Below are 112911 nucleotides of genomic sequence, written 5' to 3'. Positions count from 1 at the left end.
AGGGTAGCCCTTCAGCTTGCGTCCGTAGACGTGCGCGACACCCTTGTGCAGACCGAGTGAGGCCACGGAACCCACATAGGCGTGCGCGTAGTCGGTGAGCGACTGGCCGCGCAGCGACGCCGCGATGTTGTCGGCGAGCGTCCTGGCCTGGCGTACCGCGTGCTGGGCATTGGGCGCGCACTGCGCGTCGGGCGCATCGGAGGTGACGTCGGGGACGGCGGCCGCGTCGCCCGCGCCCCACGCGTGTGGGGCGCCGTCCACGGCCAGGGCGGCGGTGCATTTGAGGCGCCCGCGGTCGGTCAGCGGCAGGTCGGTGGCGGCGAGCAGCGGACTGGGTTTGACACCGGCCGTCCACACGACCGTACGCGTGGGGAAGCGGGAGCCGTCGCTGAGTACGGCGGTGCGGTTCTCGCAGGATTCGAGGCGGGTCTCCAGCCGTACGTCGATGTTGCGTCCCCGCAGTTCGCGGATGGTGTACTCGCCCATTTCCGGGCCCACTTCGGGCAGGATCCGGTTCGCCGCCTCCACCAGGATCCACTTCAGGTCGTCGGGCTCGACGTTGTGGTAGTACTTCGCCGCGTACCGGGCCATGTCCTCCAGTTCGCCGAGCGCCTCGACGCCCGCGTAGCCGCCGCCCACGAAGACGAAGGTGAGCGCCGCGTCGCGGATCGCCGGGTCGCGGGTGGAGGAGGCGATGTCGAGCTGCTCGATGACGTGGTTGCGCAGGCCGACGGCCTCCTCGACCGTCTTGAACCCGATGCCGAACTCGGCGAGGCCGGGGACCGGCAGGGTGCGGGAGACGGAGCCGGGCGCCAGGACCAGTTCGTCGTAGGTGAGCGGCGCGGGGCCGGTGCCCTCGTCCTCGCTGGCGAGCGTCGTGTACAAGGCCGTGCGCTTGGCATGGTCGACCGAGACGACCTCGCCGACGATCACATGGCAGTGCTCCAGGACGCTGCGCAGCGACACGACGACATGGCGCGGGGAGATGGAACCGGCGGCGGCCTCGGGCAGGAACGGCTGATACGTCATGTACGGGTCGGGGGTGACGACGACGATCTCCACGGCGCCGCTTCTGAGCTCAGCTCTGAGCTTCTTCTGAAGGCGCAGGGCGGTGTACATCCCGACGTAGCCGCCGCCGACAACGAGAATGCGCGCAGGTTCCCTCACCCTCCCATGACGCATCGGCCCCTTGCGTTTGTCCACAGTCCCGGCAATTTGTGTGACGTGGCGGAGCCACCCGTACCGGTCGGCCGTTCCCCAGGGGCACGGGACAGGTGCGCAGGTCAGCGCGGGGGACCCGGGAATGCGCCTGGGGGGCAATCAGGGTGGAATCGCCGCGTACTCCGTTCGAGGGGCGCTCCGTGCGGAACCTGCCCCTTCTGAATTGACCCCCGCTCAACTATGTTCGTGTGCTGTCGGGGTGTCGGGGGGATGCGCTGTCGGGCCGCGGGACGGCCTGGAAATCGCTGTCTGTTCCTCACGCTCCGGCTGACAATGACGGGGAGTGTCTCCGGGGGGAGACGTCATTACCGGGGGAACACATATGCACACTCAGGAAACTCATTGGACCTCAGCGTCTGCCGTCGCACCCACGGGTGCCTCCGTAGGGGCCAACGGGCGGGGCGGGAACGACAGTTCGCGCTCCACTCCGCTTCGGGTGGACGCCCAGCGCAATCTGGAGCACGTGCTGCGCGCGGCCCGGGAGGTCTTCGGCGAGCTGGGGTACGGGGCACCCATGGAGGACGTGGCGCGGCGCGCCCGCGTCGGTGTGGGCACGGTCTACCGGCGCTTTCCCAGCAAGGACGTACTGGTGCGACGGATAGCCGAGGAGGAGACGTCCCGGCTGACCGACCAGGCGCGCACGGCGCTCGGCCAGGAGGACGAACCGTGGTCGGCGCTCTCGCGCTTCCTGCGCACCTCGGTCGCCTCGGGCGCGGGCCGGCTGCTTCCGCCGCAGGTACTACGGGTGGGCGTCGCCGACGAGCGCTCCGACAGCGCCCCGGACGAGGCGCGGGTGCCCGAGCAGCGCACCGGAGGGCCAGAGCTGCGGCTCGTGGAGCAGCGGACCGCCGGGCTCGACGGCGGCGTGCCGGCGGACGACACCGGGGCGGCGACGCTGCTCGACGTCGTGGGCCGGCTCGTCGACCGGGCGCGTGCGGCCGGTGAGCTGCGCACCGATGTGACCGTGTCGGACGTCCTGCTGGTCATCGCCACGGCGGCGCCGTCGCTGCCCGACGCGGCGCAGCAGGCGGCGGCGTCGGCCCGACTGCTCGACATCCTGCTGGAGGGGCTGCGCTCGCGCCCCTAGACGTGTCGGTCGCGAGCGGACGCGCATGCGCGTGAGTGGTACCGGGCCGCGGGTGGCCGGAGCGGGCTGCCCGCGGTCGACCCCTGTTCGGCGCGCGTCGGTCGGGTATTCCCCGGATGAGTGAACGGTAGTGCTCAGGTACGGGGATTCTCCACGGATGAGTGGTTGCTGTGTACGGACCGGTTCCGTGGGACCCCTGTGTGACACGCTTTGCCGGTGGTCGGGTCAGAGTGTGTGGTCGGGGGCTTTCCGCGATGAGCGTTGACGGGCGGGACGAGCAGCGGCCCGACGGTGGGGGGACGAGCGCCGAGAGCCGCCCTGCCCAGCCGCCGCAGGTGCCGAGCCAGGGTCGGCCGGGAAGAACGCCCGACGCGGCGGTGCCCGCCCAGCGCGAGGGTGGGCTGCCGCCGTCCGACGCCGGTCTGATCGAGCGGATGCGCGCGGGCGACGACAGCGCGTACGAGGAGCTGTACCGCCGCCACGCCGGTGCCGTACGCCGGTACGCCGTCACCTGCTGCCGTGACGCGCACACCGCGGACGATCTGACGGCCGAGGTCTTCGCCCGCATGCTCGGCGCCGTCCGCGGCGGCAAGGGGCCCGAGCACGCGGTGCGCGCCTACCTGCTGACCACGGTGCGTCGCGTCGCCGCGAACTGGACGCAGACGGCCAAGCGGGAACACCTGGTCGACGACTTCGCCGTGTTCGCCGTGCAGGCCGCGCGCGCCAAGGAGGTCTCCGACGACGACACCCTCGACCTCGGTGCCGACGTCCGCGCCATGCACGAGGCCGAGCAGTCCATGGCCATGCAGGCGTTCCGCTCGCTGCCCGAGCGGTGGCAGGCCGTGCTCTGGCACACCGAGGTCGAGGACGAGTCGCCCAGCGAGGTCGCGCCCCTCTTCGGCCTCGACGCCAACGGCACGCGCGTGCTCGCCAAGCGGGCGCGCGAGGGTCTGAAGGAGGCCTACCTCCAGGCGCACGTCTCCACGACCCTCACCGAGTCCGAGGAGTGCTCCCGCTACGCGGACCGGCTCGGCGCCTACGCGCGCGGCAGCCTGCGTACCCGAGCCGAGCGCGGCCTGCGCAAGCACCTGGAGGAGTGCGCCAAGTGCCGGCTGGCCGCGGGCCAGATCAAGGAGGTCGCCAGCGGCATCCCGGGTGTCGTGCCGATCGCTGTCATCGGCTGGTTCGGTGCCGCCGGGTACGCGAAGGCCCTCGCCCTCGTCGGTGGCGGCTCCGCGGGTGCGGCGGGTGCCGGGGCCGGTGCCGCCGCGGCGGCGAGCGGCTCGTCCGGCGGCGCCGCGGCCGAAGGGCTCGGGGCGCCCGCGAAGGCCGGTATCGCGGCCGGTGTGGTGGCGGCCGGGATCGCCGTCGCCGTGGCCATCGCGCTGGCCGGTGACCCGAAGCCGAAGCCCGAGGCGAAGGCGGCGAAGCCACCGGTGTCGCAGCCGGTCCCGCCGCCCGAGCGGTCCCACGAACCGCCGAAGCCCGCGCCCGAGATCCCGGTGTCGGCACCGAGACCGACATCGCCCCCTGCCGCGTCACCGAAGCCGAAGCCCAAGCCCAAGCCGAAACCCACGCCCGCGCCGAAGTCACCTGAGCCGCGGACCCCGAAGCCCGCTCCGCCCAAGCCGAGGCCGTCCCGTGCGAAGCCCACGCCGCGCCCGACCCCGCCCAAGCCGACTCCGCCGCGCGCCCCGGCCGTCTACCAGTGGAACGAGCTGAAGTACGGCGCCCTCGGCGACGGCACCGAACCCGAGATGCGGCTCGGCGAGAGCAGTTGGGTGTGGCAGCGCTACGGCATGTCGATCGGCGGCAAGCGGTACGCGAACGGGGTCACCGTCCACGCCAGGTCCTCCGTCACCATCGACCTGAACCGCACCTGCACCGCCTACGACGCGTCCGCCGGAGTCGACGACATGACGCTGGGGCTCGGAGCCGTCCGGTTCTCGGTCTACGTCGACGGTGTCCGCGCCTGGAGTTCGGCGGTCGTCCGGGGCAACAGCCCCGCCGTGCCGGTGCACGTCGATCTGAGCGGGCACAAGACGATCCGGCTCGTCGCCGAACCGCACACCTCGTTCGGCCCGGTGGCCCTCGCGGACTGGGCGGAGTCCCGTTTCACCTGCCGTTGAGAGGGCGCTCCGCCTGCGGCTGGGAGGTCGTCCTCGCGTTCTCGGCGGCGGGCGGAGTGCGCTGCGGCCACCGCCCGCCGTCAGGACGCCGCCGCGCCCGTCCGCAGCTCCCTCAGGATGTCGTCCTGGGTGAAGGCCGCGCCCACCGCCTCCTCCGCCTCGTACCCGTCCTTACCCAGCTCGGCCCGTGCGCGGGACTCCAGCGCCGCGCGCTCCCCACGCTCCGGCATCGACCGGATCAGATCGCCGCGCAGCACATCGGACGCCGCGAACAGCCGCACCGCGCGCACCACATCGCCCTTGCGGCCCAGCAACTCGGCGCCCACGTCGATCAGACCCGCGGTGACCGACTCGGCGCAGCGCTCCATCACCGCGTCACCGAACACATCGACCAGAAGGTCGAGTCCGGCGGCGGGGCCCGTCTCGGCGGCCCTGACGCGCACGTCGGCCGCGCCGAGCACCGCCATGAACTGCGGCGGTGGCGTGCCGTCGGCCGCCGCCGCGCGGGCCTCGTCGCACAGCTCGCGCGCCCGCGCCACCTCACCGCCCTGCAAAGCCAGTTGGGCCCGCAGGAGGGCGACGAACGCGGTGGTGTCCACGGTCCCCGTCGCCTCCGCCTCCTCGCTCGCCACATCGAGCGCCTTCTGTGCGGCGACGCGGTCACCCTCGCGGTAGGCGATCTCGGCCAGCCGCGCCATCAGGAACGGCGTCTCCGCGTACGCCCCCACCTCGTAGGCGAGGCCCAACGCCTCCTCGTACTCGGCCTTCGCCTCCGCCAGGCGGCCCCGCCCGATGGCGGCCTCACCGGCGGCGCTGCACACCTGGGCGCGCATCCAGCGGTCGCCCACCCGTCTGCTGAGGTCCCGCAGCTCCCGCAGGTCCTCGTCCACGCCCTCCATGTTTCCCGGCATGTCGACGGCCGCGTGCGTGCGGAACATGAGCGTGACGCCCAGCTCCCAGTCGCCGCCGTAGCGGCGGCAGTTGGCGACCGCCGCGTCCAACGCGGGCCGCACGTCGCTCCAGTGGGCGCTCTGGACGAGGAACAACGAGAACGGCGCGATGATCCCCGGGAAGCGGGCGCCCTGCGGGCTCGGCGGCTCGAAAGCGGTCCGCACCCGCTCCACGTACGCCACATCCTCGGCAGTGGTGACGGCCTCCTGCGGGCGTGACTCCGCGAGGAGGAAGAGCGACAGCAGCCGCAGATGCATCCGCGGCCAGTACAGCGCGTGCTCCGGGTCGTCCGGGAGCGTGCGATCCGGCATGAGCCGCTCGACGGACTCGATCCACGACAAGGCCTCCGAGCGGTAGTTGCGCAGCCACCAGAACCAGCCCATGTCCAGCGCCAGGGTGATCGCGCTCTCCTCGTCGACCAGAGCCGGATCACTCGTGACCCGCGCCAACGCCGCCCTGATGTTGTCGAGCTCCGTCTCCAGCCGCTCGATCCACGGAAGCTGCTCCGCCGAGCGCACCTTCGGAGCGGCCCGCGCGGCCAGCGCGCGTACGTACGCGATGTGCCGGTGCCGCGCCGCCAGAAGCAGCTCCGGCGTCTCCTCGGCCCGCTCCGTCGCGTACTCGTGGATCGTCTCCAGCATCCGGTAGCGCATCCCCGTGTCCGCGGACGGACGCGCGCCCTGTGGTGACGTCGCCACCAGCAACGACTTGTCCACCAGCGAGCCGATCGTGTCCGCCACCGCCACCGGGTCGCCGCCGCACACCGCCTCGGCCGCCTCCAGACCCCAGCCACCGGCGAAGACCGACAGCTCACGCAGCGCCGCGCGCTCCCGGTCGTCGAGCAGGTCCCAGGACCAGTCGACCACCGCGCGCAACGTCTGCTGGCGCGGCAAAGCCGTACGGCTCCCGCTGGTCAGGAGGCGGAAACGGTCATCGAGGCGGTCCGCGATCTGGCGTGGCGTGAGCGACCTCAGACGGGCCGCCGCCAACTCGATGGCGAGCGGCAGTCCATCGAGACGGCGGCAGATCTCGGCGACCGCCGCCGCGTCACGAGCCGGGTCGAAGCCCGGGCTCACGGCTTGCGCCCGCTCCGCGAACAGGCGGTGCGCCGGGTCCGGGGGCAGCGGCTCGACCGGGCGCACCGACTCCCCCTGCACGCCGAGGGGTTCGCGGCTGGTGGCGAGGATCGTGACGCCCGGACAACGCGTGAGGAGGGTCTCGGCGAGCTGGGCCGCCGTGTCGATCACATGCTCGCAGTTGTCAAGGATCAAGAGCAGCGTGCGGTTCGCGCAGTGCTCCACCAACAGCGCGGTCGGGTCGTCCTGCGGGCCCGACGACATCTCGCTCGTGATCAGGACCGTCTCGCGCAGGTTCAACGCGCTGACGACCGCGCCCGGGACCGCCTTCGGGTCGTCCAGCGGCGCCAGCTCGACCAGCCAGGCTTGCGGGAGCGGGGCGGCGGCCTCCTCTGCCAGGCGGGTCTTGCCGGAGCCGCCCGGGCCCGTCAGCGTGACCAGGCGTGCTCCTCGCAGATCAGAACGGATGGCGGTGAGTTCGGGTTCCCGGCCGATGAAGGAGTTCAGGCGGGGGCGGAGGTTTCCTGTGCGGGGTCTAGGGCGGCGGGGGGTCGGGGGCGGCGGTGTTTGCTCCGGGGCCGGGTTCTGGTTCGTCGGGGCCGGGTTCTGGTTCGTCGGGGCCGGGGCGGACGTGAGCAGTTCCGTGTGCAGGCGCTTGAGTTCCGGGCCGGGGTCCGCGCCGAGGTCATCCGCCAGGGTGCGGCGCGCCTCCTCGTACGCCGCCAAGGCGTCCGCGCCCCTGCCCGCCGCGCGCAGGGCGCGGATCAGAAGCGCCCGCAGAGGTTCGTCGTACGGGTGCGCCGTGGTGAGTTCCCTCAGTTCCGGTACGAGGTCGACGGCGCGGCCCAGGCTCAGATCCGCGGCCACGCGCGCGCGGGTCGCCTCCAGGCGTTGGGCCTCGGGGCGGGACGCCGCCGCGTGGCCCGGGAGGTCGGCGAGGGCGGGGCCGCGCCACAGGGCGAGGGCTTCGCGCAGGATGCGGGCCGCTGACGCGGGGTCGTTCGCCGTCAGGGCCGCGGTGCCTTCGCGGACCAGGCTCTCGAAGACGTACAGGTCGATGTCGGCGCGGGTCGCGGCGAGGCGGTAGCCGCCTGCCTCCGAGGTGATCGCGTCCTTGCCCAGCGTTCTGCGCAGGCGGCCTATCAGGGCTTGGAGGGCGGCCGTCGCCTCGGCGGGCGGGTCGTCAGCCCAGACGTCGGCGACGAGGGCGTCGATGGGGGCCGTGTGCGGGGTGTGCAGGGCCAGGGACGTGAGGAGGGCGCGGAGGCGGGGGCCGCCCACGGGGACGGGGCTGCCCTCGTCGTCGTGGGCCTGCGTCGTGCCCAGGAGTGTGTACTGCACGGGGGCATTGTCGCTGGTTCTGGGCGCGCCGCCTGATGGTTTATGGGACGCGGGGCCCGCCGGGCGCGTTGTGGGGCGGGGCCGCGCCGGGGTACCTCCTCGGCCGGATCGGGTGCCTGGCCCTCCGAACGCCGAGCGGCACCGCCCTGCGCCCCGTCGCGTTGTGGGGCGGGGCCGCGCCGGGGTACCTCCTCGGCCGGATCGGCTGCCTGGCCCTCTGAACGCCATAGGCGGGTCATCCGGCGCTCGGTTCCTGCGGTGTCCTGCGGGGGCACCCCGGCACGTACCCTCACGTCGTGGTGCGAGTGCCGGTCCGGTGGGGGGTGCCGTATTCGCGTCCCGGGGCTCGTCCCCAAGTGGTGACGCGACCTATCGGGTGCCTGGCCCTCTGAACGCCATAGGCGCGTCATCCGGCGCTCGGTTCCTGCGGTGTCCTGCGGGGGCACCCCGGCACATCCCCTCGCGTTGTCGTGCGAGTGCCGGGCCGGTGGGGGTGCCGTATTCGCGTCCCGGGGCTCGTCCCCAAGTGGTGACGCCACCTAGCGGAGCGGGCCCGCTCCCAGGGCTCTGTCCGGGACCACGCTGCCTGTGGGGACCGCTCGGGCTCGGGCGGGGGTGCCCGTCCAGCAGGTGCCGCGGCGGGAGAGGAGGCGGCGCAGCCACAGTTCCAGGGCGACCAGGTCGGCGAGGCCGTCCAGGGGGAGGGGGTCGCCGTCGGCCGCCGCGCGGAGAGCCTTGCGGACCACGCGGGCCTCGACCAGGCCCGTCTGCGCCAGCAGCGGCGTGTCGAAGAGGGCGATCAGATGGTCGACCGCCACCCGCAGGCCGGTGCGGGCAGCCGCCGCCGACGAGGCGTGTGAGGGTGCTCCCCAGCCGGGGGGCAGGTCGGCGACGCCCGCGCCCTCCAGGACCGTTCGCAGGATCGTCGCGCGGGCGCCGGGCTGGACGCGGAGTGCCTCGGGGAGCGCGCGGGCGGCGCGGACCACCTGGTTGTCCAGGAACGGAGCATGCAGGCGCTGGAAGCGGATCTCCGCCGCCTGTTCGAGGATGCGGAGGTCCGCCGCGTGCCGGGCCAGGGCGGCGCGGGCGCGGAACTCGCCGGGCCGTTGGCCGGGGCCCGGTCCCGGGCGGGTCGCCCCCTCGTGCAGGCGAACCGATACTTCAGCGAGGGCCTCACCGGTCAGCCAGCGCGCGGCGGGACCCGGCCTGGCCCAGGTCAGTGCGGCGAGGGACGCTCCCACGGCGCCGCCCGGTTCGTCGAAACGGCGGTGCAGGAGCCGGTCCGAGAGGTGTTCCAGACCCGCCTTGTAGGGCGTACGGGCCAGCTTGCGGGCGGCGCCGTACACGCGCGCGGGCACCGTGAAAGAGCCACCGTCCGCCTTGGTGAGCGCGGCGACCGGGCGCACCATGTGGCGGCGGCGGCGGTCCATCAGGAGGTCGGTGAGGCGGGCGGGATGCGCGTCCAGGACCTGGCGGGCTCCGTAGCCGGTGAAGTGGTCGGCGCTTCCTGAGGCGAGGCGCGCGCGGTGCCGGGCCGCCGTGACGAGGGTGGCGCTCGGCTCGTCGGTGAGCGGGCCGTCCAGGTCGGCGTAGGGGAGGGCTTCCTCACCCGCGGCCACGACCACGTGGTGCAGGCGGGGGTTGGCCGCGATGGCTCCCGCTCGTTCGAGTTCCGCCTCGTGGGTGGTCGTCGTGGTGGAGATGTCGTTGAAGGTCACCGCCAGGAGGCGTTCGCCCGCTCCCGTGCCGTGGCCCAGGACGGTGCCCGGCAGGCCTGGCAGGCCCGCCGCGAGGAGGGCCAGGGTGCCGGAGGCGGGGCCGCCGGAGAGGTCCGCGCCGATGCCGGGCACGGGCATGCCGCGGGCGGCGCGCCGCTCGGCGGGGCCCATGCCGGGCACGGGGCCGGGGTCCAGGTCGGTGCCGGGGACGTGCCGGGGCGCGGCGAGGCGGGTCCGTACGGCCTCCACGAGGGCGTCCCGTACGTCGTCCACCGCGCGGTCGGCGTCGACGGGTCCTGTGCCCACCGCGAGGGACGCCACCGCCTCGTAGCCCGCGATCTCCCGGGCGCCGGCGCGCAGGATGAGGGCGTGGCCCGGCGGGATGCGGCGGACGCCCTGGTACGGCGTCGAGTCGTGCAGCGCCTCCGGGACGTCGGGGGCGGCGAGCAGCGCGGCGAGGTGGCCCACGTCGAGGTTGGCCTCGATGAGGTCGGCGAGGGGCAGGGCGGCGGTGGCGTAGGCCGTGCCGCCCGCCCAGGGGGTGTAGAAGATCGGGCGGGCGCCCGCCAGGTCGCCGATGACCATGACGCGGCGGCCGACCTGGACGACGGCGGTGTAGCTGCCCGGCCAGTTGGTGAGGTGGCGCAGGGCGCCGCCGCGCGCGGCGAAGAGTCCCACGCGCAGTTGTTCGTCGGAGGCGCCGCACACGCCGAGGACGGCGATCCTCGTGTGGTCGTCGACCTTGACGACGCGTACCTCGTCGGGGCGCCAGTCACCGACCGCCCAGAGCGGATCCGGGTCGCCCCACAGGAGTTGGGAGCCGACCGGATGTACCGTTTCGCCCTCGGCCCCCATGGCTCCGGCGGACGCGAAGGCACCGGGCACAGCGGTGGTACTGCTCCATCCCACCAACCACCGCATCGCCGCCTCCACAACCTGTGGACAACCAAGGGGTCCCCATGCTGCCACGAAGGAGGCGTCCGAGAGGGGCCAAGTAGGGAGCGGAACATGGCGTGCGCTCCCCCCAATGCGCCCCTTTCGAGCCGTGGTTGAACCGTGGCACCACCACGGTGAGGTAGGACGACAGGGGCGAGATTCGGCCAAATCAGCCGTGGATGGCCGGAGCCGGGCAGCCCGCTTCGGCCACTCCGCGCAACGCACAGTCCGGGAGGCGGTAGACGCCCCCCGGACCGGTCCGCCGCCCGCGGGGATGTAGGCGGCGGTGTCCCCCAGCCCGCTGGATCCAGTACAGCGGGCCGACCCACGCAGGTTCCATGCAAGCGCTCACCCCACGCGTGGGTAAGAGCGCACGCACGGGCGCACGGCACCACGGGTGGAGCACACGGTCACGGCGCGTGGCCTGCGCCGCCTTTCCCCGCGGACAACAATCCCGCCATCCGGAACTGGGCCCTTAACGCTTGGGATCCGGCGAACTACGCTGGGTGTACGAATGCCGCGCGGTTATGCCAGGTCTAGAGGGTCTGCGAGAGGCCGGCGCGGCAGCCGTCTGTGTCGAGGGGTGGCGCATGTCCAGGGAGCTACGCGGACCGAACGAGAAGCTCGGCGCCGTTCTCGCCCTCGCGGGGATCAGCAACGCGGGACTGGCGCGGCGCGTCAACGACCTGGGAGCGCAGCGCGGGTTGACGCTGCGGTACGACAAGACGTCGGTGGCGCGCTGGGTGTCGAAGGGCATGGTGCCGCAGGGCGCCGCCCCGCACCTCATCGCGGCCGCCATAGGCCAGAAGCTCGGCCGTCCCGTGCCGTTGCACGAGATCGGCCTGGCCGACGCGGACCCCGCGCCCGAAGTGGGCCTCGCCTTCCCCCGTGACGTACGGGCGGCGGTGAAGTCGGCCACGGAGCTGTACCGGCTCGACCTCGCCGGGCGCCGGGCGGGCAGCGGGGGCATCTGGCAGTCCCTGGCCGGTTCCTTCGCGGTGAGCGCGTACGCGACGCCCGCCTCGCGGTGGCTGATAACGCCGGCCGACTCGTCGGTCGCGCGCGAGGTCCACCTCACGGAGGAGGGCTCGCCGCAGAAGGTGGGCCACAGCGATGTGCTGAAACTGCGCGAGGCCGCGCAGGACGCGAGGCGCTGGGACTCCAAGTACGGGGGCGGCGACTGGCGTTCGTCCATGGTGCCCGAGTGCCTGCGGGTCGAGGCGGCTCCGCTGCTCCTCGGCTCGTACTCGGACGACGTGGGCCGCTCGTTGTTCGGCGCCTCGGCCGAACTGACGCGCCTCGCGGGCTGGATGGCGTTCGACACCGGGCAGCAGGAGGCGGCGCAGCGGTACTACATCCAGGCGCTGCGCCTGGCGCGGGCCGCCGCCGACGTGCCGCTCGGCGGCTACGTGCTCGCCACCATGTCGCTCCAGGCCACGTACCGCGGCTTCGGGGACGAGGGCGTCGACCTCGCGCAGGCCGCGGTCGAGCGCAACCGCGGGCTCGCGACCGCGCGCACCATGAGCTTCTTCCGGCTCGTCGAGGCGCGCGCGCACGCGCGTGCCGGTGACGCACCGGCGGCCGGGGCCGCGCTGCGGGCCGCGGAAGGCTGGCTGGAGCGCTCCAGGGACGGCGACAGCGACCCCTCCTGGCTCGGCTTCTACTCCTACGACCGGTTCGCCGCGGACGCCGCCGAGTGCTACCGCGACCTGAAGGCTCCGCGGCAGGTGCGCAGGTTCACCGAGCAGGCGCTGTCCCGGCCCACCGAGGAGTTCGTCCGCTCGCACGGGCTGCGGCTCGTCGTGTCGGCGGTCGCCGAGCTGGAGTCGGGGAACCTGGACGCCGCCTGCGAGCAGGGGACACGCGCCCTGGAGGTCGCGGGGCGCATCTCCTCCGCCCGGACCACGGAGTACGTCAAGGACCTGCTGCACCGCCTGGAGCCCTACGGCGACGAGCCGCGGGTGGTCGAGCTGCGGGAGCGCGCCCGGCCCCTGCTGATGGCTCCGGCGTAGACGTGATCCCCCTGTCCCGTACGGATTGTCAGTGGCGTCGGGCAAGATGCAGGACATGGAGGTGAGGCCCGGTGAGCACTGCTGCGTATGACGGGGATGTGCTGGTGGTCGGCGGCGGGATCGTCGGCCTTGCCACCGCCTATGCCCTCTCGCGCTCCGCACCGGGCACGCGCGTCGTCGTCCTGGAGAAGGAGGCGGGCCCGGCCCGGCACCAGACGGGACGCAACAGCGGAGTGATCCACAGCGGGATCTACTACCGCCCGGACTCGCTGAAGGCGCGGTTCGCGGTGCGCGGGGCCGCCGAGATGGTCAAGTTCTGCGCGGAGTACGGGATCGCGCACGCCGTCACCGGAAAGCTCATCGTCGCCACGGAGCGGGACGAGCTGCCGCGGCTGCACGCCCTGGCCCAGCGCGGCCGGGAGAACGGGATCGCGGTGCGCGAGCTGGGCCCCGCCCAGATCCAGGAGCACGAGCCCGAGGTGCGGGGCCTGGCCGCCATCCACGTCGCGAGCACCGGCATCGCCGACTACCGCGCGGTCGCCCGCCACCTCGCCGAGGCGTCCGGGGCCGACATCCGCTACGGCGCGGACATCGTGCGGATCGACCGGCGGCCCGCGCTGGGCGTCGCCGTGCGGACCGCAGCCGGGGACATCGTCCGCGGAAAGGTCCTGGTCAACTGCGCGGGGCTCCAGTGCGACCAGATCGCGAAACTCGCCGGGGACGACCCGGACATGCGCATCGTGCCGTTCCGCGGCGAATACTTCGACCTGGCCCGACCCGAGCTGGTGCGCGGCCTCGTGTACCCGGTGCCGGACCCGGCGTTCCCCTTCCTCGGGGTGCATCTGACGCGCGGCATCGAGGGCAGCGTCCACGTCGGTCCGAACGCGGTGCCCGCGCTGGCCAGGGAGGGCTACGACTGGGGCGTCGTGCGCCCCCGTGAGCTGGCGGGGACGCTGGCCTGGCCGGGCTCGTGGCGGATAGCGCGGCGCCACTGGAGGTACGGGGCGGGGGAGCTGCGGCGCTCCGCCTCCAAGCGCGCGTTCACCGACGCGGTGCGCCGCCTCGTGCCCGCGGTCACGCCCGACGACCTGGTGGCGGCGCCCGCCGGAGTGCGGGCGCAGGCCGTGCTGCGGGACGGCACGCTCGTCGACGACTTCCTGATACGGGAGAGCGCCCGCACGGTCCATGTGCTGAACGCGCCGTCTCCCGCGGCCACGGCCTCCCTGCCCATCGGCCGCGAGGTGGCCCGGCGGGCACTCGCCGCACTCGACTCCGCCTAGACCCCGGCCCCACGGGTACGGCCTTGGTCGGCGGTGCGGCGCGGACCCGTAAAATCGCCCCACTGTGTCTGAGTCCGAATCGCCCAAGCTTCCCGCCCCGCCCGAGCGCCCGAACGAGCCGCGCTTTCCCGACGGGCCCCGGCCCGACCCCGCAGGCTCGCACTTCGAGCGGCGCATCCGCAGCTTCCAGCCGCGCCGCAGCCGGGTCACCACCTCGCAGGCCGACGCGTTGCGGCGGCTGTGGCCCCAGTGGGGGCTGGACATCGACGGGCAGCGCGTCCTCGATCTCGGCGAGATGTTCCCCGGCGTCGACCGGGTCGTCCTGGAGATCGGCTTCGGCATGGGCGAGGCCACGGCGCGGATGGCGGCGGACGACCCGTCGACCGGCATCCTCGCGGTGGACGTCCATACCCCGGGCCAGGGCAACCTGCTCAACCTGGCCGACCGCGGCGGCATGACCAACGTACGGGTCGCCAACGGTGACGCCATCATCCTGCTCCGCGCGATGCTCCCCGACGACAGCCTCGACGGCCTGCGCGTCTACTTCCCCGACCCCTGGCCGAAGAAGCGGCACCACAAGCGACGGCTGATCCAGCCGGAGTTCCTGTCCCTGGTGGCCGGTCCGCTGAAGTCCGGGGCGCTGGTGCACTGCGCGACCGACTGGGAGGAGTACGCGGAGCAGATGCTGGAGGTGCTCGGCGCCCACCCCGACTACGAGAACACCCAGCCGGACGGCGGCTACGCGCCGCGCCCCGAGTTCCGCCCGCTGACGCGCTTCGAGGGTCAGGGCCTGAACAAAGGGCATGTGGTGCACGACCTGCTGTTCAGGCGCCGGTAGCGGGTCCGGTCCCACAGCCCGGGGGCCGGGGGCCGAGGCCCCGTCGCGGCGCGCCGTATCCCTCGTTAGGGTCAATGTGTGGCTTCGTACCCCGGCTGCCCGCCCCCTCAGGACCACGCCCTCGGCACCCGGCCGACCGGCGCGGTCCCGCATCCGCGCTGGTGGGAGCGGACGGGCGTCAGGGCGGCGGCACTGGCCACGCTCCTCGCGCTGTCCGGCGCCGTCATCCTGGCCCTGGTGCGGGAGCAGACCGGCACGGAGGGCTTCCTGGTCGGGCTCGGCCTGGCCGTGCTGCCCGTGCCGCTGCTGATATCCGCGTTCCGCTGGCTGGACCGGGTGCAGCCGGGCCCCTGGCGGAACCTGGTGTTCTCCTTCGCCTGGGGCGCCTGCGCGGCAGCCCTCATAGCGATCGTCGCCAACAGTTTCGCGACCCGGTGGATCGAGACCGCCACCGCCGATCCGACCGGCGCCGACACCCTCGGCGCCACCGTCATAGCGCCCGTCGTCGAGGAGTCGGCGAAGGCGGCGGCCGTCCTGCTCGTCTTCCTGTTCCGCAGACGCGACTTCACCGGGATCGTCGACGGGGTGGTGATCGCCGGGGTCACCGCGACCGGCTTCGCGTTCACCGAGAACATCCTCTACCTCGGCAACGCCTTCGGCACCGACCAGCTCACCGGCACGGGCCCCGGCCTCAGCTCGGTGACGGCGGCCACGTTCTTCGTGCGGATCGTGATGTCACCGTTCGCGCATCCGCTGTTCACCGTGCTCACCGGCATCGGCTTCGGGATCGCGGCGGTCATGGCACCCGACCGCGGCCGGGTCCGCCGCCTGCTGCTGCCGCTCGCCGGGCTCCTCGCCGCGATGGGCATGCACGCCTTCTGGAACGGCTCGTCGTCTTTCGGCGAGTACGGATTCTTCGCGGTGTACGCGGCCTTCATGGTGCCGGTGTTCGGCCTCGTCACCTGGCTCGCGGTGTATCTGCGCCACCGCGAACTGCGCACGGTGCGCACGGAACTGTCCGTCTACGTCGTCGCCGGATGGCTCGCGCCGCCCGAGCCGTTCGCCCTCGGCTCGCTCAAGGCCCGCCGCCTGGCCCGGGAGTACGCCGCGCACTACGGCGGCAAGGACGCGGAGAAGGCGGTCACCGCGTACGAGGCGTACGCGACGTCGCTCGCGCTGCTCCGCCACCGCGGGCGCCGGGGCAGGGCGGGCGCCGATTTCGTCGTACGGGAACGGGAGTTGCTGGACGCGCTGTGGGAGCGCCGCGGCTTCGCGCGCCCCGCACTCGCGTACGCGTCGCAGGCCGCGGCCCCGGTGTGGCGCCCGCCAATGTACGTGGGCCCCCTGATGCCCCAGGGGCCCGCGTACAACCCGTACCGCTCGCAGTAAGTACTGCTGCCCGTAGCGGGTGCCTGTCCTCAGGCGGAGGCGTCCGTGAGGCGGGCGAGTTCGGCGTCGGTCAGCTCCAGGTCCGCCACCGCGAGCAGCGCCGGGAGCTGTTCGACCGTGCGCGCGGACGCGATCGGCGCCGCCACCGTGGGCTGCGCGGCGAGCCAGGCCAGGGCGACCGTGGCGATCTGCGCGCCGTGGGACTGTGCGACCTCGTCCAGGGCGGTGAGGACCTTGCGGCCCCGCTCGGTCTCCAGGTGCTTGGCCGCGCCGGTCGCCCGCGCGCTGTCGACCGTGGCTCCGGGCCGGTACTTGCCGGTCAGGAAGCCGGAGGCCAGCGCGTAGTAGGGGACGGCGGCGAGGCCCGCGCGGGAGGCGATGTCGCGCCGGGCGCCCTCGTAGGTGTCGCGCGAGACCAGGTTGTAGTGCGGCTGGATGGCGACGTACCGGGCCAGGCCCTCGCGGTCGGAGAAGTCGAGGGATTCCTGGAGGCGCTCGGGCGAGATGTTCGACACGGCGATGGACCGCACCTTGCCCGCCTTCACCAGCTCGTCGAGCGCGCCGATGATCTCCTCGACGGGGATCGTCTCGTCGTCGTCGAAGTGCGTGTAGTACAGGTCGATGTAGTCCGTACCGAGGCGCGTGAGGGAGGCGTCGGCGGCGGCCTTGATATTGCCGGCGCGCAAGCCCTTGAAGTCGGGGTGGCGGGCGACCTTGGTGGCGATGACCAGGTCCTCGCGGTTGCCGCGGGCCTTCAGCCACTTGCCGATGATCGTCTCCGACTCCCCGCCCCTGTTCCCCTCGGCCCAGTTCGAGTACGAGTCGGCCGTGTCGAGGAAGTTGCCGCCTCCGGCGGTGTAGGCGTCGAGCACCGCGAAGGAGGCGGACTCGTCGGCGGTCCACCCGAACACATTGCCGCCGAGGGCGAGCGGGAAGACCTCCAGGTCGGAGGAGCCGAGCGTGCGCAGAGCGGAAGAAGAAGTCATGCCCTTTGACAACGCCCCCACGGAACGTGTTGTTCCGCGGGGGTGTTTCACCGGGCGTCGAGGGGGGACTCGTAGGCCGACGAGATCAGGGAGTGAGGCCCTTGTCGCGCAGCCAGGCCGCCGGGTCGACGCCGGTGGCGTCCCCGCCGGGGTGGACCTCCAGATGGAGATGGGCGCCCGTGACGTTGCCGGTGGCGCCGACGCGGCCGATGACGTCGCCGGTGCTGACCTTCTGACCGACGCTGACGTTCATCGAGGACTGGTGGCAGAACCACAGCTCGGTGCCGTCGTCCAGGGTGAGCACCGTGCGGTAGCCGTACGCGCCCGCCCAGCCGGCCTCGGTGACGGTGCCGCCGTGGATCGCGTAGATCGGCGTACCGGTGGAGGCCGCGAAGTCGAGGCCCGTGTGGTAGCCGGAGGACCACATGGAGCCGGGCTGCCCGAAGGTGCCGGTGAGCGTGTACGAGGCGACGGGGAGCTTGAAGCTCTTGGCCAGCTTGGCGAGGCGCTCGGCCTCGGCCTTCTTCTTGGCCTCTTCCTCCGCCTTCTTCTTCTCGGCGGCGGCGTCGGCCTCGGCCTTCTCCCGCTTCGCCTTGGCGTCGGCGGCGGCCTTCTGCGCCGCGGCCTCCTCGGCCGCGGCCTGCGCCTTGGCGTCGGCGGCGTCCGCCTGCGTCTCGGCCTGCTGCATGATGCGGGCCCGCAGCGCCTCTCCGGCGCCCGACTGCCCGGTGCCGACGCTGGTCAGCGGGGCGGCGGCGGTCGTGGCGCCGGAGGAGCCGGAGCCGGGGCCGTCGGATATGAGCGCGCCCACGCCGGGCAGCGACGCGGCCTCGGGCAGCGAGTCCTTGACGGCCGACAGGTCGGGCATGGAGAGGTGGACGGCGGGCTTGCCGCCCTGCGCGGTGGCGATGCCGCCCGCGCCGACGGCGGCGATCACGCCGACGCCCAGGACCGTGGAGCTGCGCGCGAGTCCGCCGCGCTGGCGGGCCACGCGGTGCCGGCCGCGGACGGGACGGACGGACTCCTCGGTGGGGTTCCACTCCTCCCAGCTCTCCCGCTCGACACCGAGGCCGCCATCGGCGGAGTCGGCGGAGAACCCGGAGAACTCGGGGGCAGGACGGTTCGACGCCACGGGGGCGCTCTCCTTTCCTTCCTCTCGCCTACCGGGTTAGCTGACGGGTTCGGAGCAGGAAGGTCTCCTACGAGCACGGTCCGGCGCCCGGAAAGCGACGGAACGATGCCTGATTCACCCCAAGTTAGTGGTTCCCCGGCTCCCTTGCGGGATTGAGCGTGTGCGCACGGAGCCGTCTCTTGTGACGGCTGGGACGACCGCGCTGCGTTATCGAACGTTAATAGACAGCCGACAGTAATTCCAAGCTGTTCCCACTGATCGTTCACGTCTCTGGCCAGGACTTAACGGTCATCGGTGGTCGAAGCAGGTCGAGTTGACCGACGGTTTCGACGCACGGCAAACACGCCATTTTCTGACGTAGTGTCAATTGTTATGCGCTGTGGTGCGGTTCGATCACCCCTCGTAATGTTGATCAAGAGCGGCGCACGGCGAGCAGGGCCATGTCGTCACTGGCACCGCCCCCGGTGTGCAGGCGTACTTCTTCGGCCAGCGTCGCGAGAAGTTCCTCGGGCCCCGGGAAGACCCGCCCCGCGAGCCTGGCCGCGGGGTCGTAGAAGACGCCCTCCGCGTCCCGCGCCTCGGAGAGCCCGTCGGTGTAGAGCAGCAGCGTCGCGGCGGACGGGAACGGGGCCTCGGTCGCCCGGTCCGGCCAGGAGCCGAGCTCCCCGAGGCCGAGCGGCAGCGCCGCCTCCACGGACCTGATCATCTGGACCGTGCCGTCGCCGTGCAGCACGACCGGCTCGGGGTGACCGCGGTTGAGGACGCGTACGAGGTGGCCGCCGTGCGGGATCTCGGCGAGCACGGCGGTGGTGAACCCCTCGAAGTCGTCGATGCCCCGCCGTCGGCTGCCCTCCCTGGCGAGCGCCCGCTCCAGTCGCTGCGCGACCGCCTCCAGGCTGCCCTCCTGCTCGGCCGCCTCTCGGAAGGCGCCGATGACGACGGCCACGGCGGCGACCGCGCCCATGCCCTTGCCGCGTACGTCCCCGACGACGAACCGCACCCCGTGCGGGGTGTCCTGCACCGCGTACAGGTCACCGCCGATGAACGCGTCGGCCTGCGCCGCCTCGTACCGGGCCGCGACGGCCAGGCCCCCGATCCGCCCGGCCGGTTCCGGCAACACCGCGAGCTGGGCCGCCTCCGCGATCTGCCGCGCGGAGGCGAGCTGTTCGTCGCTGCGGCGCTTGATCCGGTTGATGAACGCGGCCAGGACGCAGACCGTGGCCACGGTGGCCATCTCGGTGTAGACCCCGGCGTTGAACCCGTTCTCGTATCTGAGGTGCACGGCGACGATCGCGGCGATCGAGAGGGCCCCGGCGGTGATCGTGCTGCCCAGCGAGAAGAACGGGGCCACGACCAGGGGCGCGGCGCTGAAGAGGGGCGAGCCGGCGAACCCGGACGGGGTGCAGTACTCGTAGACCGCGCCGCCGGCGATCAGCAGCAGGGGCAGCACCCGGAGGAAGGCACGGGTGCCGATGGTGTCCGCCCCGTGTCGGTGCCGCCCTCCTCGCTGCCCCACCAGTCGTCTCCTGCCACGTCAGCGCCCGGATTCCGGCGTCTGTCCAAGGGTTCCCGTGCAGGAGGCCGGGGGGCGAGCGCTGTTGCTCCGTCCGAGTCAGGGCCCATCAACAGAACGAGGCCGGAATCTCGAAAGATTCCGGCCTCGGCCTTCAGTAGCGGGGACAGGATTTGAACCTGCGACCTCTGGGTTATGAGCCCAGCGAGCTACCGAGCTGCTCCACCCCGCGTCGATGAATGCAACACTACGCCATCGTGGACGGGGAAAGCGAATCGCTTCCCGACCGCACCACTGTCCCCCCGGGTACACCTGTCGAGTGGGGCGCGTCGTCATCCCGTATCCGCCGCGTCGTCCGCGCCGTTATGCCGTGCATGATCTCAACTCGACGAGCCCTCACCGCTGTCCTGCTCGCCGTCGGCACCACGGCGATCGTGGCCCCGGCGGCGCAGGCCGACACCACTGCCAACACGGCAGGCAACACCATCTCCCCCACCGCCCTGCTGGACACGGTCTCCACCATGGCCGTGCCGGACGCGCACCGCGACGAGGTGCCGCGCACGGCCGAGCAGCTCTCCGGCCTCAACGGGCTGTACAAGCTGAGCGAGCTGCACCAGCTCACCGACTTGGTGGCGCCGGTCACGGGGCTGGCCGGGGCGTAACCAGCCCGGACGCGCGAACATACGGCATACGGCATACGACGTCCGACATACACGGACACGCAAGAGGGGCAGCCGCCGAGCGCGGCTGCCCCTCAGGTGTCTCAGTTGTTGCCGGCACCGTTGCTGGAGAGGACCGGGATGTCGTCCAGGATGTGCGACAGCGGCTCGTCCTGCTTGGCCTGCGTCGAGTCCTCCGCGCACTGCTGGGTCTGCGGCGCCGACAGGATCGGCACGTCCTGCACGCCGACGTTGACCAGACCCACGATGTTCTGGATGTTCGCCTTGGCCGGCAGGCCGACACAGAGCTTGTTCAGCGTGCCCTGGACCAGGGTGAGCTGCGGACTCTGGTCCCCGTCGGCGGAGGAGTTGCCGAAGGAGTCCTGCGCTCCGTTGCCGCTGGCGGAGTTGGTGCCGTTGTCGTCACCATTGGCCAGAGCCTGGGGAGCGGCCACCGCCGCCAGGCTGACGACGGAAGCGGCGATCGTTGCGGCTGCCCACAGCTTCTTCATGTGAATTCCCTTCATGACCGGACTCCATCGACGGAGTCACGGTGAGACAACTGGCCAGAATTACTACGGTTGCCGGATCAGTGGTTCTGCGTTCCGTTGGAGGAGAGAACCGGGATGTCGTCCAGGATGTGCGACAGCGGCTCGTCGCCCTTCGCCTGCGTCGAGTTCTCGACACACTGCTGGTTCTGCGGCGCCGACAGGATCGGGAGGTCCTGGATACCGACGTTGACGAGGCCCACGATGTTCTGGATGTTCGCCTTGGCGGGCAGGCCGATGCAGGGCTTGTTCAGGGAACCCTGGATGAGCGCCATCTGCGGGCTCATGTTGCCGTACGTGGCCGAGTTGCCGAACGACTGCTGAGCGCCGTTGCCGCTGAACGAGGTCGTCGGGCTGTCGTCCCCGCTCGCCAGCGCCTGGGGCGCCACCGCCGCGGAGATGCCGACGAGAGACACGGTGACGGCGGCAGCCGCCACAGCCTTCTTCATCATGAGAGGTTCCCCTTCAGTTGTTTCCGAGAGCATCCGTACCAACTACACGCGACCTTGTTTGGTTGCCCGCATTCACTCGGATGGGGAACTGCGCGCCGTGCCGATAATCAGACTCTCGGCACAACGGGTGAACCTGCGGAACCATCGCGTTCCCGGGGAGTTGTTCCTTTCGCAGTAACCGGTGCCTGTCAGAAAAGGAACAGAAAAAATGCTCAAGAAGGCAATGGCTGCAGCAGCAGTCGCCGTGTCCGTAGTCGGCATCTCCGTCGCGGCCGCGCCCTCGGCGCTCGCGAACGGCGACGACAACGGCACCTCCTCGGCCAGCGGCAACGGCGCCCAGCAGGCCTTCGGTAACTCCTCGACCGACGGCGACATGAGCCCGCAGCTCAGCCTGGTCCAGGGTTCGCTGAACAAGCCCTGTGTCGGCCTGCCGGTCAAGGCGAACATCCAGAACATCGTGGGTCTGGTCAACGTCGGTATCCAGGACCTCCCGATCCTGTCGGCGCCGCAGACCCAGCAGTGTGTCGAGAACTCGACGCAGGCGAAGGGCGACGAGCCGCTGTCGCACGTCCTGGACGACATCCCGGTTCTCTCCTCCAACGGGACGCAGAACGGCTGATCGACCGCCGCGCACGCACCTCGGACCGCCCGCAGCCGATGGCTGCGGGCGGTCCGGGCTTTTTTTATGCGCGCGCTCTCTGATTCCTTCGCCCGGACGGCACAGTTTCCTCACATCGTGGTCGCTCGTTTGCTTTGTGCAGAGCCCCTCGGCAAAAGGAGAACAACATGTCCTTCAAGAAGAGCGCCACCATCGTGGCCGGTGCGGTCATGGCCCTCGGTATGGCGGCCCCGGCGTTCGCCGACGCCGGAGCGCAGGGGGCGGCCGTGGGTTCCCCGGGCGTTCTGTCGGGCAATGTCGTCCAGGTTCCGGTCCACGTGCCGGTCAATCTCTGCGGCAACAGCATCGACGTCATCGCGCTGCTGAACCCCACCTTCGGAAACCCCTGCGCCAACGACTGACGCGGTAACCGCAGTTTGTCTTCCAGCCGACCCCGGGGCCTCGTGCTCCGGGGTCGGCTTCGAATGTGAAGCGGGAAAGGAAACGCATTGAGGCAGGCACTGAGAATCGGGGCAGTGGCAGCCGCGGCGGCGACGGGCATTCTGTCCGCCCCGGGCGTCGGCGCGTCCGCCCTGTCGAGCGGCCAGGGGCAGTCGGGCGGTTCGCCGGGTGTGCTGTCGGGCAACTCGGTCGCGGCTCCGGTGTCGGTCCCCGTCGACGTCTGTGGCAACAGCGTCGACGCGGTGGGCGCCCTGAATCCCGCCACGGGCAACACCTGCGCCGCGACGGACGCCGACGCCGTCGCGTCCAAGGCCGACCGGCAGCCCCGGGCGTCGAGCGGGACGGACATGGAGGTGGCCGCGCCGCCCGCCGACACACCGGCACCGCGCTCCCAGGGCGGGGCCCACGCCGACGGCGGGGCGCAGTCCGGTGGCGTGCTGTCGGGCAACTCGGTACAGGCCCCCATGGACGTCGGCCTGAACGTGTGCGGCGACACCGTCGACGTGGTGGGGGCGCTCGATCCGGCCCTGGGCAACGCGTGCGCGGGTGACGGGAAGGCGACGGCAGTGCCGACGCCCGCCGAGGAGGACAGGCCCCCGGCACCGCACGAGGACCCAAAGACGCCGCCCACCGTCAGGGCCGCCGTGCCCGAGCCGCGCCAGGCCGACGAGGACACGCGGTCCGGTACGGCACGGGGTACGCACGTGAGGGCGGCGGTCGCTCGGCAGACGCCGGTGGCGCGGGGGAAGTTGGCCGACACGGGGGCCGACCCGAATCTGCTGGCGGCCCTGTCCGCCGGTTCCGCGCTCCTGCTCGGCGGCGGAATCCTCTATCGCAGGGCGGCGGCACGACGGTGAATGCCGGCCGGGAAGAGCGGTCAACGCCCTTCCCGGCCCTCTGAGGACGGCGCGAAAACAGGCTGCCTTCCAACGGCATGAAGCCGCCGGCTGGGAGGGAGGCAGCACGGCCATTCTCATGACAGGCGACAGTGCACCATCGAAACGCGGGCCGTGGGGCCCGCGTTCACTCGTTTGCCAGCCTTCTCACCCCATCGAGGGGCGGCTCAGCCCTCGGACGTGACCGCCACCGGGTCGGGCGTGTGCTGCCGCCCCAGGGGTACGACGGCGCTGCCGCGCCGGTGCTGCCGGGTCAGGTACCGCTGGACCCCGTCGACCAGGGCGGGTGCGGTGTAGGAGGCGCCGTGGACGAAGCGCATCGCCGGGCCGTAGTCGGGCGTCGTCACCAGGCCCGCGAGGAACAGGCCCGGGTGGGCGGACTGGAAGCCGCGCCCCACGCGCGGGGTCTCGTCGGGCCGCTGGGCCAACCGGTGCCGCACCCCGGGCGCCAGCAGGGTCATCCGCGCGCAGGTCGCCTGGAAGCCCGTGGCGGCGATGATGTGGTCGGTCTCGAACTCCTCGATGCCCTGCGTGGTGCCTGCCGTGCGCACATGGACCCTGCCGGCCGTGGGCCGTGCCTCCACGACGGTCCGGCCCATCCGGATGTCGATGGCGTCCGTCCGCACCCGGTCCCGGATCCACCACGCGCCCGCCGGGCCGAGCGCGGTCTCGGCGATGGCCGCGCGCGTGCGCTCCGGCAGCTTCCTGAACGCCCCCGGCCGCTCGGAGTAGAACCAGTTGCGCCAGCCGCAGCCCAGACCGCTGTGGGGCGCGCGCAGGCTCTGGTGCCAGGAGCGCACCCAGGGCGGCGGCAGCGTGTTCCAGTGGAGCCGGGCGGCGCGCGCGACGATGCGTACACGCGTCCCCTGTTCGGCGAGGAGGGCGGCGATCTCCAGCGCCGCCTGCCCGGCCCCGACCACCGTGACGTCCGACGAGCGGAACCGGTCGAGATCGCTGTGTCCGCTGCTGTGCGACACGTACGCGCCCGGCAGTTCGCGCAGCGCCTCGGGGATGTGCATGTAGGGCAGCAACCCGTTGGCCAGGGCCACCGCGCGGCTGCGGAGGACCTGCCCGTCCTCCGTGCGCAGGACGAATCCGTCGGGGCCCGCGTCGATGTGCTCGATCAGCCGCTCGTCCAGTGCGGAGACCGCCTGGCGCGCGAACCACAGGCCGTAGGACGCGAACGTCTCCACGGGGAGCGGGACGCCGTGCCGGGCGGTCACGCCGATGCCGGCGCAGTACTGGTCGAGGCGGTACCTGGAGCCCGGCGCGGAGAGGTTCGAGGCCCAGGGTTCCGACTTCAGGAACATGCCGCGCGGCATGTGGTGGCGCCAGGACTCCATCGGGCGTCCGAAGACCCGGGTGTCGAGTCCGCGCGCCTGGGCGTGGGCGGCGATGGACAGGCCGTACGGGCCGGCCCCCACCACCAACAAGTCGTGCATCAGCAACTCGCCTTTCGGTCGGCCGTCGTCGGGACGGCGGTTACGGGTTCGGTCGGGCCGCCCGACGCCGCGCCGGACGTGTCGGCCCGCGGGGGCCGCGCCCGGCTCAGCAGTCGGCGCGCCGCGTGCCGGGACCACCCGGCGGCCATGGCGCGCCCGGGCCGGATGTCGTCCCGGGCGTGCCAGGCGAGTTCCGGGTCGGTGGAGTCGCGGCGGTCGAGCAGGGCGGAGGCCAGCAGGGCTCTGAGGGCGGGCAGCGGCGCGTAGTTCTCGACGATGAAGGCGCGCCCCGGCAGGGCTCGCCCGGCGGGCAGCGGCTGGCGCGTCAGGTCGAGGTACTGGGCTCGTACGACGTCCAGGCCGTTGCCGTCCGCGAAGAGCCTGAACTGTGCTCCGGGCCGCGGATTGAAGTCCAGCAGGTGGTACCTGCCGGTCGCGGCGTCCACCCTGAAGTCGATGTCGAAGATGCCCCGGTACTCCAGCGCCTCGACGAGGTGTTCGACCGTGGCCCGCAGGTGGGGGGCGGCGGCCCAGCGGCCGACGGAGGTCAGTCCGGCGCCGCGCGGCCAGGCGGCTTCCTTGCTGCCGGCCCCGCCGCCGTGCAGCTCGCCGTGCCGGTCGACGTAGCCGTGGAAGAACCAGTCGCAGCCCGGGCCCGCGGGCAGGTACTGCTGGAGCAGCAGTTCGCTGCCGGTGGCGGCGCCCTTCAGGTAGAGGTCGCGTGCGTCCTGCGGGGTGTGGATCAGGCTCGTGCTGCGCAGCCCCGAGCCCGGGGCGAGCAGCCAGGGGTGGGTCCATTTCGCCACCAGGGGCAGGCCCAGGTCCTCGGCCGCGGTGTACGCCTCGTGCTCGTCGCGGGGCAGCAGCGTGCGGGGGTGGTCGATGCCGACGGCCCGGCAGAGTTCGGGCAGACGGGCCTTGTCGGCGACGTACTCGGCGAGGTGTTCGGGCTGTTCGGGGAGGAGGAACATCTCGGAGAGCGTCGGACGCAGTCGGCTCACGGCGATGGCTCCCGCGTCGTCCATCGGGAGGAGGACCGCCGGCCGGGCGACCCGGGCGGCCGTCCGGCGCAGGACGGTGAGGACCTCGTCCGGCGACGCTCCCGGGCGTGGCGCGGGGTGCGTGCGGGTGACGTACCGGGAGCGGGTCACGGGGCTGCCGGCCGCCTCGGCGGCCACGTGGACCTCCACACCGCAGCGTCCCAGGGATCGGACGGCCCCCAGTGTCCCGTGGTGGAAGGGGTTGGGGTCGATCCGTAGCAGCACGACCGGGACACAAGGGTCGAGCATGTGTCGATCCTTTCCTGGGACTAACCCGTGAGGGTGAGGGAGGGCGGCCATCGGCGGTCCCACGATTGGCGCCGTCAGCGTTCATATGACTGAGTGTCAGAAATAGTGCGAGACGCGGGACGAGGAGCAGACATGGTGAGAAAACGCCGGTGGACGCGGTACGGACGCCTCCCGCTTGTCGCGGTCGGAGCCGTGCTCGCGGCGGTGACCGCGGCGGGAACCGTGTCCATCGAACGGGCGGACGCGACCCCGCGCGCCGAACGGATCCCGGCCGCCGCGAACGTTCCCGCTCCGCCACCCGTCGACGCGCCACAGACACCGGCCGCCACCCCGCCCGTCACGGCGCCACCGAGCCCGGTCCCGAGTGCGGACCCGAGCGCGGTCCCGAGTGCGGACCCGAGTCCGGTCCCGGTCCCGACCGCTTCCGCGGAAGCGGCCACGCTCCCGGCGTTCGGGGCCTACCTGGACTACGGGCCGCTCGGGGTGGCACGGATGACGAAGCTGTCGGACTGGCTCGACGGCGCCGATCTGCGCGTGGGGCACACCTATCTTCCCGGTGACAGGTGGAGCAACATCGAGGGCTCCCCGACGTTTCTCGACAGTTGGGCCAAGTGGCGTCGTGACCGCGATGACCGGCTCTTCGTACTGAACGTGCCCATGCTGGAGCGCAACGAGGCGCACATCCCCGACGCCGCGGTGCGCACTCTGCTGCGGCAGGGCGCGGCGGGCGACTTCGACCGGCACTTCCGCGTCCTTGCCGAGCGTCTGGTGGCCCTGCGGGTGCCGGACACCGTCGTGGTGCTCGGCTGGGAGATGAACGGCATCACGTACACGCACCGCTGCGGGCCCGACCCGACGGCGTGGAAGGCGTACTGGAAGCGGATCGTCACCACGATGCGGGCCGTGCCCGGGCAGAAGTTCCGCTTCGACTTCGCGCCCACCCGGGGTCTGGACGCCGTGCCGTGGACCGACTGCTACCCCGGTGACGACGTGGTCGACATCCTCGGCATGGACGCCTACGACCAGCCGTCGGGCAAGTCCTTCGACGAGCAGGTGTCCGAGCCGTACGGGCTCCAGCGCCACGTCGACTTCGCGGCGGAGCACAAGAAGCCGATCTCGTACCCGGAGTGGGGGCTGTTCCGCAACGGCGACAACCCGGAGTACATGCGGCGCATGCTCGCCTGGATGGACGAGCACAAGGCGGTCTACAACACCCTCACGGACTACTGCCCGCACGGGGTGTGGCAGTGCCGTCAGAACCCGCGGGCCGCGCAGGTCTACCGGACCGTGCTGAGCGGCCGCGACCGACCGGCCCTGCCCCTGCCCGTACCCGCGCGGCCGGTCGAACCGGCCGGGCCGCCGAAGTGCTCCCCCGTGCGTCTGGGCGACTGGGCCGAGCGGGTGCTCGGCGGCAGGCTGTGCCTGCGGTTCCACGCCTGGGAGCGGCCTTCCTGAACGGGTCGGGCCGCGGGACGTGGTGGCGGCCCCGGCTCTATGCCGGGTCGCCACCGCGCTCCTTCCAGGCGCGCCGGGCCCGCTTGGCCCAGGTACGGGCGCGGACGTCGGCCAGGACCGCGCCGAGCAGCGGGGCCGTGCCGCGGCGGGCCAGGAGGAGGCGCTGGTTGACCAGTTGCTCGGGCCGCCAGTGCAGCTTGTAGGGCTCGGTGCCGCGCAGCAGGCTCAGCACCCCGTCGCGGGGCCCGTCCTGGAGGTGCTCGGCGCACGACCGCAGCAGCATGGTCGCGACGTCGATCTTGCGTTCGCGCAGCCGCGGGTGGGCGCCGTAGAGGTAGCCGCCCGCCAGCCGGGGCGAGAGGAAGGTCAGGTCGGCGGCGACCACCGAGCCCTCCAGGGTGAACTCCGTGACGACGGCATCGCCCGTCTGTGCCATCTGCGTCACCGACCTGGTCAGATGCTCGGCGAACCGCGGCCTGACGTGCTCCGTGGTCACCTTGCGTTCCTGCCACTGGAGTCGGTGCAGTTCCAGGAGGCGTCGCAGCGAGCCGCCGACCTCGGACGCGGGCACGATCCGGCGTTCGATCCCCATGGCGTCCAGCTTGCGCAGCTTGGCGCGGGCCCGCTGCGCCCTGGGCCGCGGCAGCCGCTGCACCAGGCCGTCCATCGGGAGCGCGGGCAGTTCCAGGCACGGGGAGTCGTCGAGCCGGTGGCGCGGCCCCGGCCAGCGGGCGTGCAGGGCCTCCACCGTGCTGCCGGGCCGCACCTCGCGGAAGTCGATGACCGCGGTCCCGGCCAGCCGCCACAACCCGGAACCGAGCGCGGTGACCGTACCGGAGACCGCGTCGGCCGGGCCGTCCTCGACGAGGACGTCGCTGAAGTCGGAGATGGCCGTGCCGAGCGGTGTCAGCGTGGGGAAGGGCAGCGGCCGCAGCATGAGCGGCGCCGCGGCCACCAGGCGGCCCGCGCGGCGTACGAGGACGACGCGCAGCCGGCCCGCCCGGCCGTAGGAGAGCCACCACGAGTGGAGCCAGGCGTGGCTCTGGAAGGGGGTCGCGGTCGCGCACGCGCGGTGCAGGCGGTTCCACTCCTCGCGCAGGGTCCCGAACTCGGCCGTGTCCGTGCAGACCGTGACGACCGGGGCGGCTTCGCCTCCTGCCATCAGGCGCCGCCCCGCTGTCCCGCGGCGACGGCGGGCGCCGGCACGGTGGCGGTCCCGGGCGCGTCCCGGTGCCTGGGGCGCAGCAGCAGCGCGAGGCCGCCGAGCAGTCCCCCGGCGCAGGCGCCGACGAGCGTCGTCAGGCCGGCCGACGGCGAGGAGGGCTCGGTCGGCTTCACCGCGCGCGTGAAGCGCAACAACTCGACGTGGGTGTCCTTCTTCACATGGCTGGCATTGGCCGTCAGGGCGCGGGCCACGGCGTTGGCCATCGCCATCGCGGTGGCGGGCCGCTCCGACGTCGCGGAGATCGCCACCATGGGCGCGTCGGGCGAGGTCTCCGCGCGGACGCCGGAGCGCAGGGTGCCCACCGGCACGCCCGCCGCGACCTGGGCGTCGCTCAACACCGCGACCTGTGTCGCGACCCTGCTGTAGGCCTGGGCGAAGCCCACCGCGGACGAGAGGTCGGACTGATGGGTCGGTACGGCGATCACGTAACTGGTCGCCGTGTACTGCGGCGTGCTCGTGGCGCCGTACACGCCACCGGCGAGCGCTCCGAGCAGGAGACCCGCGGGCAGGGGCCACCAGCGCGGCACCTTCCTCGTGCGGGTGCCGATGCGGGCGGCCGACGGGCGGGAGGCGGTCCTCTCCTGGGTGGCTTCGGTCATCGCGTACTCACTCCTGGGGTCGGTGCGCCCATGGCGGCGGCGTACACCTCGGTGTGGCGCGCGGCGCTACGGGCGATGCTGTAGTGGTGGGCGGCCGGTGACGGGGCCCTGTCGCCCGTCGGCCGGTCCCGGACGTCCTGGATCCCCCGGGCGAACGAGGCGGGGGAGCACGGGACACGGACGGCGCGGGCGGTCACGTCCGCGGGCAGGTCGTCGACGGCCGGGCAGGTCACGTGGAGCACGGGCAGGCCCGCGGCCAGCGCCTCCACCACGGCGAGCCCGAACGCCTCGTCCATCGACGGCGAGGCGAGCACGTCCATGGCCGACAGCAGGGCGGGCAGGTCGATGTCGTGCGGGGCGGCGGCGGTGTGCGGGCGCTCCCCGGCGAAGACGACGCGGTCGAGGACCCGCGCGCGGTCCGCCGTCTGCCGCAGCGCCTGTTCCTGCGGCCCGGTGCCGACGAGCAGCAGCCGTACGTCGTCGGGGAGGTGGCGCAGGGCGGCGACGAGGACGTCGAACCGCTTGCCCGGCACCAGGCGCCCCACCCCGCCGACGACGAAGGCGTCGGCGCGCAGCCCGAGAGCGGCCCGGGTCCTGGCCCGGGCCGCCGCGTCGAAGGCGAAGCGGTCGACGTCGACGCCGTTGGGGACGACGTGCACGCGGTGCGGGGCCACGCCCCAGCCGTGCAGCCGCTCGGCGACCGCGGGGGACACCGCGATGGTCGCCCGTCCCAGCCGCTCCCCCGCCAGGTACAGGGCGCGGACGCCGCGGGTCAGCGGGCGCCCCTCGATCTGCGCGTCGCCGAGTGAGTGCTCCGTCGCGACGACGGCCCGCACCCCGGCGAGGCGTGCCGCCGTGCGCCCGTACAGGCAGGCGCGGTAGAGGTGCGTGTGGACCACGTCGTAGCGCCCGCCGCGGACGAGCCGCACCAGGCGGGGCAGCGCGCGTGCGTCGCGGTTGCCCGCCATGCCGAGGTGGGCGACGCGTACGCCGTCGCGGACCAGCCCCTCGGCGACCTGGCCCGGCTCGGTCAGGGTCACGACGTCGTGTCCCGGCGGCAAGTGGCGCAGCAGCATCCGCAGTTGCTGTTCCGCGCCGCCCGCGCCCAGGCCCGTGATGACGTGCAGGACCTTCACCGGGTGCCCTCCCCGGTCTGCCATCCGCGTCGGCGTACCCGGTGGATACGGCGCTTGAGTTCGAGCCGCCAGGGGGTGTCGCGCTGGCCGATGTAGATGCGGGGCAGGGCGTGGACGCTCGTGAGGGGGCCGGGCGCGATGGCGCAGCCGTAGCGGTAGCCGGCCTGGCGGACGGCGTCGACCGTGCGGGCGTCGATGAGCCCGTACGGGTAGCAGAAGCCGTGCACCTCGCGACCGGTGATCTCCTCGGTGCGCACCTTGCTGTGGCGGATCTCGGCCCGGAGCTGTTCCTCGTCGACACGGGTGAGGTCGACGTGCATCAGGCCGTGCGAGCCGATCTCCATGCCGGAGTCGGCGACCGCCTTGATGCCCCGGGCGCTCAGCAGCGGTTTGCGCGGGCCCTCGGCGTCCCAGCCGTTCTCGCCGCCGAGCCTGCCCGGCAGGACGAAGACGGTGGCGGAGCAGCCGAACTGCCGGAGCAGCGGCAGGGCGTTCTCGACGAAGTCGCGGTAGCCGTCGTCGAAGGTGAGGGCGACGAGGCCGCGGTCGGTGCCCCGGGAGCGGGCGTCGAGGAGTTCGGCGACGCTGACGCCGCGCAGGCCGCGCGCCCGCAGCCAGCGCAGTTGCTGGCGCAGCCGGTCGGGGGTGACTGTCAGGTTGTAGGGGTCGTCCCGGCAGTCGTCCACGGAGTGGTACATCGCCACCCACGGGGAGCGGCCGGGCAGCAGGTCTCTGGTTCTGGAGGCGGGTGGTTCCTGGAGCGCTGTTTCAGCGGACATGGCGAAGCTTTCTGGTCGCGATGCGGACGGCCGGCAGGAACGCCTGGACGTGGAGGGCCCACAGGAGAAGGAGGAAGACGGCTCCGATGGCCAGGGAGCCGACGGTCAGAGCCGCCAGGGGGTGCTCGAACAGGGCCGCGCACGCCAGGCCCGCGCCCGCGGCGGCCACGGCCGCGAGCAGTGTCTTGCCGAGTTCGAGCGAGACGAGGGGCAGCCGTACGGGGATGCTGCGCCGGTCCATCGCCGTGAGCAGCAGAGCGGCCGTGAACGTGATGCCCAGGGCGTTGGCGGCGGCGATGCCCCCGACGCCCCATAACGCGACCGCCCAGATGCCCGCCCCGGCCGTGAGCGTCATGCCCGCGGCCATCGACAGGACCGGGTACCAGGTGGGCCGCCCGGCGGAGAAGTAGGAACGGACCAGCGCGCCGACCAGGCAGTGCCCCAGCAGGCCCAGCGAGTAGACGCGCATGATGTCCGCGGTCGCGGCGGTGTCCTCACCGGTGAAGGCGCCGCGCTGGAAGAGCAGTTCGATGATCTCGGGAGCGCAGGCGAACACCACGGCCGCGCCGAACAGGACGATGCAGGCGGCCAGCGCGATGTCGCGTTCCACCCGGTCGCGGGCCCGCTCGGTGTCGCCGCGGGCCAGCGCCTTGGCGACGACGGGGAAGGTGACGGTGCACAGCATCAGGGAGAGCACCATCGGCAACTGCGCCACCTTCTGCGCGTAGTTGAGGTGCGAGATGGCGCCGGACGGCAGGGAGGAGGCGAGGAAGCGCTCGATGAAGACCTGCGACTGCCGGCACAGCGCGAAGAGCAGGACGGTCGCGATCAGCGCCAGGTCCATGGCCGGCCGCTTCGCGGCCTTCGCGTCCGCGGACCTGTCCGTGGCTCCCCCGGACGCCGCGCCGCGCAGATGACGGCGGAGGACCGGCGCCTGGACGAGCACCATGAGAGCACCGCCCACCGCCACACCCACGGCGGCGGCGCGCACCCCCCAGCGGTCGGCGAGCAGCAGCAGCGTGGCGATGATGCCGGTGTTGTACGCGACGTAGATCGCGGCCGGGGCGAGATAACTGCTGTGGGCCCGCAGCGCCGCGCTGCAATACCCGGTGAGCCCGAAGGTCAGCAGGCAGGTGGCGGTCAGCCGGGTGCAGTCGACCGCGAGTCGCGGATCGGGCAGGCCCGGGGCGAGCAGGGCGACCACGTGGGGCGCCCCGATCACCAGGAGCACGGCGGAGGCCAGGAACGCCAGGCTGAGGCGGGGCAGCGATCCGGCCACCAGCGCGCGCACCGGGTCCTGGCCCGCCGCGGGCAGGGTGCCGCGCGCGGCGATCGCCGCGCTGAAGGCGGGGACGAGCATGAACGCGAGGCCGTCCTCGATCAGCAGCGTCGTGGCCACCTCGGGCACGGTCCACGCCACCAGGAAGGCGTCCGTCTCGCTGCCCGCCCCGAAGAGGTGGGCCAGCGCCTGGTCCCGGCCGAGGCCGAGCAGCGAACCGGCGGCCGAGAGCACGGCCGTGAGCAGCGCGGCGCGGGCCAGGAAGGTGTTCGAGGCGCCCTGGGGGTCCTGGGCCCTCTCGACGGCGGGTGGTTCGGCTGTCTGCTGCGACGGCATCGCGGGAGAGCGCAAGGTCTCTTCTTCGTCGACCGGGAGGGTGGGTTTCATCGCCGCGCCGCCGCCTCCTCGCCGAGGGCGGCCGGGGCCAGCGCCCACCAGGCGGCCAGCCCGAACACCACGGCGGTGAGCACCGTGGACGGCCCGCCGATGTCGGCGTACGCGAAGTCGATCAGTTGCCAGGTGAGCAGCCCGCAGGCGAGGAGCGCGCAATCCAGGCCGCGCGCCCTCCGGTGGGCCGCCGCGAGCCGCCGCATGCCGCACACGAGCAGCGCGGCCCAACTGCCCGCGATGGCGCACAGGCACAGCAGCCCCTGCTCGCTGAGGACCAGGAGGTACATGTTGTGCGGTGACAGCAGCGGCTGCCGGTGGAAGGCGGCCCCCGCGCCCGCGACGTCGCTGCCCGCGGAGAGCGCGATCGAGGCGTGGCTGTCGCGGTAGGCGGGGAAGTTCTTCAGGCCGACCCCGGTCGCGGGGTGCTCCTCCCACATGTCGATCGCCGCCGCCCACATGGTGTAGCGGTCGGTCACCGACTGGTCGGGGGTGGCCGTGACCTGCGTGATGCTGCTCAGCCGCTCCTGGAGCATGGACGTGCCCACGCCGAACCCGCCGACGAGCACGACCGCCGCTGCGGCCCCGACGGCGAGCAGCTTGGCCGCGCGCCGCGCCCCGGCGAGGACGATCTGGAGGACGCAGGCGACGGCCGTGGCGATCCACGCGCCGCGACTGAACGAGAGCGCCAGCGGCACGAGGAGCCCCAGCGCACAGGCCAGCGCCGTGAGCCGCGGGCGCGGGGAGCCGCTGCCGAGGGCGAGCGCCACGGCGCAGATCAGCCCGTACGCGACCACGGTGGACATGCCCATCACATCCGTCGCGCCGAACGTGCCGACGGCCCGGATGTCCTCCCCCGCGTACGAGGCACCCGTACCGGTCAGGTACTGGTACACGCCGATCGACCCCTGCCACAGGGCCAGCGCGATCAGCGCCCAGCCGACGAGCCGGAAGTCCTTCCGGTCGCGTACGAGCAACAGCACGGTGGCGGGGACCAGCACGAAGATCTGGTAGTACCGCACGAGGCCGAGGAGGGCGTTCGACGACGAGTCCGCGCCGAGGGCGGCCACCGCGACGGCGAGCACGGGCAGGCCGAGGACGACGTAGGCGGTGCGGGTCAGCGGGCGGTGTCCGCCGCGCACGGCACGCACGGCGCAGAAGACCACGGCGAGTCCGGAGACCGCGTCGGCCGGTGTCAGCGCGCTGCCCTCGTCACCGGCGCCCGGCCCGAGCGGCAGGGCCAGCATGCCGATCAGCAGCAGGACGGGGAGCACCGGGCCCGCCCGGCGCACGGCCCGCCACCACGGCGCCGCGGGGCCGGCGCGCACCTCGGTGAACGCGGGGACGGCTGTCACTTCGTCAACTTCCCGTCGGACGGAAGAACTCCGTCGCCGTGCGCAGCAGGATCGTCAGGTCCCGCCAGAGCGACCAACTGTCGATGTACGCGTTGTCGAACCGGCAGCGGTCCTCGATGGAGGTGTCGCCGCGCAGCCCGTTGATCTGGGCGAGGCCGGTGATGCCGGTCGGCATCCGGTGCCGCTCGCTGTAGCCGGGGTAGGTCTCGCTGAACTTCATGACGAAGTACGGGCGCTCCGGGCGGGGGCCGACCAGGCTCATGTCGCCGCGGAAGACGTTCCAGAGCTGGAGCAGTTCATCCAGCGATGTGCGGCGCAGGAACCGGCAGAACCAGGGCATGTGGTGCTCGTTGGCGACGCTCCAGCGCGTCGCCGACTCGATCGGGTCCGCCGGGCGGTGGGTACGGAACTTCAGCAGGGTGAAGGGCCGCCCGCCCCTGCCCACGCGCTCCTGCCGGAACACCACACCGGGCCCCTCGCTGAGCCGCAGCCAGAGCGCGCACACCAGCAGCACCGGGCTGATCAGCACCAGCAGGGTGGCGGAGACGGCCAGGTCGAGGGCGCGCTTGCCCGGGTGCAGCCGGTCGGCCGCCGCGCTCAGGGGGCGGCAGCGGAACCCGGCCAGGTGACTGTCCGCCGCGTGCCGCGCGGGGACGTACGCCGACGGGTCGGGGTCCAGCTCCCAGAACTCGCACCGCAGCTCCGCGAGGCTGTGCAGCCAGGGCCGGTGCTCCGGGGCGCTTGAGTTGCCCAGGACGATCGCGCGCCGCACCCCGTTCTGGATCACGGCCCGCCGTACGTCGTCCACGCTCGTCAGCACCGGGAGCGTCGGCTCCTCGCTCTCGGTGCGGGAACCCGCCGCGTCGGCGCCGACGATGCCGACCAGGCGGATGCCGCTGGGCCGGTGGCGCTGGAGGGCGGCGGCGACCCGCGCGGCCGTCGGCTCGGGCCCCACGAGGAGGGTCGCGCAGGGCCTGCGGACCAGGGCCACGCGGCGCCGCCACAGGACGAACGCGCGGGCCGTGACGGCGAGTGCCCCGTGGGCGGCGCAGCCGGTGAGCACCGCGCGCGGGGAGAGGGGTTGGAGGAGGGGCAGGCTCGCCGCGGCGGCGGTCAGCACGCACCACGCGAGCACGACGCGCCCCGCGAGGGCCGGGCAGTCGTCGAGGACGTGCCGCCCCTCGACCGGCCGGTACAGGCCCGCGGACCGGTGCAGGGCGAGGACGAGCAGCACGAACCCGGTCACCAGCAGCGGTTGGCGCTGGACGGACGGGAGCGCGGCGGTGGCGAGCAGCGCCGCCGTACTGTCCGCGGCGAGCAGGAGGGTGCGGGTGGAGTGGCCCCAGGCGGGACCACCGCTCAGGGTGAGCCGGGAGCCGTGGGCGGTCCGCTGGGAGACGACCATGGCGGGGGCAACGGTTTGTTCCTGGGTCACGTCGTGATCGGCTCTCTGTGTGCGGTGGTCTCCAGACCCAGAAGTTCGCCGTACACCTCCGCGACCGCCTCGGCGGTGCGCCGTACGTCGTGGTGGGCGTGCACATGGCGGTAGGCGTCCCGGCCGAGGGCGCGCAGACCCTCGGGGGCGCGCAGCAGGCTGACGAGCGCCCGGGCCAGGGCCGTCGCGTCCTCCGGCGGGACCACGCAGGTACGGGCCAGAGAAGAAGGCAGGCTCTCGCGGGCCCCGGCCACGTCGGTGACGAGCACCGGGCTCCCGCAGGCCATGGCTTCGAGCGGGGCGAGCGCTATGCCCTCCCACCGCGAGGGCATGACGACCAGGTCCGCCGCCCGGTACCAGGGGACGGGATCGTCGACCGCCCCGGCGAACGAGACGGAGCGCGGCGCCGCCGCCCGCAGCCGCGCCGCGTCGGGCCCGTCGCCGACCAGGACCAGCCGGGCGCCCGGCAGTTCGCGCAGGACGTCCTGCCACGCCCGGACGAGGACGTCCTGCCCCTTCTGGCGGCACAGCCGGCCCACGCAGACCACGAGCGGCCCCTCACCGCGCGCGTGCGGCACCGTTTCGGAGGACCGGGCGGGGTGGAAGCGCTCCAGGTCCACCCCGTTGGGGACGAGCCGCCAGGGCGCGTCGATGCCGTGACCGCGTCCCGTCTCCTGCTCGGCGCGGCTGACGCAGACGAGGCGCGACGTCCAGCGGGCGCCGAACCGCTCCCAGTGCAGGGCCATGCGCGCGGCGGCCCCCTGGACCGCCTCGAAGGACCAGGCGTGCGGCTGGAACACGGTCGGCACACGGCCCCGCACGACGAGCCGGGTGATCAGGCCCGCCTTGGCGCTGTGGGCGTGGACGAGGTCGGGCCGGGTCCGCGCCACCACGTCGGCCAACCGGCGCCCCTCCCGGATCAGCCCCTTCCCCGGGGACCGCGACGCCTGCCACTCCAGGACCTCGCATCCCGAGTCCAGGAGGCGGGGCAGGTTCCCGGCCGCGGGGCAGGCCACCGAGACCCTCATCCCCGCGGCGAGTTGCCCGCGTACGAGGTCGGCGACCACGCGCGCGACACCGCCGTCGACCGGTTGCGTCACGTGGAGAACGTGCGGCGGCAAGGGTGCAGACGTCACAGACATCGCCCTTTCCTTGGCTGGGGAGCGGAGAACGGCTAGGCCCGGACGTCGACGGCGCCGAAGAGCACGCCGATCCAGGCCGCGTCCTTGGCGGACACCAGCCGCAGGCCGAGGTCTCTGGCGCCCCGGCCGACGGCCCGGCCCAGCGGGAACACGTCGGAGTCGTAGCCGAGCGTGTTGTCGTACGCGGGGTCGCGCTTGGACGGTCGCGCGCCGGGTTCGCTGATGGTCGAGTTGAGGACGTCCCGCGCCGGGTTGGCCCGGTCGGCGAGGAGCACCGGCGCGCGGCGGCCGGACGAGATCGTCAGCGAGTCGCCGCCCCGGCCGCGGTCACCGTTGTAGGCGACCAGGCCGACATACCCGCCGGTGCCCCGGGCCGGCGCGGTCCGCTGGTGGAAGCCCCGGCTCGGGTCCTGCCGGGTGAAGGTGTCGAACCCGTCCCGCAGGAACAGGTGCCGCAGCGGCTCGGACTCCTTCTCGTACGCGGCCACGAGCGTCCAGCCGCCCCAGGCACCGGCGGCCGTGCGCCCCATCGCGATGTTCACCTGGGCCACGGTGTAGAGGCCGGACCCGCCGGACCGCACCAGATCGGTGACGTCCGCCGACGCCTGGTACGCGTCGGCGCCGTTGGCCACCCGGTGCCCGATCTCGCTGTCGGCCAACAGCTCCTTGTACTGGCCGCCCGGCTCCGCCACGAGGACGCGGCCGTTGTCGCGCGGCGGCTTCTGCTCCCCGACCCTGAGGTTGCCGCCCCAGTACAGGCGCGCGTAGGCGACCCGCGCGCCGGCCGGGACGCGCAGCTCCGCCCGGGTCGAGTTGTAGGTGTTGGGGTCGCTGTCGACGTCCGTGTAGAACATGTCGAACGCGCCGTTGCCCACCGCCGCGCCCGCGCGCGCCCCGGAGCAGCCCACCTTCGCCGTCGACTTGGCGTCCCTGCACGTGATCGACGCGTTGGCCGCGCGCACGAACCCGCCGTGGAGCACGGAGTCGTACCGCGTGGTGAAGGGGATACGGGACTTCTCGGCCGCCTGCGCCGGCGCGGTGGCGGTCGACTGGCCGGGCAGGGCCACCGCCGCCAGGGACAGCAGGCCCACGGTCATGCGCCGCAGGAAACAGCCTTTGACATTTGGCACGGCCGACTTCCCCTTCAGGAATGAGCAGGATCACCGCAGTGTTCTCCGCAACGCAGAGGAACAAATAAGAAAGTCACACTTATCTGCCGACTCTCCCCGGCGCATATCGCCCCAAAAGGGGAGCGGCTCACAGTAGCGACTGGCAAGCCGGAATCACTTGATACAGGATGTGTGTTGGTGTTGTGAAATTATGGCCCACTATCCGGCGACTCCCGGTGACGCGCTTCAACGCCTTGACGGTCATTCACCCGTTCGGACCCGCAACCCAGAGGAACACCTCACCGTTGCACCACAAGCCGGGCGCCTGCCCCGGCCGAACAGAACGACCCCCAAGGAGCATGTTCATGTCGCGTACCGCCAAGGCAGTCGTCTTTTCCGCTGTGGCTGCCGCCGCCATGGCCGGCAGCGCCGGCATCGCTGCCGCCGACAGCGGCGCGCAGGGTGCCGCCACCGGTTCGCCCGGCGTCATCTCGGGCAACGCCGTGCAGGTCCCCGTGCACGTGCCGGTCAACGTCTGCGGCAACACCGTCGACGTCATCGGTCTGCTGAACCCGGCTTTCGGCAACACCTGCGCCAACGACTGACCGGCCCAGACCGGCTCTTCCGCAGCCGCCTCCTCTCCAGGGGGCGGCTGCTTCGCGTCCACCTCCTCCGAGGCCTCACCGGCGTTTCCGCCGGCGGCGGTGCTCGTTGAGCAAGCAGAAGCTCAGGCGATGACGGACAGTCATCGAGGAAAGGAAGAACCATGAAGGCTTGCAAGGCCGCCGCTGTCGTAGCCGGGTCCCTGGCGATCACCGGCGCCGCCGCCCCCGCCTTTGCCTCGGATCTCACGCCCACGAGCCTGAACGGCGCGGTGAACACGATCACCAGCCAGCGGACGCTCGACGTGAACCCGGTCGACACCAACCTCCTCGACCCGAAGAACGAGCACGGTCTGCTCGGCGCGGTCTCGGACGCCGTCCACGGGATGGACTCCAAGGCCGACAGCACCAACAATTCCGGAAATCTGCTCGGCGGCCTTCCACTCGGCCGCTGACCGCTTTTCCGTTCGAATTCCACAAAGAAATCGGCTCCGGGAACATCTGTTCCCGGAGCCGATTTCTTCGTTCCATTCAGCGGAGAAGTACCTACCCGAACGTGTGGTCACCGATCGACCGATCGAGTGAGATCGCGGTACATCCGCTTCTCCCGTCGCTAGGGTTGCCCGGTGACTTCTACGTCGAGCATTGACACCACGTTCCGGGCCGCCGATCTGGGAACTCTGGCCGTCATCGCCTGGAGCGGTGAACAGGCGGAAGAAGAAGGCGCCGTACCTTTCCTCCTCGCCTACTCCCTGGGCGATTCCCCCGCGGGCCCCGAAGCGGGAGAGGCAGCCGTCCGCGCCCTCCTCGCCAATCACGGGCTGACGGTCGGCACGACCGTGCACAGCGGCGTGCGGCAGCCCAGCTTCCCCGTCTCGCTGCTCGTCGAAGCGGGTCAGGCCGTCGTCTCCCTCCCGCCGATCAACGCGCAGTGCCCGGTGCCCCCCGAGTGGCTGGAGGCCGCGGAGGCCGAGGGGACCGTCTACTTCATGTTCACCACGCGTCCCTGGCCCACGGCGACGCCCGGCCGCCTCGTCACCGAGGAGGAGCTGCGGAGCTTCGTCGGCGACGAGGCGACCCTGACCGCCGCCGCCCACTGCGTCCTGCCCGTCCGGCACATCCGCGGCTGACCGGGTGAGCACCGACCAGCAGCGGATCTCCCGGTCCGTCCCGGCCCAGACCGGCCACCGGGGCGCCGGCAGCGCGCCGGCCGCCAGGGACACAGCCCGCGCACTGCCCCTGGCGCTCGTCCTCGTCCTCACCGGGGCCGCCGGAGTGCTGGCGTCCTGGGTCATCACGCTCGACAAGTTCAAGCTGCTGGCCGACCCGGACTTCACGCCGGGATGCAGCCTGAACCCGGTGGTCTCCTGCGGCAACATCATGAAGAGCGAGCAGGCGGCCGTCTTCGGCTTCCCCAACCCCATGCTGGGCCTCGTCGCCTACGGCGCGGTGCTCTGCGTGGGGATGAGCCTGCTGGCCGGTGCCCGGTTCCCGCGCTGGTACTGGCTGACCTGCAACGCGGGCTGCCTGTTCGGCGTCGCCTTCGTGTCCTGGCTCCAGTTCCAGTCCCTGTACCGGATCAACTCCCTGTGCCTGTGGTGCTGCCTGGCCTGGGTGGCGACCATCGTCCTGTTCTGGACCGTGACCTCGTACAACGCCCGTGACGGCTACCTGCCGGTGCCGCGCGGGGTGCGTTCCTTCGCCGCCGAGTTCCCCTGGGTGCTGCCCGTCCTGCACATCGGCGCCGTCGGCATGCTGATCCTGACGCGCTGGTGGGACTTCTGGACGAGCTGACCCCCATCGCAGGACACGAGGAGACGGCCGTGCGACCCGACATGTTCCCGACCCGCCGAAGCGCCGCCCTGGTCCTGCTGGGCGCCGTCCCCGCCGCCGCGGCCGTACTGCGGCTCCGGTCCCCCGCCGCACCGGTCCAGGAGGCGGCACCCGCCTCGTTCGACGAGACGTACCGGGGTCGGCGGATCTCCGGAGTACGGCTGCCCGATCCGGATGCGCCAAGCGGCGGTTCGTGGCAGGTCACCGTGGACGGCCGCCCCCTGCACCTGATGCGCCGGGCCGACGGTACGTACCTGAGCATGGTCGACCACTACGAGTCCTACCCCGGCCCGCTGGCCGCGGCGCGAGGAGCCGTCGCGGAACTCGGCGACCAGGGACTGCGGACCCACGACGACCGGCCGGAGCCCGCCCGAGACCGAAAGGTGTGAGGTCCGGTGGTCCCCACCCGCCAGAACCAGAGCACGCTCAGCAAGGCCGGCAAAAGGCGTTTCGTGGACGCCGTCCTCGCCGTCAAACGCTCGGGCCGCTACGACGAGTTCGTCCGGACGCACATCGACTTCTACACGGGCGACGGCGACGGCAAACTACGCGTGGCGCACATGGCGCCGTCGTTCTTCCCCTGGCACCGCAAGTTCCTGCTGGAGTTCGAAAGGGCGCTGCAACGCGTCGATCCGGGGGTCACGGTCCCGTACTGGGACTGGACCGTGGACCGTACGCCGGCCGCCTCCCTGTGGGGCGAGGACTTCCTCGGCGGGAACGGCCGACGCTCCGACCGCCGGGTCACCACCGGCCCGTTCGCCCATGCGCACGGCCACTGGGACATCAAGGAAGCGGTCACGGACGGCGATTTCCTGATGCGGGACTTCGGCCGCCCGCAGGACCCGGTCGATCTGCCCGGCAAGGCGGAGCTGGCCGCGGCGATGCGGGAGACCGTGTACGACAAGGATCCGTGGAACTCGCTCTCCCCCGCCGGGTTCCGCAACAAGCTGGAGGGCTGGCCCACCCGTCGCGGCGACCGCACCTGGTTCAACCACAACCGCGTCCACCGCTGGGTGAGCGGGCACATGCTGGGCGCCGGATCGGTGAACGACCCCGTCTTCTGGCTGCACCACGCCTTCGTCGACCTGTGCTGGTCACGATGGCGGCAGCGCCACCCGGAAGCCGCGCCCTACCTCCCCACCGAGCGGCCCGGGGCCCGCGAGGCCCAGCGCCATCGCGTCCTCGCCCTGGACGACACGATGCCGCCCTGGGACACACCGCTGCGCGACATGCTCGATCACCATGCCCTGTACCGGTACGGGTGAACGGGGCGAACGGGGCGAACGGGGTGCACGGGGTGCACGGGGGTGAACGCCGGATGGCCCCCGCACCGCCGTGCCGAGGGCCATCGTGGGGAGTGAGCCGCGCGCGTCAGCCGCCGTAGCCGCCGCCGTGCTCACCGTTCTCGCCGTCGTCGCCGTGGTGACCGTGGTGGCCGTGGTGGCCGTGGTGACCCTCGTGGTCGTCCTGGTCGCCGTTGGCGCAGGTGTTGCCGAACGCCGGGTTCAGCAGGCCGATGACGTCCACGGTGTTGCCGCAGACGTTGAGCGGGATGTGGATGGGGACCTGGACCAGGTTGCCCGACAGGACGCCCGGCGAGTTCGTGGCCGCACCCTGGGCACCCGCGTCGGCCGAGGCCAGACCGGCGCCACTGAGCACCACGGCGCCCGTGCCGAGAGCGACAGCGGCTGCCTTCGCGATGCGCGACATCAGGTTCTCCTTCTGCTTGGCTCGGCGGCCGCGTGGTCGCAGCCGTCGGCGTGTTCAACGGCATGGCCCACGGCCAGTAACGGCCGAAACAGGGATACATGCTGAAAAGGAGAAGAATCCGGGCCGAATGGCGGGTCCCGCAGGAACCACCGGAACAGCACGTCGTTCTCCGGGCAACACCTGCGAGGAGGAACCGGATGAAGGTGCTTTGTGTGGGCGGAGGGCCCGCGTCCCTCTACCTGGCCATTCTCCTGAAACTGCAGGACCGCCGGCACGAGGTCAGCGTCCACGAGAGGAACCCCGAGGGCGCGACCTACGGATGGGGCGTCACCTACTGGCCCGACATGCTCGACACCCTCAAGGCGCACGACGAACCCTCCGGGCGCGACATCGAGGACCAGTCGGCGCGCTGGCGCGACGGTGTGGCACACGTCCGCGACCAGCTCACGGTCCACCGCGGCGACGAGGGCTTCGCGATCGGCCGCCACCGGATGCTGGGCATCCTCACCGAACGGGCCGTCTCCCTCGGCGTCCGCGTCCACTTCGACCACGCGGTCTCCCCCCAGGACCCGCCCTTCGACGCCGACCTGGTCGTCGCCGGCGACGGGGCCCGCAGCGCACTGCGCGACCGGTACGCGGACCACTTCGGCACCCGGCTGACGGCGGGTCACAACCGCTTCATCTGGCTCGGCACCACGAAGGTCTTCCGCTCCTTCACCTTCGCCTTCGTCGAGACGGAGCACGGCTGGCTCTGGTGCTACGCGTACGGCTTCGACGGCGAACACAGCACCTGCATCGTCGAATGCTCGCCGCGCACCTGGTCGGGGCTCGGCCTCGACGTCATGGAACGCGCCGACGCGCTGCGGCTGCTGGAGAAACTGCTGGAGCGACCGCTGGAGGGCCACCCCCTCATCGGCCGGACCGACCTCGACGGCCCCGCGCAGTGGCAGACCTTCCACACCGTCACCAACCGCGTCTGGTCGCGCGGCAACCTCGTCCTGATCGGCGACGCCGCCCACACCACCCACTACTCGATCGGCGCCGGCACCACCCTCGCGATGCAGGACGCCATGGCCCTCGCCAGATCCCTCAAGGACCCCGGCCCCCTCCACAGCGCCCTCGGCCGGTACGAACGCGTACGCAAACGCGAACTCCTGCCCCTCCAGAGCGCGGCGAGGCACAGCGCGGGCTGGTACGAGAACCTGCCGCGCTACGTCGGTCTGGCACCGCATCAGATGTTCGCGCTGCTCGGCCAGCGCCACTCGCCCCTGCTCCCGCACGTGCCGCCGCAGCTCTACTACCGGGTCGACCGGGCGATCGAACGGACCCAGGCCCTGCGCTCCCTGAAACGCTGGATCGGCCCGCGTATCGCACGCGTTCTGCACAACGACTGACGGTTGTCGCGGCCCGACGTTGCCCCGGCCGATGCCTTTCGTTGAGCACGTCATGGAATCGAGGAGAAAAGAGCCGGCGAGCGCGTCGTATCGCCCGACGGACACTCCGATCTACGACGCCATGGTGCGCCTGTGGCAATCCCGCGGACGAACGGTCCCGAGTCCGGCCAAGCCCGTCCGGCCCGCTCGGGGCTGGGTCCGGGTGGATCCGGCGCCCGGCCGACACCGCTGAATCGCTCCCGCCCTTTCGGGGCGCGTCCCCTAATGGGTCAATTCGACGAGCCGGGTCGGTCAGGGCGGGGTGATAGTCGAGTCGTACCCCTTCAGCCTCACAAGGAGATTCGATGCGACTTCGCACATTCGCAGCCGCCGCGGTGCTGGCCGGGACCTCGGTGCTGGGCTCCGCCGCCATGGCCTCCGCGCAGGACGGTCCCGACGGGGCCAACGCCACCGGTGTCGCGCAGAACAGCCCGGGTGTCCTGTCCGGGGACAACATCCAGATCCCCGTGCACGTACCCGTCAACGTCTGCGGCAACTCGATCGACGTGATCGGGCTGCTCAACCCGGCGTTCGGCAACTCCTGCGAGAACGACTAGTTCGCGGCCGCTCATCGAACCGCCCCCACCCGTGGCTTGCGCCGCAGGTGGGGGCGGTTCTCGGTCGGTAGACCCTGTGGGACTCGAACCCACAACCAATGGATTAAAAGTCCACTGCTCTGCCAATTGAGCTAAGGGTCCACACACCGGCCTCGGCCGACGCACCCCTGAGCATAGCCGGACAGCGCCGGGACGCCGATCGGGTATCCGGATCTCGGGGTGTCCCGGCGCGGGCGGGTGCCGGGAGGAGGGTCAGAAGACGCCCTTGTAGCCCTGCCAGCCCGTCGCGATCTTCGTCCGGCCCGTGAACGAGCCGTTGCCCTTGCCGTCGTTGCGGTAGAGGTTGCCCGCCGTGTCCCGCTCCACCAGATCGGGCTTCCCGTCACCGGTGAGGTCACCGACGCCGACGATCGCGTTGTATCCGGCGCCCCACTTGGTGAACACGGTCACCCGGTCCTTCAGCGTCCCGTCGCCCTTGCCGTCGTAGCGGTAGAGCGTCCCGTCCTTGGCCCGGGTGAGAACATCCCCGAGCCCGTCACCGTTCAGATCACCGGCCCCGACGACATGCGTGAACGCAGCCCAGGCCGTCCGGATCTTCTTGCCCCCCAGCAGCTTGCCGTGGCCGTCGTCGGCGAAGACGTAGACGTCGCCGGTGGAGGCCTTGCGGCCGAGCAGGTCCGTGCGACCGTCACCGGTCAGGTCACCGGGGGCCGTCAGCACGTTGTAGGCGTTCCAACCCGTGCCCAGCGAGGTGTGGCTGTTGTTCGGGGCGTAGGCGCTGCTGCCGCACTTGCCCGCGTACCGGCGCAGCTCGCCTGCCGGAGTGCGCACCAGCAGTTCGGCGCAGCGGTCGCTGCCCATGTCGCCGAACGGCACGGCCAGCGTCCCGGCGGGCCAGCCGGAGCCGGACTGCTTCCGGTCGAGCGTGCCCTTGCCTTCGGTGTAGTGCAGCGTCAGGCCACCGGAGGCGTTGAGGGTGACCACTTCGCCGAAGCGGAAGCCACCCAGGTCGTGATGGCCCTGGAGCCCCCCGGTGAGGCCGATGGTGCCCGTGGTGGTGAAGGTGCCGGAGCCGTCGGCGCCGGTCGCGGCCAAGGTCCAGGAGTAGCTGTCGTTGTAGGCGTACGTGCCCGCGTCCGTCTTGCCGTCCCATTCGACCCGCGCCGAGGCGCCGTCCTCGCCGCGCAGGGTACGGACCACCTTGCCGCGACTGTCCTTGACGGTGAACGTCCAGGCGGCGGGCTTGTTGAACTGCCAGGTGCTGTCCCAGGTGGTGGACGCGCCGTAACGGCCCTTGGCATCCAGGGTCTCGCCGTCCACAACCGACTCGATCTTCGCGAGGCCCTGCGCCGGTACGCCGCTCTGCACGATGTGGACGGCGCTGTCCTGGCCCAGGTACGCGATGTCGCCGCCGAACCGGTCCACGGCCCAGGTCAGCCGCCGCTGATCCGCGGTGCCACCCGTCGGCAGGTCCGCGACGGCCCGGGGGGCTTGCGCGGTACCGGTGTGGAAGTCGGTCAGCTTCAGCTTCCCCGCGGTCCGATCGTGCTGGACGAGGTAGCCGTCACCGACGAGCGCGGGCCCGGACGGCACGGTGATCTTCTTCTTCGCGGTGAGGTCGTAGACGCCCGCCGCGCCGGTGGGCCCGCAGTTCCAGTACAGCCAACGCCCCGTCACCTGGAGCTCCTTGGCCGTGCACGGCGCCCCGGTGGACACCGTCGCGACGGTTTTCTTCGTCTTCAGGTCGTACGAGGTGAAGACCCCCGCTCCGGATCCGGGCGTCCACAATCGTGTTCCCCACACGGACGCGGCGCTCGTGGTGCGGGTCAGTCGGACGTCCGCCACCCAGTGCGTCGGTGTCGCGTCGACGTACTGCTTGCCGGTGGAGGCCGCGGAGTAGGCGAAGAAACGACCGCTGGCATCGGTGAACCGGCCGCCGGTGACGGCGGGTTCGGTGCCGTGGTACGTGTCCGAACTCAGCCAGACCTGCGCCCGTTGGGAGCCGTCGCTCCGCACGGCGAAGTAGCCGACGCTGCCGTTGCCGGTCGCGCGCAGCGGCACGCAGCCGCCCGCGTCGCACGGCACGCGCTCGGCATGCTGACCGACCGCGAACGTCCCCGCGAACCCACGCCACGACACGGCACCGACCGTGGCTCCGTCCGCCGAGACCGTGCGGCTGGTGACGTACGGATCCCCGTTGGGGGCCTTCTCGACGGTGCTGAGGTAACCGCCCGCGATATCCAGCCCCTGGACGCCGACCGTCGGGATGACGGTCTCGGCATCGGAGGCGCGCGCGGGCTCCGCGGAGGTGAGTGACACGGTGCCGAGCGCCATGAGCGCAGCCAACGACACCGACAGAAGACCCCGACGAGGCAATGCCCCTCCTTGAACAGGTGTGAGCCACGGAGGGTGTGGGGCCCCTCGGCAAAAAGTGATTGCCCGTTGCACGGGCCCCCGGAGCCTAGCAGCGTGCACACGACAAAGCGGGCCCACCCCGCAAGGGGATGGGCCCGCCTCAGTGGATCAGTCGGCGTCAGCCGTTGCGCTTCCAGCGCGGCTTCTCGTCGCGGCGGCCGAAGGACGAACCGGAGCCCGAGCCGGCGCCACGGTGGTCGTCACGGCGGCTGTGGGGACGGTGGCCGCCACCGGCCGCGGGGCGGTCGCCCTGGCGGTCGCGGTTGAACGGGCGGTCGCTGCCCCGGTGACCGCCGGACGGGCGGTCGTCGCGGCGGAAGCCACCACGGTCGTTGTCGCGACGCTCGAAGCCACCACGGCTGCCGCCACGGTCGTCACGGTTGAAGCCGCCACGGTCGTTGTCACGGCGCTCGAAGGGACGGCCGCCGGACGGGCGGTCGTCGCGGCGGAAACCGCCACGGTCGTTGTCACGACGCTCGAAGCCACCACGGCTGCCACCACGGTCGTCACGGTTGAAGCCGCCACGGCTGCCACCGCGGTCGTCACGGTTGAAGCCGCCACGGTTGTCGTCACGACGGTCGTCGCGACGGAAACCGCCGCCACGGCTGCCACCGCGGTCGTCACGGTTGAAGCCACCGCGGTTGTCGTCACGACGGTCGTCGCGGCGGAAACCGCCACGGTCGTTGTCCCGACGCTCGAAGCCACCACGGCTGCCGCCACGGTCGTCACGGCGGTCACGGCGCTCGAAGTTGCCCCGCTCGTCACGACGCTGACGCGGCTGCTCGTACGAGGACGAACGCTCCCCGCGCTCCGACTGCTGCGGCACCTCGGCGGCGGCCTCGGCGACCTGCGCCGCGGCGGCCTCCGCGGCGGCGGCGACGGCCGCGGCCACGCCCTCCTCGTCCTCGCCGCGCTCACGGGCGGCGCGGGCGGTGAGGCGGTCGGCCTCCTCGCGCAGCTCGGCGGCGCGACGCGTGGCGCGCTCCAACTGCTTGGTCAGGTCGGTGACCTCACGCTCGGCCTGCTGCGCCGCGTTGCCCGCCGACTCGGCCTGCACCTCGGTCATGGACCGGGCGCCGGTGATCTCCGCGACCTCCGGGTCGAAGGCGGCACCGCCCTGGATGATGTGACGCCCGGCGTCGACGCCCGCGTCCTCCATCAGCCGGAAGATCTGGCGGCGCTGGTGCGGCAGGGAGAGGGAGACGACCGTGCCCGTACGCCCGGCACGCGCCGTGCGGCCCGCGCGGTGCAGGTAGTCCTTGTGGTCGCCGGCCGGGTCCACGTTCAGGACCAGGTCGATGCCGTCGACGTGGATGCCGCGGGCGGCGACGTCGGTGGCGACGAGCGCGTTGACGTAGCCCTTCTTGAAGTCCTCGAGGACCCGGGTACGCGCGCCCTGCGTCATGCCGCCGTGCAGCGCGTCGGCCTTCACGCCGGATTCGCAGAGCTGCTCGGCAATGCGGTCGGCACCGAGCTGGGTGCGGACGAAGATGATCGTGCGGCCCTTGCGGGAGGCGATCGCGGCGGTGACCGGCGCCTTGTCCTTGGGCTTCACGATGAGGATGTGGTGGGACATCGTCGTGACGTTGCCCTGCGCGCTGTCGACCTCGTGCGTGACGGGGTTGGTCAGGTAGCGCTTGACCAGCGTGGAGATCTCGTTCTCCATCGTGGCCGAGAACAGCATGCGCTGGCCGCCGGCCGGCACCTGGTCGAGCAGCTCGGTGACCTCGGGCAGGAAGCCCAGGTCGGACATCTGGTCGGCCTCGTCGATGACGGCGACCTCGATGTTCTCCAGGGAGCAGGCGCCGCGGTTGATGAGGTCGCGCAGGCGGCCCGGGGTGGCGACGAGGATGTCGACGCCGCGCTCCAGGGCGTAGATCTGGTTGCCCATCGAGGTACCGCCGCAGACGACCTTCATCTTCAGGCCGACCTGATCGCCGTAGGGCTGGAGCGCGTCCGCGACCTGCATCGCGAGCTCACGGGTCGGGGTGAGGATGACGGCGCGCGGCTTGTGCTTCTCAGTGCGGCTGCCGGCGAGGCGGGCCAGCACGGGCAGGCCGAAGGAGAGCGTCTTGCCGGAGCCGGTGCGGCCACGGCCGAGGATGTCCTTGCCGGCCAGGGCGTCCGGGATGGTCGCGGCCTGGATCGGGAAGGGGGTCGTCACACCGTTCGCCGCGAGCTTGCGGACGACCGGCTCGGGCAGACCGAGGTCGGCGAAGGTGAGGGTGGGCTCGGCGTTCTCGTCGGCCTCGACAGCCGCTTCGGTGTTCTCGACGGCCTCGACGGCCTGGGCGTTCTCGACGGTCTCTACGACGTCGGCGGCCTCGGTGTTCTCGGCGAGGTTCTCGGCGAGCTGGGTGTTCTCGATGGTGTGTTCAGCAGAAATGGACATGCGAAATGCGAAACCTTCCGGAGTTTCGGCACGCGCCCGTCAACTCCGTGTATTCGCTCATTCGCAAATTCGCAAATCGACCGCCTCAATGCGGTCCAGCCACGGCAAGGGAGAGTACGCGCCACGCGGCGCTCCTGTGCGGCGCCGGGCAAATGGGATCAAACGATCTACCACCATACGCACCTACTACCCCCGGTGGCAAACCGCTCCCGTGAGACGCCGCTCACACAGGCGCCCTGCGCGCCGACGCTACGCCGGGCTCCCCGCCTGCGGCGCCGGTTCCCTCAGCAACCGCGACCCGGCCTGCTGGGCATGCGCGGACGACGACGGCTCCGCGGTCGTCGGGGACGGCTCGGGGGTGGGCGTCGGCGGTGGCGGCGGTGGCGGGGCCGGGGTCGACGGCGTGGCGCGCGGCGTGCTCGGCTTCTCGGGCGGCGCCCCCCGGGAGGGCCGCGCCGAACGGGGCGGGCGCGAGGTCTCCTGGGCCGACGGGGTCGCCCCGCGCGGCGTGGCGGCCGCGGGCGACGCGGACCCCGAGGCCGCCGCGGAGGCGTCCCCGCTCGCCGCCGCCTTCCCGGCCCGCGCGCCGACACCGCCCACACCGTCGGAGATCACCGTGCCCCCGTCGGGCGCGGCCCGCCCGCTCCGGTGCGCCGCGGGGTGCGAGGGCGCGGGCGGGCGCCCGTCGTCGGCCACGCTCATGCATCCGGCGGCCGCCGCGACGGCCACCGTGGTCGCGGTCAGGCAGCTCAGTCGACGGACACAGGGTGGTACGGAAAGCTGGCGCACGGGCGAGCACCTCCGGGCACGTGACAGGGACACCTGTCCCAACTCCGGCGCCCCGCAAGAGGACACGCGCCGCGCCCGCACCGCACAAAGCCCGCACAAAGAAGCGCCCCGGCCTCTCACCCGTACCCGAGCGCGTGCAGCCGCTCGTCGTCGATGCCGAAGTGGTGGGCGATCTCGTGCACCACGGTGATCTCCGTCTCCGCGACCACGTCCTGCCGGGACTCGCACATCCGCAGCGTCGGCCCCCGGTAGATCGTGATGCGGTCCGGCAGGACCCCCGCGTACCACTCACCGCGATCGGTCAGCGGAGTCCCCTCGTAGAGCCCGAGCAGTTCGGGATCGTCGCTGGGTGGCTCGTCCTCGACGAACACCGCGACGTTGTCCATGAGCCGCGTCAACTCGGGCGGAATCCGGTCGAGCGCCTCGGCCACCAGTTCCTCGAACTCCTCGCGCGTCATCTCCAGCACACGGCCATTGTCCGGCACGACCCCGCATATCCACCCGTCCACTTGGGCATACGGCAGCAATGGCCCGACCGCCCGCTGTCGCCATACGCCGCGCCCTGCACCGGATACGAGGCACCCGCACCGCCCCGGCGGCCCTCCTGCGCCGCCGCACGCGGCGTCCGCACCAGGACCTGCCGACCCCGCTCCTCGAACCCGTCCACCGGCCCCACCCCTTCGTACGTGCCCTCGGCCTGATCGCCGTCGTCCTGCTGGGCGCCTGGCTCGGCCTCCTCGTCGTCGGCAGCGTCCGCGCCCCGGTCGGCCCGATGGACACCCGGATGACGCTGCGCCCGTCCGTCTCCGGCGGCACGAAGATCAACGTGTCTCCGCTCGGCGCCCTGGAGCTGAAGTCCCACACGGCCCCGATCCGCCTCGACGTCGACGTGGACCGCCTGGACCCGATCCGCTCCCGGGCCCTCGTCGACCACCCGGAGCGCATCTCGGGGCTCCAGGACGAGGTGGCCCGCGACGTCGAGCACGGCACGCTCGACCTGGCCGTGCGCTCCTGCGTGGCGGTGGTCTCCGGGGCGACGGCGCTCGGCCTCGCGGTCTACCGGCGCCCCCGCCGCGCCCTGGCCGCCGGCGGTCTGGCGCTCACCCTCCTCGCGGCGTCCGGCGGCACCGCGTACGCGACCTGGAACCCGAACTCGGTCCTGGAGCCGAAGTTCTCCGGACTGCTCTCCTCGGCCCCTTCCGTGGTCGGCAACGCCCGCTCGATCGTCACCGAGTTCGACGTCTACCAGCGCGAGTTGGCCCGGCTCGTCACCAACGTCACCAAGCTCTACGACGTGACGTCGACGCTGCCCACGTACCGCCCGGACCCCTCCACGATCCGCGTGCTGCACGTCTCCGACATCCACCTCAACCCGGCGTCGTGGAAGATCATCGCCTCGCTCGTGGAGCAGTACCGGATCTCGGTCATCATCGACACGGGCGACACCATGGACCACGGGTCGGCGGCCGAGAACGCCTTCCTCGACCCGATCAGGGACCTCGGCGCGCCCTATGTGTGGATCCGCGGCAACCACGACTCGAAGACCACACAGAAGTACCTGTCGGACCGAAAGCGCTTCAAGAACGTGCGCGTGCTCGACGACGGCAGGGCCGTGACCGTCGCGGGCCTGCGCATCGCGGGCACCGGCGACCCGCAGTACACCCCGGACCGCTCCACGGCGGCCCTGGGCGACCCGGCGGAGCGCATGGCGGGCATCCGTCTCGCCTCGGCCCTGCGCGACCAGCGGGCGGCGGGCACCCCGGTCGACATCGCGCTGGCCCACGAACCGGCGGCGGCGCGCGAGACGGACGGCGCGGTGCCCCTGGTCCTGGCCGGGCACATCCACCGCCAGCAGATGGAGGTGCTGCCGCTGGGCACCCGGCTGCGCGTCGAGGGCTCGACCGGCGGCAGCGGCCTGCGCGCGGTCGACGACAAGGACCCCGACCCGGTCGAGGTCTCCGTGCTCTATCTGGACAGCGCCACCAAGCGCCTCCAGGCCTGGGACGAGATCAGGCTCGGCGGTCTGGGCCTGACGCGGGCCGAGGTCAGCCGCCATCTGCCGAAGGAGAACCAGCCGGGGGCGACGCCCTCGCCGCCCGCCTCCGATCCCGCCTCGCCGGGGCCCGGGTAAACCGTTTTGGCGATAGCTCCCCGCATCCCATATGCTTCTCACGTCCCCGACGCGCTGCGAAGCGCCCAGGCGGGCCGATAGCCCTCATCGTCTAGCGGCCTAGGACGCCGCCCTTTCAAGGCGGTAGCACGGGTTCGAATCCCGTTGGGGGCACGCAAGATCGTGTGCAACACTGTTGCACACAACAGCTTGGTCCTGTGGAGCAGTTTGGAGTGCTCGCCACCCTGTCAAGGTGGAGGCCGCGGGTTCAAATCCCGTCAGGACCGCTGAAGTTCCTCGTGGACTTCGTGGCTGGGTAGCTCAGTTGGTACGAGCGATCGCCTGAAAAGCGATAGGTCGCCGGTTCGATCCCGGCCCCAGCCACAGGAATTAGGCCCCGTCCTCGGACGGGGCCTATTGCGTGTCCGGGGCGCCTCACACCGGGGCGGCGTGCAGCGGCTGTGTGCCGCGCCCGCCCGGGTGCCTGTGCCGCCAGAACCAGAACAGGGCGCTCGACACCAGCCCCCACCCGGCCAGCACCAGGAACGGGAACGCGTGCTGGTGGCCCTGGAAGTAGACGGCCGTGTGCTGCGCGTTCACCGACGCCCCCGGCGGCAGCCACTGCCCGAGACGACCGAGGAACGTCGGCAGCAGCGGGGGCGCCACCGCCCCGCCGGACGCCGGATTGCCCACCAGGACGAGCAGCCCCCACGTCGGGATCATCGCCCAGCGGTGGAAGAACGTGTTGAACATCGTGAAGACCATCCCGCAACTGAACATCGTCAGCGCGAGGATCAGCCAGGACTCGACGAAGGGCAGATCGAGCGCGCCGAGCCCCCAGTCGACGACCGCCGCGATGGCGAACCCGCCGAGCAGCGCGTACGCCACCGTGAACGCGATCCGCTCGGCCGGGTTCAGCCCGCGCGCGTGGACGCTGAGCTGGATCGCCCCGACGAACCCGATGATCACCGCGGCGAGGGAGATGTAGAAGATCGCGAGGCCGCGCGGGTCGCCGCTCTGGAGCGGGTGCAGGTCCTTGACCGCCACCGGGATCCCGGTCTTCTCGCTGACCGCCGGCGCCGACTCCGCGAAGACCTGGGCCACGGAGACTCCGGACGCGCTGGAGACGTCCAGCTCGACCCTGGCGCCCCCGTCGCGGACGTCGAGCACCGCGAAGACCCGCTGCTCGTCGATGGCCTTCCTGGCCGCCGCCCGCGAGTCGTAGTGCTTGAGGTCGAGCTGCGCGTCGAGGGCCTTCTCCATCGCGTCGACGAAGGCGCTGCGCCGCGCCGCGTCCGGCTCCCCGGTGACCGCCGTCGGGATGTCGTGCGGCGTCGGGTTGGCCATGGAGTACGTGTACGAGGCCGCGAACAGCGCCGCCGCGGCGGCCAGGATGATCACGAGCACGCAGGCCGGGAAGAAGGGCGACTTCTTGTACGCGGCCCAGCGCTCGGCCCCGGTCGGCGGGCGTCCGTGCTCACCGTGGGGCGGGTGCGGGCGCGGCTGCTCCTGATCGGACAAGGACGACATATCTGAACGCTAGAGCAGACATACGAGACGTACACCCCGAAATACTCCTCGCCTACTCCGCTACTCCGCGCCACGCGTAGTCCTCGTCATGGCCCCCGAACCGGCCGCGGCAAAACCGTTCGCCACGGATTTCCCGGAGGTGAGATCCTGGAGGACGTATGTCTACGCAGCCTGCCCCCGCCGCCGACCGGATCGCCGCCGTAGCGCGGCGCCTGTCCGAGCTGTCCCTCCGTGACGCGCACCGACTGGGCCGCAGGCTCGAAGGCGCGCGGAAGATCCGTAAGCCCGAGGCCCGCGCCGCCGTGATAGCCGAGATCGACGCCGAGGCCGCCAAGGCCGAGGTGCGCACGGCCGTCCGCCGTGAGCGCCGGGCCGCGCTCGACGTCACGTATCCCGAGCAGCTTCCCGTCAGCCAGAAGAAGGACGAGATCGCCGCCGCCATCCGCGACCACCAGGTCGTGATCGTGGCGGGCGAGACCGGCTCCGGCAAGACGACGCAGATCCCCAAGATCTGTCTCGACCTCGGCCGGGGTGTGCGCGGCATGATCGGGCACACCCAGCCCCGCCGGATCGCGGCCCGCACGGTCGCCGAGCGCGTCGCCGACGAACTGCGCACACCGCTGGGTGAGGCCGTCGGCTGGAAGGTGCGCTTCACCGACCAGGTCGACCAGGACGCCACGTTCGTCAAGCTGATGACCGACGGCATCCTGCTCGCCGAGATCCAGACCGACCGCGAGCTGCGCGCCTACGACACGATCATCATCGACGAGGCGCACGAGCGGTCCCTGAACATCGACTTCCTGCTGGGCTATCTGGCCCAGTTGCTGCCGAAGCGCCCGGACCTCAAGGTCGTCATCACCTCGGCCACGATCGACCCGGAGCGCTTCGCCCGGCATTTCGGGGACGCCCCGATCGTCGAGGTCAGCGGCCGTACGTACCCGGTCGAGGTGCGGTACCGCCCGCTGCTCGAAGACGACGGCGACGACTCCGACCGCGACCAGATCACCGCGATCACGGACGCCGTCGAGGAGCTCCAGCGCGAGGGCGACAGCGGCGACATCCTCGTCTTCCTCTCCGGGGAGCGCGAGATCCGCGACACGGCGGACGCGCTGGAGAAGAAGAAGTATCGGTTCACCGAGGTGCTGCCGCTGTACGCACGCCTCTCCCACACCGAGCAGCACCGCGTGTTCCAGCAGCACACCGGCAGACGCATCGTCCTCGCGACGAACGTGGCGGAGACGTCCCTGACCGTCCCGGGCATCAAGTACGTCATCGACCCGGGCACCGCCCGCATCTCGCGCTACAGCCACCGTACGAAGGTGCAGCGGCTGCCCATCGAGGCGATCAGCCAGGCCAGCGCCAACCAGCGCAAGGGCCGCTGCGGGCGGACGTCCGACGGCATCTGCATCCGGCTCTACTCGGAGGACGACTTCCTCGCCCGGCCCGAGTTCACGGACGCCGAGATCCTGCGCACCAACCTCGCCTCGGTCATCCTCCAGATGACGGCGGCCGGCCTCGGCGACATCGAGAAGTTCCCGTTCATCGACCCGCCGGACCACCGCAACATCCGCGACGGCGTCCAGCTCCTCCAGGAACTGGGCGCGCTGGATCCGAGTGAGAAGGACGCGCGCAAGCGCCTCACCCAGCAGGGCCGCAAGCTCGCCCAGCTCCCCGTCGACCCGCGCCTGGCCCGCATGGTCCTGGAGGCCGACAAGAACGGCTGCGCCCGCGAAGTCATGGTCATCGCGGCGGCCCTGTCGATCCAGGACCCGCGCGAGCGCCCCTCCGACAAGCAGCAGCAGGCGGACCAGAGCCACGCCCGCTTCAAGGACGAGACCAGCGACTTCCTGGCGTTCCTGAACCTGTGGCGCTACGTCCGCGAGCAGCAGAAGGAGCTGGGCTCCTCGGCGTTCCGCCGGATGTGCAAGCGGGAGTTCCTCAACTTCCTGCGCATCCGCGAATGGCAGGACATCTACACGCAGTTGCGCACGGTCGCCAAGCAAATGGGCATCCACCTCAACGAGGAGGACGCCCCCGGCGACTCCGTCCACATCTCCCTGCTCTCCGGCCTCCTGTCCCACATCGGGATGAAGGACGTGAAGGAGACGAAGGAGTCCGCGCAGAAGGACCCGAAGCAGCGCGAGCGCGGCGGTGGCCGCAACGAGTACATCGGTGCCCGCAACGCCAAGTTCGCCATCTTCCCCGGCTCGGCCCTCTTCAAGAAGCCTCCCCGGTTCGTGATGTCGGCGGAGCTGGTGGAGACCTCGCGGCTGTGGGCCCGCGTGAACGCGAAGATCGAGCCCGAGTGGGTCGAGCCCCTCGCCGAGCACCTCCTCAAGCGCACGTACAGCGAACCGCACTGGGAGAAGGACCAGGCGGCCGTGATGGCGTACGAGAAGGTCACGCTGTACGGCGTCCCGCTCGTCGCCCAGCGCAAGATCAATTACGGCCGGATCGATCCCGAGGTCTCCCGCGAGCTGTTTATCCGCAACGCGCTGGTCGAGGGCGACTGGCGTACGCACCACAAGTTCTTCGCCGCGAACCGGGCGCTGCTCACCGAGGTCGAGGAGCTGGAGCACCGGGCGCGGCGCCGCGACATCGTGGTCGACGACGACACCCTCTACGACTTCTACGACCAGCGAGTGCCCGCGGACGTCGTCTCCGGCGCGCACTTCGACTCCTGGTGGAAGAAGAAGCAGCGCGAGGAGCCGGAGCTGCTCGACTTCGAGCGGTCCATGCTCATCCGCGAGTCCGCGGAGGCCGTCACCAAGGACGACTACCCGGACGTGTGGCGGCAGCGGAACCTGAAGTTCCGGGTGACGTACCAGTTCGAGCCGGGCGCGGACGCGGACGGCGTGACCGTCCACATCCCGCTCCAGGTCCTCAACCAGGTCACGGACGAGGGCTTCGACTGGCAGATCCCGGGTCTGCGCGAGGACGTGGTGGTCGAGCTGATCCGCTCCCTGCCCAAGCCGATCCGCCGCAACTACGTACCCGCGCCGAACTTCGCGAAGGCGTTCCTGGACCGGGCCGTGCCCCTCCAGGAGCCGCTGCCGACGACGCTCGCGCGCGAGTTGCAGCGGATGGTCGGCGTCCCGGTCTCGGCGGACGACTTCGACCTGAGCCGCGTACCGGACCACCTGAAGATCACGTTCCGGATCGTCGACGAGCGGCGCCGCAAGATCGCCGAGGACAAGGACCTGGAGGCGCTGAAGCTCCGGCTGAAGCCGAAGGCCCGCCAGGCCCTCTCCAAGGCCGCCGCGGCGACCGCCGAGCGCTCGGGCGGCGAGTCCGTCGAACGCACCGGCCTCACCGACTGGACGATCGGCACGCTCTCCCGCGTCTTCGAGACCCGCCGCGCGGGCCAGCCGGTCAAGGCGTACCCGGCGCTCGTCGACGACGGGAACACCGCCGGCACCGTGTCCGTACGCCTCTTCGACACCGAGGCCGAGCAGGCGCAGGCCATGTGGAAGGGCACGCGCCGGCTGATCCTGCGCAACATCCCGGTCAACCCGGGCAAGTTCGCCTCGGACAAGCTGAGCAACGCCCAGAAGCTCGCCCTGTCCGCGAACCCGCACGGCACCGTCCAGGCCCTCTTCGACGACTGCGCGATGGCGGCGGCCGACAAGCTGATCGCGGACTTCGGGGGCCCCGCCTGGGACGAGGAGTCGTACCGCAAGCTCTACGACAAGGTGCGGGCCGAGATCGTCGACACGACCGTGCGGACGGTCGGCCAGGTGCAACAGGTACTCGCCGCGTGGCAGGCCTGCGAGCGCCGCCTGAAGGCCACGACCAGCCCGACGCTGCTGCCCAACCGGCAGGACGTACGCGCCCAGTTGACGGCCCTCGTGCACCCCGGCTTCGTGACGGACACCGGCCTGCGTCGGCTGCCCGACCTCATGCGGTACCTCGTCGCCGCCGACCGGCGGCTCCAGCAGATGCCGACCGCCGTCCAGCGGGACACCACCCGCATGGAGAAGGTCCACGAGATGCAGGACGAGTACGCGTGGCTGCTCGAACAACTGCCGCAGGGGCGGCCCGTGCCGCAGGAGGTCCTGGACATCCGCTGGATGATCGAGGAGCTGCGCGTCAGCTACTTCGCGCACGCGCTCGGCACGGCCTACCCCGTCTCGGACAAGCGGATCGTGAAGGCGATCGACGCCGCGGCGCCGTGATCGTCCGTGCGCGGGGAGTGAGTTCGACCGGCGGGCCTGCACTGCTGTAGAGTCCTGCTCGCAGCGCAACGCGGTAACAGCGCGGCAGAGCAAGGTCCTGTGGAGCAGTTTGGAGTGCTCGCCACCCTGTCAAGGTGGAGGCCGCGGGTTCAAATCCCGTCAGGACCGCAGTAGATGAGAAGCCCGCACCGATCCGGTGCGGGCTTCTTCGTGTGCACGCCCCGACGGCGCCCTTGACGCCGGCCCGGCCGCTCGGTACCCCGGAACCAGGACACGGGCGGGAGCGGACGCATGGCCACACCGATACGACGGCACGAGACCCGCGCCCTGCTGCGTGCCCACCTCTCCGCGGCCTCCGGTTACCGCCACCTGACCCGGCACTGCCCGATCTGCCACCGCCTCCTGCGGCTCGCCCTGGACCCCGCGACAGAGGCCCAGGAGGGCCGTGAGAGCGACTGGGAGGAGAGTGAGGGCGAAAGTCCCCCTCGGGGGTGACCAAAGCCGCCCCACGCGGCCCTGGTCCGGTGGGAGTCTGGAGGGGAGCGACCCTCCTCGGCCCCTTTAGCGCACGGGCGTCACCAGCAACAAGGCGCACGCCGTGTGACGGGTGTCACGGAAGCAGTTTTGGAAACACCGTTTCTTACACCCTTCCTACAACTGCTCAATTTAATATGTGCAATTGCACCAGTCTCACAGCCACCGATCAGGTACCCACCAGAGGGCGACCAAGCCCCCACAAGGACGCACACGGAACACCGCCGACCGGACCGGACCGCCGGTGTGGGCGCACAAAAAAGATCGCGCTGGACCCGGCGGAGTCCAGCGCGATCGACGACGCACCCGTGATGCTGTGGAGATGACGCTTCAGTGGGCGTGGGGCCTGTTGGGGCAGGACCCGCGTCGTGTGGAGCCAGTGGTGGGCGCGGAACGGGTTGGGGGACCCGAAACGCCCGGTAAAGCTGCGTTATGCGGTGCCTCAGGCCTCGCTGCGCTGCTGCGGAATGCCCGCAAGCAGTGCGCGGACCTCGGCCTCGCGGTAACGGCGGTGCCCGCCGAGCGTACGAATCGACGTGAGCTTGCCAGCCTTTGCCCAGCGCGTGACCGTCTTCGGGTCCACGCGGAACATCGTGGCGACCTCGGCGGGGGTCAGCAGCGGCTCGGCATCAGGGGTGCGAGCGGTCATGAGCGGCCTCCTCGGGAGAACCGAACCTTCTCGGTTCTTTCCTTTAAATTCTGCACCTTGACCCGCGTTGCCCGAAATGGCGGACACGGGTCGAGTCGGTTATAGGACGAACGGCTTGTCCTCGGCACTACAACTACACCATCCGTCCAGCCTCGTCGGCCAAACCGATGGAATTGCCCTCCCAGGTGTTCATCAGCGACGGAAGCCGATGGACCATGCCATAGCGGACAGTCACGCCACAGTGACGATCAGTCACACAGTGATCAGGAGTCGTCAGACCCCCCAGCGACAGTGCAATGCTGAGTAGTCCGTCCATAGATAGGCATAGCGGTACATGGGTGCCCATACATGAACGGATGGAGCCCTCCCCGGACTCCTTGTCCTATTTTGGCACGAGGAGGGGCGATGGGCGCAAGGGTGAACTTAGTGCAGTCCGTCACGCTTGAGCCAAAAGCCCGGATCAGGACGTAGGTCCCTAAGGAGCCCCGGGCCCGCGAGAGTTGGCGCCGTCAGTTGGCGTGAAGTCGATCCCGTACCGCCCGCCAGCGTTCCACGAGCCGGGCGTACGCCTCCCCCGCCGCGGCTCCGTCACCGCGCCGCAGCGCCTCGATGCCCTCGGCGACGTCCGCCGCCGAGTGGTCCTCGTCCAGGAGGCCGGGCGACAGGGTGTGGACGAGCCCGCCGTAGTCCAGCTCGACGTACGAGCGCGGGTGGAACTCCTCCAGCCAGCGGCCCACATCCATCAGGCCCTCGATCAGCGGCCCCTCGTCGATCGCGTCCCGCAGCGCCCTCAGCCCGCGGGCGACCCGGCGCCGCGCCTGCACCATCGGCGTGCGGTAGCGCAGCGAAGGCCCGCCCGCACCGCCCTCGCCCGTCTTCGCCTCGTACGCGCGCTCCTCGTCGGAGACGAGCACGAACCAGTGCAGCGGCACCTGCCACGTCGACGTACGGATCCAGGGCCGCGCGTCCGGATTCCGCTCCAGCCAGCGCTCGTAGTCGTCCGACGCCTGCCGGCGCACCACCGGCGGGAGCACCGCGTCCAGCACCGGCGCCGGCAACTGCCCCGGCAGCTCGTCCAGCGCCTGCCAGCCGCGCAGCCGGGTGCGCCACGGGCAGACGCAGAGCACCCCCTCGACCTCGATCACGAACGCGTCGTCGCTCTCGTGCACCGGCACCGGGACCGGCGGAGTGGGCAGCAGGTCGGCCAGCGAACGGCGGAGTTCGTCCTGGTAGGAGGGGTGGTGCTCGCGCTTCGCGTACCGCTCCCAGTGATCCCGCTCCGGCTGCGGGAAGGCCGCGAGAGGTTCGTACACGCGCAGGTACGCCGCATACGGGACGGACACCGACGACACCTTGGGCACGGCTGCTCCCCTCCCCCGCCCATCGGATGGAAACACTGCAAATCGTCCCACGGCGGGGGCGCGCGGGACGCGGCGGATTCGACCGTACTTCCGCCGCCCCTGCACGCGAGAGAGTGATCCTCGGCACTGCGGCCGTGGCGGGCCCGTACACGTTCTAACCTCGTGCCCACGAACGACGGAAGGCCCGCCACCCGCACGGGATTCCGCCCAACCGCCGCTATGTACTTGGGAGTCACCACAGTGACCGATGTGACCGGCGACGCTGTCACCCCCTCCGGCCCCTTCGCCGCCCGGGACGTCCTGCACACCCTCTTCCACTCGGATCAGGGCGGACATGAGCAGGTCGTGCTCTGCCAGGACCGCGCGAGCGGCCTCAAGGCCGTCATCGCCCTCCACGACACCGCCCTGGGCCCGGCCCTCGGAGGTACCCGCTTCTACCCGTACGCCTCCGAGGCCGACGCCGTCGCCGACGCGATGAACCTGGCGCGCGGCATGTCCTACAAGAACGCCCTGGCCGGCCTCGACCACGGCGGCGGCAAGGCCGTGATCATCGGCGACCCGGCCGTGCTCAAGAGCGAGGCGCTGCTGCTCGCGTACGGCCGGTTCGTCGCCTCGCTCGGCGGCCGGTACGTGACGGCCTGCGACGTCGGCACGTACGTGGCCGACATGGACGTGGTCGCGCGCGAGTGCCGCTGGACGACGGGCCGCTCCCCGGAGCACGGCGGCGCGGGCGACTCCTCCGTGCTCACCGCCTACGGCGTCTTCCAGGGCATGCGGGCCAGCGCCCAGCACCTGTGGGGCGACCCGACGCTGCGCGGCCGCAAGGTCGGCGTCGCGGGCGTGGGCAAGGTCGGGCACCACCTGGTCGGGCATCTGCTGGCGGACGGCGCCGAGGTCGTGGTGACCGACGTGCGCCCCGAGTCCGTGCGCCGCGTCACGGACCGGCACCCCGAGGTCTCGGTCGCCGCCGACACGGACACGCTGATCCGCCTGGAGGGCCTGGACATCTACGCCCCCTGCGCGCTCGGCGGCGCCCTGGACGACGACACCGTCCCGGTCCTCACCGCCAAGGTGGTGTGCGGCGCCGCCAACAACCAGCTCGCGCACCCGGGCGTCGAGAAGGACCTCGCCGACCGGGGCATCCTCTACGCCCCGGACTACGTGGTGAACGCGGGCGGCGTGATCCAGGTCGCCGACGAACTGCACGGTTTCGACTTCGACAGGTGCAAAGCCAAGGCCTCGAATATCTTCGACACCACGCTTTCCATCTTCGCGCGCGCAAAGGCGGACGGGATTCCGCCGGCCGCGGCGGCGGACCGGATCGCCGAACAGCGGATGGCTGAGGCACGTTCGGGGCGCTGATCGCCGTGTCCACGTAACGAGAGTCACGCCGATCGGCGGGTCGCTCGCCCAGAAGAGGTTAAAATCGCTGCTGACCAGCGAGGACAGGGCTCCTTGCTGGTCCTGCGCACACGCGCGTCCTGCGGGCGACGTACCGTATGGGCGTGGGCTCAGGTACCGTGGAAGCCCTACGGACCGAGCTCCTTACGGGGAGCCCGTTCCAGTTCATGAACGCGTGTCAAGACTCTGGGGCCGTCGAGCCCCGTATCCGAGGGGGTCGAGCCATGGGGCGCGGCCGGGCAAAGGCCAAGCAGACGAAGGTCGCCCGCCAGCTGAAGTACAGCAGCGGCGGGACTGATCTGTCGCGTCTGGCCAATGAGCTGGGCGCATCGACGTCGAACCCAGTATCGAATCAGCCGCCTAACGGCGAGCCTTTCGATGACGACGACGAGGAAGACGACCCGTACGCCCGCTATGCGGAGCTGTACAACGAGGGCGAGGACGAGGACTCCGACGAGTCCGGTCCCTCGTCTCAGCGCCGCGGCGCTTGACCTCGTAGCACTGTCAGCACGTAACTGATTTCTGCGTTTTTGATCTCTGCTTACTGCTGCACTCACCCGGTCCGGGGTGGTCACCACGCCGGACCGGGTTTTGTGCTGTCCGCACCGCCCCCGCGCGGGCTTACTTCGCGTAGTCGCCGGTGAGTTCGGCGCCCGTCGTGTGCGCGCCGCGCTCGGTGATCTCGCCGGCCACCCAGGAGTCCACGCCGCGGTCGGCGAGGGTCGTGAGGGCCACGTCGACCGACTCCTGCGGCACGATCGCCATCATGCCGACGCCCATGTTCAGCGTCTTCTCCAGCTCCAGGCGCTCCACCTGACCGGCCTTGCCGACGAGGTCGAAGATCGCGCCCGGGGCCCACGTGGAGCGGTCCACGGTGGCGTGCAGGCCGTCCGGGATCACCCGGGCCAGGTTCGCCGCGAGGCCGCCGCCGGTGATGTGGCTGTAGGCGTGGACCTCGGTGGTGCTGGTGAGGGAGAGGCAGTCCAGGGAGTAGATCTTCGTCGGCTCCAGAAGCTCCTCGCCCAGCGTCCGGCCGAGCTCGTCGACCTGCTGGTCCAGCTCCATCCCGGCGCGGTCGAAGAGGACGTGGCGGACCAGCGAGTACCCGTTCGAGTGAAGTCCCGAGGACGCCATCGCGATCACCGCGTCACCCGTTCGGATGCGATCCGGGCCGAGGAGGTTGTCGTACTCCACGACGCCCGTGCCGGCGCCCGCGACGTCGAAGTCGTCCGGGCCGAGCAGGCCGGGGTGTTCCGCCGTCTCGCCGCCGACGAGGGCGCAGCCCGCGAGGACGCAGCCCTCGGCGATGCCCTTCACGATGGCGGCGACGCGCTCGGGGTGGACCTTGCCGACGCAGATGTAGTCGGTCATGAACAGCGGCTCGGCGCCGCACACGACGATGTCGTCCATGACCATCGCGACGAGGTCGTGGCCGATGGTGTCGTAGACGCCGAGACGCCGGGCGATGTCGACCTTCGTGCCGACGCCGTCGGTGGCGGAGGCCAGGAGAGGTCGCTCGTACTTCTTGAGGGCGGAGGCGTCGAAGAGGCCGGCGAAGCCGCCGAGGCCGCCGAGGACCTCGGGGCGCCGCGTCTTCTTCACCCACTCCTTCATCAGCTCGACGGCGTGGTCGCCTGCCTCGATGTCCACGCCCGCAGAGGCATAGCTGGCACCGGAACCCGCGTGCGGAGCACGCTCGGAAGACTCAGTAGACATGGTGATGGAGAGCTTTCGTGTCGATGCTACGGAGGTCTGCGGGACCTACGGACGACGGATCGCGTCGTTCGCGGCCGTGGCCGCCGGACCGGCTGCCAGTTCCGTCTCCAGGAGCTGCTTGCCGAGCAGCTCGGGGTCGGGCAGGTCCATCGGGTACTCGCCGTCGAAGCAGGCGCGGCACAGGTTCGGCTTGGCGATGGTGGTCGCCTCGATCATGCCGTCGATGGAGATGTACGAGAGCGAGTCGGCGCCCAGCGAGGTGCCGATCTCCTCGACCGTCATGCCGTTGGCGATGAGCTCCGCGCGGGTCGCGAAGTCGATGCCGAAGAAGCACGGCCACTTCACGGGCGGGGACGAGATCCGGATGTGGACCTCCGCCGCGCCGGCCTCACGGAGCATGCGGACCAGGGCGCGCTGCGTGTTGCCGCGGACGATCGAGTCGTCGACGACCACGAGCCTCTTGCCCTTGATCACTTCCTTGAGGGGGTTCAGCTTCAGACGGATGCCGAGCTGGCGGATCGTCTGGGAGGGCTGGATGAAAGTACGGCCCACATAGGCGTTCTTCACCAGACCGGCGCCGAAGGGGATGCCGCTGGCCTCGGCGTAGCCGATCGCGGCGGGGGTGCCCGATTCCGGGGTCGCTATGACGAGGTCGGCCTCGACCGGCGCTTCCTTGGCGAGCTTGCGGCCCATCTCCACGCGGGAGAGGTACACGTTCCGGCCCGCGATGTCGGTGTCGGGGCGGGCGAGATAGACGTACTCGAAGACACAGCCCTTGGGCTTTGCTTCGGCGAAACGGGACGTTCGCAGGCCGTTCTCGTCGATCGCGACGAATTCACCGGCCTCGATCTCGCGGACGAAGGAGGCACCGCAGATGTCGAGCGCGGCGGACTCCGAGGCGACGACCCAGCCGCGCTCCAGACGGCCGAGGACCAGCGGGCGGATGCCCTGCAGGTCGCGCGCCGCGTACAGGGTGTTCTCGTTCATGAAGACGAGCGAGAAGGCGCCCTGGACCTGGGGCAGCACCTTGGGGGCCGCCTGCTCGATGGTCAGCGGCTTGCCGTCGTCGTCGACCTGGCCCGCGAGCAGGGCGGTGACGAGGTCGGTGTCGTTGGTGGCGGCGACCTGCGTCGCCCGCCCGTTCTCCTTGGGGAGTGCGGCGACCATCTCGGCGAGCTGCGCCGTGTTGACCAGGTTGCCGTTGTGGCCGAGCGCGATCGAGCCGTGCGCGGTGGCGCGGAACGTCGGCTGGGCGTTCTCCCAGACGGAGGCCCCTGTGGTCGAGTAGCGGGCGTGACCGACCGCGATATGACCCTGGAGGGAACCGAGGGAGGTTTCGTCGAAGACCTGGGACACGAGGCCCATGTCCTTGAAGACGAGGATCTGGGAGCCGTTGCTGACCGCGATTCCCGCGGATTCCTGACCCCGATGCTGGAGGGCGTAGAGCCCGAAGTAAGTGAGCTTGGCGACCTCTTCACCCGGAGCCCAGACACCGAAGACGCCGCAAGCGTCCTGGGGGCCCTTCTCGCCGGGGAGCAGATCATGATTGAGTCGACCGTCACCACGTGGCACGCCACCGAGTGTAGGCGAGATCGACCACTGGTCCGAATTGGGGACCGTGGGTTCCTACGTCCGCGAGGACCGGCCGCGTCTGTCGGAAGACACGGGACGCGCGTAGCGCGGGGTGGCCCCGAGGGCTTCGTGACCCCCGCAACGCCAGGCCCTGACGGGGTCGGCGGGGGTTGCGCCCAGCCGGACACGGGGCGGGTCCCGCTCCGGCGCACCGACCGCTTCGAATGTGACGGGACGCACTCCGCACGTCCGCACTGCGGACGGGCCGTTGACAGGTGTACGTCGCCCTCGGCATGGTCCTGGATCATGCAGCAGCCCTCAGGTGACCGCACGGTCACCCTCGTGGCGCGCCGGCACGTCGACCTCGTCCGTGTCGCCAGCGCGATCTGTCGCCGCGCCTGAGCTCTGCCCCTGCCCGCATTTCCCGCAGCGTTCCGCAGTGTTCCGCTGCTCCGCTGTTCCGCTGTGTTCCGCTCCTTCGCGCCGGAGGAGCGTGACCCCTTCTTTCCTCCTCCTCAGCTCATCCGGAGCCCCTTCATGTCCTCGCATGCCTCGAACCTGTCCCGGCGCGCCTTCGGCGGGGTGATCGGTGCCTCGGCGACCGTCGCCGCGCTCGGCACCACGGCGGCGCCCGCCGAAGCGGCGCCCTCGGAACGTCCGTTCCGGGCCGCGGCCCACCGGCCCGCCAAGCGGCCCAACATCCTGTTCATCCTGGGAGACGACCTGGGCTGGGCCGACCTCTCCTCGTACGGCGCTCCGCACATCAAGACGCCGAACCTGGACAGGCTGGCCCGGCAGGGAGTGCGGTTCACCGACGCGTACAGCGGCTCCGCGACCTGCTCGCCGACCCGGTTCAGCCTCTACACGGGCCGGTATCCGGGGCGCACGAAGGGCGGGCTCGCCGAGCCGATCGCCGACCGGTCCGTCGGCCTCGACCCGAACCACCCCACCCTCGCCTCGCTGCTGCGCGGCGCCGGGTACGCGACCGCGCTCATCGGCAAGTGGCACTGCGGCTATCTGCCGGACTACTCGCCGACCAAGTCCGGCTGGGACGAGTTCTTCGGGAACTTCGGCGGGGCCCTGGAGTACTACTCGAAGCTGGGGCTCGGCGGCGAGTACGACCTGTACGAGGGGGACGTGAAGGAGGGGGACGCCGAGTACAAGGACCTGCGGTACTACACGCGGATCCTGACCGAGCGGGCGAGCGAGTACGTGCGGCGCGACCACCGTGACAAGCCGTGGCTGCTCAACCTGAACTTCACCACCCCGCACTGGCCGTGGATAGCCGACGGGGACGAGGAGGCCAGCGCCGAGATCGTACGGAAGATCAAGGCCGGGGACGGGCGGGCGCTGTTCCACGACGACGGCGGCTCCGTGGAGAAGTACGCGGAGATGGTCCAGGACCTGGACCGGTCGGTCGGGCAGGTGCTGAAGGCGCTGAAGGACTCGGGGCAGGAGAAGGACACCCTCGTCTTCTTCGCCTCCGACAACGGTGGTGAGCGCTTCTCCTACAACTGGCCGCTGTCCGGCAACAAGTCCTCCCTCCAGGAAGGCGGCATCCGCGTCCCGACGATCGTGCGCTGGCCCGCGCGGCTCGACGGCGGGCAGGTCAGCCACGAGCCCGTCTTCACACCCGACTGGACGGCCACGCTCCTGGAGATCGGCGGGGCCAGGCCCGACAAGGCGTACCCGCTCGACGGGACCAGCCTCGCCGGGTATCTGCTGCGCGGTGAGAAGCTCGCCGAGCGCGACCTGTTCTGGCGGGTGCGCGGGGAACGGGCCGTGCGGCGCGGCGACTGGAAGTACTACCGCGGCAAGGGCGGCCCCGATCAGTTGTTCAACCTCTCCGCCGACCGACGCGAGCAGGCCGACCGGGCCGCCGACCGGCCGGAGCTGCTGGCCGAGCTGAAGGCCGTCTGGGAGAAGAAGGACAAGGAGCTGCTGCCGTACCCGGCGTGATCCCCCGGGGTGGGGCGGTCCCGGCATCGGTTCCGTCCGGCGGGCTTCACGCCATGATCGGCAGGACCGCTGTGAGATCGGCCCGTTCACCGCTCGCGCTGACGAGCGCGTCGTCGATCGCCACCGACCAGCGTGTACGTCCCGTGGCCAGACGGATCCAGGTGAGCGGGTCCGTCTCCACGACGTTCGGCGGGGTGCCCCGGGTGTGCCGGGGGCCCTCGACGCACTGGACGACGGCGAACGGCGGGATCCGCACCTCCGTCGAGGCGCCCGGCGCCTTCACGGCGAGCGCGTCGGCGAGCAGCCGGGTACAGGCGGCCAGTGCCTGCCGGTCGAAGGGCACCTCGACTCCCGGCACCGCGTCGTTCAGGTCGTCGGTGTGGACGACGAGCTCGACGGCGCGGGTGACCAGGTAGTCGGCGAAGGACATCGCCCCGGCCGGCACGGGAAGAACCCGGGTGTCGCCGGTGGTCCCCAGGATCTCCCTGAAGCGCTCCTCGGTCCGGGCGAGCAGCGCCGACACATCGGAGTTGTCCCGGGCGAGGGAGCGGCTGCGGTCGTCGATCGCCACCGCACCGGCAGCCGTGGCGAACGGCCAGTCCAACGCGGCGACCTCGGCTTTCGTCGGCTCCGGCGACGCGAGGAACCGGTCGAGCGCGCCCAGGGCCATCGACAGGTGCGCGAGCAGGTCCCGGACGGTCCATCCACCGAGCCGCGTCGGCCCGTCGAGCTGCTCGGACGTGAGGCCCTCGGCCGCCTTGCGTACGTTCCCGAACTGGGTCAGGACGGCGTCACGGATCTTGGCGGAGGCGTAGGCACGCGTGCGCTTCTTGGCCGAGGCGCCCGCGCCGCTCCCGGTCGGCGAATGCGGCGAAGGTGTCATGACGGCGACCCTACGCCCGCCGCGCACCACGGTTCCGGCCACCCGCACCCGCGCCCCGAGCCCTGAGCCCTGAGCCCTGAGCCCCGGGGGCCGCTAAGCCCGCTCGGACAGATTCCGGTTCACGGTGAATATCTCCTTCCCTCTCGGCACCCCCACCCCGCTCCAGCGGAACGGGATCCCCGTTGCCGAGTCCAGGTCGGCGCCGTCCATCAGTTGGAAGTGGACGTGCGGCTCCGAGGAGTTGCCGGAGTTCCCGCACCGGGCCAGCATCTGACCGGCCCGCACCCGGTCACCGGGGCGAACCATGACGGAGCCGCGTCGCACGTGGGCGTACAGGGCGTGGACCCCGTCGCCCAGGTCGAGCACGATGTGGTTGCCGACGATCCAACCCGCACCGACGACCTCCCGTATCGCGCTCTCCACCAGCATCAAGTAGGCGAGCCCGGCCAGGGAGGTGCGGCTGAGGTGGTCGCGGCGCCAGTCGGAGGCGTGGACCACGGTGGCATCGGCGACGGCGTACAGCGGCTCGCCGAACGCGGGGAAGTCGCGGGGCCGCCGGGCCACCGGCCACACCGCGGCGGACTCGGGGCGCCCCCGCTCTCCGTCGGCCTGGACGGTGTCGCCCTCCGCCACGATGTCTATCGCGTACGTCTGCCCGTACGCGTGCGTGCCGTGGCTCGGCACCTTGTCGGCCGGGCTGTTCAACGCGGACCAGCGTCCACGGACGGGCGGGGCCACCTCGACCGGTTCCCGCCCGGCGGCCTCACGGCACGGACGAGGCCGGGACCGGCCGATGGCGAGGGCCAGCACCAGGGCGAGCCCTCCCGGCACGAAGGCCCAGCCCCAGGGCAACGGCCAGCCGTCGAACAACTCCCCGACGATCATGGTGAAGAACGCGAGCTGAAGCAGCCGGTAGCACACCATCGCGGCCTTGCGTACGGTCATGACTCCCCCAGTGGTGCGGCCCGTTGTTCGTCCCGTTGTTCGTCCCGTTGTGCGGCCCGCTCGTCCGTGTCCTCAGACGGGTCGGGCCGCCGTCAGTGCCACCAGGAGCGGCACGACCCTCCCCGCCGGTACCTCGTATCGCCCGCGCCCCGCGGAGCGCAGCCACCCGGCGGCGGTCAACTGCCGTAGGTGGTGGTAGATCTGGCCGCTGGTCCCCACGTCGTCGAGCTCGGCCAGCTCGGTGGCGGAGGTCCGGCCGCCGAGGACCTCGCGCAGCAGCCGGAGCCGCAGCGCGTGCCCGAGCGCGGCGAACGCCTCGGCCATGTCGGTCCAGTCGGACGCGAGCAGTTCGTCGGTGACAGCCCCGTACTGCCACTCGTATCTGCGGCCCTCCTCCGCGTCCCCGCCCGGTAGCCGGACCGCGCCGGTGAACAGCACACCGCCGCTCGCGACCTCGCTGAGCTGCTCCTTCAGCCCTTCGAGCGCCCAGAACGTGCCCGGTGCGACCGTCGGGGCCGCCGGGCCGCTCTCCAGGACGTCGAGGCGCCGCTCCAGCTCGGCGACCCGTCGCTCAAGTTCCGTCATGCGTCGAGATTACGTAATTACGTAGAAGCCGACAAGACCCGCATCCGGTGACCACTCGTTCGAGGGACCCGTGCGTGGGATTCGGACCGGGCACGGCAGAGCCCCCTGCCCAGCACGGGCAGAGGGCTCAGAACCTGTCTTCGGGACTTGCGGCCCCGGGGAAGGGGGTCTCAGGCGAGCAGCGCCGGGATCGTCCCCTCGTGCGCCTCACGCAGCTCCGCGAGGGGCAGGGTGAACTCGCCCTGCACCTCCACCGCCGCGTCCGCGCCCGAGCCGTCCACGACACCGATGCGGGTGACGGGCAGCCCGCGCGCCCCGCACATGTCGTTGAACCGCAGTTCCTCGCTGCGCGGCACGGCGACGACCGCGCGGCCCGCCGACTCCGAGAAGAGGAACGTGAACGCGTCGAGACCGTCCGGGACGACCAGCCGGGCACCCTTGTCGCCGAGCAGCGCCGACTCGACCACGGCCTGGATCAGGCCGCCGTCGGAGAGGTCGTGCGCGGCGTCGATCATGCCGTCGCGGGACGCCGAGATGAGGATGTCGCCGAGCAGCCGCTCGCGCTCCAGGTCGACCTGCGGCGGCAGCCCGCCCAGGTGGTCGTGGATCACCTGCGACCAGGCCGAACCGCCGAACTCCTCGCGGGTGTCACCGAGCAGGTAGAGGAGCTGGCCCTCTTCCCGGAACGCGACCGGCGTGCGCCGCGCCACGTCGTCGATGACGCCGAGGACCGCGACGACCGGCGTCGGGTGGATGGCGGCCTCGCCCGTCTGGTTGTAGAGCGAGACATTGCCGCCGGTCACCGGGGTGCCGAGCTGGAGGCAGCCGTCGGCGAGACCGCGTACGGCCTCCGCGAACTGCCACATGACGGCCGGGTCCTCGGGCGAGCCGAAGTTCAGGCAGTCGGAGACGGCGAGGGGCTTGGCGCCGGTCGTCGCGACGTTGCGGTACGCCTCCGCGAGGGCGAGCTGCGCGCCCGTGTACGGGTCGAGCTTCGCGAACCGGCCGTTGCCGTCGGTCGCGATGGCGACGCCGAGACCCGACTCCTCGTCGATGCGGATCATGCCCGAGTCCTCGGGCTGTGCGAGGACGGTGTTGCCCTGCACGAAGTGGTCGTACTGCGAGGTGATCCACTTCTTGGACGCCTGGTTGGGCGAGGCGACGAGCGCCAGGACCTGCGACTTCAGCTCGTCACCGGTCGTCGGCCGGGGCAGCTTGTTCGCGTCGTCGGCCTGGAGCGCGTCCTGCCACTCGGGGCGCGCGTAGGGGCGCTCGTAGACCGGTCCGTCGTGGGCGACCGTGCGCGGGTCGACGTCGACGATCTTCTCGCCGTGCCAGAAGATCTCCAGGCGGTCGCCGTCGGTGACCTCACCGATGACGGTCGCGATGACGTCCCACTTCTCGCAGATCTCCAGGAAGCGGTCGACCTTCTCCGGCTCCACGACGGCGCACATGCGCTCCTGCGACTCGCTCATGAGGATCTCCTCGGGCGAGAGCGTGGAGTCGCGCAGCGGTACGTCGTCAAGCTCGACGCGCATACCGCCCGAACCGTTGGACGCCAGCTCGCTGGTGGCGCAGGAGATACCGGCCGCGCCGAGGTCCTGGATGCCGACGACGAGCTTCTCGGCGAACGCCTCCAGGGTGCACTCGATGAGCAGCTTCTCCTGGAACGGGTCGCCCACCTGGACGGCGGGGCGCTTCGACGGCTTGGCGTCGTCGAAGGTCTCGGAGGCCAGGATGGAGGCGCCGCCGATGCCGTCGCCGCCCGTGCGGGCGCCGTACATGATGACCTTGTTGCCCGCGCCTGACGCCTTGGCGAGGTGGATGTCCTCGTGCCGCATGACGCCGATGGCACCGGCGTTGACCAGCGGGTTGCCCTGGTAGCAGGCGTCGAAGACGACCTCGCCGCCGATGTTCGGCAGGCCCAGGCAGTTGCCGTAGCCACCGATACCGGCGACGACGCCGGGCAGGACGCGCTTGGTGTCGGGGTGGTCGGCGGCGCCGAAGCGCAGCGGGTCCACGACGGCGACGGGGCGCGCACCCATGGCGATGATGTCGCGCACGATGCCGCCCACGCCCGTGGCCGCGCCCTGGTAGGGCTCGACGTAGGAGGGGTGGTTGTGGGACTCCACCTTGAAGGTGACGGCGTAGCCCTGGCCGACGTCCACGACACCGGCGTTCTCACCGATGCCGACGAGCATGGCGTCGGACTGCGGCGCCTTCTCGCCGAACTGGCGCAGGTGGACCTTGGAGGACTTGTACGAGCAGTGCTCGGACCACATGACCGAGTACATGGCGAGCTCGGCGCCGGTCGGGCGGCGGCCGAGGATCTCCACGACCCGCTCGTACTCGTCCTTCTTCAGGCCGAGTTCGGCCCAGGGGAGCTCGACGTCGGGGGTCTTGCTCGCGTTCTCTACGGTGTCGAGGCTCATGAGGCGGCGACCAGCTTCTTGAGGATCGAGGTGAAGAAGGGGAGGCCGTCGGTGCGGCCGGAGCCGACGAGGGGCTCCACGGCGTGCTCCGGGTGCGGCATCAGGCCGACGACGTTGCCCGCCTCGTTGGTGATGCCGGCGATGTCGCGCAGCGAGCCGTTCGGGTTGACGTCGAGGTAGCGGAAGACGACGCGGCCCTCCGCCTCCAGCATGTCGAGCGTGCGCTCGTCGGCGACGTACCGCCCGTCCATGTTCTTCAGCGGGATGTGGATCTCCTGGCCAGCCTCGTAGTCGGCGGTCCAGGCGGTGTCCGCACTCTCCACGCGCAGCTTCTGGTCGCGGCAGATGAAGTGCAGGTGGTCATTGCCGAGCATGCCGCCGGGAAGCAGGTGGGCCTCGGTGAGGACCTGGAATCCGTTGCAGATGCCGAGGACGGGAAGGCCCGCCTTCGCCTGGTCGATCAGCGTCTCCATGACCGGCGAGAAACGCGAGATGGCACCCGCGCGCAGGTAATCGCCGTAACTGAATCCGCCCGGCAGGACGACCGCGTCGACCTGCTTCAGATCCTTGTCCTTGTGCCAGAGGGCGACCGGCTCGGCACCGGCAAGACGGATCGCGCGCTGGGTGTCCCGGTCGTCGAGGGAACCCGGAAAGGTGACGACGCCAATACGAGCGGTCACTTTTCGGCCCCCACCGCGGACGGTGCGGTCTCTTCCACCTTGACGGTGAAGTTCTCGATCACCGTGTTGGCGAGGAAGCTTTCCGCGAGCTCGTGGATACGGGCGAGGGCGGCTTCATCCACCGGCCCGTCCACTTCGAGCTCGAATCGCTTTCCCTGACGAACGTCGGAGATGCCGTCGAAACCGAGGCGCGGCAGCGCACGCTGCACCGCCTGGCCCTGGGGGTCGAGGATCTCCGGCTTGAGCATGACGTCGACTACGACGCGTGCCACTGGCACTCCCGGTGTGTGGTGCTGAGCAGGTCCGTTCAGCGTACCCGCCCAAAACTTCTACTCGCGTAGACAGTAGGAAGCTACGAGAGCCGGATCACGTTACGGCAACGACAGGAGATCCACGCGGAAAATTCAGGGAAAGAGTCCGGATAACCCACCCGGCGGACACGCGGAGGTTTTTAGCTGGGCTTCCCAGCGCATTGCCGGGCAGGGTAAAAAGGAAATGGCGCATACAGGCAACCCGCCTGAACTCGGGGCACGATATTGCCCGAGCTTTGCTCGACAAGAGCTGGACAGTCGACATCACCGCACGTCAAAGCGGGGATGCCGGACGAAGGGACCGATATTCGTGGCGCAGCGTGTCGTGGTCACTCTCTTTGACGACATCGACGGCGGAGAAGCGGCGGAAACGGTCGTCTTCGGGCTCGACGGCAGGTCGTACGAGATCGACCTCAATCAGGCCAATGCCAAGGAACTCCGCAAGGCCCTCGCCCCGTACCTCCTGGCGGGGCGCAAGCGCTCCGCCAGGACCGGCAAGGCCTTCACCCGCACCGACCTCAGCCCGGACCCCGCGGCGGTACGCGCCTGGGCCCGCTCCAACCGCTTCGACGTCCCGCCGCGCGGCCGGATCCCGAAGCGGGTCTACGAGGCGTTCGCCGAGGCCAACTGAGGAGTCGGCGGAGCATCCGGCCCCGCCGTCAGGAACCCCGTCAGGAACCCCTCGGGGCAACCGACTTGCGCTGCACCCCCGGCGGTCAGTTAGAGTCTGGAGCACGCCGAGGGGCAAGGCCGAAAAAGCCGCACCTCACGGGGTCACGCGGGTGTAGTTCAGTAGTAGAACATCCCCCTTCCAGGGGGAAGGCGCAGTGTGCAATTCCTGTCACCCGCTCCGCATCGCGTACCGATCACTCTTCTGGGTGCGGTAGGCTGATGCTCGCGCCGATCGGGCCGCTTCTTCGGGAAGCGAACTGGTCGGAGGCAATGCGAACGTAGCTCAGTTGGTAGAGCGCAACCTTGCCAAGGTTGAGGTCGCCGGTTCGAACCCGGTCGTTCGCTCCATATCGAAGCCCCGAATCCCATTGGATTCGGGGCTTTCGCATGCCTCGACGGCTTCTGACATTTGTCATGTGCGCCGATGACACCGCGCACTGCCACCGCGCCCCGGCCGCCGCGAGGCTTGACACATGACCAGCAACGAGCGCGTGATCGACGTCACTGATCTGCGCCGCGTGTACGGGGACAGCCGACGGGGTTCCTTCGAGGCGGTGCGCGGAGTCAGCTTCTCCGTGGGCCGCGGCGAACTCTTCGCGCTTCTCGGCACCAACGGCGCGGGCAAGACCTCCACCGTCGAACTCCTCGAAGGACTCGCGGCGCCCGCGGGCGGCCGGGTACGGGTTCTCGGGCACGACCCGTACACCGAACGCGACCGGGTACGGCCGCGCATCGGCGTGATGCTCCAGGAAGGCGGCTTCCCCGCCGAGCTGAACGTCGCCGAGACCGTCCGCATGTGGGCCGGCTGCACCAGCGGCGCGCGGCCCGTGGCGGAAGCCCTGGACATGGTCGGACTCACCGGCCGCGGCACGGTCCGCGTCAAACAGCTCTCCGGCGGCGAGAAGCGGCGGCTCGACCTCGCGCTCGCGCTGTTGGGACGCCCCGAGGTGCTGTTCCTCGACGAACCGACGACCGGACTCGACGCCGAAGGGCGCCGCGAGACCTGGGAGTTGGTGCGCGCGCTCCGCGCCGACGGCACCACCGTCCTGCTGACCACGCACTACCTCGAGGAGGCCGAGGCGCTCGCCGACCGGCTCGCCATCCTGCACGAGGGCCGGATCGCCGCCGAGGGCCGCGTCGACGAGGTCGTCGCCGCACAGCCCTCGCACATCACGTTCGAACTGCCCGACGGCTACCACCTGGGCGATCTGCCGCCGCTCGGCCCGCTCGGCGTGACCGGGCACGAGCTGACCGGGCGCCTCGTCCGGCTGCGTACCGACGAGCTCCAGCGGGCCGCCACCGGCGTGCTGCTGTGGGCCAGGGACGCGGGCGTCGAACTGCGCCGGCTCGACGTGCGCGGGGCCTCACTCGAAGAAGCCTTCCTGCGGATCGCGCGGGACGCGAAGGACGAGACCGGGCAGCGGGACGAACAGCGGGCCAAGGAGATGGCGGCATGAGCACGGTGACGATGATGACGACCCCGGCCGGGCGCCTGCGGGCCCTCGCGCGCGCCGAGCTGACGCTCATCGGACGGAGCAAGGGCGTGCTGTTCAGCGCCGTGTTCGTACCCCTCGTGCTGCCGTTCAGCGCCGGCATGTCGCTCGACGAGAAGGCGCTGAAGGGCACCGGGCTCAGCGTCGGTGTCGTCGTCCTGTCCTCGGCGATGGGCTTCTCGCTGCTGTTCGCCGTCTACAGCGCGCTGGTCAGCGTGTACGCGGCACGGCGCGAGGAGTTGGTCCTCAAGCGGCTGCGCACCGGCGAACTGCGCGACGCCGAGATCCTCACCGGAGCCGCGCTGCCCTCCGTCGCGATCGGGCTCGTCCAGTGCGTCGTCCTCGCGGTCGCCTGCACCGTGGCGCTCGACGTGGGCGCCCCCCGGGCGCTCCACTACGCCGTCCTCGGGCTGCTCCTCGGCATCCCGCTGTGTGTCGCGCTCGCCGCGGTGACCACCGTCTTCAGCCGCAGCGTGGAGAGCGCCCAGGTCGCCGCGATGCCGATGCTGCTCGTCTCCATGCTCGGCTCCGGCACGGTCGTCCCGCTGGAGGTCATGCCGGACACCCTGGCCTCCGTCTGCGAACTGCTGCCGCTCACCCCGGCCCTCACTCTGATCCGCGGCGGCTGGAGCGGCGAGCTGACCGCGTACGACGCCCTGGGCGCCGTCGCCACGGCGGTGGCCTGGATCATCCTCGCGGTGTTTGCTGTACGACGGTGGTTCCGGTGGGAGCCGCGGCGGTGAAGCGGGCGGGAGCGTAGCGGTGCGGACATGGGGCCGGTGGCGGGAGCGCAGCAAGGTCGAACGGGTCGAGTGGCAGAGCCGGCTCATGCTGCGCTCGGTGAACTGGCTGTACTTCGTGGCCTGGTCGGGGCCGACGCTCGCCGGGTCGCTGCGCCACGACGGCCCGGCGCTCGTCCTCGGCGCCGCGCTGGCCGCCGTGAGCGTCGCCCAGTGCGTCGTCGGCGACTTCCATGTGCGCAGCGCCCTGGACCAGTACCTGGGGCGCGGTCCCGTGCCCCGCGTCCACACGCGCGCGGCGGGCGGGCTCCTCGTGGTGGCGCTCGGCCTGATCGCCGCGCTCATCGCGACCGACAGCGTGAAGGACAGCCTGGTCGTCCTGCCGCTGCTGTTCGCGCCGATGCCGTTCGGCTGCGCGTACGTGCTGACCGTGCCGATGCGGACGTTCCTCAGGCGCAGCGGCCTGGGGATCGCTGCGGCCCTCGCCCTGTTCGCCGCCGTGGGCGCCGGGATCGGCCAACTCATCGGGATGGGCGCCGTGCTGGGCCTCAGCGTCCCCCTGGAACTGCTGTGCGCCCGGTGCAGCGCCTGGAACCTCTCCGTCATGTGGGAGTCCGAGCACGCCCGCGAGGTCGAGGCGCGGCTCGCCGTCGCCGAGGAGCGGCTGCGGTTCGGCCGCGATCTGCACGACGTCATGGGCCGCAACCTCGCCGTGGTCGCCCTCAAGAGCGAGCTGGCCGTGCAACTGGCCCGGCGCGGAAGGACCGAGGACGCCGTGACCCAGATGATCGAGGTGCAGCGCATCGCGCAGGACTCGCAGAAGGAAGTGCGTGAGGTCGTACGGGGATACCGCGAGGCCGATCTCGGAGCGGAACTCGCGGGAGCGCGGGGCGTGTTGAGCGCGGCCGGGATCGACTGCTCGGTGACCGGGTCGGCCGCGGGGCTGCCACCCGAGGTGCAGTCCGCGCTCGGCTGGGTGGTGCGGGAGGCCACGACGAACGTGCTGCGGCACGGCGCCGCCGAGGTCTGCTCGGTCGGGCTGGACATCGGGGCGCGAGGAGTGGTGCTGACCGTGGAGAACGACGGGGCCGGGGCGGTCGACGCCGCGGTGGGCGGATCGGGGCTCGCCGGGCTGCGGGAACGGCTGGCCGTGCTGGACGGAACACTGGAGGCCGGGATGGTGCGGACGGGCGTCTTCCGCCTGGTCGCGGCCGTGCCGGTACCGGCGGCGGCGGTGTCGGCGCCCCGCGCGCGGGAGGCGGTCCGATGACGTTGCGCGTCCTGCTCGCCGACGACGAACACCTCATCCGCGGCGCCCTCGCCGCCCTGCTCGCCCTGGAGGAGGATCTGGTCGTCGTCGCCGAGGCGGCCAGCGGGCCCGAGGCCCTGGCGATGGCGCGGGCACACGCTCCGGACGTCGCCGTCCTCGACCTCCAGATGCCGGGCGCCGACGGTGTGAGTGTCGCCACAACCCTCCGCGCCGAACTCCCCCACTGCCGGACCATGATCGTGACCAGCCACGGCCGCCCCGGGCACCTGAAGCGGGCCCTCGCGGCGGGGGTGCGCGGCTTTGTGCCGAAGACCGTGAGCGCCCAGCGGCTCGCCGAGATCATCCGGACCGTGCACGCGGGAAACCGTTACGTGGACCCGGAGTTGGCTGCCGACGCGATCTCCGCCGGGGACTCGCCGCTCACCGCGCGCGAGGCCGAGGTGCTGGAGCTCGCCGCCGACGGGGCGCCGGTGACGGAGATCGCCGAGCGGGCGGCCCTCTCGCAGGGGACCGTACGGAACTATCTGTCCTCGGCCGCGACGAAGCTCGGCGCCGAGAACCGTCATGCGGCGGTGCGGATCGCACGCGAGCGAGGTTGGGTATAGTAGGCGTCGCGCTTCGGCGCACGGAGCACCGCGAAAGCGGCGCTTTGCGAACGTAGCTCAGTTGGTAGAGCGCAACCTTGCCAAGGTTGAGGTCGCCGGTTCGAACCCGGTCGTTCGCTCCGAGAAGCGAGAGCCCCGGTCCTGATCAAGGACCGGGGCTCTCGGCGTCTCCCGGGGGCTTCCCGGTGCGCGTGCTACGCCCAGGGGACCCCGGTCAGCAGCTCGTACGCCTCGATGTACTTGCCGCGCGTCGCGGCCACGACCTCCTCGGGCAGGGGCGGCGGCGGCTGCTCGCTCTTGCGGTCCCAGCCGGAGGCGTCGGACGTCAGCCAGTCCCGGACGAACTGCTTGTCGTAGCTGGGCTGGGCGCGGCCCGGCTGCCACTGATCGGCCGGCCAGAAGCGCGAGGAGTCCGGGGTCAGCACCTCGTCGGCGAGGACCAGCGAGCCGTCCTTGTCGAAGCCGAACTCGAACTTCGTGTCCGCCAGGACGATGCCGCGCTCCCGCGCGATGTCCCGGGCCCGGCCGTACACGGCGAGGGTCGCCTGGCGGAGCTGCGCGGCGGTCTCCGCGCCGACCCGGCGGGCCACCTCCTCGTAGCTCACGTTCTCGTCGTGCTCGCCGACCTCGGCCTTCGTGGCGGGCGTGAAGATCGGCGCGGGCAGCTCCGAGCCGTCCTCCAGCCCTTCGGGCAGAGCGAGACCGCAGACCGTACGGGACGCCTTGTACTCGACGAGGCCGGAGCCGGTGAGGTAGCCGCGGGCCACGCACTCGACCGGGACCATCTCCAGCGACTTGCAGACGAGCGTGCGGCCCGCCCAGTCGGCGGGGGCACCGGCCGGCAGCTCCGTGGAGACGACGTGGTTCGGCATGAGGTCCTGGAGCTGCTCGAACCACCACAGCGAGAGCTGGGTCAGGACCCGGCCCTTGTCCGGGATGGGGGTGGGCAGGACCCAGTCGTAGGCCGACATGCGGTCACTGGCGACCATGATCAGGTCACCCGCGTCGTTCTGGTACAGCTCGCGCACCTTGCCGGTGTGGAGGTGGACCAGGCCCGGGACCTGCGCTGGTTCGGGCTTTTCGACGAATCCGGACATGGTTCCTCCCGGTGGTTCTCTACATGTGCTCTGATTCTCCCGTACCGGGGGACGAGTTCTGGCCATGGGTCCGCCGACCGGCCCGGTCGGCGCGGTCCGCTCGGGCCGTCTCAGTCCCGTCCGGGCCCCGTCTCAATCCCGTTTGCAGATGCGGTCGAGCAGGTTCGCCGTCGCCCGTTGGACCCGCGCGTCCACGTGGCCCGGACGGTCGAGCGCCGGGGACCAGGCGAACGTCCCGGACGCGAAGACCAGCGCACCCGACGGCGCCCGGTACAGGGACGTCTCCTGGTGGCGGCGGGCCTTGTCGCCGTCGCGGTACGGGGAGTGGGCCAGCAGGATGCGGTCCTGGTGCTCGGGCAGGGCCGTGCGCGGGAAGTAGCGGTCGGCCTCGCCCGCGACCAGGCCGTCGATCTCGTCGCCCTCATGGGCGCCGGTCGCCTCCCACAGCCAGTGGTCCGCGTTCCGGACGACCAAGGGGTGCGGCTCGGGGACACGGCCCGCGTACTGGATGCCCAGGAGCTGCTGCTCGGGCTTGTCGATCTCCCGCCAGAGCGCGGGCTTCCCCGGCCCCCTGCGCTTGCGGCAGGTCAGCAGGCGGTCCGGCACCCCGGACGCGGACGGGCCGAGCTCCACCTGCCAGTACATGGTGTTGGCGGAGAGGAAGACGAGGGAGGTGCCCTTCTCGCGGGCCAGCTCGGTGGTCCGGCGCATGTTCGCCGACCAGTACTCGTCGTGGCCGGGGAAGACCAGGCCCCGGTAGCGGGTGGGGTCGACGCGGCCCGCGTGCAGATCGCGGGCGTCGGCGTACGCGAGGTCGTAGCCGTAGCGCTCGGCCCAGCGGATGAAGTCGTAGGCGTGGCCGACGTGCAGGGGCAGGCCCGCGCCCGCGTACGGCCGGTCGAAGGAGACCGTCGTCGCGGCCTCGCTCTCGCCGAGGAGGCGGCCCTCGTCGTCCCAGGCGTGGTAGAGGCTGGCGCCGGTACGGCCGTCCTCCGGGTAGAGGTTGTACGCCTGCCAGGTGATGTCCGGGAGCAGCAGGAGCAGGTCGGCGGGCTGGGAGTCGCGGACCGTGAAGGGCACGTGCGAGCGGTAGCCGTCGAGCGTGGTGAGGACGGCGACGTACGCCCCCACGTTCCAGTACGACGGGATCTGGAGCCGCCAGGACAACCACCAGTGGTGGCAGGAGACGGTACGGTCGGCGGTCAGCGGGGCGGGCTGCACGATGCCGGACAGGCGCGGGCTGGTGGTGATCTTGCGGGCGCCGTCACCGGCGTAGTGGCCGATGCGGTAGATGTCCACGCTGAACTGCTGCGGCGGATCGACCGTGATGTGGAAGTCGATCGACTCACCGGGGGAGGCGGCACCGGTCGAGGCGAAGCCCTTGATCTGGCGGCGTACGTCGTCGGCGGTGCGGGGGCCGCTGGTGCGCGGCGCCGGGAGACCGCCCGTGCCGGACTGCACGGCCGGATCCACGTACCAGGGGACGACCTGGCCCGTGTCGTCGAAATACAGCTCGCTGCCGCGCAGCCACGGCAGCGGTCCCTGGCCGAACGGGTCGCTGACGGCGTGCGCCATCGCCCCCGACTCCCAGCGCAGCGTGCGCGGGCGGGGTGGCGGTACGGCGCTCCGCGCTGCCGCGTCCTCCGGGTGCCCCACGCTGTCCGGCCCTACGCTCTCCGGCCCCATGGCTGCTCCCCTCCCTCGCCCCGAGCCCTGGTGCGCGGTGTTGTTCCGCCACCGATCCCAGCACATCACATTACGCACGCACTCCGTCACCGTTCGTCTCGAATTGGCGAGAGTGGAACGTTTACCTCCGGATACGGCGGGGTCAGACGAGGCGCACGGGTTTCTCCGGGCGGATGCCGAGCCGGGCCAGCCAGCCCTTCAGCGGTTCGGGGTCGCCGTCCTCGACGAGGCTCAGGACGCGCGGTGCCAGGTCCCCCGCCCGCTCCCCGCCGACCAGCAGCGCCGGGCCGTCGAGCCAGTCCAGGCCGGGGGCGGCGCCGGCCGTGTCCACAGCCGCGCAGCACACCATCGCGGTGACGTGGTCGGCCAGCAGCTCCCTGCCGCTGCGCGGAGGTTGCAGCGGGAACAACGGCAGCGCGCCCTCGTCCCACAACGCGTCGTCCGGGCCGCTGCTGGTCGGCGCGGACGGCGTCGGACGCGCCCCCTCCTCGCGTGCCAGCTCGGCGCTGAGCCCGGCGGAGAGCGAGTCGGCCTCGGGGCGGGGGGCCGGGGAGAGCAGCGCGTCGAGTTCGGCGTCGGTGTACGTCTCCGGCGGTGCGGCCGGGATCGCCGCGGGGGCCAAGGGAACCGAAGACACCGATGAGGCAGAGGGGGCCGATGGGGCAGAGGGGGCGGAGGGCGACCGGTCGGCCGCGGGGGGCTGGTCCTCCGGGCGGGGGGCGGGGTCCGTGGCCAGATGGTCGAGGACCCGGGCCAGGGTCGGGCCCTCGGCGGCGGTGGGGGCGTCGGCACGGGCGCTGCGCACACCGAGATTGTCCAGAACCCGGTGCAGGCGGGCGGCGTCCGTGCGCCACGTACGGTCGACCACCTCGTCCGGGTACTCGTGCCAGTCCACCGGGGCCCAGTCGGGCCCGGATTCGGCGGGTCCGCCGTGGAAGAGGCGCGCGGCGAGCAGGGAGGCGGCCTCGTCCACGGCCCCCGGCTCCTCCAAGAGGTCGCAGGCGGGGCGCTCGCCGAGCCGGGACGCAAACCCCTCCGCGAGCCGGTCGCGGCGGGACAGCTCGGTCAGGGCGGCGACCACACCCACATCCAGGCGGGACGGCCAGCGGCCCATGCGCCAGGCGGGCAGCGCGACCCGGGTGAGCAGCCGGTCCCAGCCCGCGTACGCGAGCCCGACCTGCTCCTGGGCGACGATCCTCAGCCCGTAGTCCACGGCCTGGGCGCGCTCGGCACCGGCGGCGGCGACGCCACGCTCCATCTCGGCGGCGTGCACCCGGCAGCCGCGCAGCATGAGGCGCGCGACCCGGCCGACACCGCTCAGCGCGGCTCTGGCCACGGGCCCGCGCCCGGGGGCGGCGGCGACCGCGACGGCGGCGTCGAGGCCGCGCACGAAGCGCCGGGCCGCCGCTATGTCGGGGTGGGCCGAGGGCCCCGTACCGGCGACGACCGGGGCGAGGACGGCGCGCAGCTCGGCCACCCGCATCCACCACAGGAACGGGGAGCCGATGACCAGGACCGGCGCCACGGGCAGCTTGCCGCCACCGCCCGCCGAGGTCCGCGGCGGGCCGTGCGCCGGATGCGTACGGTCCTCCAGCCAACTGTCGCAGTCCGGGGTGAGCGCTATGGCCGACGGCGCCGGAACGTCCAGCCGGTCGGCCAGGTCACGCACCAGGCGGTACAGGTCGGGGGCCGTCTCCTCGGCGATCGGGACGGTCGGGCTGAGAGCGGGCCTGGCACGCGCCACGACCAGCGCGACAGCCGCGGCGGCGAGCAGGACGAGCACCGCGAGAACGGTCACCACGAACCGCGCGGCGTCCCAACCCCCGCCCGTCAGATGCCCGGTGGCGCCGCCCGCGAGCAGGATCACCGACGCGGCGGCGGGCAACAGGGCCAGCGCCGTGGCCCTGCCGCGGATGCGCAGCACGGCGACGGCCCGGGAGCGCGCAGCCTGCGCACCCGCTTCCACACCCATACCGGACACGACCGATGTCACCCCCTGCTGCCCGTACCTTTTGCCCGACCGCGGGCCGAGACCCGCGGCAGGACACTGGTGGCGTTGCTCACTCCCCCACTGTGGCACCCGCCACTGACATCGCAATGCCGGTGGTCCGTCTGGTTCTGTCCGTCACCGGGACGATTCCCGACGGGCCGGGGGTTCACTACCTGGGGGTCCGAACTCCGTGCGCCGCACCCTAGTTGGGGTCGGGAGCATCGTCAGCCGGATGGGGGATCGGTCACTCGATGGAATGGCTTTGGGCAAAGGTGGCTGACATGGGAGCGCCGGGCGAGAGAAGGTGACACTCGCCCGGCGCTCCGCTGAGGCCTGTTTCGGCCACCGGTGCTCAGCTCCCGTCGGGAGCCCCGCTCAGCTCTCGGCGGCGGCCTTCGCGGCGATGTCGGTGCGGTGCTGCGATCCGTCGAGCCCGATGCGGCCCACCGCGGTGTAGGCGCGCTCGCGGGCCTGCGCGAGGTCCGCGCCGGTCGCCGTGACGGACAGCACCCGGCCGCCCGCGCTGAGGACCGGTCCGTTCTCGCTCTCCCGCTTGGTCCCGGCGTGCAGGACGTACGCGTCCGGGGCATCCTGTGCCGCCACCGCGTCGAGCCCGGTGATCGGGTCGCCGGTGCGCGGGGTGTCCGGATAGTTGTGCGAGGCGATGACGACGGTGACGGCCGCGTCGTCGCTCCAGCGCAGCGGTTCCAGGTCGGCGAGGGTGCCGTTCGCGGCGGCGAGCAGGATGCCGGCCAGCGGCGTACGCAGGCGGGCCAGGACGACCTGGGTCTCGGGGTCGCCGAAGCGGGCGTTGAACTCGATGACGCGCACGCCGCGGCTGGTGATGGCCAGACCGGCGTAGAGCAGGCCGGAGAAGGTGGTGCCGCGCTTGCGCATCTCGTCGACGGTGGGCTGGAGCACCGTGTCGAGGACTTCCTGGACCAGCTTCGGGTCGGCCCACGGAAGCGGGGAGTAGGCGCCCATGCCGCCGGTGTTCGGGCCCTCGTCACCGTCGAGCGCGCGCTTGAAGTCCTGGGCGGGCTGGAGCGGGACGACCGTGGTGCCGTCGGTGATCGCGAAGAGGGAGACCTCGGGGCCGTCGAGGAACTCCTCGATGACGACGCGCTCGCAGGCGTATCCGTGGGCGCGGGCCTTGTCGATGTCGTCGGTGACGACGACACCCTTTCCGGCGGCGAGGCCGTCGTCCTTCACCACGTACGGGGCGCCGAACGCGTCGAGCGCCTCGTCGACCTCGGCGCGCGTCGTGCAGACGTAGGAACGGGCGGTGGGTACGCCCGCACCGGCCATGACGTCCTTCGCGAACGCCTTCGACCCCTCAAGGCGGGCGGCCTCGCCGGACGGGCCGAACACCGGGATCCCGGCGGCACGGACGGCGTCGGCGACGCCCGCCACCAGCGGAGCCTCGGGGCCCACGACGACGAGGCCGGCCTCCAGCTCCCGGGCGAGGGCGGTGACCGCGGCGCCGTCGAGCGCGTCGACGGGGTGCAGCTCGGCGACCTCGGCGATGCCTGCGTTGCCAGGGGCGCAGTGCAGGGCGGAGACGGCGGGGTCGAGGGACAGAGAGCGGCACAGGGCGTGTTCGCGGGCGCCGCCGCCGATGACGAGGACCTTCACGCGGTCAGCCTATCCGCCTGGGCCCGGTGCTCTTGTACGGGCTTCCCAACGGGGGGCGTCGCCGTGGTTGTGCGTTCCTCCAGGCGGGGCGGTTCATGGGACGCCGAGTTGCGCTCATGGGACCCGGACCGCCATGGGGACGGGGGTGCTACTCGTTGGTGAACTCCTCGACCACGGTCGCGCCCAGCTCGCGGACGATCAGGTCGTGGCCGGACAGCGCGTTCTCGTCCAGGTCCGGATCGTCGTCCTCGGGGATGTCGTCCTCCACCGAGACCGGGCGGCGAGCCGGGGCGGGCGCCGGGGCCGGTGCCGCCTGAGGGGCCGGGGCCGGTGCGGCGGGCGCCGGGGACGAGGCGGCCGTCGGAGGCGTGGAGGGCTGCGGCGCGGGCGGCGGGGCGGGGGCCGACTGGTAGCCACCCCCGTGACCGCCGCCCCCATAGCCGCCAGGTGCCGGCGGCGCCGGGGCGTCCCCACCGGCGTCGACCACCGCGTCGACCTTCCAGTGCACGCCGAACTGCTCGGTCAGCGCCGCCTTCAGTACGTCCTCGCTGCCGCTGCTCACGAAGTTGTCGCGGGCGCCCGCGTTCACGAAGCCGAGCTGGAGTGTGGTGCCGTCGAACCCGGTGACCTGCGCGTTCTGGCTCAGCAGGATCCAGGTGAAGCGGCGCTTGTTCTTCACCGCCTCCAGGATGTTCGGCCAGAGGGTGCGGGGGTCCGGGCCGCCGACGGGTGCCTGGGCCGCGGGCGCGGCAGCGGGCTGCTGCGGGGCCGAGGCGCTCGGCGCGGGGGCCCCCGACGGGGCGGGCGGGCGGCCCGTACCGGCGGAGGCGGCCGTGGGCCAGCCGCCGGGCCGACGGGCTCCACCTGCCTGACCCGCGCCGCCGGTGGGAGCGGCGGTGGGCCAGGCTCCGGGGGTCGGGGCGGCGGGGGCGGCCGGGGCGGCTTCCGGGGTCGGCGGGGCGGGAGGCGCGGTCGGGGCCGCGGCTTCCGGGGCGGGGCCGCGCACGGCTGCGCGGGCCGCCGCGGGCCCACCCCCCGGGGCGACCGGGTCGACCGGTGCGGCCGGGGGGTACGCGGCCACGGGCCCGGGCGAGGGCATCGGCGCGGCCGGAGCGGGTGCGTGGGCATCGGGCCCGGGAACGTACGCCATGGCGGGACCCGGCCCCTGGCCGCCCGGGGTGAAGGCGCCGCCGCGCTCGATGCGGTCGAGGCGGGCCATGACGGAACGGGCGTCGTCGTACGCGGCGGGCAGCAGCACGCGCGCGCAGATCAGTTCGAGCTGGAGGCGTGGCGAATTGGCGCCACGCATCTCGGTCAGGCCCTCGTTGACGATGTCGGCGGCGCGGCTCAGCTCGGCGGCGCCGAACGTCGATGCCTGCGCCTGCATCCGCTCCACCACATCGGCGGGGGCGTCGATGAGCCCCTTCTCCGCCGCGTCCGGGACCGCGGCCAGGATCACCAGGTCCCGCAGCCTCTCCAGCAGGTCGGTGACGAAACGGCGCGGGTCGTTGCCCCGCTCGATGACGCGGTCGACGACCTCGAAGGCGGCGGCCCCGTCACCCGTGGCGAACGCCTCGACGACGGAGTCGAGCAGCGAAGCGTCCGTGTACCCGAGCAGGGCCGTCGCCATGGCGTACGTCACCCCGTCCGCACCGGCACCGGCGAGCAACTGGTCCATGACGGACATCGAGTCACGCACGGACCCGGCACCGGCCCGCACCACGAGCGGCAGCACACCGTCCTCGACGCGGCTGTCCTCCTTGGCACACACCTCGCCCAGGTACTCGCGCAGCGTCCCCGGCGGCACGAGCCGGAACGGGTAGTGGTGCGTACGCGAGCGGATCGTCCCGATGACCTTCTCGGGCTCGGTGGTCGCGAAGATGAACTTGAGGTGCTCGGGCGGCTCCTCGACGACCTTCAGGAGCGCGTTGAACCCCGCCGACGTGACCATGTGGGCCTCGTCGATGATGTAGATCTTGTACCGGCTGCCCGCCGGACCGAAGAAAGCCTTCTCCCGCAGGTCACGGGCGTCGTCCACACCACCGTGCGACGCCGCGTCGATCTCGATGACGTCGATCGAACCCGGCCCGTTGCGCGCGAGGTCCTGGCAGGACTGGCACTCACCGCAGGGGGTCGGCGTGGGACCTTGCTCACAGTTCAGACAGCGGGCCAGGATGCGCGCGCTGGTCGTCTTGCCGCAGCCGCGCGGACCACTGAACAGGTACGCGTGATTGACCCGGTTGTTCCGCAGCGCCTGCTGCAACGGGTCGGTTACATGCTCCTGCCCGATGACCTCGGCGAACGACTCCGGGCGATAACGGCGGTACAGCGCGAGAGACGACACGCATACGAGGTTATAGGCGCCCACTGACAACCGGCCCCGCCACAAGGCCCCCGCCCGGCCCGCCCGCGAACGCGGCATCCGACCCGGCATCCGCCACGGCCTCCGCCACGGCATCCGCCACGGCACCGGATGCGGCATCCGACCCGGCATCCGACTCGGCGCCCTGGGAACGCAGACGCCCCCCACGCACCCGCCAGAGCCAACCTACCCTTGCTGCCTTCCGGCCCTGGGGGAGTTCAGTCAGATAGCGCCACGTGAGGGGCTGCGCCAAGAGTACATGCTCCGGGCCGGTGGGAACGAGTTCGCGAGCACTCCTCAACGTCTTGTATTGTTTGCCGCGGAGGATTCGCCTAGAGGCCTAGGGCGCACGCTTGGAAAGCGTGTTGGGGGCAACCCCTCACGAGTTCGAATCTCGTATCCTCCGCCAGTGCCTCACCGGGCACTAACGTCGAAGGCCCCGCTGCTCGCAGCGGGGCCTTCGACGTGTCCGGCTCGGTTTCCGTCTCAGTCGGCTTGTTCCTCTGTGCCGGGCAGCATTCAGAGTGCGACTGCTGGGCGACCTTGGGGGCATCGTCCCCGTCGCAGCGGCTCCCGGCCCGAGAGCGAATCGACCACGGCATCCGGGATACGCGGTCCCGTGGCGCACACTGGTAAGGGAGGCAATACCGAGAGTATGGTCTCTTGTATGGCGACGACCAAGAAGGTGACGGTGACGATTCCCGAGGATCTTCTGGACGAGATCCGCGGGGAGGCGGCGGAACGCGGGTTGTCGGCGTACGTCGCCGAAGCGCTGCGCTTCAAGCGCGACCGCGACCGGCTACTGGAGCTCTCCGACTGGCTACAGGAGGAGCACGGCCCCCTCAGTGAGGACGAGCGCACGGCAGCGTTCGAGGAACTGGAGGATCTCGACACCGAGCACGAGCGCCGCCGCACCACCGGCAAGCACGACGCCGGAGAGGCCGCGTGAAGAAGCGGGCCGGTGAGCAAAGGCAGCGGCCACTGCGCGTCTTCGTACTCGACAGCGAAGCCCTGTCCCTAGCTGTACGAGGCGACCGGAAGATGATCGCCTGGATCGACCTTGCGGCTCGAGGCGAAGCCGAGGTGGTGACGTCTCCGATGACGTTGGTCGAGGCGTACGACGGCAGAAGCACCGAGCAGCGCTGGGACTGGGTGCTCTCCAGGCTCAAGGTCGCCGACATCGGAAAGGACGAGGCGCGCCAAGCCCGCCGCCTCCTGGCTGGCGCCAAGCTGCACGGTCACAAGTACGCGATCGACGCCGTACTCGCCGTCGTCGCGCGACAGCAGAAGGGGCAGGTCACCGTCTTCACCTCCGACGTGGACGACCTCGAGCTGCTGGTCCCGAACTCGATCGTCGTCAAGAAGGTGTGACCAGGCGTTGAGGGAGGAGGGGAGCGGTGTGCGGCCGGAGAGCCCCTTGGGGCCGCCCCGGAAGATCGACGTCACCGGGGTCCAGCCGGTGTCGCCCATCACCAGGTCGTCATATCCGTCGCCGTCCCGGTCCCCTCCTGTCATCTCCTGTCATCAAGTCGCCGAACTCGGAGTACCGGTCCGCGGAGGCCGAAGCATCGGTCAGCACCTGGTGCCGGGAGCCGCTGAGGCCCGTCTTCGTCCCGTACATCACCACGGCATGGCCGTTCGCCGAGATGCCCAGGTCGCCGTAGCCGTCGCCGTTGAAGTCGGCCGACTTACCGGCCGCCAACGTCTGGAGCCCGTCACCGCATCGGCGGGAGAGCCCGCGCCCAGCACGATCGTGCCCATCGACACAGCCGTGACCGTGGCCAGCGCGGCCAGTCTTCGAACCCCGCGCATACGTCCGTCTCTTCGCCGCACATCAACCCATGGACCTCTGCCGTTCAGATCAGGATTGCGCCTCCAGGAGACCGTCAAAGGTGGCGAACGGTTGTCCGGCACATTCGGGGCTCTCCTCCGCTCACGAGACCCAGACGTTACGGCGAAGGGCCCCGCCGTGAGGTGGGGCCCTTCGCCGTTGTCCGTGTCAGGTTTCGTTTCGGTCGGTCGGTCGGCCGCCGCCCGTCAGGCCGTCAGGCCGTCAGGCCGTCAGGGGGATCCGGACTGTGAAACGCTCGACGCGACCTGGCCCACCACGTTCAGTACTCCTTGGCCGAAGTCTGTCGGGGCTATGAGGAGGCCGAACACCGTCACTATGGCCACCGTCAGCCACTGGTCGGATCTGCTACGGGCCTGGACTCGGCGGCGTATACGTAAGTAGATGATGACGGCGAGCAGGACCGCCAGATTCAGTGTCAGCACCATGGGGCCCCCTTCGGGCCGGGTTCACCGGCACGCCTCCATATCTGTGTGCATGACAGCACGCATCTACGACGGTACGTAAGAGCGCTCTTGCGGGAAGCGACCGGTTTTCGGTCAGCTCGTGAGGGCGGCCAGTGTCAGTCGGCTTGCGTGGGGGTCCGCAGTGTCGGGTAGTCCGTGTAGCCCTTCGCGCCGCCGACGTACATCAGGAACTCGTCGCGTACGGGGTTCAGCGGGGCGCCTGTGCGCAGGCGTTCGACCAGGTCGGGGTTGGCCAGGAACGGGCGGCCCAGGGCTATCAGGTCGGCGCCCGCGGCGAGGAGGCGTTCGGCGGAGGCACGGCCGCCGTCGGCGGGGAGGGTGGGGAGGGGCTGGACCGGGTTGGCGATGAGCGTGCCCGGCCAGGCGGCGCGGATGTGCTGGAAGAGCGGGGAGGACGGGTCGGCGTAGACGATGTGCAGGTACGCCAGCGGGCCCACCGTCTTGAGCGAATCCAGCAGGGCCGGGTAGATCGCGTCGGTGTCGCCCTCCTCGATGCCGTTGACCGTCAGGCCCGGTGAGAGGCGTACGCCCACCCGCTGCGGGCCGATCGCCTCGGCGACCGCGCGGACGACCTCCACGGTGAAGCGGATGCGGTGCGCGACCGGGCCGCCGTACGCGTCGGTGCGCTGGTTGGTGTTGCGGGCCAGGAACTGGTGGAGCAGGTAGCCGTTGGCCGAGTGGACCTCGACGCCCTCGAAGCCCGCGTCGATCGCGCGGCGCGCGGCCGACGCGAAGTCCGCGATCGTCGCATCGATGTCGTCCCGCGTCATCTCGCGCGGCACGGCGCCGGGTTGGTGGCCGTTCGGGGTGTGGATGCCGTCCGGGAGCGGTATCGGGGACGGGGCCAGCGGGGTCAGGCCGCTGGTGTCCGGGTGCCCGACGCGGCCCCCGTGCTGCAACTGGAGGAACATCCGGCCGCCCGCCGCGCCCACCGCCTCCGTGACCTGCCGCCAGCCCTCCTGATGCGCGTCGGTGTGCAGGGCGGTGATGTTCGGGTACGTCCGGCCGACCTCGTTCGGCGTCGACGCCTCCGCGATGATCAGACCCGCCGTCGCGCGCTGGGCGTAGTACGTCGCCATGAGGGGGGTCGGGGTGCCGTCGGGCAGCGCTCTGTTGCGGGTCATCGGGGCCATGACCAGGCGGTTGGGGAGAGGGAGAGCGCCCAGGTGGGTCGGGGTGAGGAGGGGGTCGGCGAGAGGATCGGGGAGGGGATCGGGGAGGGGGTGGGTGAGCAGGTGGGGAGTCGCGGGCGTGGTCGCGGGCGTGGGTGCGGGCGTGGGTGCGGGCGTGGGTGCGGGCGTGGGTGCGGGCGTGGTTGCGGGCAGTGTCGTGGGGTTCGTCGTCGTCATCGTCGTGCTCCTTCTGTTGCCGTCGTTTCAGGCGTCTCAGGCGTCTCAGGCGTCTCAGTCGACGTGGTCGTCTTTGTGGTGGGTGCGGTCGGTGCGGGTGGTGTCGGTGTCTTGGTCGTGGGGGTTGCGGGCGTGGTGGGGAAAGCGTGGTGGCGGGCTGCCAGGACCGTGGCCAGTGCCGGGGCCAGGAGCAGCAGTACCGCCCACGGGAACGAGTCCGAGCCCGCCGCGTCGAGCAGGACGCCGCCGGCCACGCCGCCGCCCGCCATCGCCACGTTCCACAAGGTCACGAGCATCGCCTGGGCCGCGTCGGCCTGGGCGCCGCCCGCCCGGCCCGCGGCCGTCTGCAACAGCGTCGGGATGCCGCCCCAGCCGAGGCCCCACAGCACCGCGGCGACGTAGACGAGCGGCGTGCTGTCCGCGAAGAGGGCGAGGAGTGCGGCAGCCGCGGCGACCAGGAGCGTGCCCGTGACGGTGAGGGCGCGGAGTCTGCGGTGGATCCGCGCCCCGACGATCCAGATGCTCACGAGCGACGCCGCGCCGAACACCAGCAGGATCACGTCCGTCGAGCCGCCCAGGCCCAGGTCGTCGAGGAACGTGGCGATGTACGCGTAGAGGATCGTGTGCGCAAGGACGAAGATCAGCGTGACGGTCAGGACGGCGGTGACGCCCGGGACGCGCAGGGCGCCGCGTACGGGGAGGCGGGCGGCGCGTTCCTGGCCCGGGTGGTCGGGGACCGTCAGGCGGATCCACAGCAGGAGGGCCACGGTCAGCGCGGTCATCGCGAGGAACGCCGTTCGCCAGCCGAGCGCCGTGCCGAGGAACGTGCCTGCCGGCACACCGAGCGACAGGGCCACCGGGATACCGGCCATGGCGATCGCGATGGCCTTGCCCTGGAGGTGGGGCGGGGCGAGGCGGCGGGCGTAGCCGGCCAACAGCGCCCAGGCCAGGCCCGCCGCGACCCCGGCCGTGAAACGGGCCGTCATCGTCAAGGCGTACGAGGAGGAGAGCGCGGTCACCGTGTTGGCGGCGGCGAAACCGGTCATCGCGGTCAGCAGGAGCCTGCCGCGGCGCCAACCCGCCGTGGCCGCGGTCAGGGGGATCGCGGTGAGGAAGGTGCCGACCGCGTAGACCGTGACCGTCTGGCCCGTGGCCGACTCGCTCACGCCGAGCGCCCCGCTCATGGCCGGGAGCAGGCCCGCCGGGAGGGTTTCGGTGAGGCTCGTGATGAAGACCGCGGTCGCCAGCGCCAGAAGCGCCGGGAGGGGGAGTTTGGTGGCGGGCGTGGGGGATGTGGGAGGGGCGGCAGGTGTGGGAGGGGTGGGGGGTGTGGTGTCCACCGGGAGTTCGGTGCCTGAGGTGAAGCGGGCGTCCGTGGCGAGGAAGAGGGCCGCTCGGGCCGCCTCGTCCGCCGAGCCGCGGCGTTGCATGACGTCGTCGTCGTGGCCCGCGGCGACCGCGTTCACGCGGACTCCGCTCGTCGCGGCCTCCTGAGCGCAGGCGCGCAGAGCGGGTTGCGTGTCCGGGCAGCCGCTCAGGACGACGGAGCCGTCCGGGGCGAGCAGGGGCAGCAGGGCGTCCAGGGTGGCACGGGCCTCCGCCGCCGCGCTGTGCGGCGAACTGTCCTGGCTGCCCGCGTGGACGAAGAGGTGGTCGATGTGGCCCAGCCGGGCCAGCACCTCGGCCCGGGGCGGGGTCGTACCCGTCAACAGGTGGGCGCCGCTGCCCAGTTCGCGCCTCGCCCGCTCCAGAGCGGTCGGGTCGGGAGACGTCACCAGGACCCGGGCGCCGCCCTCGACCAGGCGCTTCGCGATGGCCAGCCCTGTGCCGTGGGCTCCGCCGGTGATCACCGCGGTGCGGCCGGTGTATTTGGTCATGGGAGGACTCTGCGGGGCGGGGCTTCGGGTCGGCTGAGGGTTTGCTTACGGTCGGCCGAGGGTCTGGTTACGGTCGGCCCAAGGTCTGGTCACGGTCGGCCGAGGGGTGCTTACGGAGGTCGGGCCTCGTCGGGCCTCGTCGGGCCTCGACAGGCCTCGTCGGGCTTCGTCGTAGGGGCGTTTTCCGGGGAGCGGGCAGGTACCGTGCCCGCATGTGGTTCGGGGTGTTGGGGGCGCTCGTCGTACGCGGGCGTGACGGCGGTGTGGTCGAGGTGCCCGAGGCGAAGGTCAGGGCCTTGCTGGCCGTGCTGCTCGCGGAGGAGGGGCGGGGCGTTTCCGTCGACCGGCTCGTCGAGGAGCTGTGGGGCACCCGGCCGCCCTCGAACCCGGTCAACTCCCTTCAGGCCAAGGTCTCGCAACTGCGCCGGGCCATCGGTCGCGAGCGCGTCGTACGGCAGGGCGCGGCCGGGTACCGGGTGGTGCTCGACGATGCCGAGGTCGACGCGGTGACGTTCCGGGGGCTGGTGGAGCGGGCCCGCTCCGAGTCCGACGCGAGCGAGCGGGTCCAACTGCTGCGGCGCGGAATTGAGTTGTGGCGGGGTCCCGCGTTCGCCGATTTCGCCGACGCGGAGTTCGTGCGCGGGCCGGGCGGCCTGTTGGAGGAGGTGCGGCTCGTCGCGTTGGAGGAACTGGCCGACGCGCGGTTGTCGCTGGGGCAGCATGACGTGGTCGCGGGTGAGCTGGGGTCACTGGTCGAGGCGCACCCCCTGCGGGAACGGTTGCGCGGGACGCAGATGCGGGCCCTGTACCGGGCCGGGCGCCAGAGCGAGGCCCTCGCCTCGTACGAGCGGCTGCGCAAGGTCCTCGCGGACGAGCTGGGCGTCGATCCGTCCCCGGAACTCACGGCCCTGCACGCGGCGATCCTCCGGCAGGACGACGGGGCCATCGGTGGGGGTGAGGGTGGAGGTGGCGCCGTCGGGGCGGTGGCACCCGGCGCCCCGAGTGCCGCCGTCCCAGGTGCCGCCGCCCCAGATGCCGCCGCCCCGGATGCCGCCGCGTCGGGCATCCCAGAGGCCCCCGCCTCGGCCTCCTCCTCCGCCTCCTCAGCCTCCCCCACCCCCTCCCGGCTCCATCTGCCCGCCCCCACCACCCCCCTGATCGGCCGCGCCGCCGCCCTGCGCTCCCTGAGTCGGTTGCTCCGCGATCACCGGCTGGTCACCCTCACCGGGCCGGGAGGTGTCGGGAAGACGCGGATGGCTGTGGAAGCCGCGCGGCAGGTCGGCCCTGAGGTGGCCGACGAGGTGTGGCTCGTCGAGTTCGCCGGGACTGTGGGCGACGCCGATGATCTCGCGGGGGCCGTCGCCGTCACCCTCGGGCTGCGGGACGAACCCGTCCGGGGCGGCAGCCCCACCCGGCGGCTCGCGGAGGCGTTGCGGGAACGGTGTGCCCTGCTCGTCCTCGACAACTGCGAGCACGTCATCGACGCCGCCGCCGAGTTGACCCAGGCGCTGCTGCGTACGGCGCCCCGCCTGCGCGCCCTCGCCACCAGCCAGGAGCCGCTCGGCCTGGCCGCTGCCGGGGAGACGGTGTTCGCCGTGGAGCCGTTGGCACCGGCTGACGCCATCGACCTCTTCACCGCCCGCGCCGCCGCCTCCGCGCCGGAATTCGATCCCGGCCGCCCTGCCACCAGCACCCCGACCGGCCCCCGCCCCCACTCCCACCCCGACTCCGACGCGATCGCCGAGATCTGCCGCCGCCTCGACGGCCTCCCGCTCGCCCTCGAACTGGCCGCCACCCGCGTACGCGCTCTCGGCGTACGGGAGTTGGCGGAGCGGATCGACGACCGGTTCCGTGTCCTCGGCGTCGGGGCGCGGGCCGGGCAACGAGGGGCGCCCGCGCGACAGCGGACGTTGCGCGCGATGATCGACTGGAGCTGGGAGCTGCTGTCCGCGCCCGAGCGGATCGTGTTGCGGCGGCTCGCCGTGCACCGCGACGGCTGCACCCTGCGGGCGGCGGAGGCCGTGTGCGCGGGGGACGGCGTGGAGCGCGCGGACGTCCTCGACCTCGTGACGCGGCTCGTCGACCGGTCCCTCGTCGTCCCCGTCCCCACCCCTGCGGGGCCGCGCTACCGGCTGCTCGAATCCGTGTCCGCGTACGCCCTGGAACGCCTCGACGAGATGGGGGACACCGACGCCGTACGCGACCGGCATCTGCGGTACTACCTCGGCCTCGCCGAACAGGCGGCGCCCCACCTGCGCGCCGGCGGGCAGCGGGAGTGGCTGCCCCGGCTCGACGCGGAGGCCGGGAATCTGCGCGCCGCGCTCTCCACGGCCACCCGGCACGATCCGGCCGCGGCGGCGCGGCTCGGTTCGGCGCTGGCCTGGTGGTGGCTGCTGCGCGGGCGGCTCACGGAGGCGTACCGGGCGTTGTCCGCGGCAGTTGAGGAACAGGCGGCGCCCGGACCCGAACTCCGGTTGCTGCGCGCCGCGTTCGGGCTGCTGACCGGCGCCACTACGTTGTCCGAGGCCGCCACGTTGTCCGAGGCCACCACCACCTCGTCCGAGGCCGCCACCTTGTCCGAGGCCGCCACCGCCTTGTCCGAGGCCGCCGCGCTGACCGACACCACCGGCCTGGCCGACGCCGCCTCCCCGCCCGACGTGGCCTCCCCCGGTGGCACGGGCTCCTCCGCCCCCACCCAATGGCTCTACGCCTACGCCCTCTTCAACGGTGGCGACCCCGACGCCTGCGGGCGGCACCTCGACGCCCATCCCCCGCACCCCGACGACGCCTGGTCCACCGCCGCCACGCTCGCCCTGCGCGCCATGCACGCCCTCATCCGCGGTGACCTCGACACCGTAGGGCGCGACGGGCTCCGCTCCGCCTCGATGTTCCGGCGGCTGGACGACAGTTGGGGGGAGTTGCAGACCATCCAACCGCTGGCCGCGCTCGCCGAGATCAAGGGCGCGTACGCGGAGGCGGAGCGGCTCGGCCGGGAGGGGCTGCGGATCGCGGAGGAGCTCGGGCTCGCCGCCGAGGTGTCCGCGCGGCTCTCCGGGCTCGGCCGCCTCGCGCTCTTGAACCAGGACTGGGAACGCGCCCGTGACCTGCACGAACAGGGTCTGCACCGGGCCGTCGAGCAGGGCTACAAATACGGCGAGATCCACGCCCGGATGGGCCTGGCGCTCGGCGCCAGACGCTCCGGTGACCTCGACGAGGCCGAACGTCTCCTCGTCCTGCTCCGCGATCGGCACGGCGACCTGTCGTCACCCGCGGGTGATCACCTGTTGGCCGCCGAGTTCGGGTTCCTCGCGGAGTTGCGCGGCGACGCGGCGCACGCGCGGGCCCACCATCTGCGGGGCCTGGATGCCGCCCGGATTCTCGGCGAGCCGCGTGCCTTCGCGCTCACGCTGGAGGGGTTGGCGGGGGCGCTGTCCCTGGAGGGGGCGGCTCGCGACGCGGCGCTGTTGCTCGGGGCAGCGGACGCGGCGCGGCGGGGGGTGGGGGTGCCGTTGCCCGCGGCCGAGCGGGGTGATGTCGACCGGGTGGCCGCGCGGGTTTCCGCCGCGCTGGGGCCGGACGCGTACGCCGGGTTCTTCCGGGAGGGCGCGGCGCTCGACCTTGAATCGGCGCTCCAACGGGCCCTACCGGAACGCCGCCCCGAGCCCCGCCGAAGCGCCGAGCCCTCCCTATGAGCCGCCCTTTCGCATGAGCCGCCCCTCCGCGTGAGCCGCCCCTCCGCGTGGACCGCCCTCCGTGTGCGCGTGTCTCAGGCGGCCATCACGGCGGTCAGCAGGACCACCGCGTCCGTCAGCGCCAGAAGGCCGTGGCGTTCCTGGGGGATCTCGCGGAGTTCGTGTTGGGCGAGGTCTGTGTCGCCGGAGACCGCGGTCAGGCGGACCCGGCCGCGCAGGACGAGGAGGGTCGCGGCCTGCGGGGCGTTGTGCTCCTCCAGGGCGCTGCCCTCGGTCAGGGCGATGACGCTCTGGCGCAGCGGGTCCTGGCGGACGAGGAGTTCGGCGCTGCGGCCGTGCTCGGAGCGGTGGGCGGCGGCCAGGTGGTCGTCGGCCAGGGCGGTGAGGTCGTACGTGGTCGTCGTCATGGACCCAGGGTGGCCCGGCCGACCGCCGAACGCGACGTGACACCAGCCGATCGGTTCCGGCCGCGGACGGTGACCGGTGGCCGCTGACCGGCGACCGGTGACCACCCACCACCGACCGCCGACCGCCGACCGCCGACCGTGACCGGTGACCGTGACCGGTGACCGTGACCGCCGACCGGTGGCCGCTGACCGCCGACCACCCGCCACCGACCGCTGACCACCGACCACCCACCACCGACCGCTGACCGCTGACCGCTGACCGCTGACCGGTGGCCCATAGTCGGTGGCGGCCCCCGTTCAGCACCGGCGTCCCGGGCAGCTTCGCCGTACGGTGTCCGCGAAGGCTCGGGCCAGGGGGGACAGCGCGGACCAGCGGCGGACCGCCCAGCCGACCTGGAGCGGGGGCAGGCAGGGGATCGAGAGCAGGGTGAGGCCGGGCCAGGGGTCGCCGCCGGGGCGGCGCAGGCCCGGCAGGTCGGGGACGACGGCGTGGCCGAGGCCCAGTTCCGCCAGGTGCACGGCGGTGTCCCAGTCGGCGATGCCGGTGCCGGAGGCGGGGCCGTGGGTGAGGCCGAGTTCGGTGAAGTGCTCGTCGAGGTGGGCCCGGGACGTGGAGTGTTGGGGCGGCAGGATCAGTTGGGCGGATGCCCGCAGGTCGTCCGGGCCCGCCGTTCCCGCCGCGGCGAGGTCGTCGTCCTCGCGCACCGCCAGCACCCAGGGCAGTTCGACGACGGGGCGCAGTTCGATGCCGCGCTCGGGCGGGCCCATGGTGATCCACGCCAGGTCGAGGTCGTGCGCGGCCAGCGCCTCGAAGCAGCTCCGGCTGGAGCTGACCGTCTGAAACTCCAGGCTGACCTGGGGGTGCGTCCGGCGGAACTCGACGATCGCCTCCGCCATGAAGTGGCGTACCGAGGTGGCGCCCGTCGTCACCCGCACCGAACCGCTCTCGCCACGCGCCAGTTCGTCGAGGCGGCGCAGGGCCTGGTCGAGGGTGCCGAGGCCGTCGGCCGCGGCGGTGTGCAGGATGCGGCCCGCGGGGGTGGGGACGACACCGCGCGGGTGCCGTTCGAGGAGGCCGATGCCGACCTCCTTCTCCAGCCGTTTGACGTGCTGGCTGACCGCGGACTGGGTGCAGGACAGGTCGCGTGCGACGGCGCTGAGGCTGCCCGCGCGGCACACGGCGACGAAGACGCGGAGGTCGTCGAGGGTCACGATCCTCAAGCTACAACTTGGGTGTGCGCAAGGAAATCCGATGATTGACTTGGGTGCGGGCCCGGAGCACGATCACAGCGGGACGGCCCAGGGCGGCAACCCGTCGCGGAGGTCGCGAACTCCCGTCGGGTGCCGACCCGTCCCGGCCCTTCACCTCATGCCGCACATAGATCCCTAACTCCAAGATCCCAAACTCCATAGATCCCCTCCCCTCCCCTCCTCTCCCCCACCCCTCCCCCTCGCACGGAGTGAACCTCGTGGACCCAGTCGAAGCAGTGGCGATCGGTGCCGCCGGAATCGCCGCGGGCGGCATGAACGCCGTGGTCGGATCCGGCACCCTGATCACGTTCCCGACGCTGCTCGCCTTCGGCTACCCGCCGGTCCTCGCGAACGTCTCCAACAACGTCGGTCTGGTCCCGGGCGTACTCAGCGCCGCCTACGGCTACCACCGTGAACTGCGCGGCCAGCGCGAGCGGTTGATCCGCTTCGGCGCCGCCTCCCTGCTCGGCGGGTTCGCCGGGGCCGTGCTCCTGCTGCGGCTGCCGGACGCCGCGTTCCGCGCCGTCGTGCCCGTCCTGATCCTGACGGCCTGTGTACTGGTCCTGCTCCAGCCGCGCCTCAACCGCTGGATGCGCGACCGGGAGCACGCCGGTTCGCGCGCCGACGGCGGTGTTCCCATGTGGCTCGGGGTCCTCGCCACCGGCGTCTACGGCGGCTACTTCGGCGCGGCCCAAGGCGTGCTGCTCATGGGGATGTTCGGCGCGGTGCTCCGCGATGACCTCCAGCGCCTGAACGCCGCCAAGAACGTCCTCGCCTCGCTGGTCAACGGCATCGCCGCCGTCGTCTTCATCGCCGTCGCCGACGTCGACTGGGCCGTGGCGGCGCTGATCGCGGCGGGCTCCACGGCGGGCGGCCTGATCGGCGCCCGCGTCGGCCGGCGGCTGCCCCCGATCGCGATGCGGGCGGTCATCGTCACGGTCGGGGTCACGGCCTCGGCCCTGCTGATCATCCGCCCGTGACGCCCTCCCCGAACGTCACCGGCCACATCGACTACCGCGACTTCCGCGGCTACCGCGGCTACTGCGACTACCGCGACTACCGCGACTACCGCGACTACCGCGTATAGAAGGCCAGTCGCGCCCGCTTCTCCGCCAGATGCACCTCGGGCAGGTCGATCTCCGGGAGCACGATCTCGCCCGCCGGTTCGAACCCCGCGCGGTGGAACAGCGCGACGGCCTTGTCGTTGCGGGCATCCGGCTCGGCCACCAGGCGCTTCTTCCCCAGGCCGTCGAACGCGTACGAGACGAGGACGCCCACCAGCGCCCCGGTGAACCCGTGGACGGCACCTGATCCCGCCGGGCCTATGAGGAGATGGACGCCGAGGTCGCCGTCCTGCACCTCGTAGCACTCGCTGACCCGGTCGGCCTCGGGCTCGTACGTCTGGAAGAGGGCGACGGGAGTGCCGTCGAGCCGTACGAGGTACGCGTGATGGGTGTCGAGGGAGTCGAGGTGCGTGTATATCTCGCGGACCTCGTCCCGGCCGACGCCGGTCATCCCCCAGAACCGGGCGCGTTCCTCGCTCACCCACGCGTGCACCACGTCGATGTCGCTGCCGGTGGGGTCGAGGCGCGTGAGCCGGAAGGCGCCGAAGCCGTCGACGTGCTTCTCGTACTCGACGCCGACCGCGGCGGTCACACCGGTCACACCGGTCGCGCCAGTCGTCGTCGTGGGGATGTCGGGCATCGTGTCGGGGGTCGTGTCGGGGGTTGTGTCGGGGGTCGTGTCGGGGGTCGCGTCGGGGGTCGTGTCGGGCACGAGAGTCTCCTGGGTGAGGCGGTCGAAGTCGGTGATCACGGGGGCCAGTTCGCCACGCGACCACATCGGCAACTGGTCCCGGTGGTGCGCGGAACCCGGCGTCCCGGACGCGCCGAGCGGCACGATCCAGCGGCTGTCCTCACGCCGCGCCAGGTCCCACACGTAGCGGGCGGCGGGTCCCCGCGCGCTGAGGTCGGTCAGCCCCGGCACGCTCGACGTGGACAGGACGCAGTCGTGGTCCCCATCCAGGGCCGGCCAGTCGGCGTCCGGGTCGGGCAGCGCCTGCCAGGGGGCGAGCCGGTGGAGCTCGCCCCAGGTCACGTCGGCGGCGGCCGTCGCCGTCTCCTCCAGTGCCGCGCGGACGGCGGCCAGCCGGTCCTCGTACGGCAGCCGGTCCTCGGTCAGCAGCCGCTCCAGGCCGAACGCTATGCGCGGTACGAGCGCGAGCCACGGCCGGAACACCTCCGGGTAGGCGGGCGCGAGATCCGTCAGCGGCGCGAACAGTTCGTGCCGGGCGAGGCGGCGTACGACATGGGACCGCACGCGCGCGTACGCCGCGGCCCGCACACTGCCCGCCGCCATCCGCCGGTCCCAGTTCAGGAGCCGCTCCCGCAGCCCGGCTGCCGCGGGGGACAGCCCGTCCAGCCGCTCGACCAGCTCCAGCAGGGGCGTGCAGGAGGCGAGTTCGGTGTCCATGTGCACGGCGCTCATGTCCTCGGCGCCCCACGTCGGCCGCTCTTCGAGCAGCGTCCGGATACGGCGGGCCCGGTGCGGCGGCGCGAACTCGACACCCAGCGGCGCGGCGAGCGAGCGCTCGTTGGCCATGACGGCGATCCCGTCCGCCTCGGCGCGCGGCAGGGGCCCGTACGTGCCCCGCCAGGCGTGCCGCTCCTCCCAGGCGGGCACCACCCGCAGCATGTTCTCCGGATCGCGCACGGGGACGGTGCCCGCGACGCGGTGCAGCAAGCCGCCGTCGGTGTCGGCGGCCAGGACGACGTTGACCGGTTCGGCCCAGCGGTCGAAGGCCCGGTCGACGTCGGCGACGGTACGGGCCCGCAGCAGGTCGGGCAGTGCGGCGAAGCCCAGGTCGGCGTGGACGCGGGCGGGCTGGCGCAGGCTGACGCCCTCGCCCTCGTCGGGGCCGCCGATGACGACGACGCCGCGCTCGGTCTCGACCACCTCGACGGGTTCGCCGTCCGTCAGCCGTTCCACGTGCACCTGGGCCGCCCGCCACCCGTCGGGTCCGAGCGCCTCCACGCCGCCGCCCGGCACCCGCCGCAGCCGCTCCCGGTACAGGTCCTGGTAGTCGGCCATGGCGTTGGTGATGGCCCAGGCCACCGAGCCGGCGTGCCCGAAGTGCCCGATGCCCGGGACCCCCGGCACGGCGAGGCCCACGACGTCGAACTCCGGGCAGGCGAGCCGCACCTGCTGGTACACGCCCGGGTCCTCGACGAACCGGTGCGGGTCCCCGGCGATCAGCGCGCCCCCGCCCGCGCTCCGCGCCGCGTCGACGAGCCAGCCGTTGCTCCCCGAGGTGGCGGGCCCGTCGGTGGCGAAGAGGCCGACGGCGTCCGCGCCGAGCCGCCGCGCGACCTCGTCCCGCCAGAGCTTCGCCGGGAACCCCGCGAACAGCACGTGCGTCGACAGCCACACCCCGAGCGGCGTCCACGGCTCCCACCGGCCCGGTTCGACCCCGGACCGCCCGAACTCAGGCGCGCGGGCACCGTGGCGGGCGAGCCCGTCGTTGACCCCGTCGACGTAGGCACCCACCCACGCGCGCGTCTCCTCGTCCAGGGCCTCGTGGCAGCGCCGCGCGGTGTCCGCGAGGCGCGCCCGCCGCGCGAACGCGTCCCAGCCGAGTTCCTGGGCCCCGAGCGGGCCCGCCGACGTGCCGAGCAGGCGGTGCCGCTCGACCTCCAGTTGCCAGGCGCGGTCGACGGCGGTCACGTACCCCTGCGCGTACGCGAGCGCCGACGCGTCGGCCGCCCGCAGGTGGGGTATCCCCCAGGCGTCCCGGAAGACCTCGAAGTCCGCTGCGCCACCGACGGTCACGCGCCCTCCACTCCCTCTCCACAATTTCTTAGGGGAGCCTAACCTAAGCCGCCCTGGCCTCGGCGCCCAGGTCGATTCGGCAGGAGCGTCACCCCGAGACCCGGTCGCAGCGCGCCCCCGGCGGCGCGATCATCGACGTATGGACGTCACCCTCCACCTCGCCCAGGACCCCGCCGCCGACGAACTGCTCGGCCGCAGCCCGCTCGCCGCGCTCGTGGGCATGCTGCTCGACCAGCAGGTGCCCATGGAGTGGGCGTTCGCGGGGCCGCGCACGATCGCCGACCGCCTCGGCACCGACGACCTCGACGCGCACGAGATCGCCGCCCACGACCCGGAGGCCTTCGCCGCCCTGCTCTCCGCCAAGCCCGCCGTGCACCGCTATCCCGGGTCGATGGCCAAGCGCGTCCAGCAGCTCTGCCAGTACCTGGTCGACGAGTACGACGGGGACGCCGGCGCGGTGTGGGAGGGCGTCGGCACCGGCGACGAACTGCTCCGGCGGCTCACCGCCCTGCCCGGCTTCGGCAAGCAGAAGGCCCAGATCTTCCTCGCGCTCCTCGGCAAGCAGCTCGGGGTGCGACCCGAGGGCTGGCGGGCGGCGGCCGGCGCGTACGGCGAGGCCGGGTCGTACCGCTCCGTCGCCGACATCACCGGGCCCGAGTCCCTCACGAAGGTCCGCGCACACAAGCAGGAAATGAAGGCGGCAGCCAAAGCCGCCAAAGCTGCCGCAACCACTAAAACCGCCAAAGCTGCCAAAGCTGCCAAATCACAGGCATAAGCACGGATATCGGCGTAGGCACAGGCTCAGGCACCGGCACCCGCACCCACACCGGCACCCGCACCGGCACAGACACCGGCACACGCACAGGCGTCGCCACCTGCGCGTCACACCGCCGCCCGTTCCGTAGCCCATGAGGGCGGATCTGGCGGCTCGGAGCGCGGGTCACGGGCGCGGCCGGGGACAAGACGATGCATGAGCGTCGCCACGTCCCCCGCGACCCCGGGCCGCCCCGCCCGGGCCTGGGCCCGTGCGCTCGCCCTGGTGCTCGCCCTCGCGCTCGCCCTGCTGATCGCGCCGTCGGCCACGGCATCGGCGGGGACCCCCGCGCCGCCTCCGGCCGCCGCGTCCTCCGCCGAGCCCGGCGAACTCCTCCAGGACGGCCCCGACACGGCCCTCCGCCTCCCGACGGGCCACCCCACACGCCTGCCCGCGAAGCCGCGCCGCCGCCACCCGGCCCCGGCGCTCCCGCCCGGTACCGGCCCCGGCCCGCACCTCATCGCCCACCCCGCACCCCAGTCCCACCGCGCCCTGCGCACCGTCGTCCTGCGCTGCTGACGATTCCCGGCCCCCGGGAACGTCACGTACGCACGACGTGACGATTCCCGGCCCCCGGAAACGTCACGTACGCACGACTTCGGAAGGACACCCCCTCATGCCCAAGGACCCGTACGCGCTGTTGCGCGCCCTGCTGCGCGCGGAAGCCGCGCGCGACGCCCGAGCGGCGCAGGCCCCGGCGCCCCCGGCGAGGAACGACCGGCAGACTCCGGCCCCGCAGGACAAGAACGGACGCTGACGGAGGGCGGGCCGACGGTCCCGAAGGCGGCCGGCCCGCCACACCCCTCACACGAACCCCTCCGCACAGCCGGTCGTCAACCTGGTGACCGTCGCTCCCCCGGACGAGCCCGCCCCGTTCTTCGACCCGTCCGCCAACGGCTAGCCGTCACTCCTTATCCGGCCTCGGGCCCCGCACGGAGTCTTCCCACTTCATCCACATTCAGGACGGTATTTCCCAGAGGCGCACTCCGTCTCCATGGCTGCGCCCGGCAAGCCTCGCCCGGTAGGCTTTCCGTGTGATCTTCAAGCGCATCGGAAACGGCCGGCCGTACCCCGACCACGGCCGGGAAAGCACCCGGCAGTGGGCGGACGTCGCGCCGCGCCCGGTCCGCCTCGATCAGTTGGTGACGACCAAGGGCCAGCTCGACCTCGAAACACTGCTCGCCGAGGACTCCACGTTCTACGGCGACCTCTTCGCGCACGTCGTGAAGTGGCAGGGGGACCTGTACCTGGAGGACGGCCTGCACCGCGCGGTCCGCGCCGCGCTCCAGCAGCGCCAGGTGCTGCACGCCCGCGTCCTCGAACTCGGCTGACCGCGGGCCCCGGGCCCGCGCCCCGGGCCCGCATTGGCCCTTTTGGGTTGGCCTGACCGCCGAGCCGTGATCATTTAATAGGCATCACCGCGACGCGGCATTACGCTGCGCTCATGAGCATGCTCACTCCCCCCGGCATGGGCGGCAAGTACCGCATCACGGGGGACAAGTACCCCCGGATGCGTCGCGGTCGCCCGCGCAGCAGGATCGTGCTCGCCGTCGTCGCGTCGGTCGCCGTCATCGGCCTGATCGGCTGGGGATCGCTCCAGCTCGTCGACGTCTTCACGGGCGGCGGCAAGGCCACGGCCGCGGCCTCGGCCACCGCCGCCTGCGCCAAGCGGGCCGGTGCGTCGCCCACGCCACCCGGCGCCGCGGACGCCAAGCTCCCCGCGCCCGCCCGGATCAAGGTGAACGTCCTCAACGCCACGCCGCGCGGCGGCCTGGCCAAGAAGACCGCGGACGAGCTGAAGAAGCGCGGCTTCACGATCGGGAACGTGGGCAACGCCGCGAAGGCCTACGACAAGAAGGTCAAGGGCGTCGGCATACTCCTGGGCGCGAAGACGGCGACCGATGCGGCGCTGCCGGTGCTCGGCACCCAGCTCGCGGGCGCCGAGCAGAAGACGGACACCCGCGCCCGGCCCGCCGAGGTGGACCTGATCATCGGGACCGCCTTCAAGGCGCTGACGGCCAAGCCCGAGGCGGACAGGGCGCTCAAGGCGCTGAACCGGCCGAAGCCGAAGCCCTCGTCGCCGAGCTGCAAGAACACGTAAGAAGGGGCGGGGCCGCCGCGCGGCGGCCCCGTACCGCTATTCCGCGGCCCCGTACATCCGGTCACCGGCGTCGCCGAGGCCGGGCACGATGTAGCCGTTCTCGTTCAGCCGCTCGTCGACCGACGCGGTCACCACGGTCACCGGCGTCCCCGCCAGCTCCCGCTCCATGATCTCGACACCCTCCGGCGCGGCCAGCAGCACCACGGCGGTGACGTCGTCCGCGCCGCGCTTGATCAGCTCCTGGATCGCCGCGACCAGCGTGCCGCCCGTGGCGAGCATCGGGTCGAGGACGTAGACCTGGCGCCCGGACAGGTCGTCCGGCATCCGCGTCGCGTACGTGGAGGCCTGCAACGTCTCCTCGTCGCGCACCATGCCGAGGAAGCCCACCTCGGCGGTCGGCAGCAGCCGGACCATGCCGTCCAGCATGCCGAGACCGGCCCGCAGGATCGGCACCACAAGGGGGCGCGGGTACGACAGCTTCACGCCGGTCGTCCGGGAGACGGGGGTGTCGATGTCCACCTGCTCCGTGCGCACGTCCCGGGTCGCCTCGTAGGCGAGCAGGGTGACCAGCTCGTCGGCGAGGCGCCGGAAAGTGGGGGAGTCGGTGCGCCGGTCGCGCAACGTGGTGAGTTTGTGCGCCACCAGCGGGTGGTCCACGACATGAATCCGCATGTCGTCAACAGTAACCGGGGCCCACGGCCCGGGCTCCCCCGCGCGGTGGCATCAACGGCCGGGACCGGGGGAAAGTGGAGGGAACTCGTCGGCAGCGAGGGACCGGGGTGGTGGTGAGGCGATGCCCGACCAGGAACAGCAGCGAAGGCCCGTCGGCGGGCCGGCGCCCGAGGGCCCCGTGCCCGGTGAGCCCATGGAGTCGGACGCCGAACGCAGGCGCCGGCGCGCCGTGTTCCTGCGCGAACTGACCGAGGCGCGTGAACTGCGCGCCCGCGTCCAGCCGCGCCGCGCGCGGGCCGCACGGATGCGCCACCAGATGCGGATGCGCACGTTTCGCTGGTGACTCACCGGTTACGTACAGGTGACGCGCCTCACACCGTCCACTCCCGCCGGGGGCGCGCCGCGAACACAGCGCGCGGAAGACCTCTCTTGGAGCCGCACTTTCTGCCACGATTCCGAGTGGGCGGGGCGTGAACTGCGCTCCCCGTCTCCAAGACTCCGCCGGGGGGACCCCCGACCGGCACCTGAGACCAGTGGGAGAGTCACGGTGTACTTCGCCGCACTGCTCGCGCGCACCGAAGACGGGTGGGAAGCGAGCGATACAGAGCTCGACGACGTGGAGACCCTGTCGGACCTGTCCGACCTGGCCCGCGAGGCGTTGGTGGAAGCCGGCGCCGAGGACGACACCGTCCTCGTTTTCATCGAACAGGAGGACGCGTGGTTCGGCGTCGTCCGCGTGGACGGCGAGGACGACCCTCGTATCTACGTCTCGGACGCCGCCGCCGCCGCACGCAGCAGCTACGGCGAGATCCTGCTCACCGACGAACTGCTCGGCAAGGAGCCGGACGTCGTCGGCGACGATCTGGAGGCACTCGACCTGGACGGCACGGAGGACGGTGATCCCGAGGCGGTGGACGAGGAGGTCGACGACGGGGCCGGGGCGGACGCGGTCCCGGGCGCCGAGGTCGTGCCCGCCGGCCCCCTCGGGGACACCGGCATCCTCGCCGACCTGGGCGTCCCCGAGAAGGAACTGCTCGCCCTCGACGTGGACGCGCTGAGCGAGATCGCGGACGCGCTGGGCGCCTCGGAGGTGCTGGAGACGGTGCGCTGAGCGGGCGGGGATAGATTCCTGCCCGTGACACCCCCCGACCCCGAACCCCAGCACGCCCCCGATCCCGTACGGGATCCCTGGAAGCCGGCCATGCGGCAGGCCCTGGCCGAGGCCGGGCTCGCCGCGGCCGGCGGCGACGTACCCGTCGGCGCCGTACTCCTGGCGCCGGACGGGACGACCGTGCTCGCCACCGCGCACAACGAACGCGAGCTGACCGGCGACCCCACCGCCCACGCCGAGGTCCTCGCGGTCCGGCGGGCGGCGGAGGCCGTCGGCCGGTGGCGGCTGACCGGCTGCACGCTTGTTGTCACCCTGGAGCCCTGCACCATGTGCGCGGGCGCCCTCGTCCAGTCGCGTATCGACCGCGTCGTCTACGGAGCCCGCGACGACAAGGCCGGGGCGGCCGGCTCCCTGTGGGACGTGATCCGCGACCGGCGCCTCAACCACCGGCCCGAAGTCGTCTCCGGCGTACTCGCCGAGGAGTGCGCGCGCCCCCTCACGCGTTTCTTCCGGGACACGGATTTCAGACCACGGCCCACCTTGGGCTAGGATCTCTCTCGGTAGCGTGTCCGAGCGGCCGAAGGAGCTCGCCTCGAAAGCGAGTGTGGGGAAACTCACCGAGGGTTCAAATCCCTCCGCTACCGCTGACAACGCCCCTCTTCCACGGGTTCACCGAGGAAGAGGGGCGTTCTGCATGTCGGTTGGCCGTGAGGGAACGGCAAAGGGCTTGTGCACAGGGGCCGTTGCCCCGTCGACCACCGCTTCGAACAGGCCGGTTGAACTGGTGTCCGAGATACACTCACGCCCGGCAACAGGGGCCACACAGGGCACGGACGTGGCGCGGGCGCGGGCATGGGGAGGCCGAACGTAGTGCAGCCGAAGAAAATTGGTCTGTTCGTCGTGGTCGTCTTCGTGCTGTACGTGATCATCACCGATCCCGCCAAGGCCGCCGACTACGTGCAGATAGGGTTCGAGGGCGTCTCGTCCGCCGCGCAGTCCGTCGGCGACTTCATGACCTGGGTCGCCAACGGCGGCAAGTAGCCACCGAGCCCCCTGAGGGAGAGCACAGCCGTGATCCGCCATCTGGTCCTCTTCAAGCTCAACGACGGTGTGAGCCGTGACGAACCGCGCGTCGTCGAGGGCGTCGCCGCCTTCCGCGCGCTGGGCGGACAGATCCCCGAGCTGACGTTCTGGGAGTGCGACTGGAACATCACGGACCGCCCCATCGCCTACGACTTCGCGATCAACTCGGCGGTCGAGGACACCGAGGCCCTGAAGCGCTACCTCGAACACTCCGCACACCAGGCGGGTGTGGCGCTGTGGCGGGAGTTCGCCACGTGGGTGATCGCCGACTACGCGTTCTGAGCCGTACGGCCAAACGGCCCCCCGCCCTGACGGCGGGGGGCTTTTTCACGCCCTTGACCCCAACTGTCCCAACTTGCCCGTCAACACGTAGTTATAAGGTGCTTGCACACAGTGCACATGTCTTGTGATGCTATGACCGCTTTTGACCGATGAGTTGACGGATACAGAGGTGGGGTTGACCGTGCCGGCCAGTACTGCGCCTCAGGCACCGCCCGCGAAGTCCACGCGCGGAGCCGATACACGGGCCCTCACGCAGGTCCTCTTCGCGCAGCTCAAGAACCTTCCGCCGGGCAGCCCCGAGCACTCCCGGGTGCGCGGCGCGCTCATCGAGGCCAACCTGCCGCTCGTGCGCTACGCGGCGGCCCGCTTCCGCAGCCGCAACGAGCCCATGGAGGACGTCGTCCAGGTCGGGACCATCGGACTGATCAACGCCATCGACCGGTTCGACCCGGAGCGCGGGGTGCAGTTCCCCACCTTCGCCATGCCGACCGTCGTGGGCGAGATCAAGCGCTACTTCCGCGACAACGTGCGGACCGTGCACGTGCCGCGCCGCCTGCACGAGCTGTGGGTGCAGGTGAACGCCGCGAGCGAGGACCTGACCACGGCCTTCGGGCGCTCCCCCACCACCGCCGAGATCGCCGAGCGGCTGCGCATCGCCGAGGACGAGGTGCTCGCCTGCATCGAGGCCGGGCGCTCGTACCACGCGACGTCCCTGGAGGCCGCGCAGGAAGGCGACGGGATGCCGGGCCTCCTCGACCGGCTCGGCTACGAGGACCCCGAACTGGACGGCGTCGAACACCGCGACCTCGTCCGGCACCTGCTGGTCCAGCTCCCCGAGCGCGAACAGCGGATCCTGCTGCTGCGCTACTACAGCAACCTGACCCAGTCACAGATCAGTGCCGAACTGGGTGTCTCCCAGATGCACGTGTCAAGACTCCTCGCCCGCAGTTTCGCGCGACTTCGATCCGCAAACAGGATCGATGCGTAGCTGAAACGGGTAGACCGTCCCCACGGGGATTTCCTGCGGAAAACCCCGTGCACTTTGGCCACACCCCCTGCGTCCTGCGGTGATTCGCCCCTTCCATGTCGACATGTCACTACAGCGTGTTGCCGACATGTGACATTCTGCTGGAACGGCGTTTGGCGCGGCCCCACGTCCGGTATTCAGGTGGAGGCTGCGCTCCTACCTGACGGGAGCGCCCGCCGCGACCGTCCGCGACCTCAAGGGGGTGGCATGTCCGCAGACCAGGGCAGCTCGAAGGTGCTCACGCTCACGCCCGGCGCGTCCGATGACGCGAGTGCGTCCACGACCGCCGCGCTGATCGACACTCCTGTTTTGGCCTCCCTCCCGGTACAGGCGCCGCAGGACCCCGAGCCCTCCGGGCCTGCGGAGTCCACCCCGCCGGCCGCCGTGACGGTGCCGTCGGGAGCCATCGACACCCGCACCCTGTCCCGCTCCCTGTTCCTGCGCCTTGCCGCGCTCGACGAGAACAGCCCTGAGCGGGCCTACGTCCGCGACACCCTCATCGAGCTGAACCTGCCGCTCGTGCGCTACGCGGCGGCCCGCTTCCGCAGCCGCAACGAGCCGATGGAGGACATCGTCCAGGTCGGCACGATCGGGCTGATCAAGGCGATCGACCGGTTCGACTGCGAGCGCGGGGTCGAGTTCCCGACGTTCGCCATGCCGACCGTGGTCGGCGAGATCAAGCGGTTCTTCCGTGACACGTCCTGGTCGGTCCGGGTGCCCCGGCGCCTCCAGGAGCTGCGGCTCGCCCTCACCAAGGCCAGCGACGAGCTCGCGCAGAAGCTGGACCGCTCGCCCACCGTCCCCGAGCTCGCCGCCGTGCTCGGCGTCTCGGAGGAGGACGTGGTCGACGGCCTCGCCGTGGGGAACGCGTACACGGCGTCCTCGCTGGACTCCCCCGCCCCGGAGGACGACGGCGGCGAGGGCTCTCTCGCGGACCGGCTCGGGTACGAGGACACGGCGCTCGAAGGCGTCGAGTACCGGGAGTCGCTGAAGCCACTCCTCGCCAAGCTGCCGCCGCGCGAGCGCCGGATCATCATGCTGCGCTTCTTCGCGAACATGACGCAGTCGCAGATCGGCGAGGAGGTCGGCATCTCGCAGATGCACGTCTCCCGGCTGCTGACGCGCACGCTGGCGCAACTGCGCGCGGGGCTCATCGCGGACTGACGCCCGCCGCTTCGCGGGGCACGCGGGGTTCCGAATTGACGGCCCGTCAGACACACTGGCGCGATGCTGCGGACGTGGGTGAGAGGACGTCGCGGGGCCGCTGCGGGGGCCGCCTGCGCCACTGTGGTCTGCCTCGGCACTGTCGCCGCCTTCGGCGGGGGCGACGGGCCGGACGGATACGCCGCCGTGGGAGCCGCGGGAGGCTCCCCCGCCGCCCGCGGGCCGAGCGCCGCGCCCACCGGCGAAGTACGGCTCGTGCCCCTGGACCCGGCCGAGCCGGGATCACCCCGCTCACCCCGCCCGTCCTCGCCCACGGCTTCGGCCTCCCCGGGCGCGGGCGCGCAGGACCCAGGGCCCGCCGACGCCGCCCCGGCGACGGGAGCAGCCGACACCGGTTCGGCCCCACAGGGGAGCGAGGGCACCAGGGGCAGTAGCAGAGGTACTGGTACTGGTACGGGTGCTGGTTCCCCTTCCGGTTCCGGGAGCAACGGAACGGGCGGGGCGGGGGGTTCAGCCCCCTCGGACCACCCGGCGCCGCCCCCGGCCGGCCCCGCCGTCCTCAAGGTGAGCGCGCCCGTCCTGGAGGGCGCCGACAAGCGCTGGTGTCAGGACGTGACGCTGACGCTGCGCAACTCCGGTGGCAGCGCGGTGCGTTCGGGAACCGTGACGTTCGGGACGCACATCATCGGCGCGCTCGGGATCGACTGGGCGACCGTCGAGTCGACCGAGAAGCTCCCCGTGCCCCTCGGGGCCGGGGAGAAGAGAAAGAAGACCTGGACCGTGTGCGTCGCGTCCTGGCGGGTCCCGCTCGGGATGCATGTCGAGACCCGCGTCGTCTCCGTCGACTGGAAGTAGCGGACCGCCGCTACTGCGGCGTACGTCCTACTTGAGCGCCAGCCACGCCACCGCCGCGATGACGACGACCGCGACCACGATGCCGATGATCAGACCCGCGCCGGGGCCGGACTTCGCCGGAGCGGCCTGCGCGCGCACCGTGGGGGTACCGCCCTCGTCGACGAAGGCGCGGAACATCTGCGTGCTGCCCGCGGGGTCGTAGTTGCCTTCGGGGTTCGGGCCCTGGGGGTTGTTTGCCATGGGCCAGGACCCTAGCGAATCGGCGCGACCGGCGCCACAGCCCTCCCGGACCTCCCCTGAGCTGCTGCTTTACCCGCACACACCTTGCCTTTGCCGCGATTTTAGGGTTGATCGTCCCTTTTAGTTTGCCTGCGGCAACCAACTGGTTCTATGGTTGCCCTAAGCAACGAATCCCATTCTGGTCAGGAGGTGCTGTGGCCGCACAGCGTCATTACGACGAGCTGGCCCGTCAGCTCAGTGCCTTCGGCGCCGTCAAAAGGGATATGGCACGCATCCTGCCCCACGACTGCCCGGCCGGCTCGGCCGCCGTCCTCACGCTCGTCGAGCGGTACGGCGACATGCGGATGAGCAGGCTGGCCGAGCTCCTCGCGGTCGACATGTCCGTGGCCAGCCGCCACGTGGCCCACGCCGCCGACCGCGGCTGGATCGAGCGTCGCCCCGACCCGGCAGACAAGCGCTCGCGCATCCTCACCCTCACCGCCGAGGGCCATGCGCAGATGGAAGACCTGAACCTCCGGACGACCGAGCTGCTCGCCGACCGGCTGAGCGACTGGTCCGACGACGAGGTCAGTCAACTGATCACTCTGATGACGCGGCTGCGCGACAGCTTCGGGGACTGCCGGACCACGGCGTCCCGCGGACAGTTCCCCCTCGCCGCGCAGGCCCCGGCCTCAGTTCAGACCACCCGTACACCCGCGTAAACGTAAGAAAAGGAATCCCATGGCAACATCCACACCGTCCGGTGTGCGGGGCAGCCATGCCGCCAAGCACGGAGGCGCCGCCCCCGACGCCGGCGCACCGATGACGCACCGGCAGATCATGGAGGCACTGTCCGGGCTGCTGCTCGGCATGTTCGCCGCCATCCTCTCCTCGACGGTCGTCACGAACGCCCTTCCGGAGATCATCGGCGACCTCGGCGGCGGCCAGTCCGCCTACACCTGGGTCGTCACCGCCTCGCTGCTCGCGATGACGGCCACCACGCCCCTGTGGGGCAAGATGGCCGACCTCTTCAGCAAGAAGGCGCTCGTCCAGATAGCCCTGATCGTCTACGTGGCGGGCTCCGTCATCGCCGGTCTCGCGCAGAACCCGGCCATGCTGATCTCCGCGCGTGCCGTCCAGGGCATCGGCGCGGGTGGTCTGTCCGCCCTGGCGCAGATCGTCATGGCCGCGATGATCTCCCCGCGCGAGCGGGGCCGTTACTCCGGCTACCTGGGTGCGACGTTCGCCGTCGCCACCGTCGGCGGCCCGCTCATCGGCGGCGTCATCACCGACACCAGCTTCCTCGGCTGGCGCTACTGCCTCTACGTCGGTGTGCCGTTCGCGATCATCGCCCTGATCGTGCTCCAGAAGACGCTGCACCTGCCGGTCGTGAAGCGGAAGGTCAAGGTCGACTGGGCCGGCGCCTTCTTCATCACCGCCGCGGCCTGCCTGCTGCTCCTGTGGGTCACCTTCGCCTCCGACAAGTACGACTGGCTGTCGTGGCAGACCTACACGATGGTCGGCGGCGCGATCGTTCTCACGCTGCTGTTCGTCCTGGCCGAGTCCAAGGCGTCCGAGCCGATCATCCCGCTGCGGCTGTTCAAGAACCGCACCATCACGCTGGCCTCGGTCGCCTCGCTGTTCGTCGGTGTCGCGATGTTCGCGGGCACCGTGTACTTCTCGCAGTACTTCCAGCTCGCCCGGGACAAGTCGCCGACGATGTCGGGCGTCATGACGATCCCGATGATCGGTGGCCTGTTCATCTCGTCCACCGTCTCCGGCCAGGTCATCACCCGGACCGGCAAGTGGAAGGCGTGGCTGGTCGCCGGCGGCGCGTTCCTCACCGCGGGCCTCGGTCTGCTCGGCACCATGCGGTACGACACCCCGTACTGGCGCATCGCGATCTTCATGGCGCTGATGGGTCTCGGCGTCGGCATGATGATGCAGAACCTCGTGCTCAGCACGCAGAACCAGGTCGCGCCGAAGGACCTCGGTTCCGCCTCGTCCACGGTGACCTTCTTCCGGTCCCTCGGTGGCGCGATCGGCGTCTCGGCGCTCGGCTCCGTGATGACCACCCGCATCACCCACTACGCCACCGACTCGATCGGTTCCCTCGACCCGAAGGAGCAGGCGGCGGCAGCCAAGTCCATGGGCGGCAGCTCGATCCCGGACATGGATCTGCTCCCCGAGCACATCCGCACCTGGCTGGAGAGCGCCTACGGGCACGGCATCGCCGACATCTTCCTCTACGTCGCGCCGATCGCCTTCCTGGCCTTCCTCGTCACCCTCTTCATCAAGGAGGTTCCGCTGCGTACGTCCGGTGCTCTCCAGCAGGCCGCCGAGGCCACCGCCCCGGCCGGTGACAGCGCCGCCGCCCAGCCCGCGCAGGGCCAGGGCGAGCGTGTGCCGAGCCTGGTCGGCGCGGGTCAGCCCGTCGCCGACACCGGGACGCAGCCCCTCGCGGCGGTCGCGTCCGTCGCCGGTGACGCTCCGGCGCAGTCCCTCGGCGGTGGCACCCCGGGCACCCCGGTGACCGGGTTCGTCCGCGGCGCCGAGTCCGCCCCGGTCCCGCGGGCCGCGGTCACGCTGATCTCCCTCGGCGGTCGCCAGCTCGGCCGCGCGGTCGCCCAGGGCGACGGCTCCTACGGGGTCGATGCCCCCGGTGCCGGCTCCTACGTGCTGATCGCCTCGGCCGACGGCTACCAGCCGCAGGCCTCCACCGTCGTCGTCGGCGACGAGCCGGTCGCGTACGACATCCTGCTCAGCGGCACCAGCGGCCTGAGCGGTGTCGTCAAGGCCGCGGAGACCAAGGCCGCCGTCGTCGGCGCCATGGTCATCGTGACCGACGTCCGCGGTGACGTGCTCGCCACCGGCCTGTCCGGC

99 protein-coding genes, 11 tRNA genes, 1 other RNA gene, 1 pseudogene and 1 riboswitch (2 of these 113 only partly in view) are annotated in these 112911 nt (G+C 71.8%); of the genes and pseudogenes, 59 read left to right on the top strand and 53 right to left on the bottom strand.

What is annotated here, in order from left to right:
- On the bottom strand, positions 1–1182 hold the 5' portion of the coding sequence (locus ACIRF8_RS25910; RefSeq protein ID WP_404218171.1) for an NAD(P)/FAD-dependent oxidoreductase. The gene continues 222 nt to the left of window position 1, outside the view; the window shows 1182 of its 1404 coding nt (coding positions 1–1182); its start codon is at positions 1180–1182; its stop codon lies off the left edge, out of view.
- A gap of 361 nt (positions 1183–1543) precedes the next feature.
- Here ACIRF8_RS25910 and ACIRF8_RS25905 point away from each other — a divergent pair, with 361 nt between their 5' ends.
- Both ACIRF8_RS25905 and ACIRF8_RS25900 read left to right on the top strand, forming a co-directional pair.
- On the top strand, positions 1544–2308 hold the full coding sequence (locus ACIRF8_RS25905) for a TetR/AcrR family transcriptional regulator (RefSeq protein WP_404218169.1): 765 nt from the start codon (positions 1544–1546) through the stop codon (positions 2306–2308).
- 254 nt (positions 2309–2562) lie between these two features.
- Positions 2563–4437, top strand: a complete 1875-nt coding sequence (locus tag ACIRF8_RS25900) for a sigma-70 family RNA polymerase sigma factor (protein WP_404218166.1) — start codon at positions 2563–2565, stop codon at positions 4435–4437.
- Between the two features lie 80 nt (positions 4438–4517).
- Here the strand turns inward: ACIRF8_RS25900 and ACIRF8_RS25895 are convergent, their stop codons facing one another.
- Together ACIRF8_RS25895 and ACIRF8_RS25890 are read right to left on the bottom strand one after the other, a co-directional pair.
- Positions 4518–7805, bottom strand: coding sequence for a BTAD domain-containing putative transcriptional regulator (locus tag ACIRF8_RS25895; RefSeq protein WP_404218164.1), 3288 nt, complete (start codon positions 7803–7805; stop codon positions 4518–4520).
- A 539-nt stretch (positions 7806–8344) separates the two neighbouring features.
- A complete protein-coding gene (locus ACIRF8_RS25890; RefSeq protein ID WP_404218162.1) occupies positions 8345–10444 on the bottom strand; it encodes an asparagine synthase-related protein in 2100 nt (699 codons plus the stop codon).
- Positions 10445–11049: 605 nt separating this feature from the next.
- On the opposite strand from ACIRF8_RS25890, the gene ACIRF8_RS25885 reads away from it, so the two are divergent.
- From ACIRF8_RS25885 to ACIRF8_RS25870, 4 genes are all read left to right on the top strand, one after another.
- On the top strand, positions 11050–12471 hold the full coding sequence (locus ACIRF8_RS25885; protein ID WP_404218159.1) for an MFS transporter: 1422 nt from the start codon (positions 11050–11052) through the stop codon (positions 12469–12471).
- 71 nt (positions 12472–12542) lie between these two features.
- Positions 12543–13751, top strand: coding sequence for an L-2-hydroxyglutarate oxidase (lhgO, locus tag ACIRF8_RS25880; protein ID WP_404218157.1), 1209 nt, complete (start codon positions 12543–12545; stop codon positions 13749–13751).
- A 64-nt stretch (positions 13752–13815) separates the two neighbouring features.
- Positions 13816–14589: a tRNA (guanosine(46)-N7)-methyltransferase TrmB gene (gene trmB / locus ACIRF8_RS25875; RefSeq protein ID WP_404218155.1), complete on the top strand. Its 774-nt coding sequence runs from the start codon at positions 13816–13818 to the stop codon at positions 14587–14589.
- A 78-nt stretch (positions 14590–14667) separates the two neighbouring features.
- Entirely contained in the window at positions 14668–15978 is a 1311-nt protein-coding gene (locus ACIRF8_RS25870) for a PrsW family intramembrane metalloprotease (protein ID WP_404218153.1), read from the top strand.
- 29 nt (positions 15979–16007) lie between these two features.
- On the opposite strand, the gene ACIRF8_RS25865 is transcribed toward ACIRF8_RS25870, so the two are convergent.
- The 4 genes from ACIRF8_RS25865 to ACIRF8_RS25850 all read right to left on the bottom strand — a co-directional run bounded on the left by ACIRF8_RS25865 (position 16008) and on the right by ACIRF8_RS25850 (position 19841).
- Positions 16008–16964: an aldo/keto reductase gene (locus ACIRF8_RS25865; protein ID WP_404218151.1), complete on the bottom strand. Its 957-nt coding sequence runs from the start codon at positions 16962–16964 to the stop codon at positions 16008–16010.
- Between the two features lie 85 nt (positions 16965–17049).
- Positions 17050–18096 (bottom strand): M23 family metallopeptidase, encoded by a 1047-nt coding sequence (locus tag ACIRF8_RS25860; RefSeq protein ID WP_404218149.1) that lies wholly within the window; start codon positions 18094–18096, stop codon positions 17050–17052.
- 11 nt (positions 18097–18107) lie between these two features.
- Positions 18108–18265: riboswitch (cyclic di-AMP (ydaO/yuaA leader) on the bottom strand.
- Between the two features lie 243 nt (positions 18266–18508).
- Complete coding sequence (locus ACIRF8_RS25855) at positions 18509–19612, bottom strand: PP2C family protein-serine/threonine phosphatase (protein WP_404218147.1); 1104 nt, start codon at positions 19610–19612, stop codon at positions 18509–18511.
- A gap of 155 nt (positions 19613–19767) precedes the next feature.
- Positions 19768–19841 (bottom strand) — tRNA-Met (locus tag ACIRF8_RS25850).
- 142 nt (positions 19842–19983) lie between these two features.
- Here ACIRF8_RS25850 and ACIRF8_RS25845 point away from each other — a divergent pair.
- Complete coding sequence (locus tag ACIRF8_RS25845) at positions 19984–20271, top strand: hypothetical protein (protein WP_404218144.1); 288 nt, start codon at positions 19984–19986, stop codon at positions 20269–20271.
- Between the two features lie 101 nt (positions 20272–20372).
- Here ACIRF8_RS25845 and ACIRF8_RS25840 read toward each other — a convergent pair whose 3' ends face one another.
- Both ACIRF8_RS25840 and ACIRF8_RS25835 read right to left on the bottom strand, forming a co-directional pair.
- Positions 20373–20780, bottom strand: a complete 408-nt coding sequence (locus ACIRF8_RS25840; RefSeq protein WP_404218220.1) for a rodlin — start codon at positions 20778–20780, stop codon at positions 20373–20375.
- 77 nt (positions 20781–20857) lie between these two features.
- Entirely contained in the window at positions 20858–21268 is a 411-nt protein-coding gene (locus ACIRF8_RS25835; RefSeq protein WP_404218141.1) for a rodlin, read from the bottom strand.
- A 208-nt stretch (positions 21269–21476) separates the two neighbouring features.
- On the opposite strand from ACIRF8_RS25835, the gene ACIRF8_RS25830 reads away from it, so the two are divergent.
- The 3 genes from ACIRF8_RS25830 to ACIRF8_RS25820 all read left to right on the top strand — a co-directional run bounded on the left by ACIRF8_RS25830 (position 21477) and on the right by ACIRF8_RS25820 (position 23185).
- Positions 21477–21887 carry a rodlin gene (locus ACIRF8_RS25830; protein ID WP_404218139.1) on the top strand — a complete coding sequence of 137 codons (411 nt, stop codon included), beginning with the start codon at positions 21477–21479 and terminating at the stop codon, positions 21885–21887.
- 209 nt (positions 21888–22096) lie between these two features.
- Positions 22097–22288, top strand: a complete 192-nt coding sequence (locus ACIRF8_RS25825; protein ID WP_404218218.1) for a chaplin — start codon at positions 22097–22099, stop codon at positions 22286–22288.
- A 114-nt stretch (positions 22289–22402) separates the two neighbouring features.
- Positions 22403–23185: a chaplin gene (locus ACIRF8_RS25820; RefSeq protein WP_404218137.1), complete on the top strand. Its 783-nt coding sequence runs from the start codon at positions 22403–22405 to the stop codon at positions 23183–23185.
- A 206-nt stretch (positions 23186–23391) separates the two neighbouring features.
- On the opposite strand, the gene ACIRF8_RS25815 is transcribed toward ACIRF8_RS25820, so the two are convergent.
- Together ACIRF8_RS25815 and ACIRF8_RS25810 are read right to left on the bottom strand one after the other, a co-directional pair.
- Positions 23392–24666: an NAD(P)-binding domain-containing protein gene (locus ACIRF8_RS25815; protein ID WP_404218135.1), complete on the bottom strand. Its 1275-nt coding sequence runs from the start codon at positions 24664–24666 to the stop codon at positions 23392–23394.
- On the bottom strand, positions 24666–25955 hold the full coding sequence (locus ACIRF8_RS25810; protein ID WP_404218133.1) for an ATP-grasp domain-containing protein: 1290 nt from the start codon (positions 25953–25955) through the stop codon (positions 24666–24668). Before ACIRF8_RS25810 ends, ACIRF8_RS25815 begins: the two co-directional genes overlap by 1 nt.
- A gap of 132 nt (positions 25956–26087) precedes the next feature.
- On the opposite strand from ACIRF8_RS25810, the gene ACIRF8_RS25805 reads away from it, so the two are divergent.
- Positions 26088–27410 (top strand): glycoside hydrolase family 26 protein, encoded by a 1323-nt coding sequence (locus ACIRF8_RS25805; protein ID WP_404218131.1) that lies wholly within the window; start codon positions 26088–26090, stop codon positions 27408–27410.
- 37 nt (positions 27411–27447) lie between these two features.
- On the opposite strand, the gene ACIRF8_RS25800 is transcribed toward ACIRF8_RS25805, so the two are convergent.
- Genes ACIRF8_RS25800 through ACIRF8_RS25760 form a run of 9 tightly spaced genes read right to left on the bottom strand, consistent with a single transcriptional unit; the run spans position 27448 to position 37844 of the window.
- Positions 27448–28572, bottom strand: a complete 1125-nt coding sequence (locus tag ACIRF8_RS25800) for a GNAT family N-acetyltransferase (protein ID WP_404218129.1) — start codon at positions 28570–28572, stop codon at positions 27448–27450.
- Positions 28572–29234 carry a lipopolysaccharide biosynthesis protein gene (locus tag ACIRF8_RS25795; protein WP_404218127.1) on the bottom strand — a complete coding sequence of 221 codons (663 nt, stop codon included), beginning with the start codon at positions 29232–29234 and terminating at the stop codon, positions 28572–28574. Before ACIRF8_RS25795 ends, ACIRF8_RS25800 begins: the two co-directional genes overlap by 1 nt.
- Positions 29231–30370, bottom strand: a complete 1140-nt coding sequence (locus tag ACIRF8_RS25790; RefSeq protein WP_404218216.1) for a glycosyltransferase — start codon at positions 30368–30370, stop codon at positions 29231–29233. Before ACIRF8_RS25790 ends, ACIRF8_RS25795 begins: the two co-directional genes overlap by 4 nt.
- Complete coding sequence (locus ACIRF8_RS25785) at positions 30367–31149, bottom strand: polysaccharide deacetylase family protein (protein ID WP_404218125.1); 783 nt, start codon at positions 31147–31149, stop codon at positions 30367–30369. The genes ACIRF8_RS25790 and ACIRF8_RS25785 overlap by 4 nt, the downstream gene beginning before the upstream one ends.
- Positions 31139–32815, bottom strand: a complete 1677-nt coding sequence (gene murJ / locus ACIRF8_RS25780) for a murein biosynthesis integral membrane protein MurJ (protein WP_404218123.1) — start codon at positions 32813–32815, stop codon at positions 31139–31141. The genes ACIRF8_RS25785 and murJ overlap by 11 nt, the downstream gene beginning before the upstream one ends.
- Positions 32812–34170, bottom strand: a complete 1359-nt coding sequence (locus tag ACIRF8_RS25775) for an O-antigen ligase family protein (protein WP_404218121.1) — start codon at positions 34168–34170, stop codon at positions 32812–32814. Before ACIRF8_RS25775 ends, murJ begins: the two co-directional genes overlap by 4 nt.
- 4 nt (positions 34171–34174) lie before the next feature.
- Positions 34175–35575: a sugar transferase gene (locus tag ACIRF8_RS25770; protein ID WP_404218214.1), complete on the bottom strand. Its 1401-nt coding sequence runs from the start codon at positions 35573–35575 to the stop codon at positions 34175–34177.
- Between the two features lie 26 nt (positions 35576–35601).
- Entirely contained in the window at positions 35602–36747 is a 1146-nt protein-coding gene (locus ACIRF8_RS25765; protein WP_404218119.1) for a glycosyltransferase family 4 protein, read from the bottom strand.
- A gap of 32 nt (positions 36748–36779) precedes the next feature.
- Positions 36780–37844 carry a DUF3344 domain-containing protein gene (locus ACIRF8_RS25760; protein WP_404218117.1) on the bottom strand — a complete coding sequence of 355 codons (1065 nt, stop codon included), beginning with the start codon at positions 37842–37844 and terminating at the stop codon, positions 36780–36782.
- Positions 37845–38221: 377 nt separating this feature from the next.
- Between ACIRF8_RS25760 and ACIRF8_RS25755 the strand changes: the two genes are divergently transcribed.
- The 6 genes from ACIRF8_RS25755 to ACIRF8_RS25730 all read left to right on the top strand — a co-directional run bounded on the left by ACIRF8_RS25755 (position 38222) and on the right by ACIRF8_RS25730 (position 41556).
- Positions 38222–38461 (top strand): chaplin, encoded by a 240-nt coding sequence (locus tag ACIRF8_RS25755; protein ID WP_404218115.1) that lies wholly within the window; start codon positions 38222–38224, stop codon positions 38459–38461.
- Positions 38462–38622: 161 nt separating this feature from the next.
- Entirely contained in the window at positions 38623–38913 is a 291-nt protein-coding gene (locus tag ACIRF8_RS25750) for a hypothetical protein (protein ID WP_404218113.1), read from the top strand.
- Between the two features lie 171 nt (positions 38914–39084).
- Entirely contained in the window at positions 39085–39588 is a 504-nt protein-coding gene (locus tag ACIRF8_RS25745; protein WP_404218111.1) for a DUF5949 family protein, read from the top strand.
- A gap of 103 nt (positions 39589–39691) precedes the next feature.
- On the top strand, positions 39692–40252 hold the full coding sequence (locus ACIRF8_RS25740; protein ID WP_404218212.1) for a vitamin K epoxide reductase family protein: 561 nt from the start codon (positions 39692–39694) through the stop codon (positions 40250–40252).
- On the top strand, positions 40231–40680 hold the full coding sequence (locus ACIRF8_RS25735) for a tyrosinase family oxidase copper chaperone (protein ID WP_404218109.1): 450 nt from the start codon (positions 40231–40233) through the stop codon (positions 40678–40680). Before ACIRF8_RS25740 ends, ACIRF8_RS25735 begins: the two co-directional genes overlap by 22 nt.
- A 6-nt stretch (positions 40681–40686) precedes the next feature.
- Positions 40687–41556 (top strand): tyrosinase family protein, encoded by an 870-nt coding sequence (locus ACIRF8_RS25730; RefSeq protein ID WP_404218107.1) that lies wholly within the window; start codon positions 40687–40689, stop codon positions 41554–41556.
- Between the two features lie 106 nt (positions 41557–41662).
- Here ACIRF8_RS25730 and ACIRF8_RS25725 read toward each other — a convergent pair whose 3' ends face one another.
- Positions 41663–42001: a chaplin gene (locus ACIRF8_RS25725; RefSeq protein WP_404218105.1), complete on the bottom strand. Its 339-nt coding sequence runs from the start codon at positions 41999–42001 to the stop codon at positions 41663–41665.
- A gap of 197 nt (positions 42002–42198) precedes the next feature.
- On the opposite strand from ACIRF8_RS25725, the gene ACIRF8_RS25720 reads away from it, so the two are divergent.
- Both ACIRF8_RS25720 and ACIRF8_RS25715 read left to right on the top strand, forming a co-directional pair.
- A complete protein-coding gene (locus ACIRF8_RS25720; RefSeq protein WP_404218103.1) occupies positions 42199–43395 on the top strand; it encodes an FAD-dependent monooxygenase in 1197 nt (398 codons plus the stop codon).
- A gap of 344 nt (positions 43396–43739) precedes the next feature.
- Positions 43740–43991 carry a chaplin gene (locus tag ACIRF8_RS25715; RefSeq protein ID WP_404218101.1) on the top strand — a complete coding sequence of 84 codons (252 nt, stop codon included), beginning with the start codon at positions 43740–43742 and terminating at the stop codon, positions 43989–43991.
- A gap of 68 nt (positions 43992–44059) precedes the next feature.
- Here ACIRF8_RS25715 and ACIRF8_RS25710 read toward each other — a convergent pair.
- The 5 genes from ACIRF8_RS25710 to ACIRF8_RS25690 all read right to left on the bottom strand — a co-directional run bounded on the left by ACIRF8_RS25710 (position 44060) and on the right by ACIRF8_RS25690 (position 50054).
- Positions 44060–44132 (bottom strand) — tRNA-Lys (locus tag ACIRF8_RS25710).
- Positions 44133–44243: 111 nt separating this feature from the next.
- Complete coding sequence (locus ACIRF8_RS25705; RefSeq protein WP_404218099.1) at positions 44244–46325, bottom strand: FG-GAP-like repeat-containing protein; 2082 nt, start codon at positions 46323–46325, stop codon at positions 44244–44246.
- Between the two features lie 199 nt (positions 46326–46524).
- Complete coding sequence (locus ACIRF8_RS25700) at positions 46525–48798, bottom strand: DEAD/DEAH box helicase (RefSeq protein ID WP_404218097.1); 2274 nt, start codon at positions 48796–48798, stop codon at positions 46525–46527.
- Between the two features lie 249 nt (positions 48799–49047).
- Positions 49048–49587: a hypothetical protein gene (locus ACIRF8_RS25695; protein WP_404218095.1), complete on the bottom strand. Its 540-nt coding sequence runs from the start codon at positions 49585–49587 to the stop codon at positions 49048–49050.
- A gap of 116 nt (positions 49588–49703) precedes the next feature.
- Positions 49704–50054 carry a metallopeptidase family protein gene (locus ACIRF8_RS25690; protein WP_404218093.1) on the bottom strand — a complete coding sequence of 117 codons (351 nt, stop codon included), beginning with the start codon at positions 50052–50054 and terminating at the stop codon, positions 49704–49706.
- Positions 50055–50113: 59 nt separating this feature from the next.
- Between ACIRF8_RS25690 and ACIRF8_RS25685 the strand changes: the two genes are divergently transcribed.
- The 4 genes from ACIRF8_RS25685 (at position 50114) to ACIRF8_RS25670 (ending at position 52081) form a co-directional block, all read left to right on the top strand.
- Positions 50114–51718: a metallophosphoesterase gene (locus ACIRF8_RS25685; protein ID WP_404218091.1), complete on the top strand. Its 1605-nt coding sequence runs from the start codon at positions 50114–50116 to the stop codon at positions 51716–51718.
- Between the two features lie 80 nt (positions 51719–51798).
- A tRNA-Glu gene (locus tag ACIRF8_RS25680) sits at positions 51799–51871 on the top strand.
- Between the two features lie 38 nt (positions 51872–51909).
- Positions 51910–51984, top strand: a tRNA-Asp gene (locus ACIRF8_RS25675).
- 23 nt (positions 51985–52007) lie between these two features.
- A tRNA-Phe gene (locus ACIRF8_RS25670) sits at positions 52008–52081 on the top strand.
- A 51-nt stretch (positions 52082–52132) separates the two neighbouring features.
- On the opposite strand, the gene ACIRF8_RS25665 is transcribed toward ACIRF8_RS25670, so the two are convergent.
- Positions 52133–53227, bottom strand: a complete 1095-nt coding sequence (locus ACIRF8_RS25665; RefSeq protein WP_404218089.1) for an ABC transporter permease — start codon at positions 53225–53227, stop codon at positions 52133–52135.
- Between the two features lie 158 nt (positions 53228–53385).
- On the opposite strand from ACIRF8_RS25665, the gene hrpA reads away from it, so the two are divergent.
- The 3 genes from hrpA to ACIRF8_RS25650 all read left to right on the top strand — a co-directional run bounded on the left by hrpA (position 53386) and on the right by ACIRF8_RS25650 (position 57897).
- On the top strand, positions 53386–57402 hold the full coding sequence (hrpA, locus tag ACIRF8_RS25660; RefSeq protein ID WP_404218087.1) for an ATP-dependent RNA helicase HrpA: 4017 nt from the start codon (positions 53386–53388) through the stop codon (positions 57400–57402).
- A gap of 93 nt (positions 57403–57495) precedes the next feature.
- Positions 57496–57570 (top strand) — tRNA-Asp (locus ACIRF8_RS25655).
- A 123-nt stretch (positions 57571–57693) separates the two neighbouring features.
- Positions 57694–57897 carry a DUF6274 family protein gene (locus tag ACIRF8_RS25650; protein ID WP_404218085.1) on the top strand — a complete coding sequence of 68 codons (204 nt, stop codon included), beginning with the start codon at positions 57694–57696 and terminating at the stop codon, positions 57895–57897.
- 481 nt (positions 57898–58378) lie between these two features.
- Here ACIRF8_RS25650 and bldC read toward each other — a convergent pair whose 3' ends face one another.
- Both bldC and ACIRF8_RS25640 read right to left on the bottom strand, forming a co-directional pair.
- On the bottom strand, positions 58379–58585 hold the full coding sequence (bldC, locus tag ACIRF8_RS25645; RefSeq protein WP_003949541.1) for a developmental transcriptional regulator BldC: 207 nt from the start codon (positions 58583–58585) through the stop codon (positions 58379–58381).
- A gap of 509 nt (positions 58586–59094) precedes the next feature.
- Entirely contained in the window at positions 59095–59946 is an 852-nt protein-coding gene (locus ACIRF8_RS25640; RefSeq protein ID WP_404218083.1) for a hypothetical protein, read from the bottom strand.
- A 240-nt stretch (positions 59947–60186) separates the two neighbouring features.
- Here ACIRF8_RS25640 and ACIRF8_RS25635 point away from each other — a divergent pair, with 240 nt between their 5' ends.
- Positions 60187–61308: a Leu/Phe/Val dehydrogenase gene (locus ACIRF8_RS25635; protein WP_404218081.1), complete on the top strand. Its 1122-nt coding sequence runs from the start codon at positions 60187–60189 to the stop codon at positions 61306–61308.
- Between the two features lie 263 nt (positions 61309–61571).
- The gene (locus tag ACIRF8_RS25630; protein ID WP_404218079.1) at positions 61572–61838 is read left to right on the top strand and encodes a DUF3073 domain-containing protein; all 267 of its coding nucleotides are present in this window, start codon (positions 61572–61574) and stop codon (positions 61836–61838) included.
- Between the two features lie 130 nt (positions 61839–61968).
- Here ACIRF8_RS25630 and purM read toward each other — a convergent pair whose 3' ends face one another.
- Both purM and purF read right to left on the bottom strand, forming a co-directional pair.
- Positions 61969–63063: a phosphoribosylformylglycinamidine cyclo-ligase gene (gene purM, locus ACIRF8_RS25625; protein ID WP_404218077.1), complete on the bottom strand. Its 1095-nt coding sequence runs from the start codon at positions 63061–63063 to the stop codon at positions 61969–61971.
- 45 nt (positions 63064–63108) lie between these two features.
- Positions 63109–64635 carry an amidophosphoribosyltransferase gene (purF, locus tag ACIRF8_RS25620; protein ID WP_404218075.1) on the bottom strand — a complete coding sequence of 509 codons (1527 nt, stop codon included), beginning with the start codon at positions 64633–64635 and terminating at the stop codon, positions 63109–63111.
- A gap of 306 nt (positions 64636–64941) precedes the next feature.
- Here purF and ACIRF8_RS25615 point away from each other — a divergent pair, with 306 nt between their 5' ends.
- Entirely contained in the window at positions 64942–65037 is a 96-nt protein-coding gene (locus ACIRF8_RS25615) for a putative leader peptide (protein ID WP_404218073.1), read from the top strand.
- 135 nt (positions 65038–65172) lie between these two features.
- The gene (locus tag ACIRF8_RS25610) at positions 65173–66594 is read left to right on the top strand and encodes a sulfatase (RefSeq protein ID WP_404218071.1); all 1422 of its coding nucleotides are present in this window, start codon (positions 65173–65175) and stop codon (positions 66592–66594) included.
- A 46-nt stretch (positions 66595–66640) separates the two neighbouring features.
- Here ACIRF8_RS25610 and ACIRF8_RS25605 read toward each other — a convergent pair whose 3' ends face one another.
- The 6 genes from ACIRF8_RS25605 to purS all read right to left on the bottom strand — a co-directional run bounded on the left by ACIRF8_RS25605 (position 66641) and on the right by purS (position 72391).
- The gene (locus tag ACIRF8_RS25605) at positions 66641–67477 is read right to left on the bottom strand and encodes a sterol carrier family protein (protein WP_404218069.1); all 837 of its coding nucleotides are present in this window, start codon (positions 67475–67477) and stop codon (positions 66641–66643) included.
- A 93-nt stretch (positions 67478–67570) separates the two neighbouring features.
- The gene (locus ACIRF8_RS25600) at positions 67571–68422 is read right to left on the bottom strand and encodes a M23 family metallopeptidase (RefSeq protein ID WP_404218067.1); all 852 of its coding nucleotides are present in this window, start codon (positions 68420–68422) and stop codon (positions 67571–67573) included.
- 72 nt (positions 68423–68494) lie between these two features.
- Positions 68495–69007 (bottom strand): ArsR family transcriptional regulator, encoded by a 513-nt coding sequence (locus ACIRF8_RS25595; protein WP_404218065.1) that lies wholly within the window; start codon positions 69005–69007, stop codon positions 68495–68497.
- Between the two features lie 170 nt (positions 69008–69177).
- Positions 69178–71439, bottom strand: coding sequence for a phosphoribosylformylglycinamidine synthase subunit PurL (gene purL / locus ACIRF8_RS25590; protein WP_404218063.1), 2262 nt, complete (start codon positions 71437–71439; stop codon positions 69178–69180).
- Complete coding sequence (purQ, locus tag ACIRF8_RS25585) at positions 71436–72119, bottom strand: phosphoribosylformylglycinamidine synthase subunit PurQ (RefSeq protein ID WP_324774090.1); 684 nt, start codon at positions 72117–72119, stop codon at positions 71436–71438. Before purQ ends, purL begins: the two co-directional genes overlap by 4 nt.
- On the bottom strand, positions 72116–72391 hold the full coding sequence (purS, locus tag ACIRF8_RS25580; protein ID WP_404218060.1) for a phosphoribosylformylglycinamidine synthase subunit PurS: 276 nt from the start codon (positions 72389–72391) through the stop codon (positions 72116–72118). The genes purQ and purS overlap by 4 nt, the downstream gene beginning before the upstream one ends.
- Before the next feature lie 349 nt (positions 72392–72740).
- Between purS and ACIRF8_RS25575 the strand changes: the two genes are divergently transcribed.
- The 8 genes from ACIRF8_RS25575 (at position 72741) to ACIRF8_RS25540 (ending at position 77329) form a co-directional block, all read left to right on the top strand.
- Positions 72741–73061, top strand: coding sequence for an Lsr2 family protein (locus ACIRF8_RS25575; RefSeq protein WP_404218058.1), 321 nt, complete (start codon positions 72741–72743; stop codon positions 73059–73061).
- A gap of 147 nt (positions 73062–73208) precedes the next feature.
- A tRNA-Gly gene (locus ACIRF8_RS25570) sits at positions 73209–73280 on the top strand.
- 94 nt (positions 73281–73374) lie between these two features.
- Positions 73375–73450: transfer RNA gene (locus tag ACIRF8_RS25565), tRNA-Gly, on the top strand.
- 125 nt (positions 73451–73575) lie between these two features.
- Entirely contained in the window at positions 73576–74559 is a 984-nt protein-coding gene (locus ACIRF8_RS25560; protein WP_404218055.1) for an ABC transporter ATP-binding protein, read from the top strand.
- Entirely contained in the window at positions 74556–75338 is a 783-nt protein-coding gene (locus ACIRF8_RS25555) for an ABC transporter permease (protein WP_404218053.1), read from the top strand. Before ACIRF8_RS25560 ends, ACIRF8_RS25555 begins: the two co-directional genes overlap by 4 nt.
- Positions 75339–75357: 19 nt before the next feature.
- Complete coding sequence (locus ACIRF8_RS25550) at positions 75358–76605, top strand: sensor histidine kinase (RefSeq protein ID WP_404218051.1); 1248 nt, start codon at positions 75358–75360, stop codon at positions 76603–76605.
- The gene (locus ACIRF8_RS25545) at positions 76602–77210 is read left to right on the top strand and encodes a response regulator (protein ID WP_404218049.1); all 609 of its coding nucleotides are present in this window, start codon (positions 76602–76604) and stop codon (positions 77208–77210) included. The genes ACIRF8_RS25550 and ACIRF8_RS25545 overlap by 4 nt, the downstream gene beginning before the upstream one ends.
- Before the next feature lie 46 nt (positions 77211–77256).
- Positions 77257–77329 (top strand) — tRNA-Gly (locus ACIRF8_RS25540).
- 75 nt (positions 77330–77404) lie between these two features.
- Here ACIRF8_RS25540 and ACIRF8_RS25535 read toward each other — a convergent pair.
- The 6 genes from ACIRF8_RS25535 to ffs form a co-directional block, all read right to left on the bottom strand.
- Positions 77405–78307, bottom strand: a complete 903-nt coding sequence (locus tag ACIRF8_RS25535) for a phosphoribosylaminoimidazolesuccinocarboxamide synthase (RefSeq protein ID WP_404218047.1) — start codon at positions 78305–78307, stop codon at positions 77405–77407.
- 132 nt (positions 78308–78439) lie between these two features.
- On the bottom strand, positions 78440–79882 hold the full coding sequence (locus tag ACIRF8_RS25530; RefSeq protein ID WP_404218210.1) for a N,N-dimethylformamidase beta subunit family domain-containing protein: 1443 nt from the start codon (positions 79880–79882) through the stop codon (positions 78440–78442).
- A 253-nt stretch (positions 79883–80135) separates the two neighbouring features.
- A complete protein-coding gene (locus ACIRF8_RS25525) occupies positions 80136–81965 on the bottom strand; it encodes a hypothetical protein (RefSeq protein ID WP_404218045.1) in 1830 nt (609 codons plus the stop codon).
- A gap of 393 nt (positions 81966–82358) precedes the next feature.
- Positions 82359–83618 carry a phosphoribosylamine--glycine ligase gene (purD, locus tag ACIRF8_RS25520; protein ID WP_404218043.1) on the bottom strand — a complete coding sequence of 420 codons (1260 nt, stop codon included), beginning with the start codon at positions 83616–83618 and terminating at the stop codon, positions 82359–82361.
- A gap of 148 nt (positions 83619–83766) precedes the next feature.
- Positions 83767–85962, bottom strand: coding sequence for a DNA polymerase III subunit gamma and tau (locus tag ACIRF8_RS25515; protein WP_404218041.1), 2196 nt, complete (start codon positions 85960–85962; stop codon positions 83767–83769).
- Between the two features lie 170 nt (positions 85963–86132).
- Positions 86133–86229, bottom strand: an RNA gene (gene ffs, locus ACIRF8_RS25510) — signal recognition particle sRNA small type.
- 72 nt (positions 86230–86301) lie between these two features.
- On the opposite strand from ffs, the gene ACIRF8_RS25505 reads away from it, so the two are divergent.
- The 3 genes from ACIRF8_RS25505 (at position 86302) to ACIRF8_RS25495 (ending at position 87351) form a co-directional block, all read left to right on the top strand.
- Positions 86302–86389, top strand: a tRNA-Ser gene (locus ACIRF8_RS25505).
- 258 nt (positions 86390–86647) lie between these two features.
- Positions 86648–86929: a CopG family transcriptional regulator gene (locus tag ACIRF8_RS25500; protein ID WP_404218039.1), complete on the top strand. Its 282-nt coding sequence runs from the start codon at positions 86648–86650 to the stop codon at positions 86927–86929.
- Entirely contained in the window at positions 86926–87351 is a 426-nt protein-coding gene (locus ACIRF8_RS25495) for a PIN domain-containing protein (protein WP_404218037.1), read from the top strand. The genes ACIRF8_RS25500 and ACIRF8_RS25495 overlap by 4 nt, the downstream gene beginning before the upstream one ends.
- 109 nt (positions 87352–87460) lie before the next feature.
- On the opposite strand, the gene ACIRF8_RS25490 is transcribed toward ACIRF8_RS25495, so the two are convergent.
- The 5 genes and pseudogenes from ACIRF8_RS25490 to ACIRF8_RS25470 all read right to left on the bottom strand — a co-directional run.
- The gene (locus ACIRF8_RS25490; protein ID WP_404218035.1) at positions 87461–87682 is read right to left on the bottom strand and encodes a hypothetical protein; all 222 of its coding nucleotides are present in this window, start codon (positions 87680–87682) and stop codon (positions 87461–87463) included.
- A 359-nt stretch (positions 87683–88041) separates the two neighbouring features.
- Positions 88042–88257 carry a hypothetical protein gene (locus ACIRF8_RS25485; protein ID WP_404218033.1) on the bottom strand — a complete coding sequence of 72 codons (216 nt, stop codon included), beginning with the start codon at positions 88255–88257 and terminating at the stop codon, positions 88042–88044.
- A 134-nt stretch (positions 88258–88391) separates the two neighbouring features.
- Positions 88392–89645 carry an alkene reductase gene (locus ACIRF8_RS25480; RefSeq protein WP_404218031.1) on the bottom strand — a complete coding sequence of 418 codons (1254 nt, stop codon included), beginning with the start codon at positions 89643–89645 and terminating at the stop codon, positions 88392–88394.
- On the bottom strand, positions 89642–90985 hold the full coding sequence (locus tag ACIRF8_RS25475) for an MFS transporter (protein WP_404218208.1): 1344 nt from the start codon (positions 90983–90985) through the stop codon (positions 89642–89644). The genes ACIRF8_RS25480 and ACIRF8_RS25475 overlap by 4 nt, the downstream gene beginning before the upstream one ends.
- A 279-nt stretch (positions 90986–91264) precedes the next feature.
- Positions 91265–91522, bottom strand: a pseudogene (locus ACIRF8_RS25470) (SDR family NAD(P)-dependent oxidoreductase); the annotation flags it as partial.
- Between the two features lie 212 nt (positions 91523–91734).
- On the opposite strand from ACIRF8_RS25470, the gene ACIRF8_RS25465 reads away from it, so the two are divergent.
- Entirely contained in the window at positions 91735–95214 is a 3480-nt protein-coding gene (locus tag ACIRF8_RS25465; RefSeq protein WP_404218029.1) for an AfsR/SARP family transcriptional regulator, read from the top strand.
- Between the two features lie 74 nt (positions 95215–95288).
- Here ACIRF8_RS25465 and ACIRF8_RS25460 read toward each other — a convergent pair whose 3' ends face one another.
- Both ACIRF8_RS25460 and ACIRF8_RS25455 read right to left on the bottom strand, forming a co-directional pair.
- Entirely contained in the window at positions 95289–95621 is a 333-nt protein-coding gene (locus ACIRF8_RS25460; protein ID WP_404218027.1) for a cupin, read from the bottom strand.
- Positions 95622–95918: 297 nt separating this feature from the next.
- Positions 95919–96833, bottom strand: a complete 915-nt coding sequence (locus tag ACIRF8_RS25455) for a LysR family transcriptional regulator (protein ID WP_404218025.1) — start codon at positions 96831–96833, stop codon at positions 95919–95921.
- A 257-nt stretch (positions 96834–97090) separates the two neighbouring features.
- On the opposite strand from ACIRF8_RS25455, the gene ACIRF8_RS25450 reads away from it, so the two are divergent.
- On the top strand, positions 97091–97852 hold the full coding sequence (locus ACIRF8_RS25450) for a sulfite exporter TauE/SafE family protein (protein ID WP_404218023.1): 762 nt from the start codon (positions 97091–97093) through the stop codon (positions 97850–97852).
- A 94-nt stretch (positions 97853–97946) separates the two neighbouring features.
- Here ACIRF8_RS25450 and ACIRF8_RS25445 read toward each other — a convergent pair whose 3' ends face one another.
- A complete protein-coding gene (locus ACIRF8_RS25445) occupies positions 97947–100700 on the bottom strand; it encodes a GNAT family N-acetyltransferase (RefSeq protein WP_404218021.1) in 2754 nt (917 codons plus the stop codon).
- Between the two features lie 139 nt (positions 100701–100839).
- On the opposite strand from ACIRF8_RS25445, the gene ACIRF8_RS25440 reads away from it, so the two are divergent.
- From ACIRF8_RS25440 to ACIRF8_RS25420, 5 genes are all read left to right on the top strand, one after another.
- On the top strand, positions 100840–101475 hold the full coding sequence (locus ACIRF8_RS25440) for an HhH-GPD-type base excision DNA repair protein (protein WP_404218019.1): 636 nt from the start codon (positions 100840–100842) through the stop codon (positions 101473–101475).
- A 195-nt stretch (positions 101476–101670) separates the two neighbouring features.
- Positions 101671–102033, top strand: coding sequence for a hypothetical protein (locus ACIRF8_RS25435; RefSeq protein ID WP_404218017.1), 363 nt, complete (start codon positions 101671–101673; stop codon positions 102031–102033).
- Between the two features lie 97 nt (positions 102034–102130).
- Entirely contained in the window at positions 102131–102271 is a 141-nt protein-coding gene (locus ACIRF8_RS25430; protein WP_404218015.1) for a hypothetical protein, read from the top strand.
- A 277-nt stretch (positions 102272–102548) separates the two neighbouring features.
- Entirely contained in the window at positions 102549–102845 is a 297-nt protein-coding gene (locus ACIRF8_RS25425; protein ID WP_003955420.1) for a type II toxin-antitoxin system VapB family antitoxin, read from the top strand.
- Positions 102846–102958: 113 nt separating this feature from the next.
- Entirely contained in the window at positions 102959–103615 is a 657-nt protein-coding gene (locus ACIRF8_RS25420; RefSeq protein ID WP_404218013.1) for a LytR C-terminal domain-containing protein, read from the top strand.
- A 36-nt stretch (positions 103616–103651) separates the two neighbouring features.
- Here the strand turns inward: ACIRF8_RS25420 and upp are convergent, their stop codons facing one another.
- Positions 103652–104287, bottom strand: a complete 636-nt coding sequence (gene upp / locus ACIRF8_RS25415) for a uracil phosphoribosyltransferase (protein WP_356489810.1) — start codon at positions 104285–104287, stop codon at positions 103652–103654.
- Positions 104288–104408: 121 nt separating this feature from the next.
- Here upp and ACIRF8_RS25410 point away from each other — a divergent pair, with 121 nt between their 5' ends.
- From ACIRF8_RS25410 to ACIRF8_RS25370, 9 genes are all read left to right on the top strand, one after another.
- A complete protein-coding gene (locus ACIRF8_RS25410; protein ID WP_404218011.1) occupies positions 104409–104630 on the top strand; it encodes a hypothetical protein in 222 nt (73 codons plus the stop codon).
- Positions 104631–104834: 204 nt separating this feature from the next.
- On the top strand, positions 104835–105398 hold the full coding sequence (locus tag ACIRF8_RS25405; protein ID WP_404218009.1) for a hypothetical protein: 564 nt from the start codon (positions 104835–104837) through the stop codon (positions 105396–105398).
- A gap of 90 nt (positions 105399–105488) precedes the next feature.
- Positions 105489–105947: a tRNA adenosine(34) deaminase TadA gene (tadA, locus tag ACIRF8_RS25400; RefSeq protein WP_404218206.1), complete on the top strand. Its 459-nt coding sequence runs from the start codon at positions 105489–105491 to the stop codon at positions 105945–105947.
- 10 nt (positions 105948–105957) lie between these two features.
- Positions 105958–106042, top strand: a tRNA-Ser gene (locus tag ACIRF8_RS25395).
- Positions 106043–106250: 208 nt separating this feature from the next.
- Positions 106251–106439 (top strand): hypothetical protein, encoded by a 189-nt coding sequence (locus ACIRF8_RS25390; RefSeq protein WP_404218007.1) that lies wholly within the window; start codon positions 106251–106253, stop codon positions 106437–106439.
- 30 nt (positions 106440–106469) lie between these two features.
- Complete coding sequence (locus ACIRF8_RS25385; protein WP_404218005.1) at positions 106470–106763, top strand: Dabb family protein; 294 nt, start codon at positions 106470–106472, stop codon at positions 106761–106763.
- Positions 106764–106932: 169 nt separating this feature from the next.
- The gene (locus ACIRF8_RS25380; RefSeq protein WP_404218003.1) at positions 106933–107751 is read left to right on the top strand and encodes an RNA polymerase sigma factor SigF; all 819 of its coding nucleotides are present in this window, start codon (positions 106933–106935) and stop codon (positions 107749–107751) included.
- 246 nt (positions 107752–107997) lie between these two features.
- A complete protein-coding gene (locus ACIRF8_RS25375) occupies positions 107998–108954 on the top strand; it encodes an RNA polymerase sigma factor SigF (protein WP_404218001.1) in 957 nt (318 codons plus the stop codon).
- Between the two features lie 564 nt (positions 108955–109518).
- Positions 109519–109809 (top strand): hypothetical protein, encoded by a 291-nt coding sequence (locus tag ACIRF8_RS25370; RefSeq protein WP_404217999.1) that lies wholly within the window; start codon positions 109519–109521, stop codon positions 109807–109809.
- Positions 109810–109836: 27 nt separating this feature from the next.
- On the opposite strand, the gene ACIRF8_RS25365 is transcribed toward ACIRF8_RS25370, so the two are convergent.
- Complete coding sequence (locus ACIRF8_RS25365) at positions 109837–110049, bottom strand: hypothetical protein (RefSeq protein WP_404217997.1); 213 nt, start codon at positions 110047–110049, stop codon at positions 109837–109839.
- Between the two features lie 194 nt (positions 110050–110243).
- Here ACIRF8_RS25365 and ACIRF8_RS25360 point away from each other — a divergent pair, with 194 nt between their 5' ends.
- The gene (locus tag ACIRF8_RS25360) at positions 110244–110750 is read left to right on the top strand and encodes a MarR family winged helix-turn-helix transcriptional regulator (RefSeq protein WP_404217995.1); all 507 of its coding nucleotides are present in this window, start codon (positions 110244–110246) and stop codon (positions 110748–110750) included.
- A 19-nt stretch (positions 110751–110769) separates the two neighbouring features.
- On the top strand, positions 110770–112911 hold the 5' portion of the coding sequence (locus tag ACIRF8_RS25355; RefSeq protein ID WP_404217993.1) for an MFS transporter. 396 nt of this gene lie beyond the right edge of the window; the window shows 2142 of its 2538 coding nt (coding positions 1–2142); it begins with the start codon at positions 110770–110772; its stop codon lies off the right edge, out of view.

The sequence above is a fragment of the Streptomyces sp. NPDC102406 genome, from assembly GCF_044765725.1.
GTDB lineage: Bacteria > Actinomycetota > Actinomycetes > Streptomycetales > Streptomycetaceae > Streptomyces.
This window is presented reverse-complemented; position numbering and strand designations above follow the sequence as displayed.

What these genes read in the sequence shown, in the direction of transcription:
- ACIRF8_RS25905 (WP_404218169.1), top strand. Translation starts at nt 1,544, where the DNA reads ATGCACACTCAGGAAACTCATTGGACCTCAGCGTCTGCCGTCGCACCC.
- ACIRF8_RS25900 (WP_404218166.1), top strand. Translation starts at nt 2,563, where the DNA reads ATGAGCGTTGACGGGCGGGACGAGCAGCGGCCCGACGGTGGGGGGACG.
- ACIRF8_RS25890 (WP_404218162.1), bottom strand. Translation starts at nt 10,444, where the DNA reads ATGCGGTGGTTGGTGGGATGGAGCAGTACCACCGCTGTGCCCGGTGCC.
- ACIRF8_RS25885 (WP_404218159.1), top strand. Translation starts at nt 11,050, where the DNA reads ATGTCCAGGGAGCTACGCGGACCGAACGAGAAGCTCGGCGCCGTTCTC.
- ACIRF8_RS25865 (WP_404218151.1), bottom strand. Translation starts at nt 16,964, where the DNA reads ATGACTTCTTCTTCCGCTCTGCGCACGCTCGGCTCCTCCGACCTGGAG.
- ACIRF8_RS25845 (WP_404218144.1), top strand. Translation starts at nt 19,984, where the DNA reads ATGATCTCAACTCGACGAGCCCTCACCGCTGTCCTGCTCGCCGTCGGC.
- ACIRF8_RS25840 (WP_404218220.1), bottom strand. Translation starts at nt 20,780, where the DNA reads ATGAAGAAGCTGTGGGCAGCCGCAACGATCGCCGCTTCCGTCGTCAGC.
- ACIRF8_RS25835 (WP_404218141.1), bottom strand. Translation starts at nt 21,268, where the DNA reads ATGATGAAGAAGGCTGTGGCGGCTGCCGCCGTCACCGTGTCTCTCGTC.
- ACIRF8_RS25830 (WP_404218139.1), top strand. Translation starts at nt 21,477, where the DNA reads ATGCTCAAGAAGGCAATGGCTGCAGCAGCAGTCGCCGTGTCCGTAGTC.
- ACIRF8_RS25825 (WP_404218218.1), top strand. Translation starts at nt 22,097, where the DNA reads ATGGCCCTCGGTATGGCGGCCCCGGCGTTCGCCGACGCCGGAGCGCAG.
- ACIRF8_RS25815 (WP_404218135.1), bottom strand. Translation starts at nt 24,666, where the DNA reads ATGCACGACTTGTTGGTGGTGGGGGCCGGCCCGTACGGCCTGTCCATC.
- ACIRF8_RS25810 (WP_404218133.1), bottom strand. Translation starts at nt 25,955, where the DNA reads ATGCTCGACCCTTGTGTCCCGGTCGTGCTGCTACGGATCGACCCCAAC.
- ACIRF8_RS25805 (WP_404218131.1), top strand. Translation starts at nt 26,088, where the DNA reads ATGGTGAGAAAACGCCGGTGGACGCGGTACGGACGCCTCCCGCTTGTC.
- ACIRF8_RS25800 (WP_404218129.1), bottom strand. Translation starts at nt 28,572, where the DNA reads ATGGCAGGAGGCGAAGCCGCCCCGGTCGTCACGGTCTGCACGGACACG.
- ACIRF8_RS25795 (WP_404218127.1), bottom strand. Translation starts at nt 29,234, where the DNA reads ATGACCGAAGCCACCCAGGAGAGGACCGCCTCCCGCCCGTCGGCCGCC.
- ACIRF8_RS25785 (WP_404218125.1), bottom strand. Translation starts at nt 31,149, where the DNA reads ATGTCCGCTGAAACAGCGCTCCAGGAACCACCCGCCTCCAGAACCAGA.
- murJ (WP_404218123.1), bottom strand. Translation starts at nt 32,815, where the DNA reads ATGAAACCCACCCTCCCGGTCGACGAAGAAGAGACCTTGCGCTCTCCC.
- ACIRF8_RS25770 (WP_404218214.1), bottom strand. Translation starts at nt 35,575, where the DNA reads ATGGTCGTCTCCCAGCGGACCGCCCACGGCTCCCGGCTCACCCTGAGC.
- ACIRF8_RS25765 (WP_404218119.1), bottom strand. Translation starts at nt 36,747, where the DNA reads ATGTCTGTGACGTCTGCACCCTTGCCGCCGCACGTTCTCCACGTGACG.
- ACIRF8_RS25760 (WP_404218117.1), bottom strand. Translation starts at nt 37,844, where the DNA reads ATGACCGTGGGCCTGCTGTCCCTGGCGGCGGTGGCCCTGCCCGGCCAG.
- ACIRF8_RS25755 (WP_404218115.1), top strand. Translation starts at nt 38,222, where the DNA reads ATGTCGCGTACCGCCAAGGCAGTCGTCTTTTCCGCTGTGGCTGCCGCC.
- ACIRF8_RS25750 (WP_404218113.1), top strand. Translation starts at nt 38,623, where the DNA reads ATGAAGGCTTGCAAGGCCGCCGCTGTCGTAGCCGGGTCCCTGGCGATC.
- ACIRF8_RS25725 (WP_404218105.1), bottom strand. Translation starts at nt 42,001, where the DNA reads ATGTCGCGCATCGCGAAGGCAGCCGCTGTCGCTCTCGGCACGGGCGCC.
- ACIRF8_RS25720 (WP_404218103.1), top strand. Translation starts at nt 42,199, where the DNA reads ATGAAGGTGCTTTGTGTGGGCGGAGGGCCCGCGTCCCTCTACCTGGCC.
- ACIRF8_RS25715 (WP_404218101.1), top strand. Translation starts at nt 43,740, where the DNA reads ATGCGACTTCGCACATTCGCAGCCGCCGCGGTGCTGGCCGGGACCTCG.
- ACIRF8_RS25705 (WP_404218099.1), bottom strand. Translation starts at nt 46,325, where the DNA reads ATGGCGCTCGGCACCGTGTCACTCACCTCCGCGGAGCCCGCGCGCGCC.
- ACIRF8_RS25700 (WP_404218097.1), bottom strand. Translation starts at nt 48,798, where the DNA reads ATGTCCATTTCTGCTGAACACACCATCGAGAACACCCAGCTCGCCGAG.
- ACIRF8_RS25685 (WP_404218091.1), top strand. Translation starts at nt 50,114, where the DNA reads ATGGCCCGACCGCCCGCTGTCGCCATACGCCGCGCCCTGCACCGGATA.
- ACIRF8_RS25665 (WP_404218089.1), bottom strand. Translation starts at nt 53,227, where the DNA reads ATGTCGTCCTTGTCCGATCAGGAGCAGCCGCGCCCGCACCCGCCCCAC.
- hrpA (WP_404218087.1), top strand. Translation starts at nt 53,386, where the DNA reads ATGTCTACGCAGCCTGCCCCCGCCGCCGACCGGATCGCCGCCGTAGCG.
- ACIRF8_RS25650 (WP_404218085.1), top strand. Translation starts at nt 57,694, where the DNA reads ATGGCCACACCGATACGACGGCACGAGACCCGCGCCCTGCTGCGTGCC.
- bldC (WP_003949541.1), bottom strand. Translation starts at nt 58,585, where the DNA reads ATGACCGCTCGCACCCCTGATGCCGAGCCGCTGCTGACCCCCGCCGAG.
- ACIRF8_RS25630 (WP_404218079.1), top strand. Translation starts at nt 61,572, where the DNA reads ATGGGGCGCGGCCGGGCAAAGGCCAAGCAGACGAAGGTCGCCCGCCAG.
- purM (WP_404218077.1), bottom strand. Translation starts at nt 63,063, where the DNA reads ATGTCTACTGAGTCTTCCGAGCGTGCTCCGCACGCGGGTTCCGGTGCC.
- ACIRF8_RS25615 (WP_404218073.1), top strand. Translation starts at nt 64,942, where the DNA reads ATGCAGCAGCCCTCAGGTGACCGCACGGTCACCCTCGTGGCGCGCCGG.
- ACIRF8_RS25610 (WP_404218071.1), top strand. Translation starts at nt 65,173, where the DNA reads ATGTCCTCGCATGCCTCGAACCTGTCCCGGCGCGCCTTCGGCGGGGTG.
- ACIRF8_RS25605 (WP_404218069.1), bottom strand. Translation starts at nt 67,477, where the DNA reads ATGACACCTTCGCCGCATTCGCCGACCGGGAGCGGCGCGGGCGCCTCG.
- ACIRF8_RS25600 (WP_404218067.1), bottom strand. Translation starts at nt 68,422, where the DNA reads ATGACCGTACGCAAGGCCGCGATGGTGTGCTACCGGCTGCTTCAGCTC.
- ACIRF8_RS25595 (WP_404218065.1), bottom strand. Translation starts at nt 69,007, where the DNA reads ATGACGGAACTTGAGCGACGGGTCGCCGAGCTGGAGCGGCGCCTCGAC.
- purL (WP_404218063.1), bottom strand. Translation starts at nt 71,439, where the DNA reads ATGAGCCTCGACACCGTAGAGAACGCGAGCAAGACCCCCGACGTCGAG.
- ACIRF8_RS25560 (WP_404218055.1), top strand. Translation starts at nt 73,576, where the DNA reads ATGACCAGCAACGAGCGCGTGATCGACGTCACTGATCTGCGCCGCGTG.
- ACIRF8_RS25555 (WP_404218053.1), top strand. Translation starts at nt 74,556, where the DNA reads ATGAGCACGGTGACGATGATGACGACCCCGGCCGGGCGCCTGCGGGCC.
- ACIRF8_RS25545 (WP_404218049.1), top strand. Translation starts at nt 76,602, where the DNA reads ATGACGTTGCGCGTCCTGCTCGCCGACGACGAACACCTCATCCGCGGC.
- ACIRF8_RS25535 (WP_404218047.1), bottom strand. Translation starts at nt 78,307, where the DNA reads ATGTCCGGATTCGTCGAAAAGCCCGAACCAGCGCAGGTCCCGGGCCTG.
- ACIRF8_RS25530 (WP_404218210.1), bottom strand. Translation starts at nt 79,882, where the DNA reads ATGGCGCACGCCGTCAGCGACCCGTTCGGCCAGGGACCGCTGCCGTGG.
- ACIRF8_RS25525 (WP_404218045.1), bottom strand. Translation starts at nt 81,965, where the DNA reads ATGGGTGTGGAAGCGGGTGCGCAGGCTGCGCGCTCCCGGGCCGTCGCC.
- ACIRF8_RS25500 (WP_404218039.1), top strand. Translation starts at nt 86,648, where the DNA reads ATGGCGACGACCAAGAAGGTGACGGTGACGATTCCCGAGGATCTTCTG.
- ACIRF8_RS25485 (WP_404218033.1), bottom strand. Translation starts at nt 88,257, where the DNA reads ATGGTGCTGACACTGAATCTGGCGGTCCTGCTCGCCGTCATCATCTAC.
- ACIRF8_RS25480 (WP_404218031.1), bottom strand. Translation starts at nt 89,645, where the DNA reads ATGACGACGACGAACCCCACGACACTGCCCGCAACCACGCCCGCACCC.
- ACIRF8_RS25465 (WP_404218029.1), top strand. Translation starts at nt 91,735, where the DNA reads ATGTGGTTCGGGGTGTTGGGGGCGCTCGTCGTACGCGGGCGTGACGGC.
- ACIRF8_RS25460 (WP_404218027.1), bottom strand. Translation starts at nt 95,621, where the DNA reads ATGACGACGACCACGTACGACCTCACCGCCCTGGCCGACGACCACCTG.
- ACIRF8_RS25440 (WP_404218019.1), top strand. Translation starts at nt 100,840, where the DNA reads ATGGACGTCACCCTCCACCTCGCCCAGGACCCCGCCGCCGACGAACTG.
- ACIRF8_RS25435 (WP_404218017.1), top strand. Translation starts at nt 101,671, where the DNA reads ATGAGCGTCGCCACGTCCCCCGCGACCCCGGGCCGCCCCGCCCGGGCC.
- ACIRF8_RS25430 (WP_404218015.1), top strand. Translation starts at nt 102,131, where the DNA reads ATGCCCAAGGACCCGTACGCGCTGTTGCGCGCCCTGCTGCGCGCGGAA.
- ACIRF8_RS25420 (WP_404218013.1), top strand. Translation starts at nt 102,959, where the DNA reads ATGAGCATGCTCACTCCCCCCGGCATGGGCGGCAAGTACCGCATCACG.
- upp (WP_356489810.1), bottom strand. Translation starts at nt 104,287, where the DNA reads ATGCGGATTCATGTCGTGGACCACCCGCTGGTGGCGCACAAACTCACC.
- ACIRF8_RS25410 (WP_404218011.1), top strand. Translation starts at nt 104,409, where the DNA reads ATGCCCGACCAGGAACAGCAGCGAAGGCCCGTCGGCGGGCCGGCGCCC.
- tadA (WP_404218206.1), top strand. Translation starts at nt 105,489, where the DNA reads ATGCGGCAGGCCCTGGCCGAGGCCGGGCTCGCCGCGGCCGGCGGCGAC.
- ACIRF8_RS25390 (WP_404218007.1), top strand. Translation starts at nt 106,251, where the DNA reads ATGGGGAGGCCGAACGTAGTGCAGCCGAAGAAAATTGGTCTGTTCGTC.
- ACIRF8_RS25375 (WP_404218001.1), top strand. Translation starts at nt 107,998, where the DNA reads ATGTCCGCAGACCAGGGCAGCTCGAAGGTGCTCACGCTCACGCCCGGC.
- ACIRF8_RS25365 (WP_404217997.1), bottom strand. Translation starts at nt 110,049, where the DNA reads ATGGCAAACAACCCCCAGGGCCCGAACCCCGAAGGCAACTACGACCCC.